This is a genomic window from Salinicola socius, assembly GCF_001937195.1.
Taxonomy (GTDB): domain Bacteria; phylum Pseudomonadota; class Gammaproteobacteria; order Pseudomonadales; family Halomonadaceae; genus Salinicola; species Salinicola socius.
The window spans coordinates 114413-228973 of record NZ_MSDO01000003.1; the positions used below are offsets into that span (position 1 = coordinate 114413).

Below are 114561 nucleotides of genomic sequence, written 5' to 3' on the forward strand. Positions count from 1 at the left end.
CTCGCGTAGCCATTGAGTGCCATGGGGGGGATGGCGCAGCACGACCAGCAGATCCTGAGGTTCGATGTCGAATGAGGGATGCGTCGTCATGGCGCAAACGTGATCAGTCGGTCGTTGGTGAGCATGGCGTCGACAAGTTGCCCAACGCCGGTCAGTTCGAATGGCGGCTCGACGCTGTGTGAAGCCGATCCGTGGCGATTGGCTTCGCCGGCATCCAGCAACCCGCGGCGCAAGCCCGCTGCCACGCAAACCAGAAGCTCGGCGCCGTGCTCATCATGAAGTCGCTTCCAGCCATCGGCCAGATGCACTTCGTCCTGCGGCGGAGCCATCAACGCCGAAGCGTTATGAACCCCGTCGTGATAGAAAAAGACCGTCTTCAACCGATGGCCGCCCGCCACGACGGTTTCCGCGAAGCGCAGAGCCGACAGTGCCGCCTGATGGCTGTAGGGCGCAGCGTGTACCAACAACGCGTAATTGAGCATGACTCTGGCGACAGCTCCTTCCGATCGACCAAACCGAATTTGGAAAGGCCCATGGTACCAAACGACAAGGCCCCACCGTAGTGGGGCCTCGAGACAGCCGATACCGCTTTCTGCGCTTAGTCGCGAGACATGACGCCCAGGATCGACAGCAGGCTGATGAACAGATTGTAGATCGAGACGTAGAGCGTAACGGTCGCGAGGATATAGTTCGTCTCACCCGCACGATTCACGATCTCGCTGGTCTGGTACAGAATGGCCGCTGACGAGAACAGCACGAAACCGGCAGACACTGCCAGAGCCAGCCCCGGGATGTTGAAGACCATCGCCGCAACCATGGCCAGCACCAGCACGATGGCACCTGCCATCATGAAGTTACCCAGGAAGCTGAAGTCCTTGCGCGTGATCAGCGCAACGGCAGACAGCCCCAGGAACGTCGCCGCAGTCATGCCCAGCGCGGTCATCACCAGCTGCGCGCCATTGGGAATCGACAGGTAGAGGTCGATGATCGGCCCCAGCGTGAACCCCATGAAACCGGTGAAGGCAAAGATCGCTGCAATGCCTGCGCCGGAGTTGGCAGTCTTGTGAACCAGAAACATCAGGCCGTAGGCGCCAATGAAGAATACGAAGATATTGAGCTGCGTGACGCCCATCGCCACAGCGGCGCCGGCAGTCACGGCCGAGAAAAGCAGCGTCATGGCCAGCAACATATAGGTGTTACGCAACACCTTGTTGGTGCTGACCGCGCTTGATCGACGATCTGTGACGTCGTGCGAAGTCCGGTATTCCATTGTAGCCCCCTCAGTTCTATTGAAACTCACCCGTAGACCAGAATGCCCTTGCAAAGTTCCCCTGACAAGCGTTATACGACCGATCCAAAGCGAAATAACTTGTTGAAAGCTAAAGAACCTATTGACGTCCACAGACGAGCTGGTAGTATTCCACGCCGTAAGCCGGAGGGATGGCAGAGCGGTTGAATGCACCGGTCTTGAAAACCGGCGTAGGTTAATAGCCTACCCAGGGTTCGAATCCCTGTCCCTCCGCCACTTTTTCGAAAAAGGTCAGCTACTTAGCTGGCCTTTTTTCGTTTCGGATTGTCAGTTTCTTGCCCGCCGGTCTCGGCACATTCTCAGATTATCGACTGATTGATGGCAACGAACTCAGGTCTGCACTGAAATCGGGGCCGCCATCTTTCAAAGCCATCCTTTGATCACGATGCTAGAGAGCTCACGTCAGAAGTGCCATAGTGTGTGGTACATGTCTTGATACTGGATACCACATTGAATTACATGACAAAAATATTTGCCGGCGGAGTTCTTGGCATCCTCGTCGCTTCAACCCACGCGGCCGCAGACGATTTCGAGTGCTCTTCGGACAGCCTGATGAAGCAGGTCAGCAAGCAAACGCAGCAGATCGATTCCTACATCTCCAGCAGCGACGACCCGCAGCAGACCCAGCAGGCACTGACGAGCATGGCGAGGGGGTTGCGTGAAAACGGTCAGGTCTCCGATCATGACGGGGAGATGAAGAAACTGGCCAGCGGTGCCGATTTCAAGCCGTCCCAGTCTTTCTGCAACGACATGCAGACCACGATATCCGCCATTCAGTCTTATATGGAGAGTCATCCCCACTAGGCTTTGTCTGAAAAGTCGACGAGCGAAGGCAAGACCGGGACACGTAGCTAAGGCAGAAATCGGCGAAGACGGACCGGGCTGGCGCACCAGCCGATTTTTAAGGCCGTATGGGCAAGCACAGTACTTTTCAGACATGGCCCAGGATTGTTCTGGTCGGTACCGGTCGCTGTCATCCGGGCAAGTGGGTCTGGCGAAACGCGCCGCCGTGCCCTCTTTCATTTTCGTCGTCGTGATTGTTTTCGTCTCTGTCATGATCGATACTGTATGAATAAACAGTTATCGCGGAGTGTTCGATGGTCATTCCTTTCCCTACGCCCGAAGCCCGACTCACACGCCGAGTGGAAAAACTAATCGCGAAGGCGCAGGCCAATCATCGTCATCAGGTGACGATCAGCCGACGAGAGCTCGAACCCGTCAGTGTCTGGGAAAACCTCGTCGAGCAGTTCGATGACAGCGAGGGAGTCCGCGTGATTCATATCACCCGCCACGACATCCTGCTCAACTGGTGCTCGCCGACGTCGGGTCTCGCCTCGTGATCCAGACGAAGTAAGAGCGGCAATGTAAGGCTTTGGCGTCGACCGGATACGGTCGATGTTCGCTTTTTTTGATCGACGGTGAGGATGCAGGACTGAACGGTGCTACCCTGCAACGAGTCTCCAGTGATGTTGCCAATGCGCCGCGCGTTAATCCTTTTCATCTCTTTTCTTCTATTGGCTGGCTGTGTGTCGGCGACACCGCGGCTGACTGCCACGAACTTTCTGCGGGATAGCAATACTTGCGAGCGGCAGTCGCACCAGATCGCCGGCGAGCCGGAGTATCAGCTGTGCATGGCACGTCTGGGCTGGCCCGATCCGCAGAAGCAGACCGCCATGCAGCAGGCGGATGATAGCCGCAACGATCGTAACGACGGGTTTCTCGACGATGCGATCAATGGTCTTCAATTCGGCTTGCAGTGGGATCTGGATCCGGACTGATCACTCATGGCATCGTCGCGCCTGCGCACCAGCCTGAAGACCCGCTGCACGACAGCGAAAGCCCAACTAACCTGAAGATCGATGTCTTTACTGGAGGATTCCATCATGGCAGAACCGTTCGTCGAGATCAGAAAGACTCATAAACCCGGCAACCCTGAACAGGTTTGCTATGAAGTTTATGATGGAGACACCGGGGGCAGCCTGGGGCATTTCGAAGACGCGACTCAGGCTCAGCAACGCGCCGACAGCATGAACAGCATGACCTCTCGCGAGACCGGCAAGCGCCTGGACAAGCCGACCGACGAGGCCGAGGTCGAATAGCGACAATCCATTGCCAGCCATACAGCCCATCACTGGCTTCACTGACTATTTCAGTGGTAGAGACGCAGCCCCACTCGGGTCACGCGATTCCCTTCCATTTCGCTGACGACCCAGTGAAAACCGTGCCAGTCGACGTCATCCCCGACAACGGGATGGCCGCCGACGCGTAGTGCCACGAATTCTCCCAATGTCATTTCCTGCTCGCCAGGGCTCAGGGTCAGACCGTAGGCGTTGGCCACCTCTTGCATCAGGGCCTCGCCATCGAGAGTGAACGTGCCGAAGAAGGCACGCTCTCGTTTCAGTTTCGCCTCGCCGTTGAACAATCGATTGAGGGACGGCAAATCCCCTGTTCGCCCGATCAGGCAGATCACGTCGCGCAGGCGCAGGCGAGTGCTCCCCTTGGGGTGCAACATCGCGTGCTGGCGAAAGATCGCCGAGATCAGCGTGCCCGATGGCAGTCGAAGCAGGCGAATCGGCACGTCGTCGAGAGATTCATTCTCGACCTTGTAGACGAACATCTCGTAATCGTTTTCCGGCAGCACGCCCAGCTGTCCCCGGCGATCGGGCGTCGTGGTTTCCGGCAGCACCACACGCATCCAGCGGGCGACTCTCGCCAGCGTCGACCCCTGTAGCAGAAGCGAGATCAGCACGACGAAAAATGCCACGTTGAAATAGAGAGAGGCGTTTTCGACGCCACTGATGACCGGGAAAATCGCCAGCACGATGGGGACCGCTCCGCGCAACCCTACCCACGAGATAAAGCAGATCTCCCGCCATCGGAAACTGAAGAAAGGTACCAGCGAGGCCATCACCGCGACCGGGCGCGCCACGACGATCAGGGCCACGGCCAGAATGGCACTCGGCACCGCATAATCGATCATCTCGGAGGGCGTGACCAGCAACCCCAGGACCAGGAACAACCCGATCTGACTCAACCAGGCCAGCCCGTCATGGACAGGCAGGATGTGGGTGAGATGACGTCCGGGCTGATTGCCGATCATCAGCCCAGTGAGGTAGATCGCCAGAAACCCGCTGCCACCGGCGGCGCTGGTCGCGCCGAAAATGCAGAATCCCAGCGCCAGCGCCAGCAGGGAATAGAGCCCGGGGGCCAGATCCAGATAGCGCAGCAGTTTTGCCGATACCCAGCCGCCACCCAAGCCGACTGCGAGCCCCAGCCCGAACTGCAGGACGAAGCGCATCAACGTTTCCCAGACGCCACCGACCGCCCCGGTGAGCAGGTCGGCAAGCGTGATGGTGAGAAAGATCGCCATCGGGTCGTTGGTGCCGGATTCGATTTCGAGCGTGGCCCCCACTCGCTCGTTGAGATTGACGCCCTGCCCCTTGAGCATCGAAAACACCGCTGCCGCGTCGGTCGATCCGACGATCGCCCCGACCAGCAGACCTTCGACCGGCGTCAGATCGAGCAGCCACATGGCCAGCAGGCCGACGATGCCGCTGGTTAGAAACACTCCGATGGTCGCCAGCGACAGCGCCGGTTTGAGGCCCACCCGAAAGGTTCGCAAACGCGTGCGCAGGCCACCATCGAGCAGGATCATCGCCAGCGCCAGATGGCCGATCAGGAACGCCTGGGAGTAGTCGTCGAACTGTAGTCCCAGCACGCCCTCCTCACCCGCGAGCATGCCCAGGCCCAGGAAGAGAACGAGCAGCGGTACGCCGATCCGGGACGACACCCGGCTGGCCAGAATACTGAGGGCTATCAGCGCCCCACACACGAGAAACAGGCTATTGATCGAGTCCAAGTCTCAGCCATCGGTTATGAGTTGAGATGACCCAGTATGCCATGCAGACGTTGCCATGCGCGGCGAAAAATAGCAGGAAATTTAATCTTTTAGCCAATGCGGGTGATCGATTGTCCGATCCTTGGCGTTCTCCCCGTGCAGGGACAACAATAGCGCCAGCGCTCGCATCCCGGGGCGAAAGCGCGCGAGATCCGGCAGCGTCTGGAGACGGCCATAGGCCGCGACGAAGGCATCGCGCTGAGAGGCGTTTTCCAGAAGCAACTCGAGCAGGCACAGGTCGAGCTCCAGTGGCGCCCACACCAACGCTTCCCAGTCACTCCATAGCCAGTCCGTCGCGCCTTCCAGAAACTGATCGCTGCGAAGATCCGGCAGCGACCAGACGCTTTTCGAGGGCTGCGGCCAGCTCGGCATTTCCGGAATCCAGCGACGACCGGGATGCCCTTCGACGAACGCGCGAGCACGTTGGGGCCAGCTCGATAGCGGCCAGACGTCGGCGCTGGGATGGCCGAAGCCCGGCAGGGCTTCCCGATGGAGGATCGCGAGCTGCTCGCCGAGCCGGGTTGCCAACGCCACGCTCATCGGAGGGGAAACGGCATGACGCCAAGGCAGGCTCCAGAGCGGGATGCCCTGTAATCGGCCAAGAAACGTCATCGGCAATGGCGCCATCGGCAGGCGCGGTGGGAGCAGTCCCGGCACTTGGGTCAGCGCTTCGGCCGCCTGCCAGCGATCGAGGCCGAACAGCTGCTGAATCCCCCACCAGAACCCGTCGGTCGCCGGCGACCTTCGGGCCAGTTTGAGCAGCTGCGGGGAGAGCTCCTCGCTTCGCCACAGCCAGTTGGCGCTGTCCGGCCAACGCAGCGCAAGCGGCGTCAGCGATTTGCCGGTCAACACCGATACCCGTCGAGTCAGTTCGGCATCCGCTCGGATCGGGCGATCTCGGGTCGTCAATGGACTTCATCCTTGCGTCGGTTCGACTATCGCCGGTGGGCAGGCGGCGTCGGGCGGCGTACAATCCCGGGCACTGGATAGGGGTGCCCGCGCGACGGGCTGAGAGTGCGTTCATGCACAACCCTGGAACCTGAACCGGCTAGTACCGGCGGAGGAAATGCCAGCTGTTCTCGCATGACTTCGCCCGTTTCCCCCTGATGGGAGTTGTCATGTCACCGCCCGGACTCGTCCTCCGCCACGCTTCGCTGACTTTCGGCGATCGCCCGCTGTTTCAAGCGCTTCAGGCGCGATTCGACGCGGGCAGCTGGACTTGCCTGCTCGGTCGCAGCGGCAGTGGCAAAAGTTCTCTGCTGCGCATGATCGCCAGCCTGAGACTGCCTGACAACCACCATCTCGATCTCCAGACCAGTGACGGCATCCCGTTGGCAGGCCGTGTTGCCTGGATGGCCCAGCAGGACCTGCTCGTACCCTGGCAAAGAGTGGCGGGTAACGTCATGCTCAGCGCCCACTGGCAAGGACGACCCACTGCGGCTGATCGACGGCGCGCCGAGCATCTGCTGGCCCAGGTCGGTCTTGCCGACAAGGCCGATCGATGGCCTGACGAGCTCTCCGGCGGCCAGCGCCAGCGTATTGCTCTCGCCCGCACCCTGTTCGCGGACGCCAGCGTGGTTCTGATGGACGAGCCCTTCTCCGCCGTCGATGCCATCACCCGGCTCGAACTTCACGATCTGGCTAGCCGGCTTCTGGCCGACCGCACCGTGCTCATGGTGACACATGATCCGCTCGAGGCGCTGCGCCTGGCCGATAGAATCCTGATCCTGCAGGGAGAACCCGCACGCCTGGTATCGATTTCGGTTCCCCCGGGCGACCGGCCGCGCTCGCTCGACGACAGCGAGCTACAGCGTCGTCAGGCCGAACTGGTGACCCAGTTGCGAGAGACGGACGATGCCTGAACGCGCACTGCTGAAACGCTTGGTTCGGCCCTTGCTGGCGCTGGTCACGATCGTCGCCATTTGGCAGCTGGTGCTGACCCTGACCGGCGTACCACGCTACATTCTGCCTTCGCCCATGGCCGTTGGACGCGCCCTGATCGACCAGCGTGGTCTCCTTGCCCATCATGCCGGGATCACCGCCATCGAGATCGTCGCCGGACTGATCGGCGGTATCCTGCTGGGGCTGACGACAGCACTGGCACTGGCTCGATTCCGGGCATTGCGGCGCACGCTGCTGCCGCTACTGCTGATCAGCCAGGCCATTCCGCTGTTCGCGCTGGCACCGATTCTGATGCTGTGGCTCGGTTACGGGCTGGGCCCCAAGATTCTGATGGCCATGGTCATCATCTATTTTCCGGTCGCCTCCACCGGCTATGACGGCCTGCGACAGACACCGCAGGGCTGGCTGGACCTGGCCCAGACATTCGGATTGACCCGGCGCCAGCGGCTGTTGAAAGTCCAGCTGCCGGCCGCGCTGCCGTCGCTCGCTTCCGGCCTTCGCATGGCAGCGAGCGCGGCACCGATCGGCGCGGTCATCGGCGAATGGGTTGGCTCCAGCCAGGGCCTGGGCTATCTGATGCTCAATGCCAATGCCCGATTGCAGATCGACCTGATGTTTGCCGCCCTCGTCGTGCTGGTGGCGTTTGCCGTACTGCTCTACTTCGGCGTCGATGCCGCGCTGAGACTGGCAATGCCCTGGCACCATGACCGTGTGGAATCCGAACCCTGAAGCATTCCACGACCGCTCTTTTCGCAAGCTACCGCCTCATCCATGCAGGCTTGATGATTTCATCGAAACAACAGGGGAACTCCCGATGACAACCCAACGTTCAACATCTTGGCGCCGCGGTCTGGCGATGAGTCTGGCACTGCTTGCCCTGACTCTGGCGATGCCGGCCCTGGCGCAGGAAGCCGACGACGATCTGGCGCCGCAGATGATTCCGCTGAGCGTCATGCTCGACTGGTACGTCAATCCGGTTCACGCCCCGATCATCATCGCCAAGCAGCGCGGGCTTTTCGAGAAGCGCGGTCTGGATGTCGACATTCAGGCGCCGGCAGACCCCAGCGTTCCGCCCAAGCTTGTCGCCGCCGGCCGAATCGACCTGGCGGTCAGCTATCAACCCCAGTTGCACCTGCAGGTCGATCAGGGTCTGCCCATCGTGCGTGTGGGCACGCTGATCGCGACGCCCTTGAACGCCCTGCTGGTACGAGCGGACAGCGGCATCGAGGATATCTCCCAGCTCAAGGGCAAGAAAATCGGGTATTCGGTCGGTGGCGTCGAGGAAGTGCTGCTGTCGGCCATGCTCGAGCATAACGGCCTGAGCCTGGACGATGTCGAGATGGTCAACGTCAACTTTTCGCTGACACCGGCTCTGATCAGCGAAAAAGTCGACGGCGTGACCGGCGCGTTTCGTAACTTCGAGCCAGCGCAGATGAAGCAGGAAGGCGTCGAGGGCAAGGCGTTCTATATCGAGGAACAGGGCGTTCCCAGCTACGACGAACTGATCTTTGTCGCCAATCGCGAGACGCTCGATGAGCACCGCGACGCCGACCGGCGCTTCATGGATGCCATTGGTGAAGCAACGTCCTGGATCATCAACCACCCGGACGACGCGTGGCAGAGTTTCATCGCCTACGACCCCTCGCTGGATACGCCCCTGAACGCCGCAGCGTGGAAGGCTACCCTGCCGCGCTTCGCCCTGCGTCCCGCGGCACTGGATTCCAAACGCTACCGCGAATTCGAAGCCTTTCTGCTCGAGCGCGGCCAGATCAAAGCGCAAAGCACGATCTCTCGTCTGGCGGTCGATCTCAACGCGCCGTAGAGGAAAATCGACTAGATTGATGATATGACTTCAAGATCATCATGTTACGACGTATTGCAATACGACCTGCTGCACTACGATCCGCAGCAGGATCCGATCCAGGCGCTGCCCAGCACGAACGTCGATGCACTGGGCGCGCTGCCCGCACGCCCGGGCGTCTATGTCTTTTTCGGTCACAACGAACTGCCGCTTTACGTCGGCAAAAGCGTCAATATTCGCAGCCGCGTCCGCAGTCATGTCCAGCAGCCGGTTTCCAGGCGACACGCTCAGATGGTAGCGCAGACCCGACGCATCGCGTGGCTGCGAACCAGCGGCGATCTAGGCGCCCAGCTGCTGGAAGCGGACCTGATCAAACGCTGGATGCCGCTCTACAACCGTCAGTTGCGCAAGCGCGTGCGGATGGTGAGCTGGAACTGGCCAGACGGCGACGACCGACCGACACTCACCGACGGCCAATGGATCGTAACGGCGCGGACGCAGTTCTTCGGGCTGTTTCGCAATCGCCGCGACGCCCAGATGACGTTGCGTGATATCGCCACGGACGAATCGCTCTGCCTGCGGGTTCTGGGACTGGAGGCCGGTAGCGGTCGCTGTTTCGGCTACCAGATCGGGCGCTGCCGAGGCGCTTGCTGTGGCGCTGAGAGCCTGGAGGCTCACGCCCAGCGAGCGCGTGAGGCGATGGAAAGACTGCGTATCGAAAACTGGCCATGGCCGGGGCGCGTCGCCTTTCGAGAAAGCAACCAGCATGGCGAGATCGGTCTGCATATCGTCGATCACTGGCACTACCTGGGTAGCGTCGAACGGCTAGACGACCTGCATGCGCTGCCCGATACGCGCGGTTTCGATATCGATACCTATCGCATTCTCAACCGCTTTATCTCGACGCCGAGCCCAGCCATCGAACCGATTCCGATCGATGGCGAAATTGACCTGATATGAGACCGAATTGAAACGCCCCCGTCCTGACCTGATTGCTGCGCTGTCAGGATGCGGCGAGGAAGCGGTTCACCGCATCCCGAAACGCTTCCGGCTGTTCGGCGTGCAGCCAGTGCCCGGCGCCATCCAGCGTCTGCCATTCGGCATTGGGCAGGACCGCATCGACAGACTCGCGATACCGATCCGGAACATAGTGCGAGGCGCCTCCCCGGATCAATAATGTCGCGCCTTCGAATGGCCGATCGCCGTCGGGTGGAGCAATGATCGCCTCGTACCCCGCGCTGATTTCGTCGAGACCGACTCGCCAGTACATGATCCCGTCGTCACCGCGGAGCAGATTGGTGGCCAGAAACTGGCGCGTGGCCGCGTCATCGACTTCTTCCTGCATCAGCGCTGCGGCGTCGCGGCGCGATGTCGGCCTTCCCGCCTCGACCCGGCGCATTGCCGCAAATATGTCATCGTGGCCGTGGTCGTAGGCAACCGGCGCGACGTCGGCAACGATCAGGTGAGCCACCCGCGCTGGATGCAAGCGGGCCAGGGTCATCGCGACCTTGCCGCCCATCGAGTGGCCCAGCAGGTCGAATCGTTTGACCTCGAGCTCGTCCAGCAGCGCGACGACATCGGCCGCCATCGCAGCATATTGCATCCCGTCGGCATGCGGCGAACGGCCATGGTTGCGCAGATCGACGGCAATCACCCGACGCTCGTCCTGCCACTGCTTGATGTGGGAACGCCAGTTGTCGGCGCTACCGAACAGTCCGTGAAGTATGACCAGCGGTAGCGTCGCGTCGCCGTTCTCCGGCACGCCCGTATCGATACAGTAAAGTTGCACGTCATCCCTCCTGAAAGCCGGTTCGGCAACCCTGGCAGCCGCCGTTGCAAGTTGCAGGATAACAAAATGCCGCCGGGGGTTACCCCTGCTGGCGCGACGCCCCCGGCAGATTGACCTGGTCTCGTTGCGTCAACAGGCGCCGACCGAGGTAGGCCAGCAGCACGCCGTACAGTGGCAGGAAAAAGATCAGACTGATCGACAGCTTCACGGCGTAATCGAACCAGGCGATCTCCACCCAATGTTCACGCATGAACGGATCGGGACCCTGCCAGAAGGCGATGGCAAAGAACGCGAAGGTATCCGCCAGGTTGCCGATGATCGTGGATAAGGTCGGCGCGACCCACCAGGCACGAAGCCGACGCATGCGGTCGAACACATGGATGTCGAGCAGTTGCCCCAGCACGTAAGCCATGAAACTGGCCAACGCGATGCGTCCGACGAACAGATTCCACTGGGCCAGGGCCTCGAAACCCTGAAACCGTCCCTGCTGGAACAGCACCGATACCGCATAGGAAATCAGCAAAGCCGGCACCATGACGCCGGCAATGATTCGTCTCGCCGATGACTTGCCGAACAGACGAACCGTCAAATCGGTAGCGAGGAAAATGAACGGGAAACTGAAAGCGCCCCAGGTGGTGTGCAGCCCCCACAGCGTGAATGGCAACTGAACCAGATAGTTGCTGGCGGTGATCACCATCACGTGAAAGCTGACCAGCCAAAGTAACGCAAGTCGGAGCTGGTGGTTATCGAGTCTCAACATGGGAAGCCTTTTTCGTTTGCCGGGCTTTCGGTCACGGGCGTTCTGGCGTAACGAACGACCGTCAACGGAAGCTTACCGGGCGCCGGTGCGAATGAAGCGGCGGTGCCGGGCCGAGGGGTTAGGGAACCCTCTGGGATGACGGATAGCTTGCAGCACGCTGCAGCGGGCGCGAATTATAGGGATCCCGACCCAGGATCGCCAGTACAACGCTCAAGATACATCGGAAAAGTATTGTAACTCTAAGTTACAATAAGCTAATATCAGCATACCCTGAACAGTGGGTTCAGTACGGGCAATCTGCCCAACGCGCCTGCGGAATTTTACGATGATGACAACGGTTACCCCGCTTAGCGACCACCAGATCGGTCCCGCTACCGCCACCCTCAAGGCCATCGCCAACGAGAGCCGGTTGCGTATTCTCTGCCTGCTGATGCAGGGTGAACATTCGGTTACCCAGATCAATAGGGAGATGACGCTGAGCCAGTCAGCGTTATCGCAGCACCTTGCCGTACTTCGGCAGGAACAGCTGGTGGCGACCCGCCGTAGCTCCCAGGTAATTTATTACTCGCTGAATGGCAACGTGGCCGAGCGCCTGATCCAGACGCTCGGTGAGCTGGATATCGCCTGAGCCGGATCCCGGAAAGCGGTTATCGGCGCTGCCAGCGAAGGTCCTCGACCCGCTGCAGCAGGCGATCGATACTCCTTTCCAGGCCGCTCTCCATGCTCTTGCTCAACTTGCCCATCAGGCCGGAACGCGACGCCAGCGATACGTTCAGCACCCGTGCCTGGTGCCGCTGTTTTTCCAGCAGATAGGCATCACTGGTGCCCACGGCATCGATCAACCCGGCCTCCAGCGCCTCGCTGCCGTACCAGATTTCGCCGGTCGCGACCTTGTCGACGTCCAATGCGGGCCGCCGTTCGGCCACATAACGCTTGAAGAGATCGTGCGTGGATTCCAGATCCTCGAGAAACTTGGCCCGCCCCTCTTCGCTGTTTTCTCCCAGCACCGTCAAGGTGCGCTTGTAACGGCCCGCCGTCAGCAGCTCGACATCGACATCATGCTTCTTGAGCAGGCGATGGACATTGGGTATCTGCGCCACTACGCCGATCGAACCGATGACCGCGAACGGCGCGGCAATCAGATGACTGGCACAGCACGCCATCATGTAGCCGCCGCTTGCCGCAACCTTGTCGACGCAAACGGTCAAACGCGCGCCGGCATCGCGAAGGCGATCCAGCTGCGCGGCCGCGAAACCATAGCTATGGACCAGGCCGCCACCTGACTGCAGGCGCAGCACGATTTCGTCACCACGCTGAATCTCTTCCAGCAGCAGCGATATCAGCTCGGCCAGAGCCGGGGTTCCGGAGGCCTTCAAGTCGCCGTCGAAATCGAGTACCCAGACCCGCTCGGCGTCGCGCTCCGCGTCACGCTTGGTGGCCAGTTTGGCGGATTTTCGCAACTGCTTGGCGAACCGACGACGGCCCGCCTTGGGTACTGCGGCGAGGCGCAGTTGACGCTGCCGGCGTTGAAACCGCTCATCCAGCTCGACGACCTTGAGCGTGGCACCGCCACCGCCCTGCCCCTTGTGCCGACCACGGGCGATCAGCATCAGAATCACGCCGATGGCGATCACCAGCGTCGCCGTCTTGGCGAGAAATAGACCGTAGTCGGCCAACCATTCGATCACGTCATGCTCCTTGTTCAAGGCATTCGTTCTGTCCGGGCATACCCCGGGTTCGATGAATTCGCGGGACCTGGGAGAGTGTGTCGCGCTCTGCGCGCGTCGGAATGAACCAAAACCCCCGCCTTTGCCCCTTGCATGGGGATAGCGGCAATGATTTGCTTGGCGTTTCTGTCACGGGAGACATCATCATGGATGACGATCAACTCATCGCCAAACTCCGCGCCCGATTCGATGCCGAGGCCGCCGAGAACGTTTCGGCCATTTATCAATTCGATCTCGACGATGTCGAGGACTATCACATGACTATCGATCATGGCTCGCTCGACATCCAGCCGGGCCGTCACCCGGATCCCAGCGTCACCATTTCCAGCGACACCACGACGCTGATGGCCCTGGTGAAGAAAGAGCTCAACGCGATGCAGGCACTGCTGACAGGTAAAGTGAAGGTCAAGGGAGATATCGGGCTTGCCAGTCGGCTCCCCAAACTCTTCTCCAGATCCTCTCCGTGACCCATACGCTCAGCGGATCGCAACCGCGCCACGATGAGTCTCGATCAATTGCCGCGAAATCGAGTAGGCCGGGGGTAGTTGGGGCATTTTTTCCGGTGTGAACCACGCGGCATCGACGATCTCCTCGCCATCGATGCGGATTCGCCGACTAGCCGCTTCAGCGAAGAAGCCCATCATCAGCGAATGCGGGAAAGGCCAGGACTGACTCTTGAAGAAGCTGACCCGCCCCACGTCGACACCGACCTCCTCCATGACTTCCCGCCGGACCGCCGCCTCCACGGCCTCTCCGGGTTCGATGAATCCGGCCAGCGTGGAGTAGCGCTGCGGCGGAAATCGCGGGCTGCGTGCCAGCAGCATATCCCGGCCATGGGTCACGAGGGTGATGATACATGGCGAAATGCGCGGATAGTTTCGCAGTCCGCAGTTGTCGCAATGCATGGCGAACTCGTGCGATAGCCGCTTCGCGGCGTGGCCACAGCGTCCGCAAAAACGATGGTCCCGTTGCCAGTGCGTTACCTGGAGAGCCGTCGCCAGCAGTTCGCTTTGCGCGGCGGATAGCTGCGCCAACCAGTCGCGAAAGGCGGGCCACTCTTCGCCATCCTCCTCGACCACGACGGCGACCGGCTCACCCTGCCAATACCCCAGGCGCAGTGCTTGCCCGGGCCACCGCTCCCGGTAGACGAGCATGTCATCGGTCTCCCCCGGCGCCACGCCGCTTGCGTTCATACGTAGCAACCAGCCACCGACGACGTCCATCGGCGGTATTTCGCGCTGTAGCATCAGTGCTGGGTCCCCGGCGTTTTCAGCGTGTCCCAATGGCATTGGCCTGCCGACTGTCTGATCTGTTCGAGACGCTGCTGATGGGCCTCCCACTCGGCATCGCTGGGCTTGAGCACCGTCAGCGGCAGGCCGGTTCGCTCGATCCGGCGCAACCCGCTGGCTCCGCCCGATTCGCGGCTGTCGCCAGTATCACTGCCGGCCAGCGACAATGCGGTCTGCCCGCCGGTCATGGCGAGATAGACTTCCGCCAGGATTTCCGAGTCCAGCAGCGCCCCGTGGAGCACGCGCTGGCCATTATCGATGTCGTAGCGCTTGCACAGCGCGTCCAGGCTATTGCGCTGCCCCGGGTGCATTTTCCGCGCCATTTTCAGCGTATCCAGTACGCTGCAGTGCTCGGCTACCGGTCCCAGCACGGGCTCGCCCCGCGCTGCCTTCAGCAGCTTGAATTCGTGATCGAAGAAGCCGACATCGAACGGGGCATTGTGAATGACTAGCTGCGCGCCGCGCATGAACTCCCAGAGCCCATCGGCGATTTCGGCGAAAACCGGCTCGTTGGCAACCCGTTCGTTGGTGATACCGTGGATCCCGATGGCTTCCGCCTCGATGTCCCGCTCCGGGTTGACGTACTGATGGTAAGTGCGCCCGGTGAAGCGGCGATTGACCAGTTCAATACCGCCGATCTCGATGATGCGATGGCCTTCTCGCGGGTCGATACCGGTGGTTTCCGTATCCATGACGATTTGGCGCATACGTTATCCTCGCTTGTGCCTGGCGACAGTCGTTTGTGTTGCTGACGAGGCGGGGCTCGCCCTCGATGATCGAGTCACTGCGCCGACGACCGCCGTTTGGCGATGACTTCATCGATCGCCTCGTTGACCAGGCGATCGGCGGCCTCGTTCCCCTCATGGCCGCTATGCCCCTTGACCCAATGCCACTCGACGATGTGGCGCTCGGTTTCGGCAAGCAGCTCTCGCCACAGTTCCGCATTCTTGACCGGCTGCTTGGCGGCCGTCTTCCAGCCGCGCTTCTGCCAGCCATGTATCCATTCGGTGATGCCCTTGCGGACGTACTGAGAGTCGGTCCACAGCGACACCCGGCAGGCGCGATCCAGCGCGCGCAGCGCCTGAATCGCGGCCATCAGTTCCATGCGGTTGTTGGTGGTTTCAACCTCGCCGCCTTTCAACGGCTTTTCATGTCGGCCGGAGACCAGTAGTGCGCCCCATCCGCCGGGGCCGGGGTTGCCGCGGCAACCGCCATCGGTATAGATGGTCACGGCGGGCATCGTCGACGATTCGGAATTCGGAGCTGGCAAGACGTTAACTCTCTTCGATGTAAATGGCCTGAGCTTTCAAGCGGGATTGGTTTCACAGCGAACCTGGGTTTGCAGCGGACACTGATTGTCAGACCGCGCTTGATACCGGCCGGTTTACGGCATCAGGCGGATATCAACTTCAGGCAATCGACCGAGGAGATCGGGCGCGCGCAACGGAGCGACGTTCGCCGTGGTCCGGCTCTGTCGCAGGCCGCGACTCACCTTTCAGCGTATCGACCGAGATTGCCGAGTCTTCGACCGCCACTAGGCCGACAGCGCTGACCGGTCTGCGATTCGACTCGTCCCGACCGCGATGGCTGGCCGGCGCGGTCTCCTTTGCCAGTCCCAGCCAGGCGCCGGACTTGTTACCACCGAGAACCGGATCGCGCAACTTGATGGGCTGAACGGGGATGCTGCGTCGACGCGCCACCAGCAGGTAGGCCGAGGCCAGCGGCACGTTGTAGCGACGTCCCAGCGTCTCCAGGCGATCGCTGCCCATCTCGCGGCCCGGCAGCCGGAAGCCGCAGTAGTCTACCCGCTCGATCTCGAAGTCGACAAACGCCAGCCAGTCGCGCAGCCGACCGGGCGTTCGCCACGGATGCCGCCAGGGCATCGGTCGTTCGCGTCGGCGAACGCCAGCCGGTCCGAAAGGATGCCAACCGAACACCAGCAGACGGCCATCGGGGCGTGTCACGCGAACGGCTTCCTGCAGCACATGGTGTGGTCGATCCACGGCTTCCAGTAGATGATGCAGCAGTACCAGGTCGACGCTGTCGTCGGCGAGGGGAAGGCTGTCAGGCAGACAGACCAGACTGTTGCGGGTGCGAGCGAGCTCCTCGGAGGGTGCCCAGTCCAGCGCATGGCGGATCGGACACATATCGCTCATCAGCGGCGCCATGCCCAGTTGCAGACTCAGGATGCCGCGGTGCTGTTCGCAGTGCGGGCCCAGGCACGCACGCTCCGCCCGCCACAGCGCCACTCCGGGTGATGACTCCCAGAACTGGCGACCCTCGCGGACAGCTGCCTGCAGGGTTGGATCGGGTGGCGAGATTGACACGGACGGCTTTACTCCCCAAGGTTAGCGCTTTTTTACAGTGGTTCGACTCTGACGGTCAGTGGTTCGATTCTGAACCCGCGGCGAAAAGGCGGCCCCTTGCGGGAACCCGCGCGCGCCACATCGGTCAGACCGACATCCGAACCCTGACGTTCGAACCTGCCGGAGAAGGATGCCACATGTTGACGGTGAAACCGATTCCCGCGTTCCAGGACAACTATATATGGCTGCTGCAACAGGACAACCAGGACCGCGTTGTTGTCGTCGATCCCGGTGACGCCAAGCCCGTCATTGCCTGGCTGGAACAGCAAGATCTGACGCTCGATACCATTCTCGTCACCCATCACCATCAGGATCATACGGGCGGTCTGCGCGAACTGATCGAACGCTATTCCCCTGAGGTCTACGGCCCCGCCAATGACGCCATTCCCGGTATTCGCCATCACGTCGGCGAGGGCGATGAATGTCGCGTTCTGGGGCGTCACTTCGAAGTCCATGCCGTTCCCGGCCATACCCTCGATCATATCGCCTTCTACGCTCCCGGCACACCGGGACTGCTGTTCGCCGGTGACACGCTCTTCTCTGGCGGCTGTGGCCGGCTGTTCGAAGGGACTCCCGCGCAGATGCGCGAGTCGCTGACAAAACTCGACGCCCTGCCGGACGACACGCTGGTATTCGCCGCGCACGAATATACGCTGGCCAACCTTGCCTTCGCCGCGGCGGCCGAGCCCGACAACGCCGCTCGCGATGCCTATCGCGCCGAATGCCAGACGGCACGCGATCTGGATCGGCCGACGCTACCGACCACGCTGGGACGCGAGCGCCAGATCAATCCGTTCCTGCGCATCGACGAACCCAGTCTGCTGACAACTTTACGTCAGCAGGGACCTGCCGATAACAGTCTGGAGGCTTTCACCACGCTACGTGCGTGGAAAGATCGCTTCTAACATCATGGCGAGAGACGACGTGACTCGCTGCCGGCCCGCACGCCACTCCGGCAGCGCCATCAAGGATTTACGACGCATGAATTCCCGATCGAAGTGCTGCCATGTCTTTGTGGGCATTGCCGGCGGCCTTCTACTTTCCGCCCTTCCCGTGACCGCCACGGCGGCGGATGCCGTGGGCAGCGCTCCACAACGTACGTTCTGGTCATCACTGGCGCTCCAGGAGCGGCACGCCCCCGACGCCTGGACTCGTCTGCGTCAAGGGCTGCGACTCTCTCACGAGACGGACAATCCACGCGTTGCCAAGTGGCTGGAGTGGTATCGCGAGCATCCCCGACACGTCGAGCGAGTGGCGGCCCAGGCAAAACCCTGGCTGCGCTGGGTCACTCTGCAGCTGGAATCTCACCATCTGCCCAGCGAGATCGCGCTGCTGCCGTTCATCGAGAGCGGCTACGATCCGACGGCCACCAACCCCGGAGGCGCGGCGGGTCTCTGGCAATTCATGCCCGGCACCGGCGATGCCATGGGTCTCTCGCGCACGGCCTGGTACGACGGCCGCCACGATGTCGTTGCCGCCACTAAAGCCGCCATGGACTATATCCGACAGCAGGCCGATCGCTGGTATGACGGCGATCTGCTGTTGGGGCTGGCCGCATACAACGCAGGCGCCGGCACAGTGAACGCCGCCCGGAACGCCGCAGCCAATCGCGGCGATCCGATCGATTACTGGCATCTACGCCTGCCTGCCGAGACCATGGCCTACATTCCGCGTCTGCTGGCACTATCGGAAGTGATTGCAAAGCCGGAACAGTATGGCGTGGTGCTGCCCTCGATTCCCGACAAGACCCAGTTTGCCCAGGTCGCGACCGACGGCCCGCTGACGCTATCGCTGGCGGCCAATCTCGCAGGTGTCGATCCGCAGACGCTGCGCAAGCTGAATCCGGGCTTCAAACGGGCGTCGACTCGTCCTCGCGACGATGCCACCATCCTGGTGCCGGTGGCGGCGAAGCAGCGGTTCCTCGCCAATCTGGCGACGCTACCCGCCACCGAGCGCACGGTGCTCAATCGCTATGTCGTCCGAAAAGGGGATACCCTGTCGGCGATCGCCGCACGCTTTGGCGCCAGCGTCGGCGAGATCCGTCGCGAAAACGGTATCCACGGCAGCAAGATCCGCATCGGACAAACGCTGGCCGTCCCGGCCACGGCGCTGGCACAGAACGCGCAGTAGATATCGCTTTGATGTCGCGACGATTGCCAGTAAAACGGGTTCCATTGCGGAGATTCCCGGTGCTGCGATGATGGCCGATGTGCTGGTTACCGCTACTGCGTTCCACACTTTTCAGCGTCCACACTGGCGCCCGTACCCAGAGAAGGATGTCGACGATGGCTGGATTCCGATGGCTCGTGGCCGCTGCCACGCTGGCGCTGGCCATCCCGCTGTCTGCCTCTGCCAACGCCCCGCAGCACAATGCCGGGGAGGCGGGAGATAGGAAAGTCGACCGCGTGGCGACCGTGCATGCCATCGCGCTCTATGACGATCCGGCGCTCCCCGCCAACTTCGATCATCTGCCCTACGCCAATCCTGCCGCCCCCAAAGGCGGTACGTTGCGTCGCGCTGCCAACGGTAGCTTCGACTCCACCAACCCGTTCATCATCCAGGGGACGCCCGCCGACGGTCTCAACCAGATCTACGATACGCTGATGGAAGCCAGCGCCGATGAGCCTTTCACCATGTACGGGCTGCTGGCTGGCGGCATCCGACTCGATCCCGATCGTCACTGGATGGAAGTCGATATCCGACCGGAAGCGCGTTTCCACGACGGCACGCCGGTCACCGCAAAAGATGTCGTATTCAGCTTTCGCCTGCTGCGAGACAAGGGATCGCCCTTCTATCGCGCCTATTACGCCAGCGTCGAATCGGTCTCGGCTCTCGGCGAGCGCACCGTGCGGTTCGTGTTCTCCAACAATCAATCGCGGGAACTCCCGCTGATCCTGGGTCAATTGCCGGTATTGCCGGAACACTACTGGCGAAACCGGGACTTCACCAAGCCGACGCTCGACAAGCTCATGGGTTCCGGCCCCTACGAAATCGCCGAGGTCGATCCCGGCCGACGCATCGTCTATCGCCGGGTCGATGATTACTGGGGCCGAGATCTGCCGCTCAATCGCGGACGCTACAACATCGACCGGCTGGTCTACGACTACTTCCGCGATCAGTCGGTGGCATTGGAGGCATTCCTTGCCGGCGCGCTGGACATGCGCGTCGAAAGCAGTGCCAAGAACTGGGCCACGGCCTACGACACGCCGGCCGTCGACGACGGAGCGATCCAGCAGGTGATCGTCCCCGACGGTCAGCCAGCGGGGATGCAGGGCTACGTGTTCAACACCCGTCGCGACAAGCTGTCGGATCCCAAGGTTCGCCGCGCGCTCGGCCTGGTATTCGACTTCGACTGGATCAACCAGCACCTGTTCTACGGCGCCTATCAACGTACCGAGAGTTTCTTCCAGAACTCGGAGATGGCTGCGCAAGGTCTGCCCGGTAAAGAAGAGCTGAAGCTGCTCTCGCCCTACCGCGACCGACTACCGGCCGCCGTATTCGACCAGCAGCTTCCCATACCGCACCCGCAAGCCCTGCGTCCGAGACTGCGCGAGGCACTGAATCTGCTGCGCGAGGCCGGTTACGACGTGCGGGACGGGACGTTGGTGAATCTCGAGACCGGCCAGCCGTTCACCCTGGAATTCCTGCTCTACGACAGTCAGTGGGAACGCATCACCCAGCCGTTCGCGCGCAATCTCGAGCGGCTCGGCATCCAGAGCAAGATTCGCGTGGTCGACGTCAACCAGTACCTCGATCGCCTCCGCCGATTCCAGTTCGACATGATCGTCGGCAGCTATCCTCAGTCGGCCAACCCTGGCAACGAGCAGCGGGACTTCTGGACCAGCGAGTACGCCGACGTGCCGCAGAGCCGCAACCTGGCGGGCGTCAACGATCCCGTCGTCGACGCCCTGGTCGACGACTTGATCCAGGCCGACAGCCGGAGCACGCTGGACACGGCCTCCCGAGCCCTCGATCGGGTGCTGCGCTGGGGCTTCTACGTCGTCCCGCAGTGGAATTTCGACGGAACTCGTGTCGCCGTCTGGGACAAGTTCGGCTACCCTCGCCCATTCCCGAGCTATACGCCCGACTTCACGGTGTGGTGGGTCGATGCCGATCGGGCCCGGGCGATCACCGCGCGCCAGCGCGGCCAGGAGTGATTGACGATCATGGCCAGCTATATCGTTCGCCGTCTGTTGCTGATGATCCCGACCCTGTTGGGCATCCTGCTGCTCAACTTCATCATCGTGCAGGCCGCACCCGGCGGCCCGATCGATCAGATGATGGCCCGCTTCGAGGGGCTGAACAGCAATGCCAGCACCGGTCTGGAAAGTGGCGGTGGTGACGGCAATAGCGGTGGCAACACAGGCGGCAGCTCGCAGCGTTTCAGCGGCGCCAACGAAGAGCTGCGCCAGGCGCTGACCGAGGAGTACGGCTTCGACAGGCCAGCCTGGGAACGTTTCGGGCTGATGCTCAAGGACTACGCCACGTTCGATCTGGGCGACAGTCTGTTCCGCGGCCAGCCGGTCATCGATCTGGTACTGGATCGGCTGCCGGTGTCGATCTCGCTGGGGCTGTGGACCACGCTGCTGGTCTATCTCATTTCGATTCCGCTGGGCATTCGCAAGGCGCTACGCCATGGCAGCGCTTTCGACGTCTGGTCGTCGGGCGCGGTGGTGATCGGCTACGCGATTCCCGGCTTCCTGTTCGCCATCCTGCTGATCGTGGTGTTCGCCGGCGGCAGCTACTGGAACTGGTTCCCGCTGCGCGGGCTGACGTCGTCCAACTTCAACGAACTGTCGCTGCTCGGCAAGATCCAGGACTATTTCTGGCATATCACGCTGCCGGTCCTCGCCTCGGCCATCGGCAGTTTCGCCACGTTGACCATGCTCACCAAGAACAGTTTCCTCGACGAAATCCACAAGCAGTACGTGCTGACGGCAAGAGCCAAGGGCGCCTCGGAACGCCGCGTGCTGTACGGCCACGTCTTCCGCAACGCCATGCTGATCATCATCGCCGGAATGCCGGCGGCGCTGATCGGCATCCTGTTCACCGGCTCGCTGCTGATCGAGGTGATCTTCTCCCTCAACGGCCTGGGTCTGCTGGGATTCGAGGCCGTGATGCAGCGCGACTATCCACTGATCTTCGGCACGCTCTATCTCTACACGCTGATCGGGTTGGTACTCAAGCTGGTCTCGGATCTGACCTACGTCTGGGTCGACCCTCGCATCGATTTCGGCACCCGGGAGTCCTGATGACATCGAGCCACCGTAGGCGATTGTCGCCAATCACTCAGCGCCGTCTCGAGGTCTTCCGCGCCAATCGTCGCGCCGTCTGGTCGCTGTGGATCTTCGGCCTGCTGTTCATCGTCAGCCTGGGTGCCGAGCTGGTCGCCAACGACAAGCCGATCGTGATGCAGTACGACGGCCACTGGTACGTGCCGCTGCTGGTGGACTATCCCGAGACCGAATTCGACGGTTTCCTGCCAACGACGACGGACTATCGCGATCCCGTGGTTTTCGAGCAGATCGCCAGCAACGGCTGGATGCTGTGGCCACCGGTGCCGTTTTCCTACCAGACGCTCGATCGCGACGTGCGCGGCCCGGTGCCCTCGCCGCCCGGCAGCCGCCACTGGCTGGGAACCGATGATCAGGGCCGTGACGTGTTTGCCCGCGTCCTCTACGGTTTTCGACTGTCGGTGGCCTTCGCCCTCGCGCTCACCATCGGCTCGATTTTTCTGGGCGTCGTGATCGGCGGCGTGCAGGGTTATTTCGGCGGCAAGATCGACCTGATCGGCCAACGTCTGATCGAGATCTGGTCAGGATTGCCGGTGCTGTTCCTGCTGATCATTCTCGCCAGCCTGGTCGAGCCCAACATCTGGTGGCTGCTGGGCATCATGCTGCTGTTTTCCTGGCTGGGCCTGGTGGACATCGTTCGTGCGGAATTTCTGCGCGCCCGCAATCTGGAATATGTCAGAGCCGCTCGCGCCATGGGCCTGCCCTCGCGCCTGATCATGCGTCGGCACGTACTGCCCAATGCGATGGTCGCGACGCTGACGTTCATCCCGTTTCTCTTCACCGGCGCGATCACCACCCTGACCGCACTGGACTTTCTAGGGTTCGGGCTGCCGCCGGGTTCGCCGTCATTGGGCGAGCTGGTCGCCCAGGGCAAGAACAATCTTCAGGCGCCGTGGCTCGGGGTGACTGCGTTCCTCACCCTGAGCGTGATGTTGTCGCTGCTGGTATTCATCGGGGAAGGTCTGCGTGATGCTTTCGATCCGCGCCACATTCCCACTTCGACTCAGATCAAGCGCGCCGGGAGTCCAACTGGGCGCCCATCCGATAGCCCGCGCCAGGAAAGCCTGCCATGAGCGACAAGCGACTGTTCGAACTGCGTCAGCTGACTATCCGCTTCGGTGCCCACACGGCGGTCAATTCACTGGATCTGCATGTCGATCGCGGAGAGACGGTGGCCATGGTCGGGGAATCCGGGTCGGGCAAGTCGGTCAGCGCGTTGGGAGCGCTGGGCTTGCTGCCGGCAGGCACCGAAATCCAGGGCGAGCGGCGTTTCGACGGGCGTGATCTCGATACGCTCTCGGCTCGCCAATGGAACGCGCTACGCGGCGGTGAGATCGGCTTCATCTTCCAGGAGCCGATGACGTCGCTCAACCCGTTGCACAGCGTTGGCAAACAGTTGGGGGAAACCCTGCGTCTGCATCAAGGGCTCCGAGGCGAAGCCGCCAAACGCCGCATTAGAGAGCTACTGGCTCAGGTCAAGCTGCCCAGAGTCGATGAACTGATGTCGTCCTGGCCCCATCAGCTCTCCGGCGGACAGCGCCAGCGGGTGATGATCGCGATGGCGATCGCCAACGATCCACAATTGCTGATCGCCGATGAACCCACCACGGCGCTGGATGTGACGGTTCAGCGGGACATTCTGGCACTTCTGGGCGATCTGCGTGATCGCTACGCCATGGGCCTGCTGCTGATCAGCCACGATCTCAATCTGGTGCGTCGTCATGCCGACCGCGTCGTCGTCATGCGTCATGGCGAACATGTGGAGTCCGGCCCCACACCGACCGTCTTCGACTCGCCGCAGGCGACCTATACCCGTCAGCTGATCGATGCCGTACCCGACGGACGGCCCGTTCCGCTGCAAGATGACGCCAAGCCACTGCTGAAGGCAAACCAGCTCAGCGTCACCTTCCCTCGGCCCAAGCCCTTCCTGCGCCCCCGGCCGCCCGCCTTCGTCGCGGTCGAACCGCTGTCGTTGCAACTGCGTCAGGGAGAGACGCTAGGCGTGGTGGGTGAATCCGGCTCCGGCAAGACCACCCTGGCATCGGCGCTGATTCGGCTGCTGCCGGCCAGCGGCGAGATCCATTTCGCCGACCAACGTCTCGACTTACTGAGCGGCGATGCGCTGAGACGACAGCGGCGCGGCTTCCAGATTGTGTTTCAGGATCCCTACGGTTCGCTGTCACCGCGAATGCCGGTGGCCGATATCATCAGCGAGGGCCTGCGCTTCCACCATCCCGAGCTCGAGGAAGCGGCCGTGGCCGAGCGTATTGCCGAAGCGCTCCGGGACGTCGACCTGCCGCCGGATTGCGGCCGCCGCTACCCGCATGAATTCTCCGGTGGCCAGCGCCAGCGCATCGCCATCGCACGCGCCCTGATTCTCAAGCCGAGACTGCTGGTGCTCGACGAACCCACGTCGGCACTCGATCGCACGGTGCAGAAACAGTTGATCGAGCTGCTGCGCAACGTTCAGACCAGGCACGGCCTCAGCTACCTGTTCATCAGTCACGATCTGGCCGTCGTTCGAGCGATGGCGCACCGGATGCTGGTGTTGAAAGATGGCAAGGTCGTCGAACAGGGAGAGTGTGAAGCGCTGCTGGAAGCGCCTCGATCGCCTTATACCCAAGCATTGATCGAGGCTTCTGCGCTCTCGTGACAATCAAGAAGGTGTCTTTGTTCGATATCATAAGATAACGGTATAAATTTTTCCCCACCCAACTTCTTTCAGACGCCTATCTTCTACGGCTCAGAACGCGGCGATCTCTTCCGGGCGCAGATAGCGGCACTCGCCGGGCTCGAGATCCGGATCGAGTTCCAGCGGACCAATGGCCTCGCGATGCAATGCCTCGACCGTATGCCCCACTGCCGTCAGCATGCGCCGAACCAGATGGTAGCGACCTTCGGTCACGCCGATCAGCACTTCGGTGTCGTTCACGGCTTCGAAAGTGGCAGGCCGGGTCGGTCTTTCGTCGCCGTTGAGCTCGACGCCCTCGTCGAACTGCCGTGCGATTCGCTCGGCTTCGCCTTCCTCCAGGGGTTCACCCAACGTCGCGCGGTAGCGCTTAACGCAGGCGCGGTTCGGTGACGTCACCCGGTGCGTCCACTTGCCATCGTCGCTGATCAGCAGCAGCCCCGACGTGTCGAGATCCAACCGCCCTACTGGATGTACCCGTTCGATCTGCGGGATATCGATCAGGCTCAGCACGGAGGGATGGTGTGTCGGGCGCAGAGAACACTCGACACCTACCGGCTTGTGCATCATCAGATATCGCCAGCCGACACGCTCCAGCGTGTCGCCCTGCCATCGCACCACCTGGTCATCGGAGACCTGATAGGAGGCGTCTCGCGTCACTTCGCCATCGACGCTGACCTCGAGCTGGCGCAGCGCGCGTTTGGCCTGGCTACGAGTGAGTTCCGTGGCCTCGCTAAGAAATCGATCCAACCGCATTGTCAGTCATCCCAGTAAAAAGTGTCGGCATCTTGCCACGCCAGGAACGGGTCGCGAAATGTCTTTAGTGAATCAGGAACACGGTAACCGGATCGACGAACGCCACGCCCTCGAAGCCGAGAACCATTGACATGTCGGCCACAGGCGGCCACCGCCTGTGGGTCATGATAGATTACGGACTAAAGACACGGAGCGTCGATCATGCCAAATCCGGTAATGGATGAGTCGCAACCCCAGGCGGGCGGAACGGAAACCGCGACATCGCGGACTCTCGCTGACGACGCGCGTCGAGGCGTCGTGTTCGGACTCGCCGCTTACACTCTATGGGGCTGCTTTCCGCTGTTCTTTTCTCTCTTCGATGGCGTACCGGCCTTCGAGGTGCTGATCCAGCGAATCCTGTGGTCCTGTGCCTTCCTGGCGGTCGTTGTGACGTTGATGGGACGCTGGTCTGCCCTGCGCCGAAGTTTCTCCGAGCCTCGCGAGCTGGCCCAAAAGCTAGCCTGGAGTCTGGGTTGCGCGCTGCTCATCGCGCTGAACTGGGGGCTTTACATCTACGCGGTGGAAACCCATCACGTACTCGAGGCGAGTCTCGGCTATTTCATGACCCCACTGGTCAACGTCGCCCTGGGCATGCTCGTTCTGCGCGAGCGACTTGGCCGCTGGCAGCTGGTGGCCATCGGCCTGGCGCTGATGGCAGTACTGTTGCAACTCGTCCTGCTCGGCAAGCTACCCTGGATCAGCCTGGTGCTGGCACTGACATTCGGAACTTACGGCCTGCTGCGCAAGCGCGTCTCTCTGGATGCCCTGTCGAGCCTGCTGGTGGAAACGAGTCTACTGCTGCCACTGAGTCTGGCGGCGCTGATCTGGCTGTCATGGCACGGCCAATCCCACTTCGGCGACACCGCGCGGACCACCGCGCTGATGATCGTCAGCGGTATCGTCACCACGCTGCCCCTGCTCGCTTTCGCCGGCGCTGCACGACGACTGACACTCTCCACCGTCGGCTTTCTGATGTATCTCAACCCGACTCTGCAGTTTCTGCTGGCGCTGTGGGTCTTTGGCGAGTCAATCTCCTGGCCTCAGCTTGCGACGTTCGTGCTGATCTGGATCGGGCTGGGCTTCTACTCGGTGGACACCTGGCGTCAGCATCGCAAGCTCGCACTCTGAAGCACGAACAAAGCCCGGCGGTTGTGGACAACGGCCGGGCATCGGTACAGCACGAGCGGAATCGCCGAGCGGCGTTAGACCTGCAGCCCCATGATCTCCTTGTATGAGGTCACCAGACGATTGCGCACCTGGACCCCCATATCGAAGGCCACGCTGGCCTTCTGCATGTCGACCATAACGTCGTTCAACGCCACGTTGGGGTCGCCTGCCTGAAAGGACATTGCCTGCTGGTTGGCGGACTGCTGCATCTGATTGATGCGCCCGAGCGATGCCTGCAACTCACCAGCGAAACTACCGCTGGTCTCGGCAAGCGGAGACTGCGAGCCCGCGCTCTGTCCGCCGGCCTGGGCCGACAGAGCCTGCATCTGCTGAAGCACCGCTTGAATGGCTGGAGCACTCATGAAGATTTTCCTGTGTGACGGCGCCGGTGCGGGAGGCGACAGGACCGTCGGTGGATTCGACGCTCGCAGCCTATCAACAGCAAGCCAACCACTATCGCGGTAAATGCGCCTGAAAACAGCGGCTTTTCCCACCTTCACCGTTAACAGACCGACACATAATGGCTGCCATCAAACTAACGCCCCGCCCAGGACCGCATCGGAACGACTCTCCGAGCGTGCCAGGAGACGGATGAGCAGACGCGTTGCAGGGAGCAGATTACTGCTATGTTGTCGAGTCGCACCACGTGCCATGATCGGAGCCCGACATGAGCACGGCCACGTCGTCCAACGACACTCAGAGTTCAACCACATCCTCCGCCCGGAATCCGAATCGGCAAGCCGCTTCGGAGGCGACCGCTGGCGGCCGCGACTGGTTGAGCAAGCTGCAGAAAAATCCACGCGTTCCCTTGATCATCGCCGGCGCGGCAGCCGTGGCGATCGTGATGGCGCTGTTGCTGTGGGCCCGCAGCCCCGAATATCGCGTCCTCTACTCCACGCTCACGGACGCCGACGGGGGGCGCATCATCACCCAGCTCGACACCATGGGCGTCCCCTATGAGTTCAGCGAGGGCGGACAGGCCCTGCTCGTTCCCGCCGATCAGGTCCGCCCGATTCGCCTCAAGCTAGCCGAGCAAGGGCTTCCCGAAGCCAGCGGCGTCGGCTTCGAACTGATGGACGATCAGGCATTCGGCATCAGCCAGTTCGCCGAGCAGGTCAACTACCAGCGTGCACTGGAGGGGGAGTTGGCACGCACCATCGGCACGCTGGGCAGCGTTGCTCGCGCCCGGGTGCATCTCGCCATGGCCAAGCCATCTGTCTTCGTTCGCGAGAGTGAACCCGCCACCGCCTCCGTGGTTCTCGACCTGCAGCCGGGCCGCGTGTTGGGCGAAGGCCAGGTCAATGCCATCGTCCACATGGTCTCCAGCAGCGTGCCCCAACTGGCCGTCGATGACGTCACCGTCATCGATCAGAATGGCGATCTGCTGAGTCGTTCCAATCGCAACGCCAGTCAACTCGATGGCAGCCAGCTCGATTACGTCAGCAATCTCGAGGACCAGTACGCCGAACGCATCGAAGCGATTCTGGCGCCCATCGTCGGCGCGAGAAACGTGCGGGCTCAGGTCACCGCGCAGATCGACTTCTCTCAACGCGAACAGACCGCGGAGCGATACGGCCCCAATCAGTCGCCCAACGAGGCCGCGGTGCGCAGCCAGCAGAGCAGTTCGTCGTTCCAGAGCAATAGCGACCTCGCCATGGGCGTACCGGGCGCAATGAGCAATCAGCCGCCGGGCGTTGCAGCGTCGCCGATCAATGCGCCGGGCACCCAGGCCCAGGACGATAACAACGACGATCAGGCCGATGGGGAAAATGCCGACACCGAAGGCGACGCGACCCAAACCGAAACCGATGCCAATACCGGCCAGGTACGCCGCGACAGCACCACCAATTATGAAGTGGATCGCACCGTCGAACACATCAAGCAGCATAGTGGCGATATCGAACGCCTCTCCGCCGCCATCGTCGTCAATTATCGCGACGGGGTGGATGACGAAGGAAATCCGACCCGCGTGGCCCTGAGCGATACGGAAATGGAGCAGATTCGCGGCCTGGTGCGTCAGGCCATGGGCTTCTCGGAGGCACGTGGCGATGCGCTCGAAGTCGTCAACAGCCCGTTCCAGCTCAACGCTCCCGACTTCGAGATTCAGCCGTGGTGGCAAACGCCGGAAGCCTGGAGTCTCGCCAAGAGCTTGCTGAAGTATCTGGTCGTTGCTCTGGTTGCCCTGTTCCTGTGGTTCAAGGTAGTGAAGCCGCTGCTGCGCCGTCAGACACCGGAACCCGTACCGGCCCCGGCAGCGTCACCGATGCCCGCGAGCGGCGCGGCGGCCACCGCCGGCGCCGCAAGCTATCAGACGGTCAGTGACAGTGGCGTCGACGACAGCGGTAGCCGCGCCGGCAGCGCCGCCAAAGCCCGCGAGCGGAATCGTCGTGGCGCCTCGAATTACGAGCAGGATCTCAAGGACGTTCGCGAAATCGCCCAGGAAGATCCCCGCCTGGTCGCCATGGTCGTCAGAACCTGGATGGACAAATCATGACGGTGGAAATGACCGGCGCCCGACGCGGTGCCATTCTGTTGCTCTCGCTGGACGAAGACAGCGCCGCGGAAGTCTTCAAGTACCTGTCCAGTCGTGAAGTGCAGGACATCAGTCAGGAAATGGCCAAACTGGGCCAGGTCTCTCACGAAGAGATGGCCGCGGTGCTGCGTGACTTCCACAACGAAGCCGAGCAGTTCACCGCCATCAACCTGCATTCCAACGATCACATCCGCGCGGTCCTGACCAAGGCCCTGGGCAGCGAACGCGCCAGCAGCCTGATCGAAGACATTCTCGAGACCAGCAACACCGCATCGGGGATCGACTCGCTGAACCTGATGGAAGCCTCGATGGTTGCCGAACTGATCCGCGATGAGCATCCGCAGATCATTGCCACGATCATGGTCCATCTGGAGCGCTCCCAGGCCGCCGACATTCTCGAGCTGTTCGACGAGAAGCTGCGTGACGACGTCATGCTTCGCATCGCCACCTTCAGTGGCGTTCAGCCGGCGGCATTGCAGGAACTGACGGAAGTGCTCACCTCCATGCTGGACGGCACCAACCTCAAGCGGAGCAAGATGGGCGGTGTCAGAACCGCGGCCGAAATTCTCAACCTGATGAACTCGGCTCAGGAGGAGCAGGTCATCGACGTGGTCCGCGCCCACAGCGAGGACCTCGCCCAGCGCATCATCGACGAGATGTTCCTGTTCGAGAATCTGCTGGATATCGACGATCGCGGCATCCAGATGATCCTGCGCGAAGTCGAGACCAATTCGCTGGTGATCGCGCTGCGCGGCGCCGAAGATGCACTGATCGACAAGTTCACTCGCAACATGTCCCAGCGTGCGGCTCAGCTGATGCGCGAGGACATGGAAAATCGCGGTCCGGTTCGTCTGTCTCAGGTCGAGAACGAACAGAAGTCGATTCTGGGGGTCGTGCGGCGTCTGGCGGATTCCGGCGAGATCGCCTTGAGTGGTGGCGACGATGGCTACGTCTGATCGCCACCCGCACGCCACGCCCGGACCCGGCGATGAATGGCATCGCTGGCAGATGGAGGATCTCGGACGCGGCCCCGCGTCCGAGAAGCCAGGCCCCAATGGCGACGCCGAGCATCGCCGCCGGCAGCACGACGCCGAGGAAAAGGCACGCCGCACCATCGCCGAGAAGGCGCAGCGTCAGGGCATGGAAAGCGGCTATCGCGAAGGCCACGAGCAAGGCTATCAGGCAGGCTATCGTGAGGGGCTTGCCGCGGCCGATGCGGCCGCCGAGCTGGAATTTCACAAGCGCCTGGAACTGACGCTGGTTCCGCTTGCCGAACTCGCCGAGCATTTTCGCCAGGCGATGACGACGCTCGATACCGAGATTGCCGATCAACTGGTCGAGCTGGCTTTGATTGCCGGCCGCCAACTGGCTGGCGAGTCTCTGGCCGCCAATCCCGAGCATATTCTTTCCGTCGTGCACGAGCTGCTGGATGCCGACACCACGCTGAATGGCAAGCCTCGCCTGTGGCTGCACCCGGACGATCTCGAACTGGTCACGGGCTCCATGGGCGAGCGACTCATGGCCAGCGGCTGGGAGTGCCAGCCCGATACATCGCTTGAGCGCGGAGGCTGTCGCGTCACCAGTGCCGGCGGCGGGCTCGATGCCAGCTTGAGCACCCAGTGGAAGGCGATTCTCGACCAGCGGCGTCAGCGCAAGATGATGCCGTCCGCCTCACCGGAGAGTCAGGAGACTCACGAATCCGGGCCTGACAATGCCGCCCGAGCCGGTTCCCGGTCGGCAGACGCCGGCCCGGATAGCGCGGACGACGGGAACCCGAGCGATGAGTGAGCCCGGCGATACCTCAGTGATTTCGGACATCTCCGCGCATCACCAACGCTGGCGACTGGCGCTGGGCAAGGTCACACACCGCGTCGAGTCGCTCTCCCACTACCGCCATGAGGGCCGCGTGACTCGTGCCACCGGGCTGGTGCTGGAAGCCGTCGGCATTCGTCTTCCTCTGGGCAGCGCCTGTCTGATCGAACTCTCTTCCGGCAGCGGACGCGACGACGAACGCTACGCCGAGGCGGAAGTGGTGGGGTTTTCCGGAGACAAGCTGTTCCTGATGCCGCTGGCTGACACCAGCGGTTTGTTGCCGGGCGCCCGCGTGCTGGCCCTCAGCGGCAATCGCCTGGACATCGCCAGCGCCAGGCGGTTTCCTCTGGGCGACGGGCTGCTTGGCCGCGTCGTCGATGGTAACGGCCGGCCGCTCGACGATCACGGTCCGCTGGAACATGCCCCGCACGCCCCGCTTGACACTCCGCCGATCAACCCGCTGGCTCGTGCCCCCATCGACACCACCATCGATGTGGGCATTCGGGCGATCAACGGTCTGTTGACCGTCGGGCGAGGCCAGCGCATGGGCCTTTTCGCCGGGTCCGGCGTGGGCAAGAGTGTGCTGCTGGGGATGATGGCGCGATTCACCGACGCCGACGTCATCGTCGTCGGCCTGATCGGCGAGCGTGGCCGCGAGGTTCAGGACTTCATCGAGAACATTCTGGGCGAGGAAGGTCTGGCGCGCGCCGTGGTCGTTGCCGCGCCGGCCGACACCTCTCCACTGCAACGCATGCAGGGCGCCTCGTACGCGACGCGGCTGGCGGAAGATTTCCGCGATCAGGGACGCGACGTGCTGCTGATCATGGATTCACTGACCCGCTACGCCATGGCTGCCCGCGAAATCGCGCTGGCCATTGGTGAACCGCCCGCGACCAAGGGCTATCCACCCTCGGTCTTCGCCAAACTGCCGGCACTGGTGGAGCGCGCCGGTAACGGCAAGCGCGGCGGCGGTTCGATCACCGCCTTCTATACCGTACTGACGGAAGGCGACGACCAGCAGGATCCCATCGCCGATTCTGCTCGCGCCATTCTCGATGGCCACATCGTGCTCTCCCGGCAGCTGGCGGAGAGCGGTCACTATCCCGCCATCGACATCGAAGCCTCCATCAGTCGGGCGATGCCGGCGGTGGTCGACACCAGACGTCTGCGTCAGGCCCAGGGATTCAAGCAGATGATATCCCGCTATCAACGCAACCGTGATCTGATCAACGTCGGAGCTTATATCAGCGGTCAAGACCCCCAACTGGATCGCGCAGTCGCGCTCTATCCGCGGCTCGAAACGTTCCTGCAACAGCGCATGGACGAGATCGCCAAACTGGAGCATACCCGGGCCGAGCTCGATCGACTCATCCCCATCGACGACACATCCCCATCGACGACCAAGCCCTGATCGCCTCTGCAGGCGTCTTTCATCGAACGCCGATCCACCATGTACGACACGAGAATAGTGGCATTTTTGATCGTTTATCGAACCTTCGAGCCGATGCCGGGCCGGTCACAATGGCAAGCGGCGAATGGTTTCATTGGGTATCGATAGACGGAAAGGAGGTAACGCTTTGGCCAACATGCAAGCCATGCAGATGCTTCGGGACCTGGCGCAGCGCAGCAGCGACAAGGCCGTCGAAAATCTGGGTCAACTGCAACGTCAGCAGCAGGATGCCGAGAGCCAGCTGGGGCAGTTGCAGCGCTATCGCGACGAGTACCAGCGCAAGCTCCACGACAGCCTGACCCAAGGTGTCTCATCGAGCCAATGGCGCGACTATCAGCAGTTCATCGGTTCGCTGGACAAGGCGATCGAACAGCAGCAACGTCGACTCGGTGAGCATCAGACCCGGGTCGAAAGCGGCAAGCAGCACTGGCAAGGCGAACGTCGCAAGCTCAACGCCTACGAAACGCTGCACACGCGAAGAATGCGTGAAGCGGATCGGCATCAGGCCCGCCACGAGCAACGCCACAGTGACGAGATGGCCGCGCAGTTACGTCGCCGTCAGCACGAGTCCGGGCATCATCACTGAAGCACGATTCATGATCCTGAGCACTGACGTGAAGCCCGTTCGATGCCCTGATTCACGGCACCGAGCCAAAACACCGATTCAACGTTCTACCCGACAACGCAACTGGCGGCCCTGCCCATGGAACTCTCCTCCCTGACCGGCGTGACCTCATCCTCGACGCGTGGCGCCGAGACCAGAAATGGCGAGTCCCGAGACACGGCCAACGCCCCCTTCGCCGACGTCATGCAGCGAGCCGCAGTAGCGGAAAAACCTCAGCGATCCGAGGCGCGCGGTGAAAGCTCGGCATCTCGGACCGCGGGCGCGCAGGAAACCCGCGAGCCGACACCAGCCGGTGTCGCGGCGGAGCAGACGGCACCGAATTCACGCCAGTCGGATTCTGAAATCGAGCCAGGTCGCGACCCGGGCCCGGACACCGAGGCAGATACGGACACCAGCCGTATTCTGCAGGCACTCGAGCAAGGTGACATGTCGGGGCTGCACGCGGTGCTGGCGAGTCTTTCGGGGAAAACCGGGTCGAAAGACACCGACAGCGCGAGCCTCTCGAGCGGGCAGGATAGCCGGGGCGCAGCAGAATCGCTCGACGCGACCGATCTCGCCTCCCTCTTTGCCACGCTTTCGCTGACGGTGAATGCTCAGCCCGCGACCGGTAGCGAAACCGCCGGGACGAATGGTGCCGCTACGCTGGCGACCGGCTCCCCTGCCCTGCAGCAGGTGGCATTGACGCTCACCGAGGGCGCCCGAAACGCTGCCGCGATGGTCACCGGGGAACTGCCGGATGATGCAGACCATCCCGGCGCCTCGAGTCACGCCAGGACGACTTCGACTTCCGGGCAGGCCGGAGTCGGTGGCCTGCTCTCGGCGATCGACGTCACCCGCGGCGGCAACCCGGGCTCGGGTCAGGGGCTAGCGACGGCCAATGGCCAAGGACTCCCCCTGGGTGACGCTGGCGCGGTGCTGACCGGTGCCCTGGCGGACCCCTTGGCAGCCAACGGCAACGGTGGCGATCCTGACAACAGCGCTTTTTCCAACTCTCGTTTCGATCCCGGCTCCCTGGCAAATCTGACGTCGTCACCGTCGAACACGACGGGATTGTCGTCGTCGGCGGCCCAGGCAACGACCGGTACCCTCACCACCCCGGTGCAGTCACCCCAGTGGCCGGCCTCCTTCGGCCAGCAGATACTGCAGATGCATCAACGCGGTGATCAGCAAATGTCGCTGCGTCTCCACCCGCAGGAACTGGGCCCTATCAGCGTCTCGCTGACGGTGCAGGACCAGCAGGCGCAGCTCCAGATCCTGTCGGCCCACGCCCCGGTTCGCGCCGCGGTCGAAGCGGCCATTCCTCAGCTCCGTCAGGCGCTCGCGGATAGCGGTATCGCGCTGGGCGAAGCGATGGTCGGTGACCAGGGGCAGTTCCAGCAAGGTCAGTCACCGAACGACGAGCAGCCACGCCAGGCCCCCAACGTCTCCGGCCAGCTGCTTGCCACGTCGGGCGTGGACTCAGGCGATAACACCATGCTGCGCCAGGTCGCCATGTCCGGTAACGGCAACATCAACCTTTACGCCTAGACGTCGCTGCCGATAACACGGATAGCGGCGACCTTGGGTCTGCCGCCATACCCGTCATGCGACGCCGGTCGCGATCGGCTCGCATGGGTCTACCCTCCCGTATGCATGAAAGCGGAAGTTGGCAGACCGGAAGGCGTCTTTTCCGTCGATCGCAACACCCCCTGGCACCGCATACTCCGCTGCAACTTTCAGAGATGATCCGTAATGGCAGAAGCAATGGCCGCACCTCGTAAAAAACGACCCATGCTACTGGTGGGACTCCTCCTCGTGCTGCTGGCAGTTGCCAGTTCGGTCGCCGTGTACTTTTTCCTCGATGCTCGCGACGACACCGAAGCTGGCGCTACGGTCGACCAGGCCCCGAGCGAACCGCCGATACCGATCTTCGTCACCATCCAGCCATTCACCGTCAACTTGCAGAGTGACTACGGTGACCGTCTGCTTTACGTCGGGCTGTCGCTACGTGTCAGCGATGACGCAACCAGCGCATTTCTGACCCAGCACATGCCGGAGGTCCGCAGCCGTCTGCTGATGCTTTTGTCCGGCAAGAGTGCGCAGGAGCTGATCAAACCCGAGGGCAAGGTTCAGTTGAAACAGCAGATCCTCGGGCTGTTCGACGAGCCGATCACGACGCCACAGCCGACGTTATCCATCGATGACGTGCTGTTCTCCGATTTCATCGTGCAGTAAGCGGACGCCAGGCCAACCATGTCCCAAGACGATCTACTGTCGCAAGAAGAGATCGACGCCCTTCTCAACGGCGTCAGCGGCGATGACGACAAGCCAGCCGACGACACCCAGGGTGACCGTCGCACACGACCGTTCGATCCGGCCAACCAGCATCGGGTCATTCGCGAGCGTCTGCAGTCACTGGATATCATCAACGAGCGCTTCGCGCGCCTCTTCCGGGTGGCCTTGTTCAACTTGATCCGGCGCAGCGCGGATATCACGGTCTCCGGCGTGCGTTATCAGAGCTACAGCGAGTTCGCGCGCAACCTGCCGGTCCCCACCAACCTCAATCTGATCAGTCTCAAGCCGCTCAAGGGTACCGCGCTGCTGGTGTTTCCGCCGGGTCTGGTCTTCATGGTGGTGGACAATCTATTCGGTGGTGACGGCAGATTCCTGACCAAATCCGACGGTCGCGAGTTCACCGCCACCGAGCAGCGCATCATCCAGCGCCTGATGTCATTGGCCCTGGAAGGTTACAGCGACGCCTGGAAGTCGATCTATCCGCTGGAGATCGACTACATGCGCTCGGAGATGCAGGTCCGTTTCGCCAATATCACCAATTCGCCGAACGAGATCGTCGTCAACAGCACGTTTCATCTCGAGGTCGGCAATCTGGCCAGCGACTTCAACATCTGCATTCCGTTTTCCATGATCGAACCGATCCGGGACATCCTGTCCAGCCCGATCGGTGCGCTCGATAGCGACGATACCCAGTGGGAATCGCGTATGGCAGGCGAGATCAAGCAGACCCAGGTCGAACTGATCGCCGATTTTGCCGAAATCTCTTCGACCATCGGCGACGTGCTGTCGCTGGAGGTCGGAGACGTTCTCCCCATCGATCTGCCCAGAGCCATCGACGTGCGTGTCGATGGTGTCCCGGTCATGGCCTGCGAATACGGGACCCGACAAGGTCAACGCGCGCTACGGGTAAAGCATCTTATTGACCATGGTACGTACACCGCCATGAAGGACTTCGACAATGAGTGATGATCAGAAGCCGGGATCCCAGAAGGGATCTTCCGAGCATACCGCTAACAGCCAAGAAGACGCTGAGGACCTGTGGGCGGCGGCCATGGCGGAACAGGGCGTCGAGCCCGAGGCCGATGAATCCGGCGCCGACGAGCCTGCGACTGCAAGCGAGCCCGTGGCGGATACCCGACCTACCGCCACGGCGAACTCCGGTGAGTCCCGCGCGGCCGAGATGGGGGTGTTCCAGTCCTTCGATCAGGGCAGCGGCAACGCACGCCAGTCTCGGGATCTGGGAGTCGTCATGGACATCCCGGTCAAGCTATCGGTCGAACTGGGCAGAACACGCATCACCATCAAACAGCTACTCGAACTGGCCCAGGGCTCGGTCGTCGAGCTGGATGGTCTGGCCGGCGAGCCGATGGATATTCTGATCAACGGCTATCTCATCGCGCAGGGCGAAGTCGTCGTGGTGGAAGACAAGTACGGCATTCGGATCACCGAAATCATCACGCCGTCCGAGCGTGTTCAGAAACTGAACCGATGAACGACGAACCGCTACGGCAGGTGACCCAGACGGCCGGTGCCGGCAGCGACAGCATCGGTCTCCTGATGATGGGCAAGACCGCCGTGTCACTGCTGATCGTGGTGGCGATCATTCTGGGCTGCGCCTGGCTGCTGAAGCGTCTCGGCCCCAATCGACGCGCGGGTACGCAGCATCTGCGTGTCGTCGCCAGCACCCCGGTTGGCCAGCGTGAGCGCGTGGTCATCGTCGAGGTCGACGATCGCTGGCTGGTACTGGGGGTCGGCGGCGGCCAGGTCACCAAGCTGGAAAGCATGGCGCCACCGCCCGCCCCGCCTGCAGCGCCGGATTCTTCACCGCTGACCGGCTCTTTCGCCAGTCGCCTGGGGCAGGCACTCAAGCAGAATGCCGGGGGCTCACGTGATCGCGGCGTTCGGAACCCGCTCGGACGCCGCGCCTCGCAACCCGGGAACGTCGATTCCCGCGACGATGACGGGGCCGATTCGTAGTGGCTATGGCAGCGATGATGACAGCGTCGAGGACCGTGCTTCGATCAGCGACTCGACACAAATCGCGTGGCGTCCTGATCGCGCTGTTGGCCCTTGTGACTTTGATGGTCAGCCAGTGGGCCAGCGCTCAGGCGCTTTCCGGCATCGTCAGCGAACCGATGCCCGATGGCGGGCAGCGCTGGTCGTTGAGTCTGCAGACCCTGCTGTTCCTGTCCTCACTCGCCTTTCTGCCGGCGATGCTGCTGATGATGACCTGCTTTACCCGGATCATCATCGTGCTGGGCTTGCTGCGCACCGCCATGAGCACGCCTTCCGCCCCACCCACCCAGGTTCTACTCGGGCTCGCTCTTTTCCTGACATTCTTTGTCATGTCGCCGGTGCTCGACCGGGTCTATGACGAAGCCTGGCAACCGTTCTCGGCCGAACAAATTTCCATGGAAGAAGCTCTGGATCGGGGTAGCCAGCCCTTCCGCGAGTTCATGTTCGCCCAGACCCGGCAAGCCGATCTGGCAATGTTTGCCCGCATCGCCGATATCGGCGAGATGCAGGGACCGGAAGATGTGCCGATGCGGATACTGGTGCCGGCTTATGTCACCAGCGAACTGAAGACGGCTTTCCAGATCGGCTTCACGATCTTCATCCCGTTTCTGATCATCGACCTGGTCGTTGCCAGCGTATTGATGGCACTAGGGATGATGATGGTGCCGCCGGCGACGATCTCGCTGCCGTTCAAGCTGATGCTGTTCGTGCTGGTCGACGGCTGGCAGCTGCTGATCGGCTCGCTGACGCAGAGTTTCTATCTCTCATGAATCGCGCAGGCATGCGCGGCATCCTCGGCCGCAGCCCTGCAGCCGCCCGGAGGTGAGCAATGTCTCCCGAAATGGTAATGAGCCTGGCCTATCAGGGCATGAAAGTGACCCTGATGATGGCCGCCCCGCTGCTGTTGACCGCGTTGCTGATCGGGCTGCTGGTCAGCCTGTTCCAGGCTGCGACCCAGATCAACGAAATGACGCTGTCGTTCATTCCCAAGATCCTGGGCGTCTTCGCCATGTTGATCGTGTCCGGCGCCTGGATGATCCAGTTGTTGGTCAATTTCACCCGCGAGCTGCTGCAGAACATCCCGCAAATGGTGAGTTGAGGCGTCAACGCCCCCGATGATCGACATCACCTCCGCCCAGTGGCTGGGTTGGCTGCAACTGTTCTTCTGGCCGACGGTCCGCATTCTCGCCTTCTTCATGGCCTCGCCGCTATGGAGCCTGCCCAGCGTGCCGACGCCAGTGAAGGCATTGTTCGGCGCCGGCATCGCGATTGCCATCGCGCCCGCGTTACCGCCAATGCCGGCGATTCCGCTGTTCTCTCTGGAAAGCTTCGGCCTCATGCTGCAACAGATCCTGATTGGCGTCGCCATGGGGATGGTGCTGCGGATCATGATTGCGGTGGTACAGACCGCAGGTGAGTTCATCAGCATGCAGATGGGCCTGGCATTCGCGACTTTTTATCAACCGGATGCCGGGACCAACACCATGGTGATTTCGCGCATGCTGGAACTGCTGACGCTGCTGATGTTCCTGGCGTTGGACGGTCACCTGATCACGATCGAGATTCTGGCCTGGACCTTCGAGGTGCTGCCGATCGGTTCGACCTCGATCGACGCCAGTTTTGCCGAAACGCTGGCTCGCTGGGGCGGCACGATCTTCTCCTCCGGGCTGCTGATGGCGATTCCCGTCATTACCGCACTGCTGCTGATCAATCTCTCGCTGGGCATACTCAACCGTGCGTCACCGCAGCTCTCGATCTTCTCGGTGGGCTTTCCAATGACGCTGACGGCGGGCCTGGTCATGATGACCGTCTTGATTCCGGACATGGGCGGTTTCTGGAACGATCTCTTCAGTCAGCAGCTGCGTTTCATGCAAGGCATGATCGAGCAGATGGCCGGGCCGCCTTGAGCCGATGGCCCCACACGATGTCGATCCGATAGAGAACCGGCAGATAGAGAACCGACAGAGCGTTTCAATATCCCATATGCAGAAAGGGACGCATCCTGCAGGATGCGTCCCTTTCTTTCCTATCCCGTCTTCATGTCGAACAGCTATCGATCTCGACCCGGGCCGAGGCGGTCCGTCACATCAGATCGAACAGGGACGTCCCCTGAAGATCGACGAATGCTTTCTGCGAAGCCTGCAATCCCACCTGACGCAGCACGTAATCCGAGATGGCCGTGGTGTAGTCCAGATCGATCAGATCACTCTGAGTCTGGGTATAGCTGATCGCGCGATCGCTGCCCACGGCATCTAGGGTATCCAGCTCGTTGAGCCGGGCACCCACTGATGCCCTGACGGTCAGCACATTGTCCAGCGCGTTATCCATCTCCCGGCTGGAGGTCGACAGGGTGTTGGCAAAAGCGGCCTTGTCGGCATCGGAATCGAGCGGATTTTCCAGCGCCGAGAGCATGTTCTCGAAGGTAGTAAAGACATCCGGACTCATGTTCCTGGCGGGTCTTACCGAGAGGGAATCTCCGCCTTCCGGCGCGCCTTCCATTGTCAGACGCACGCCACCGAATTCTAGCGTGGTACTGGTGCCATCGTAGGTGCCCGAGGTGTCGCCATTCGGACCACCGCTGATCGTGTATTCGAAAGTCCCGTCGCCGTTATCGCTGAACGAGATCGCATAATCATCGCCGTAACCGTCAGCCGTAGTGTCAGTTACCTTAGGGCCGGTAAATGTCAGGCTGCCACTGTTTCCGCTGTCAGCCCTGGCCAAGTAACCGGATCCTGCCGCCACCGTCTGAAACACGTCACGACCGGTATTGCCGACTTCCATGAGTCGCGAGGAATCGACCTTCTGCTCACGAACCTGATCGGAGCCGGCATATTGGACGGCGCCGGACACATCCTTGACGAAGGGCTCGGCACCGTCCTGGTAGCCGCCAAAAAGGTAACTGCCGTTACCGTCGGTGGAATTGGCCTGTCCCAGCAGCGCTTCGTAGACGCCTCGCATCTCTGTCGCCATCGACTGACGGTCAGCATCACTCAGCGTGCCGTTACCCGCCTGAACCAGCAGCTCCTTGGCTCGCGTCAGAGAGTCGGAAACGCTGTCGAGAATGCTCTCCTCCTGGCTCAACGAATTGCGCGCCGTGATTCGACTGTCGCTCTGCTGACCATTGGCGGCCAGTGACTGCGACACCCCGACTGCCCGCGAGGCGGCTTGCGGGTCATCTGACGGCCGCACGACGCGCTTGCCGGAGGCGATCTGTTCGCCGACCTCCATGAAAGCGCTCTGCTGGCGGTTCATCGAGCTGACACTGCGCTCGAACATCATCACGGTGCTGACACGCACGGCTCTCTCCTCGAAGGCGCCTCGAAACCGACGCGCTCAATGGCTATTCAATAAAGACGCTTCTCAACGACGCTTCTCAAAAACGATGCTTCTCAAAGACGCTTCTCAAAGACGACATCGATCAATCATGACCCTTCGGCAACGCTCAGGAGCGTAGACCCAGGATGGTATCCATGATGGTCGAGCCGGCTTCGATAACCTTGGCATTGGCTGAAAAGTACTGCTGAAACTGCAACAGATTGGCGTACTCCTCATCCAGATTCACGCCCGAGTCGGCCTGCTGATAGGCGTAAAGCTGGTCGCTCAACCCTTCCTGGGTAGTGAGGTTGGCCTGAGTAATCGCTGTACGGTTGCCGACATCGCTGACCAGCGACGCGTAACCGCCGCTGAAGGTGGCACTGCCGCCGACCAGTTTCTGATTCTGTAGATCGAGCAGTGCCAGCGCGTTGCGGTTGTCACCGCTACCGCCGCCGTCGGCAGCCGCCGCCGCGATCTCGCTGGTATCGCTCAACGCCACATCGAATCCGGCTGCCGCATGACGTGTCGGCTGGAGCATGAAGACATCGCCCTCGGCCGGGCTGCCACCAGGCGTTAGCGTCACCCCGGCGACGGACAGGTTGCCGTCGCCGTCGGGGGAGATCGTGCTGATCTCGCCGCTACCCAGATTCTCGACCGAGTAGGAACCATCCGCCTGATAGGTCAGACGATAGTCGTCCGCGGTCAGCTCGCTGACATCGCCATACTCGGCGCTCATCGAACCACTGCCGGTATTGGTCGAACGGCTGATGACAGTAGGGCTGCCGATATCGAAGAAGGCTTCGCCCGGATCCCCGTTGAGATCCAGGCCGGCTTCATGCTGCTTATTGAAGCTCCCCGCCAACGTCACCGCCAACTGCCCCAGTTGATTCTGGGCGCTGTCCAGCGTCTCGCTGCGAAAGCTCATCAGCCCGCCGAGCTCACCGCCCTGGATGACCGATTCCTTGAGCGGGGAGCGCGAACCGGCGCCATCCTGATAGGCGATCGTGGTGCTGGAGGGATCGTCGCTACTCTTGACAGCAACCAGATCGAACGACTGGTTACCGGCGACCAGCGGCATGCCATTGGATAGCGAGACCTGGTAGGTCGAGCCGTCCTGCACCTGGACATTGACGTCGACCAGCTCGCCAAGATCACTGACCAGCTTGTCGCGCTGATCCAGCAGCGCATTGGGCTCCTCGCCACTTCGGGCGCGGGCCAGCGTGACCTGCTTGTTGAGATTCGAGATCTGGTCACTGAGATTGTTGACCTGTGTCACCACGTCACCGATCTGACCGTTGATGCCCTCACGCATGTCGCTGAGGTAGCCGTCATAGGCTCGGAACTGCGCCGCCATGCTGTTAGAGCTGCCCAGCAGCCCTTCCCGCGCTGCGGCGTCCGCCGGTGCGCCGGTCAGATCCTCGACGCTGGAAAAAAAGCCCTGCATCAAGGTGGTCAGGCCGGAATCGCTATCCGCCAACAGGTCATCGATCTGATTGATCTGGCTCTGATAGGTTTCCAGTGCCGACTGACGGCTGTTGACCTGATTGAGCTGCGAACTGATGTAACTGTTGTACTGGCGCTGAATGCCATCGACGCTGACGCCGGCACCAGCGCCCACACCACTGCTGTTCTGCCCCAGCAACGTCAACTGGCGGCTATAGCCGTCGGTATAGACGTTGCTGATGTTGTTACTGGTGGTCGACAGCGCGTTCTGCGCTGCGCTCAAACCGCTCAGGCCAATCGAAAACAGGCTCATATCGCTATCCCGTGAAACGCCATGACGACTGTGGCGATGTCCGTGCAAGATTATGATTTTTATCGGCTGCGAAAGCCGCTTCTTGATCCTTGCGGACAGCGATTTCGCAACGAATTGTTACTGCGATCAGAAGATGGCGGTAGGCAAGTCGTCAGGACCGAATGGATTGCCGCCATTGCCAGCCATCGCCACCAGGTTGCTACCTGCCGAAGCGTCGAGCGTGCCCAACTGGGCCATGATGCCACGCAACTTCTCGGCATAGCGCGGATCGGTGGCATAGCCGCCCTGCTGCAATGCCTGCGCTGCCATATCCGGCGAGGAGGCGGTCACGACGCCCTGGTAGCGAGGGTTATCACCGATCAATCTGGCGTAATCGGTGAAGGCATCGGCATAGGAGTCATAGACGCGGAAGCGGTCGGCCATCTTGATCGGCCGCCCGTCGACATACTCGGTGGTGGTGATTTCCGTGGTGGCCCCCTGCCAGGACCGCCCGGCCTTGATGCCGAACAGGTTATGACTGTTGCCACCGCTGGCCGTGGGAATCTCACGCTGGCCCCACCCGGTTTCGAGCGCGGCCTGGGCGAGAATCAGCTTGGCGGGCACACCCGACGCACCTTCGGCCTTCCTGGCAGGCCCGGCAAGGCTATCCAGAAAGGCGCGGACGTGTGCCGGGCGGTCATCGGTTTCGGCAGGCGCCATCGCCGATGAAGAGGCGACTGAAAACTCATTGGACCTCGCACCGCTGCCGGCGATACCCGCCCCTGGCATGTCGTGCCGTAACGGCTCCGGCATGAACCCTGGCGTGCGCAGCCCGCCGTGCAGCAATCGCGGCGCTCCCCGCGGGATGCCGGCGATCAGGGTCGAGGTATCCTCGGAGGCAGCCGCGCCGGGAAGCGCTGCCGTTCCCGGCAAGCCACTGCCTTCCAGCTGCTGAACCAGCTGATCGGCCAGCCCCAGACCCTTGCCCGCGAGCTGCTGCGCCCACTGCTGATCCTGCATGGAGCGCATCATGTCCATCTGATCGCTCTGCAGCAGACCGGACTTGGGGCTGGCATCACGCATGCTCTTTAGCATCATCTGCAAAAAGACCGCCTCGAACTGACGCGAGGCCTCCTTGAGACTGCCCTGCGGCGAGTTGGCCGCGCTGTATTTGAGCTTCTGCACGCTCTGAACGTCGAGCGCGAACTGGCCGGAGAGATCGTTGCTGATCGCCATCAGATGACATCCAGTTCGGCGTTGAGCGAGCCTGCGGACTTCAACGCCTGCAGAATCGACATCAGATCCTGGGGCGAAGCGCCCAACGCGTTCAAGGCATTGACCACGTCCATCAGATCGGCACTGGTCTCGACCATCTGCAGCGCCCCGCCTTCCTGCTGAACGGTGATATCGGCGTTGGGCACTACCACGGTGTCGCCACCGGCGAGCGCATTGGGCTGGCTGACCTGAGGATTGGAATCGATGACGATCGACAGGTTGCCGTGAGCCACCGCGGCACGATTGAGCGTGACGGTATCCGACAGCACCACCGACCCGGTACGCGCATTGAGAATGACTCTGGCCGGGCCACGCTCGGTGGTGACGTTCACCCCCTGAACGCGGGCCAGAAAGGTGACGCGATCGTTGTCATTGGCGGGCAACTTCAACTGCACCGTACGCCCGTCCAGCGCGGCCGCCACCGGCGCTCCGAACTCCTGATTGATTGCCGTCACCATGCGTCGGGCGTTCTCGAAGTCGGACTGCTTCAGAAACAGATCCAGCGTGCCGCTGGCGTTGCCAAGACGCATCGGCACTTCCTGCTCGACCAGACCGCCACCGGGAATGCGTCCGGCAGACAGGTGATTCACGGAAACGCTGCTGCCTGCAGCTTCCGCCCCGGCGCCGCCCACGTAGACATTGCCCTGGGCCAACGCGTAGACGCGGCCGTCGGCGCCCTTGAGCGGCGTCATCAGCAGCGTGCCGCCGCGCAGGCTGTCGGCGTTGCCGACCGACGAAACGGTGACATCGATCTCCTGGCCCTGACGCGAAAACGGCGGCAGTTTTGCCGTCACCATCACCGCCGCCACGTTGCGTAGCTGCATGTTGGTACCAGCGGGAATCGTGACCCCCAGCTGCGACAACAGGTTGGTGACGCTCTGGCCGGTGAACGGAGCCTGGGTGGTCTGGTCGCCCGTACCATCGAGTCCGACTACCAGGCCGTAACCGACCAGCGGGTTATCCCGCACGCCGGAAAAGTTGGCCAGATCCTCGATGCGCTGAGCCTGAGCGCTCAGGCTGAACAGCAGCATCGCCAGCAGCACCAACGTTTTCGTCAGCGACGAGTACCGCATCCGGGAAAGATATGAGAGACGAGACGACATAGGCATCAGAACGGTGAGATGTTGAGGAAGAAGCGCTGCAGCCAACCCATGGTCTGCGCTTCGTTGATATAGCCATCACCGATATATTCGATGCGGGCGTCGGCGACTTGAGTCGACTGCACGGTGTTGGAACCGCTGATCGCGCGGGGATTGACCACGCCGGAAAATCGGATGTACTCGGTGCCCTGATTGATCGCGATCTGCTTTTCCCCTCTCACCTTGAGATTTCCGTTGGCCAGCAGGTCGTAGACCGTCACGGTAATCGTCCCGGTGAAGGTGTTGTTGGCGTTGGCGCCACCGGCACCGTTGAAGACGTTCTCGCCCTCGATATCATTGGCATATCGATCGAGAAAATCGAGATCATTGGGCAGCAATGTCGGCGTAAAGGACGCGGAGCCGTTACGCGTGGCATTCGCGGCAGAATTCTTGCTGGCGCTGACCTGTTCGTCGAGCACGATGGTAATGATGTCGCCGACCTGGCGCGGACGACGATCCTCGAACAGCGGCTGGAAGCCGAATCGAGCCTGATAGATGGAGCCGTTGGCCTGAACGGGCGGGGTCGAGGGAATCTCCACCGGCGCCGAATCCTCGACCACGGAGTGACGCGGGATCTGGGCACAGCCGGTCGCGGTCAACACCAGACACAAGCCTGCCAGCATGATCACTCTTCGCCACATCGTGGCCAATTCTGCGGTCAGCAACACGCGCCTTCCCCGGTTTATAGCTGCGTCAGACGCTGCAGCATCTGATCGGAAGTTTCGACAGCCTTGCTATTGATCTCGTAGGCCCGCTGCGTCTCGATCATGCTCACCATCTCCTCCACCACGTTGACGTTGGAGGTCTCTACGTAACCCTGGTAGAGCTTGCCAGCACCATCCAGGCCGGGGTTGAGGTCGGTACGTGGTCCGGAGGCATCGGTTTCCAGATACAGGTTCTGGCCAATGCTTTGCAGCCCGGTCGGATTGATGAACGTGGAGAGCATCATCTGCCCCACTGCGTTGCTCTGAGACGTTCCCGGCTGAGTCACCGACACCGCGCCGTCCTGGCTGACCGTGATCGACAGCGCGTTCTGGGGGATCACGATCGGCGGATCGACCGGGTAACCGCCGGCGGTCACCAGCTGGCCGTTCTCGTTGACCTGAAAGCTGCCATCACGGGTATAGCCAGTGGTGCCATCCGGCATCTGTACGGCAAAGAAGCCCTTGCCGTTGATCGCGAGGTCGCGGGAGTTCTCGGTATTCTGCAGGCCACCCTGCGTGTGCAGGCGCTCGGTCGCGACCGGGCGAACACCGGTACCTACCTGCATGCCCGAAGGCAGCGTATCGACCACCGAGGACTGCGCGCCGGGCTGACGCACGTTCTGATACAGCAGATCTTCGAAGACGGCACGAGACCGCTTGAAGCCATTGGTCGAGACGTTGGCCAGGTTGTTGGAAATCACGTCCAGCTTGGTCTGCTGCGATTCCAGGCCAGTCTTGGCCGTCCATAATGATTTGATCATGACAAAAATCCCGCTGTCGGTGCGCAAGCGCGGTGGCTGGCGCCGCTGGTCGAAATTGACGTTAGCTGGTCAGAGAAAGAAGACTGTTGGCGCGTTGCTCGTTCTCATCCGCGCTTTCGATCACCTTCATATGCATGTCGTAACGTCGGGCGCTGTCGATCATCGAAATCATCGCGTCGGTCGCAGTGACGTTACTGCCCTCGAGCGCACCGGGAACCAGGCGCCGGGTATCATCGGCCGGTAGCGGCGGCGCGACATTCTGGCCTTGCGCCGGCGTCATGCGAAACAGGCCGTCTTCGCCGCGCACCAGGTTGTCGTTGCCTGGTGCAACCATCTTGAGCCGTGCCAGCGGTGCCACGGCGTCGGGGTTCTGACCCGGCTCCAGCACGCTGATCGAGCCATCCGGCGCGATCGTCACGTCGCCGCCGAGGGGCACCACGATGGCCTGGCCATTGTCGGAAAGAACCGGATTGCCGAGCGACGTCAGCAAGCCGGTGGAATCGACCTGAAGATCGCCGCGCCGGGTATAGGCTTCGCCGCCCTCCGGGGACTGCACCGTCAGCCAGGTATCGTCGCCTTGCAGAGCCACATCCAGACTGCGCCCGGTGGTGTTGATGTTGCCGGCCGTGAAGTCGGCGCCAGGCGTGGTCATCATGGAAGCGACACGCGTCGACAGACGCGCTTCGCCCTCCACCGGCACCGCGCGGAACGCCATCAGCTCACCTCGGAAACCCGGCGTGCTGACGTTGGCCAGGTTGTTGTTGACCACCGATTGCTGCGCCATGGTCTGGCTGGCACCACCGCCGGCGGTATAAAGAATTCTATCCATGACCGAAGCCTTTCAAGTCAGCCTTGCGAACCAGAGCTTGTCGAAGGGAGCGCGTTGCCGGCCATGCGGCGACCGGCAACGCCATTGCTGTTGGCGACCGAACTATCAGCGCAGCTGCGCCACCTGATCCATGACTTCGGACTGGGTACGAATGGAATTGGTGTTGGCCTGATAGTTGCGCTGCGCAATGATCAGATTGACCAGTTCCTGGGTCAGATCGACGTTTGACGCTTCCAGCGTCTCGGACTCGATCGACCCCAATGTACCGGTGCCCGCGGTACCCAGCAGTTCGTTGCCGGAATCCGCCGTCGCCGCGAACAGGTTGCCGCCGGAGGGTGTCAGGCCCTCAGGATTACGGAAGGTTGCCAGTGCGATCTGGCCCAGGCTGACCGTCTTCTCGTTGGCATAGCTGCCGACGACGGAACCGTCATCGGCGAAGCTGATACCGACCAGCGCCCCGGACGAATAACCGTCCTGCGCCAGGCTCTTGACCGTCGAGTCGTCGGAGAACTGGGTACTGCCCGCCATATTGAAGGTGGCGTTGATCGGATCCACCCCATTGCCCAGCTCGTTAGCGCCGAAGGACAACGTCGGCCAGTTGACCGGGTTGGCCGTGGCGTCCTGACCATTGATCGTCGCGAGCTTGCCGGCACTATCGAACGTCGCCGGGAATTCCTGATCCGTCAGCACGCCATCCAGTGCCGTGCGTGCACTCCAAGCGTTGTCACCGGTCTTCTGGAAATACAGTGTCGCGTTGTGCTGTGCGCCCTGGGAGTCGTAGACGGTGAAGCTGGTGGAGTAGTTATAAGCAATGGATGTCTGCTGGGTGGTGTCCTCGGCAGTCTTGGCAGCCAGGTTGTCATAGAGCACGGTAGTGGAGGTGTCATCGGCGACCGTGGATGCATCCAGGTTGAGCTGAATATTGATCCCGGTACCCGTCGCGCCGGTCGCGCTGGCCGGCATGTCCGCCGCCGGAATGTTGAGCACCTGCGGCTGGCCGCCGACGACGACGCCGGAATTGACGTTGGCGGCATCTGCCAGCCCGTAGCCCATCAGCCGCGCACCCTGGGCATTTTCCAGGAAGCCGTCGGCGGTCATCGTCAATTGGCCATTGCGCGAATAGCCGACCTCGCCCTCCTGCTGAAAACGCAGGAAGCCATCACCGCTGATGGCGATATCCAGATTTCGGCCGGTGGCTTCCAGACTGCCGGTGCTGAAGTCCTGAAGCACGCCGGAAACCCGGGTACCCAGACCAACGGCGCTGTTGGCAAAGACATCGGAAAACTGCACCGAGCCGCTCTTGAATCCTTTGGTCTGAGAGTTGGATATGTTGTTCCCGATGACATCCAACTGCTGAGCCGCGGCGTTGACGCCGCTCAATGCTTGTGAAAAACCCATGACTGATCCCCTGCGTTTATCGGTTGCGTACGCTAGAACTGTTCTGTGTCGGTACTGATCTTACTCAGAGAATCTGGCGCACTTCCGAGAGCGCCACGGGATCCTGAGCGTATCCCAAGTCGAGTTTTGGTCCATTCGCGCCCTGAATCACTCCGTTGACGAGGGCGTAATTCAGTGCTGTCGGCGCGTAGGTCTCATCACCCACGCTGCCAGTGAGGGATGCCGTATAGGTACTGTTGGGCGTGACACTGGTGCCGTCGGCCAACTTCCCATCCCAGGTAAAGCTGTGCACGCCGGCTTTCAGCGGTCCCGTCGAGAAACTGTCGATGATCTCGCCACTGGCGCCCCGAATATCGATCTGCAAATCCTCGACGGCGCTATTCAGCTCCACGCCGATCGGAGTGGTAACCACGCTGTCGGAACCCTCGGTCGAGCCGACCAGAATCTCGTTGCCCGGCACCATGACGCCCTGTCCGATCAATGCGGTGGCCTGCAGCGCCTGACCCGCGTCGATCTGATCGGTGATGGCGGACAGGCTATCGTTGAGTTTCTCGATACCGCTGACGGTGTTGATCTGAGCCAACTGAGCAGTCATGTCCGAGTTTTCCATCGGACTGGTGGGATCCTGGTTCTTCAACTGGGTGACCAGCAGCGTCATGAATCGTTCGTTAAGCTCGCTGCCGGAATCGACCCCCTTGGTACTGCTGCTGGCGGCCGCGCCATTGATATTGGCTAGGGTACTGCTACCAATCACCGGACTGGACATGACATCTCCTTGATGTGCCCTAAACCGATCAGCCTTCGCCGATGGTGAGTGTTTTGGTCATCAGCGTCTTGGCGGTATTCATGACCTCGACGTTGGCCTGGTATGAGCGGGAAGCGGCGATCATGTCGACCATTTCGTTGACCGGATCGACATTGGGCATCTGTACGTAGCCTTCATCGTTGGCCAGCGGATGCCCGGGACGATACTCCAGCCGCAATGGCGTGGTGTTGTCTTCGACTACCCCATTGACGCGCACGCCACCCGCGCTTCCGCCCTGCTGACTCATCGCCTGGAACATCACCTGTCTGGCGTGGTACGGCTGCCCGTCCGGGCCGGCAACGCTATCGGCGTTCGCCAGATTGCTCGCCGTGACGTTCATGCGCTGCGAATTGGCAGACAGCGCCGACCCGGAAATTTCGAATACACTGAACATCGACATCGTATTACTCCGACTGCATGGCTTTCTTCAGGCCTTGAATCTTGCGACTGACGAAAGTGACATCCGCCTGATAGCGGAGCGAGTTGTCGGCGAAGGCCGAGCGTTCCCGGTCCATGTCGACGGTGTTGCCATCGAGACTGGGCTGATCCGGCACACGGTAGAGCAGGTCATGAACCCCCGATCCGCCGCCGGCGTGTCCCGGAATATGGCGGGCCGATGTCAGCGACAAGGACAAACCGCCGGAAGATTCACTGCGTCCCTGCTCCATGACCCGATTCAACTCCGTGCGAAAATCGAAGTCTCGGGCCTTGAAATTGGGCGTATCGGCGTTGGCGATATTATTGGCCAGAACCTGTTGACGCTCTGCGCGCAGATTGATGGCTTCCTGCTGAAAGCGCAGCGCGTTATCCAACTTGTCGAACATGCCGTGCCCCTCGATGGCGTTCGCTGGAAATTTGACAGGATGGAGAATAGCGGCGGGCGGTTCGTTTCAAACGTGTAAACAAGCTGTCAATTGCGCGCCATTTTCAGCAATGCTCGTTGTCGGGCATCTCTACAATCGCTACCCAATGTGGAGAATTCCGTCGCCTGGCGGGAAGCGCCGCGATACTCACCGCCGCCGAGATCCGTGACATGCGTGACGACCCGTCCGAAGCCTTGCAGCGCCTTCGATCGAGATATCGCCCCTACATCCAACGCCTGCTGTGGGCCGCCGCCGTAACGCTGATGACCTGCCTGTTCGCGCTATCGCTACTGCCGATACCTTCGATCGCTCGCGCGGACGACAACATCGTCGAGCAAGGCGACCCCCTCACGCTCAGCGTGGAGCGATTTCTCCAGCAGCGCACCGCCTCACTCGGCGATCAGGTAACGATCGACATCCGGCAGAGCGCCGCCGATCTTGGACACTGCATCAACCCGCAACCGTTTCTGCCCCGTCCCGGCGTGCCCCAGGGCCGGGTGACGGTGGGCGTCCACTGCGGTAACGACGGCAGTCAGACGCGCTATCTTCAGGCGACGATTTCGGCGACGGTTCGCCACCTGGTGGCTCTCAAGTCGATCGATTCCGGCCAGCGTATCGATCCCGCGATGCTGGGCTGGCAACAGTCGGAGATTTCACGGCTACGCCGAGGTTATCTCGACAACATGGATCAGGCGTCCGGCATGGTGGCCACACGACGCATTCCGGATGGCGCGACCTTGACCGACAACATGTTGAGAAAGCCCTGGATGGTGAAACGCGGCGATACGGTCGTGCTGACAGCCGTCGGTCAGGGGTTTCGCGTCAGTCGCAGCGTCGAGGCGCTGGACAATGGCGGATTGGGCAGTACCATTCGCCTCAAGACCGAGAACAACCAGATCCTCCAAGGAACGGTGACAGGTCAGGACCGACTGCGTGTCGACATCTGATCTGCTCAGATAAATTTCTTAACAAAACTCCGTTCGAATCTCTTTCAGCTCGCGCTGCTTTTGCCGATAACGTAAGCAACCACGGGATTGTGCATACAGCCATGAGGTAACGACCTTGAAAATCGATCAGACACAGCCGCTGACTCGCTCCACGCAGAACGAGCCCGTCGAGCAGCGCAAAGGCGCCGAATCACTGGAAGACACCAAAGCCTCGGCCGGCTCCACGACGACGTTGAGCCAGATCCCGAAGGGAGATGCGAGCGAAGATATCGATACCGCTCGTGTCAACGAGATTCGCCAGGCAATTTCCGAGGGCCGGCTCGAACTCGATACCGGCAAGATCGCCGACGGTCTGGTCCAGAGCGTTCGCGATATGCTGGACAAGTCCTAGGTTCTGTCTGAAAAATCGACGAGCGCAGGCAGTTTTCAGACAGTGCCTAATCACCTGATTTCAGGGCCTGTGACATCAGGCTCCTTTTATTTCAGGTTCCTTCTATTTCAGGCCTGATGGCAGGATTCCCGCATGACGCCAGCTGAATTGATTGCCGAACAGCAGACTCTGTTGCAGACACTTGTGCAAACGCTCGATGCCGAAGCCAGTTGCCTCGGCGAAGGCAGAGTGGACGGGGAGCGTCTTGGCGAACTGGCCGCACTCAAGCAGCGCCAGCTGGATGCGCTTGATCGGATCGAGAGCCTTCGTCGGGAGCATCAGCAATCCCAGGGGTTCGGCACGGGCAGTCAGGGGGCCGGGCAGTTCGCCCTCGCGATAGGCGGGCATGAGGCATGGCAACGAATTCGTGCGCTGGCGGAACAGGTGCGTCGAACCAATCGCCTCAATGGCCACATCATCTCCGCCCGGCTGGAACACAATCAGCAAGCCATCGATTTTCTGAACCGCGCCATCGGCGGCAACGTCTACGGTCCCAGGGGCGAGTCCCGGCATAACGGATTTGGCGGTATCAGTTCCAAGGCGTGATACGGCGAGAGTCCCATCGCCACTCAATGCTCACCTGGCGCTGAAAAATTCGAGGTCTATGGAACGCAGAACCCTCCGCCGAGAGACTCGACGGAGGGTTCTTTTTTGGCTGAGCGGGATGAAAAGAAAAGCGCTCAGTCTTCCGTTCTGACGACCCAGGATTCGACGGTGTCGCTACCGTGCTCGTCCTTCCACACTTTCAAGGTCTTGTGGTTACCACCGCGCGTTTCGACCACTTCCCCGGTGGTGGGGTTCTTGTAAATCTTGAGCTTACGCTTGCGACGGCTACCCGTTGAGCCGGTCTGCGACGTCGTGGTCTGGGCGTTGTCGGCTTTGGGGTTCAACAACTCAATGACGTCACGTGTCGTCTTGCCGTATTCCGCCATCAATGCTTCGAGCTTCTCCTTGAACTCGAGCTCGGCTTTCAGACGTTGGTCACCTTCCATGCGCTTCAGCTCTTCTTCAAGCTGCTTCAGGAGCTGTTCTTTCTTGACGTAATCGCTGAGTAGAGACATTCGTTGTTCCGTTGCGGATTGGTTTAAGCGTGGATATTATTGCCGATATCCACAAACTTGCAAGTCTTATCGAAGTGATTTTTTTAAAACAAACGGATTGCCAATATTTATTTAACGGCGGCTTCGTTAATGAGGCAGGACACTAACGGCCTTCGCTACGCCAATGCCGAGGTTGTTTTTTAACGACTCTCGATCCAGCCATACAATGCCATCCGGACTATCGTCTGGCAGGCCCATCATTGTCCAGTAGCCCCATGTCTATTGAATACTTTCATCATCGGCACCAGATACTGGCATTTCCCGTCAACAAATAACGCCGGACAATGGCCACTACATCAATGAAATCTAATTGGTTGGCGCTCTTCCAGGTGTCTACAGTTTTTCCTCCTGTCGTCGATAGTGGATAGGAGACTCGGAGCCGACAGGAATGAAATCGAGTTCCTCCTGTCTGGCCGCACAGGGCGTATTTTCGATGATCAGGACACCGGCTCAAGATATGCCAAAAACTCGAAGTCACTTCTTGACCCGAACGCTGGCGGTGTTGGCCGGCATCTGGTTTTTCGCTTCGCTGCTGATGTTGGGCGCAGCCTGGCTGGCCGTCTCAGGCGGACCGTTCGCGATCGTCGTACTGACCACCCTTTTCAGCGGGCTGACCGGCCTGGTAGCCAGTGTCTGGCTGTTCGATCGCCGGTTGCTGGTGCCGATCAGACGACTCGCGGATCATGTCCGCCTCGAGCATGACTTCACCAGCACTTCGCGGCAGGTGCCCCCGGATCTGACCAGCCGCTCGGATGCCGTGGGCCTGCTGGCACGCCAACTGCAAAAGTTGATTGAAGAATCCAGGAGTTACAACGCCGCGCTACTGGAGCAGACGTTGAACGACCCGCTGACCGGGCTTGGCAATCGGCGCCTGCTGGAAAGTCGCCTCAACATGCTCGTGCCTCTCAGTCGCCGCCTGAGCTGTACGGTGTCGGCGATGATGATCGATGTCGATCACTTCAAGGCATTCAACGATCACTATGGTCATCCGGCAGGCGATGCGTGTCTCGTCGATATCGCCGGTGTGCTCAGGGATACTTTCCGCAGGGAAACCGATGTCGTGGTACGCCTGGGTGGCGAAGAGTTTCTGGTCCTGCTGATCCACACCGGCAAGGAGGAAGCCTGGGCGCTGGCCGATGCCATGCGCGGCATGATCCAGGCACTGGGGCTACCTCACGAATACTCGCCGGTTGCGGAGGTCGTGACCGTCAGTGTCGGGGTAGTGACCAGCCCCAATGGCTTGCTGATCGACATCGACGACATGATTGCGCACGCCGATCAGGCACTCTACGACTGCAAGGCTCATGGCAGAAATCAGGTGGCGGCACGCGTGATCGGCGTGGAGCAGACGGCGCAGGCGTTTCGTCCCTCGACCGAATCAACGGCGTAACCCGCCTCGGACAACAATCTTTACAGTTCAGCGGGCAATTTTTTACAGCAAAATACTGGATATAAATACAGTCATTAATTACCTTATCCTTATCGACGCACCAGCACTACCACCATTCTTTAATAGCCAAATTAATGCATAATCGCGAAAATAGCTTTTTTAAGCTATAGATTGACCGTTGTGAAAGACGTTGCGAAACACTATCGATGGGGATCTCTATGATCGGCGTGCTCAGCGGGGACATCGTCGCGTCTCGCGATATCAGCGACAAGCGCGCGCTTCGCCGCGCGATAGACCTCGGCATTGATCGACTTGGCCAGTCACTGGGCGCGGTGGGTATGCGATTTCGCGGTGACGCTTTTCAGGTAGCGATTCCCGAGGCGACGGAGTCGGTCACGGCAGCAGTAATCATGCGCGCCAGTCTCATCGAACACTCCCCCTCCAGACAGCAGATGTGGGATGCGAGAATCGCGATCGGCATCGGTGAAGGCAGCGTGCCCACACTCGACAACTTCATCGACGCCGATGGCGAGACCTTCGTGCGCTCCGGCCAGGGTCTGGACGCGTTGAGCGAGAGCCATCAGCGTCTGGGCCTGTTCCTCGCGACGCCGCAGCCGGATCTCGATCTGCTGATGCTGTTTGCCGATGACGTCATCAGCCACTGGAGCCATAACGCCGCAGAAGTGGTTCGCTTCAACCTGACGACCGAACACTCTCAAAGCGAACTTGCCAGACGCCTGGGTCGCTCCCAACCGACGATCAATCGTCGCCTGAGCGCCGCGCGCTGGTCGCTGATTCGCGAATTTCTCGAATTTACCCGGTTCCGCCTGGAGGGACTGACATGAGCGAGGCAAGTCTGTCACTGTTGTTGGCACTGCTGCTCTCGCACACCGTCGCCGACTTCGTTTTGCAAAGCGACAGCTGGGCGCTTCAGAAACAGCAACACCACTTCCGCGCACCGTCGCTCTACTGGCATGTCGGAATTCACATGCTGTTGAGCCTGGTCGTTCTCGTGCTCTTCGGCGCAAGCGTCGCTAGCGCTATTGTCGGCACACTCGGAATTGGTGCATCCCATTGGCTCATCGACACGCTGAAAAGTTATACCCCCGCGCGCCAGGTGCGCTTTTTCCTGCTCGACCAGCTCCTGCACATCCTGATACTCGGGCTCGTCTGGTGGTGGATCGTTGGCGACAACCTGTCCGGTCTCACGTTCGATCTCGCGCTGTTCTGGCAGCCGTCAACGCTACTGGTCGCTCTGGCGTATCTGACCGTGATGCGCCCGGCTTCGGTTCTGATCGCGCTGATCATGCGGCGCTGGAGTGAAGGCGTCGACACCCGAGGCACGCTGGCCGATGCGGGCGCGCGAATCGGCATGCTCGAGCGCTTTCTCATTCTGACTTTCGTCTTGAGCCATCAAATGGCCGCAATCGGGTTCCTGCTGACCGCCAAGTCGGTACTGCGCTTCGGCGACCTCTACGAGGACCGCGACCGCAAGCTGACCGAATACGTGCTGCTCGGCACCATGCTGAGTTTCTCGATCACGCTCACCCTGGGCCTGTTGACCCGCTATCTGCTGGACGCATTATGAGTCGCGTCGACGCCGGGCATTCACGCCCCGCCCGACACCTGCTGATCGCCGGGCTGCTGGCGCTATTGGCCGGCTGTACCAGCCTGCCGACGACGGAAGTTCGCGACGGCTACGTGGCCGATCGCGCGCATCGATCCGATGCCTACAACCAGCGGATTCGCTATCTGATTCTTCACTACACCGACTCCGAGGAAGCCAGGGCGATGCGCACCCTGCTCGGCCCTGATGTCAGCTCGCATTATCTGGTGCCCAGAGAGCCTCCCACGACGAATAGCCTTCCACGAGTCTGGCAACTGGTCGATGAATCCGCCCGCGCCTGGCACGCCGGCATCAGTGGCTGGGAAGACCGCACGCAGCTCAACGACACCTCGATTGGCGTGGAAATCGTCAATCGCGGTCCGCAGCGAGCGCTTCGGGATCCGTCTCGGAACACGCCCCAGAATACGTCTAACCGTCTGGCCGCCAGCCAACGATGGCAGCCTTACCCCGATGCGCAGATCGACGCTGTCATCGCGCTGGCAAACGATATCATCCACCGTTACCGCCTGCCGCCGACGGCCATCCTCGGGCACTCTGATATCGCGCCATCACGCAAGATCGATCCCGGGCCCCGGTTCCCATGGAAAAGACTTCATGATGCCGGGGTCGGCGCCTGGCCAGAAGACGATGACGTCGCTGACTATCGTCGACAGTTCGCGCGCTGCGCTCCCTCGATGACGCAAGTTCAGCGAGCGCTGAGCGCTTATGGCTACACCATCGACGTCAACGGCAAAGGGGATAGGCAGACTCGCGAGGTGCTACGCGCCTTCCAGATGCATTTTCGTCCCGCCAACTATGCCGGCCAGCCGGATCGCGAGACGTCAGCCATTCTGTGGGCACTACTCGCCCGTTATCGCCCACAGGCGCTAATGGACAACGATCTTTCAAGACCGGAATGCTCTCGATAAATCGATGAAAGAGAGAGGCCGGCGCCGGGTCCGCGGCAACGCTTCATTGGCTGGAAGAATAATGAATCAGATCGTGAACTCTGACCGATGCCCGTGACAGATTGCGATAGGCGTGAGGCTGATCACCCGGAAAGCGTATCGCATCCCCCGCCGCCAGGGTTTGCCACTCCTCGTCGAGTCGGAGTTCCATCACTCCTTCAAGCACGACCAGGTGCTCGACGACACCAGGCGCATGGGGTGCCGACTCGCTGACCGTGCCCTGTGGCAGCTCGATCACGAACATTTCGAATCCCAGTGTCGGATCGAATGTAAACAGCGGCGTGACGATCATTCCCGAGGCGTCGTGATGCCGTTGAGGAGTCGATGTCGGGCGCTGTAGTTCGGGGGTTTGCGCCACCAGAAAACCCGTAAGCGGTACCCGCAGACCACTGGCTATTTTCCACAATGTCGAGATGGTCGGCGTGGATTCACCGCGCTCGATCTGACCCAACATGGCCTTGCTCACGCCGCTGGCCTGAGCGACTCGATCAAGGCTCCAGCCACATTCGGCGCGGCGCTTTTTCAAGTGTCGGCCGATGGCCAATACATCCGCCTCCATGCTTCCTCCTGAGTGACGCACTGCTGGAGCCCTCACTTTACCGCAAGTGAATCGTCAGCCTGGAAAAACCAGGGTCGTGCGTTATAGCGCACATTGGCACCGCTTCATCGAAAGTGTACGCTATAACGCACATTACTGATCCCTTCGAGATATCTCCCATGGCTCGTTTACCGAATGGACGTCGCCTGGTTTCGTCCAGAATCACCCTCTCGCAGGTTACAGCCGGTTTCGTCGCGGTTCTGGTCGGATACACGAGTTCCGCCGTGATCATTTTCCAGGCTGCTGCTGCAGCCGGCGCCTCTCCCACTCAGATCGGAGGCTGGCTGAGCGCGCTGGGCCTGGCCATGGGCATCACCTCGATCGGGCTTTCGCTGCGCTATCGGCAACCCATCCTGACAGCCTGGTCAACCCCGGGCGCAGCATTGCTGGCAGTCAGCCTGCCGGGTCTTCCGCTGAGCCAGGCAATCGGTATTTTTCTATTCAGCGCCGTCCTGATTCTGATCTGCGGTGTCACCGGCTGGTTCGCCAGGCTGATGCAAATCATTCCGCAATCGATCACTGCTGCCATGCTCGCCGGCGTGCTGTTGCGCTTCGGTCTGGACGCATTTTCCTCGCTGGACGGAGACTTCCTGTTGGTACTATCGATGTTTTTAACCTATCTCGCCGCCAAACGATGGGTGCCACGCTACGCCATCGTGCTGGTACTCCTGGCAGGACTCGGCGTGGCCGGCCTGCTGGGTGAGATCGATATCCAGGCGGCCCAACTGATCGTCAGCGCTCCCTCTCCGGTCTGGCCAACCTTCTCGCTCTCGAGCCTGATTGGCGTGGGGATTCCACTGTTCGTGGTGACCATGGCCTCACAGAATGCTCCCGGCGTAGCCACGCTGCGCGCTGCCGGCTACGACGCACCCATTTCGCCGCTGATGCTATGGACCGGATTGGCGACGTTCCTTCTAGCCCCGTTCGGTGCCTTCAGTATCGGTCTGGCCGCCATTACCGCAGCGATCTGCATGGGGCCAGAGGTCGATCCCGAGGCGAGCCGGCGCTACCCGGCAGCGATCTGCGCCGGCGTATTCTATTTACTGGCTGGGCTTTTCGGTGGATCGATCGGCACTGTATTCGATGCCCTGCCGTCGGGCCTGGTGCTGGCGATCGCCGGCCTGGCGCTGCTTTCTAACATCGGCGGCAGCCTTCATCGCGCCCTGCTGCAAAGCCACCAGCGCGAGCCGGCCCTGATCACCTTTCTGGTAACCGGTTCCGGTGTGACCTTGTGCGGCATCGGCGCTGCATTCTGGGGGCTAGCGGCCGGGTTGCTAGCGCTGTTCGTACTGACGAAACCGTGCCGTATCTGAACTGACCAAAGACGCGCCAAAAAGGCGCCATTACACATCAAATGCCGATCAAGGCGCCCTGCCGCGACCGTCCATCGTCATCGGCGATCGGTTCGACATCCACCGAGACGTCGAGCTCGTGCGCGCCGCCGCCATTCATGATGCCCTTGAGCGGCGGTACATCACCGTAATCACGCCCCCACCCCAGAATGAGATGCCGCTCACCCGGCAGGTTGCCGTTGGTCGGATCGTACTCGAGCCAGCCCCAGTTCGGCACATGTACCGCGACCCAGGCATGGGAAGCATCGGCGCCGATCAACCGGGGTTGACCGGGTGGCGGCAGGGTTTCCAGATAGCCGCTGACATAGCGCGCCGAGAGCCCCAGCGAGCGCAGACATCCGATCATCAGGTGGGCGAAGTCCTGGCAAACGCCGCGCCGGGCGCGAAGCACGTCCAGCACCGGGGTCGCCAGCGTCGAGAACGCCGGGTCATAGGTGAAGGTCTCGAAAATACGACGATTGAGGTCATCTACCGCGTTCAGTAACGGCCGGCCGACCGGAAAGCTGGATGCTGCGAATCCGCGTAGCGCCGGGTCTCGGGAGATGAACGGGGAATCCAGCTGAAATTGGCGGAGTTCCGGTGTTCGGCTGGCATGTCGTACGGCCATCTGCCAGTCGTTATCGACCTCGCTTGGCGGCAGCGGGCGTCCCTGAGTTCGAAGGGTGGTCGAGGCAGTGACCGACAACGCCAGATGGACTTCCTGAACGCTGAAAAAGGCCACCCGATTACCGAAGAAATCGAGGCGCTCGCTGGTAACGGCCGGACGCGGCTCGATATCGAGTCCGGTCGGTTCGACCTTCTGCCACGATAGCTCCCGGGGCAGGATTCGTGCCTCGTTGTGGCATAGCGAAACCGGCGCCGCGTACTCATAGCGGGTCGTGTGGCGAACTCGATAGCGCATGCATCAATCCTGTAACGAAAAGATGACAACCGGGCGATGACAGTCGCTGGCGACGACAGTCGTCAACTCAATCATTCGCGAACTCGGTCACTCGCAAAATCAGCCGGTCGCGAACTCGGTCGGTCGTAAACGCCGCCAGCCGCCCGCTATGGTGTCTGCATCGGTATCAGCTGACGCGGGGCTTCGACGTGACTGAAGTGACTGTGCTCGATGGCCAAGGACAGCGCCTCGAGCGGCACCGTCAATGCATCGAGCAGATCCGCCAGTGCCTGCTTGGCATCTTCGTCATCCTCCAGCTTCGCCAGCAACTCCAGATCCGCCAGATGCAGGGCCGAGCGAGCCTTGATCAACAGCCGGGCCTCGTCGCTGCGATAAGGCGTATTGCTGGGCTGGGGTAGGCGCTCGATCTGGCGCTCGAGACGCTTGAACATGTAACCCACCGAGCGCGGGTTGGCCTCGTCGAACAGCAGCAGATCGAGAATGGCTGCCGGATGCAGCTCGCTGCGATAACGTCGCCGATACGCCGTGGCATTGTCGGTCGTGGTCAATACCACGTCCCACAGCGCCTCGCCGGCATGCCTCGAGTCGATCAGCGCCAGACGCAGCAGCGTCAGTGTCGCCAACGCTCGCTCGAGAAAACGCCCGATATCCATGAAGCGCCAGCCGAAGTGATGCGGCATGGTCTCGTTGCAAAGGCCGAAGAAAGCCGCCAGCTGGGTGATCACGGTCTCGACGGATCGCCGCCCCTGGTCGATACCGGCGTTGGGTAGCCGCACCGCTTCCTGACGCAGCTGATTGAAGACCCGCCAGGCATCGTCTCCCAGATGATCACGAACCGCGCGGCAGTTGTTGACCATACGCGAGACCATCATCGGTAAACTGCCGTCCTGGGTCTCGTGAAACAACCCCATCAGACGGTCCCGATGCATGACAAAACGTTCGACCGGCAACTCGCCGGGCGATGATGTATCGAGCTCGAGCAGATGCAGAAGGTCCTCCAGCGTGTCATCCGCCTGCCCTTCCTGCCCCTGCTCGAGCAATCGATACAGCGCCTCGCGCAGCAATCGGGACCGTCCCTCGAGCCGCTCGCCGTAGCGCCCGACCCAGAACAGGCTATCGGCAACGCGACTCGGTAGATCGGCGCCATCCCGCGTGACTACCAGCGGCTGGCGTGACCGCCGCAGACGGCTGACATGCGGCTGCGGTTCTTCCGCGGTCACCCACACATCCTTGACACACTGACTGGACCGCATCGCACTACCCGGAGCACCGTGCCACGCCACCCCACCGGGCATGACGTCATAACCACTGAATCGATAATCGGTATCGAAGACCGCCTGGGTGAAGCAGCGCACGTTGAACGGTAGTGGCGACAGCTCGGCACAGTCACGGCTGAAGAACGGCGCGGTCGCCGCCACCAGCGGCTGCTGGGCCACGTAACGATCCGGTTGGGCGACGATCGCCTGGCGCAACCGGCTGGCCGCCTCTTCGTTCATGTCCGCGGGCGACACCGGACCAGGCTCGCCGTCCAGGCGTTGAAAGCTCAGCGTCTCGAAGCCCGCCATCGCCCAGGCCAGCCCTTCCGGCTGCCCACACCAGTGACGCTCCATGCCTTCGATCTGCAATGTCTCGCCGAGCAGGCGCTTGCACAGGGCCGGCAGGTGTGCACCGATCAACGGATGTTCCAGCGCACCGACGCCCGGCGGATTGGCGACGCCGACTCCACCGGCCCGGATCGCCTCGAGCAGCCCGGGCACACCGATCAAGGAATCCCCTCGCAACTCCAGGGGATCGCTCCATGCATCGCCAATATGGCGCAGCAAAACGTCCACCGGCTGCAGCCCCCCCAACGTGCGGATCCAGACACGCGAGTCGCGCACCACCAGATCGCTACCCTCGACGAGGGCAAGATTGAGGTAGTTGGCCAGGTAGGCGTGTTCGAAATGACTGTCATGCCCGGGGCCCGGGGCCAGCAACGCGATGGTCGGATGATCGAAATTGAGCCGCGACAGTGACGAGAGCGAATGGTGTTGGGCACTCAGGAACCCCGCCAGCCGCTTCAGCGGTGCACGGCGATAGAGATCCGGCAAGGCACGCGCCATGGCGATGCGATTCTCCAACGCGAAGCCAACGCCCGAAGGAGACTGCACTCGATCCGCCAGCACACGCCAGTGTCCTTGCGCATCGCGCGTCAGATCCACCCCGTGCAGCAGCAGGCCAGGGTCTTCCTCGGCCAGCAGCTGATCGCAAGGCAGCAGAAAAGCGGAATTGGCATACAAGGCATCGGCCGGGAGCACACCTTCCGCCAGCATTCGACGCGGACCGTAGATATCCTTGAGCAGCGCTGCCATCAATCGGCTGCGCTGGCGCAGGCCCTGTTCGAGTTGCTGCCATTCCTGAGGCGCGATCACCAACGGCAGCGGATCCAGCCACCACTGACGGCGGCTGCCGGCTTCGTCGTTCGGCAGGTTGTAGGTCACGCCGTTCTCGTGCAGCAGGTGCTGCACTTCATCGGCTCGCTGCACCAGCGTATCCCGCCCCAACTGTCCCAATTGATCCAGTAGCGGCAGCCACCGCGGGCGCACCGAACCATCGTCAGCGATCAAGGCATCGTGAACGCTGCCAGGGGCATAAGTTTCCAACCAGGGAGTGCGAAGCGTCTCGATCGCCACCATCATCTATTGTCTGCGTGTGCGCCGGGGAATCCTTCCCAGCGGCCGGTCATCACCGGACTCCTGCCGGTGTCATGAGACTCGACGACATCGTCGACTTCCCGTTCTCAGCAAAGCGTTCAAAACTGATGCAATGCGGTCTTCATCGTGTCGCTGATGACATCCCATTATCGGCGCCCATCATATAGATGTTTAGCCAGGCCGCTAGTCGATTCCGCTTTCCCGCTCCCGCAGATCCAGCGTAAACGGATAATCACGGCTGATATGCGGCTCGGGAACTTCATGTACGCCCTGCCGATGACCGTGAGGCAGGAACCTGGCCAGACGCCGCGCTTCCGCCTCGTTGGCGTTGACCGGAAAGCTCTCGAAATTGCGCCCGGCCGGATGGGAGACGTGATAGGTACAGCCGCCGATCGAACGCCGGTTCCAGGTATCGACGATATCGAACACCAGCGGCGCATGAACCGGAATTCGCGGATGCAGCGCCGACGGTGGCTGCCAGGCACGATAGCGCACCCCGGCGACCGCTTCGCCATTACGATCCGTTGCCCTCAGCGGCACCCGCTGCCCGTTGCAGGTCACGACATAGCGATCGCCGCTCATGCCGCTGACCTTGACTTGCACTCGCTCCACCGACGAGTCCACATAGCGCGACGTACCACCGCCCGCGGCCTCCTCGCCGAGCACGTGCCAGGGCTCGATCGCCTGACGCAGCTCCAGCTCGAGCCCCTGATACTGAACCCGCCCCAATACCGGGCACCGAAACTCCAGAAATGGTGCGAACCACGTCAACGCAAAGGCCATGCCGTCATTGTCGAGATCGACCAGAACCTCCTCGAGATCGCACCAAAGGTAGTGCGGAAGCATCCAGCGATCGTGCAAAGCCGTGCCCCAGCGCACCAGGCCACCATAACTCGGCCGATCCCAGAAATGCGCGACAAGCGCCCGGATCAACAGCCCCTGCATCAGGCTCATGCGCGGATGCGGCGGCATCTCGAACCCCCTCAGTTCGAGCAGGCCGAGCCGACCGGTATCGCTGTCGGGCGAATAGAGCTTGTCGATGCAGAATTCCGCACGGTGGGTATTGCCGGTGAGGTCGGTCAACAGATGCCGGAAAAGGCGGTCCACCAGCCACGGTTGCGCGGTCTCCTCTCGGGACAGTTGCGCCAGCGCAATTTCGAGTTCGTGCAACGACTCGTGGCGCGCTTCGTCCACACGGGGCGCCTGGCTGGTCGGGCCGACGAACAGGCCCGAGAACAGATAGGAAAGCACCGGATGGCGTTGCCAGTAGCTGACCAGACTCCCCAGGAGTGCCGGACGTCGCAGGAACGGCGAGTCGGCCGGCGTGGCGCCACCCAGGGTAACGTGATTGCCGCCGCCAGTGCCGGTGTGACGGCCGTCGAGCATGAACTTCTCCGCCCCCAGGCGAGTCTGTCGGGCCTGCCCGTAGAGCGTCTCGGTCTGGGCTACCAACGCCGGCCAGCTCTCCGCCGGCATGATATTGACCTCGATCACGCCGGGGTCCGGCGTGATCATGAAATGGTTGAGGCGTGGATCGGCAGGCGGCGGATAACCCTCGACGAACACCGGCATCTCGAGCGTCGCGGCGGTCTGCTCGATCGCCGCGATGAGTTCGAGATAGTGCTCGAGCCGCGTGACCGGTGGCACGAAAACGTAGAGCTGTCCGGCGCGTACTTCCAGGCACAGGCTGGTGTTGATGGTGTCAGGCTGGTCGTTGACCACGCTGCCCTTGCCAGGCGACTCGTCGTCCGTCTGGGCGACGGTTGCGGGCAGGCGGCCACCGCTCAACGCGTTGTAGGGAAGGCTTTCGGCATTCTCGCGACGCGCGTCCGAGGGGCCCGCCTCGACGGCCTTGCGCACCGCCTGGTAGCGTCGCGTCACTCCGCCATGCGAGTCTTCGAGCGCCGCCGTCGGCGCCCACAGTGAATGCGGCTGGTCGACATCGCGAAATGCCGCCTGCGGCAGCGACGACAGCGGCAACCTCAAGCCCATGGGCGAATCGCCAGGGATCAGATAGAGATGTTCGCGTCTCAACGGCCATTCGCCGCTCTGCCAGCCATTCAGCCGTGGCGCGTATCGCAGCGGCAACGCATAGCCGATCACCTTGCCCAGACCTCGCTCCAGCAACTGTGCCAGGCGCCGGCGCTCCTCTTCATCGTCGAGATCGTACTGGCGCGGGTCGACATCGACCGCCAGGGTCTGCTCGCGCCACAGATAGTAGAAAGCGTCCTCGTAGCCCGGCAGCAGATGATCCGCGTCGACGCCCAGATGTTCGGCCAATTTTTCGCCGAAGCGAAGCGCATCCTCGGCGGCATGGCCGGGGGCGGCACTCTCTTCGAAATTCTCGTCGGCCAACCAGCGTTCGTCATGCCATATCGCTTCACCGTCCTTGCGCCAGTAACAGGCCAAGGCCCAGCGAGGCAGCGATTCGCCGGGATACCACTTGCCCTGACGATAATGCAGCAGGCCGCCCGGGGCGAAGGCGCGCCGCAACCGCTTGAGCAGCTCGCCGGACAGCTTGCGCTTGGTCGGGCCCTGGGCGGCAGTGTTCCATTCGTCCGCCTCCATGTCGTCGATCGACACGAAGGTCGGCTCGCCACCCATGGTAAGACGGACATCGGCGCCACTCAGGCGGCGATCGACCTGCTCGCCGAGGCGCTCGATGGCTTGCCACTGGTCGTCGCTATAGGGTCGTGTGACACGCGGATCCTCGTGGATCCGCTCGACGCCCATTGAAAAATCGAACGTCACCTCGCACTCGTCGGAATAACCGACGATCGGCGAGGCGCTGGTCGGCTCCGGTGTTGCCGCCAGCGGAATGTGTCCTTCGCCTGCCAGCAGACCCGAGGTCGGATCGAGACCAATCCATCCGGCGCCGGGGATGAATACCTCGGTCCAGGCATGAAGATCGGTAAAGTCGGTCTCGGTGCCGGAGGGCCCTTCCAGCGCCTTGACGTCGGCCGTCAACTGAATCAGATAGCCGGAGACGAAACGTGCCGCCAACCCCAGATGGCGAAGAATCTGCACCAGCAGCCAGGCCGAGTCCCGACACGAGCCCCGGGCTTTCTCCAACGTCTCCTCGCCGCTCTGTACCCCCGGCTCCATGCGCACCAGATAACTGATGTCCTGCTGCAGGCGTTGATTCAGCATCACCAGGAAATCGGCGATGCCGGACGACTCCCTGGGGACCTTTGCCAGCCAGGCCATCAAACGCTCGCCGCGTTCGCCGATCTCGAGATAAGGCGCCAGTTCCTTGCGCAGCGCCTCGGGATAGGCAAACGGATAGTTCTCGGCGTAGCTCTCGACGAAGAAATCGAACGGGTTGATCACCGTCATCGGGGCGATCACCTCGACCGCCACGTCGAGCCGCGTTACCGGTTCGGGAAACACCACCCGCGCGATGAAGTTGCCGAAAGGGTCCTGCTGCCAACTGAGAAACTGCGGCTTGGCCGAGACGCTCAGCGAATAAGCTTCGATCGGGGTCCGGCAGTGCGGCGCCGGCCGCAGCCGAATCAGGTGCGGCGACAGATTGACGGGGCGATCGAAGATGTAGGACGTACGGTGAGACAGCGCAACGCGTAGGGTCATGGCGATCTCTTGGCCGATTGGCGATCTTGTTCTGGGTTCTGGTGACACGGTACTGAACAAATTCAGGCTATCAGCGTAGCCGTTTAACGTGACATCTACACAAGCCTCTCACTATGCTTGATAGCGCCTACAGAATCTTTATATACGGTTTTGCCACGACGGGCGACGCGACAACACCCAACAAATGCGTCTTCAAACCCGCACACAGGAGTCTTCTCCCATGGGCAATGTGGATTGGAAGCAGTACCCGGGCCAGCGCTTCTACGACGAACTGCTCAATGCCAGCGGCATCCCCAGAGAGGCGGCCAAGCCGCTTTGCGACATTCTCTCGAGCTTCACGCCACAGGAACTCAACGAACGCAAGATCGCGGCGGAAGTCGCCATCCGGACCATGGGCATCACCTTCACCGTCTACTCCGAAGGCAGCACGATCGATCGAGCCTGGCCGTTCGATATCGTGCCGCGCATCATCCCGGCCAATGAGTGGCGTGCCGTCGAAGCCGGTCTCAAGCAGCGCGTCGATGCGCTGAACCTGTTCATCGACGACCTCTACCACGACCAAAAAGTGATCAAGGACGGTGTGTTTCCCGAGGAAGTGCTGGCGCAGTCGGTGAACTTTCGTCCGCAATGCATGGGCATCGATCCGCCCCACGGTGTATGGGCCCATATCTGCGGCTCCGATCTGGTCCGCGACGGCAACGGCACGATCTACGTGCTCGAAGACAACCTGCGTGTCCCCTCCGGCGTCTCCTACATGCTCGAGAACCGCAATGTCACCAAGCGAGTGCTGCCGGAGCTGTTTGCGACCGGTCGTATCCTGCCGCTGGATGACTACCCGGCTCAGCTCTACGACATGCTGGCCAGCATGTCTCCGCGCCCGGGTGACGAGCCGCAGATCGTGGTGCTGACGCCCGGCATCTACAACTCCGCCTATTACGAACACGCCTATCTGGCGCAGCAGATGGGCGTGGAACTGGTGCAGGGTTCCGACCTGATGGTGGACGACGACGATGTCGTGCACATGCACACCGTCGACGGCCTCAAGCGCGTGGACGTGATTTACCGCCGCGTCGACGACCTGTTTCTGGATCCGGAAGCGTTCATTCCCGACTCCCTGCTCGGCACGCCGGGACTGATGCGAGCCTGGCGTGCGGGCAAGGTCGCCCTGACCAATGCTCCAGGCGCCGGCGTCGCGGACGACAAGGTCGTCTACGCCTTCGTACCCAAGCTGATCGAGTACTATCTCGACCAGAAACCGCTGATCCCCAACGTCCCCAGCTATCTGTGCATGTTCGAAGACGATCGACGCTACGTGCTGGAGCATCTGCACGAGCTCGTGGTCAAGCCCGCCAACGAGTCCGGCGGCTACGGCATGCTGATCGGCCCCCGCGCCACCGAGGAGGAGCGCCAGGAATTCGCCAGGCGCATCGAGGCGGACCCTCGCAACTACATGGCGCAACCGACACTCGCACTCTCCACCGCGCCGACGCTGTTCGATGGCACGCCGGAGCCGCGTCACGTCGATCTGCGCCCATTCATCCTGTCCGGCACCGAGACGCATGTCACCATGGGCGGTTTGACTCGGGTGGCACTGGTCAAGGATTCGCTGGTGGTCAATTCCTCTCAGGGTGGCGGAAGCAAAGACACCTGGATCGTCGAAACCGAGGGAGAGTGAGCGCATGCTGTCACGAGTCGCCGAGAATCTGTACTGGCTGGCACGCTACGTCGAACGGGCCGAGGACACCGCTCGGCTGATCAGCGTCAACAGCAACCTGCTCCTCGACATGCCGGGGAAGGCGGCGCTGAGCTGGTCGACCCTGATCGACATAACCGGCAGCGGAGACGTGTTCGACACGCTGTTCGAAGAGCGCAACGAACGCAACGTGGTGGAGTTCCTGTGCCTGTCACGCGAGCATGACAGTTCGATCCTCTCCTCGCTGGCCAATGCGCGCGAAAACCTGCGCACGACTCGCGACGTTGTCCCGCGAGAGATCTGGGAAGAGATCAATCACTGCTATCTGGAGATCAGCGAGCTGACCCAGACCGGCATGAAGGCACGCAACCGGGACGAGTTCCTGAAGCGCGTGACACGCGCCTGCCAGACGTTGACCGGTTTGATCGAAGGCACGTTGAGTCATACCGAAGCGAGAACGTTCCTGACCCTGGGACGCCATCTCGAGCGCGCCGACATGACCACCCGGATCATCGACGTGCGGTCCAACAACCTGTTGCCCCGCAACCCGGAAGAGTTGATTCCGTTCGAACACCTGCAGTGGATGAGCGTACTCAAGTCGCTGACGGCCTATCAGATGTATCGGCGGGCAGTCAGACTTCGCGTGCGCGGTCCCGACGTACTGCGCTTCCTGCTGCAGGATCGTGCCCTGCCCCGGTCCGTGCTGCGCAGCCTGGAAGAGGTCAGTTGGGAATTGCAGGCGCTACCCAACCATGATCGGCCGCTGGCGGTCGCTGCCCTGGTCCGCGCCGAGGTCGCCGAGGCCGATGTGCAATCGCTGGCGCGTGCACCGGACCAGCTACACCAATTGATCGATGAGTTTCAGATTGGCTTCAACAATCTCCACGAGGCGATCGCCAGCGCCTATTTCGCGGTCAGCGAACGGCCGGTGAAGGCGTCGCAGAGCCAGGAACAGACGACTTACGTCGATGATGAGGATGACTGAAAAGCACGGGCGAGAAGACAGATGTTATCGGTGGGGAACCGATGACCCGGTGACGCCACCGGGCCGATCGGGGCAGACGTCGATGTCTCGGGAACGAGCTACGGGGCAGGTGTGGGTGTGGGTGTAGGTGTAGTTGTGGTTGCAGTACTGCGCTGCACGACCCGATGAATGTAATCGAGTTTTTCACGGATGGCTGGCGTGATGACCACCGGCACCATGTCCAGCAACCCCATCTCCCGATTCAGTTCGTTCAGCGCCAATCCAACCTGCTGGTAGGCCAGAATCATGGCGTCGATGGTGCCATCGTGCTCGGCCCGTGCCATGCCCAGTCCGATGGCAGTATCCAGCACCGCGACGATGTCCTGGTAGGCGGCAAAGGTCTCGGCAAAATCCTCCCACGGATGCATGGTCGCATAGGCGGATACATGGGACTGGGCCCAATCCGCCGCGGCCCCCTGCTCGTAATAGCGTTCCAGCGCCTCGGCGTAAGTCGGCGCTTCGGGATCGCCGAAAATGGCCCGGCTGGCATCCTCGTCATGCCCTCGTATCAACAGATCCCAATAGTAGTGGCCGATCTCATGGCGAAAATGGCCGATCAGGGTGCGATGCGACTCGTTCATATCGACGCGCAGCCGCTCGCGCTCTGCATCGTCGGTCTCCTTGAGGTTGATCGTGATCAACCCTTGCGCATGGCCGGTATAGACCTTCTCGTCGCTGCCGGTGGAGCGCCATAGCCCGGCATCCGGCAGGGCATCGGCCATGAACGCGAAACTCAGCGGCAGCACCGATTCGTCCTGCGGCGAAGGGTGCGGCAGGCCGATCAGATCCAGCGTGTAGAACAGTCGGCGCTTGGCAGCCTCCAGCGATGCCCAGCGTTCACGGTGGCCCTCGATCGAGAGATCGGGAATCACCGCATTGTGGCGACAACAGTCACACAAGCCGTCGTAAGCCGCGTGGTCTTCCGGTGTCTGCATGCGATTGCAGACGCTCTCGCTGGCATAGTTGAAGCACTTCACGAGCGCCGTTCCACAACCCGGGTTGGCGCAGCGATAGCCGACCTCGTTGTCCGGAATCATCGCCGCAATGGTATGACAGGCCGGACACCAGCCGACCTCAGCGTCGCAGATGATGCATTGCGTGTTGTCGAAGAAGAGCCGACTCGACGGATTACAGTGATGGCATTCGAAAGTACGCATGACCAATCTCCCTATCAGCTGTGGCGCAATACCGCCGACGGCGGCATTTTCCGGTGCCCAGACAAGCAGATTAGCAAATTACTCGGGACTCATGACTCATCGCTCGAGAATGAGGCGCCAGGAATCCGCCCTGACGAATCGGCAAACTGCCGATTGTCGAATTCGAGCTTGGACAGCGCCTGATCCAGTGTCGCGACCCGCTCGACGATGGGTAGACCAGCGTCGACATCGCGCCCGGTGCGAGTCTCGATCAGCGACGCCAGCCGATGGTCACTCAGCTGGCCGTCATAGTGAACGCGATCGATCGAGGCATCATGCGAACCCGGCAGGTAGATCGTGTTGTTGGAAAAATCCACCGCATAGGCAATAACGCCTGGCACGATGAATAGCAGCAGGCCCAGCCCATCGGCAATCGCCACGCCGGGGTCGATGCGCCCCTGCAACTGCCCCTTGCGCTCGGGATAGAAAAGGGTTCCGCAGCCGGTGAGTGATAGCACCATGCCGGCGACGATCGTGCCGGCCGTCAAGCGTTTGAGAAGAGGTTGCATCGCAGAAATCCCGGTGACAGAAAAGTTACGCGAAGTAACCTAATCCATCCGCTGGCGTCGCGTCCAGCAACGTCCAGCAAGCGAGTGCAGACACAGCGACGCCCACACCGTGAGCGTAGGCGTCGGATGATGGTTGATCGGCATCAGACCAGCGAAGCGCCATACCCCCACAGCAGCACGGTGATGGCGAGCAAAGCCTCCAGTACCAGTACACCGATAGCCAGCGCCGCACTCGAGGCGCGCATGCCTTCATGCTGATCGATGCCCAGAAACGATGGCAACCCCGCATAGACGAGATAGACCGTGTAACAGAGACCGGCAGTGCCGGCCAGCAGGCAAAGCCAGATAAGAGGGTAGAGTGCCACCACGCCGCTCAGAAACATCGGCGTCGCCATGTACCCCGCGAAGACGACGCAATGGCTCAGGTCCGGGCGTTCGGAATAACGCCGCGCCAGCCAATGGATCACGTTCCCCATCAGCCATACGGCGCCCAGAATCAGCGCGTAGAAAATGATCGCCAGCAGTACCGCCGTGGCTGGCGAGACGCTGACGGTTTTCGCCAATCCGTCCTCGGTGGTACCGAAATGCCAACCGACCACCGTAGTGCCAATGAAAGCGCAGATCACTGGAATCGCGGCCATCACCAGCACATGGGAACCGTAGAAATGCGATACGGTCTCGTTCTCTCCGCGAATCTGCTGCCATTCGCGGTTGGGATTCGTGAGCAGGCCCCAGACGTGATGAATCATGACACACCTCCCTCCGGCGCGGGCCGCCAACGACGGATTTCCGATGGTGTCTGTTCCGTTCGCCTCCCGACGATGCCGGACGCGGCCCTGCTTTCACTATAGGTAAGATTGGGCCGGTGGAAAGGTCAATCGCAATAGCCGCCGCAAGCCGGTAATGTCCAGGAGTAAGCGCCAGATTGGCCGAGAGGTTTTTACCGGTCGCCCTTCCCCGTCCGCTATTCGAATCTCTATACTGGCGACCCGATGAATGACTGCCGATCACGTCATATCGAGCATATGCCGCGTTCCGCTTGACGCTGATGAATACAGGAAAGAACACCCCATGCGTGCCAGCCAACTACAGATCTCGACCCTCAAGGAAACGCCGGCAGATGCGGAGATCGTCAGCCACCAGCTGATGCTGCGCGCCGGCATGATCCGCCGCCTGACCTCGGGACTCTACACCTGGTTGCCGGTGGGCGTGAGAACGCTGCGCAAGGTTGAACGCATCGTCCGCGAGGAGATGGATCGCGCAGGCGCGCAGGAAATATTGATGCCGGCGGTTCAGCCCGCAGAGCTGTGGCAGGAGTCCGGTCGCTGGGACGAGTATGGCCCAGAGTTGCTGCGACTCAAGGATCGCCATCAGCGCGACTACTGCGTCGGCCCGACTCATGAAGAGGTCATCACCGATCTGGTACGGCGCGAGATCAGCAGCTACAAGCAGCTGCCGACCAACTTCTATCAGCTCCAGACCAAGTTTCGCGACGAGATTCGCCCGCGTTTCGGCGTGATGCGCTCGCGCGAATTCATCATGAAGGACGCCTACTCGTTCGATAGCGATGAAGCCGGTCTCAAGGCGTCCTATCAGCGCATGTACGACGCCTACGTCCGCATCTTCACCCGGCTGGGCCTCGACTTCCGTCCGGTCCTTGCCGACAACGGATCCATCGGCGGCACCGGCTCGCATGAGTTCCATGTCCTGGCCGACTCCGGCGAAGATGCCGTGGTCTTTTCCACCGGCTCCGACTACGCCGCCAATATCGAGAAGGCCGAGGCGCTGCCGCCCCGGGGCGTCGAGCGTGCCGTGCCCCGGGAGACGATGCGCCAGGTGCCGACACCCGGCGTGCGCACCATCGCCGCGCTGGTCGAAGGGTTCGATCTACCGATCGAGAAGACCGTCAAGACGCTGATCGTGCACGCCGCCGAGGGCGGCCTGATCGCACTGATGGTGCGAGGCGATCACCAGCTCAACGAGATCAAGGCCGAGAACCTCGAGGCCGTCGCCGCGCCGTTGACCATGGCCAGCGAAGAGGAAATTCGCGCCGCCATCGGCGCCGGCCCCGGCTCGCTGGGCCCGGTCAAGCTGCCGCTGACACTGATCATCGATCACAGCGTTGCCCTGATGAGCGATTTTGGCGCCGGCGCCAACGTCGACGACCACCATCTGTTCGGGATCAACTGGGAACGCGATCTGCCGCTGCCCGAGGTCGCCGATCTGCGCAACGTGGTCGAAGGCGACCCGTCGCCCGATGGACAGGGCACGCTCTCGATCACCCGTGGCATCGAAGTCGGCCACGTCTTCCAGCTTGGCCAGAAGTATTCCAGGGCCATGAACGCCACGGTTGTCGACGACAGCGGCCAGCCGGCGACGCTGTGGATGGGGTGTTACGGCATCGGCATCACCCGCGTGGTCGCGGCGGCGATCGAGCAGAATCACGACGCCGGCGGAATCATCTGGCCCGACGCCATCGCCCCCTTCCAGCTGGCGATCGTGCCGATGAACGCACACAAGTCGGACCGGGTGCGCGAGACCGCCGAAACGCTCTATCAGGAACTGACGGACGCCGGCATCGACGTGCTGCTGGATGATCGCGACCTGCGCCCGGGCGTCAAGTTCGCCGACCAGGAACTGATGGGGATTCCCCACCGTCTGGTAATCGGTGATCGTGGCCTCGACAACGGCGAGCTGGAGTACAAGGGACGCCGTGACAGCGAAGTCACCATGGTCGCGCTGGACGATCTGCGAGCGTTCCTGGACACCCGCTTCGCCTGATCGAAAGAGATCGTGATGGCTCGGCTCTCGGCCATTCTGGTGACGGCGATCTGGCTCGTCGTCGCCGGTCTGCCGAGCGCCGACATGGCGCTGGCCCAGTCGACCGCGCCTGCCCAGCGATCCGAGAATCCGGGGGAACTCCCGTCGCCAGCCCTGCTGGATTCACTGTCCCGTGCCATGGCTGCACCGGACGGGTTCGAAGACGTCTTCGACGCTCAGGTGTGGCTGCTCGACATGCAGTCGCGCCTGGCCAGGCGCCAGCCCGAGGCCTACCCGTCACGTCGCGCCCGTCTGGCGCTGCTGGAACGAGTTCATGCCGAAGCTCGGCGGGCTCAGCTGCCGCCGGAGCTGGTACTGGCATTGATCGATGTGGAAAGCCGCTTCCAGCCCGATGCGGTGTCGTCGGCCGGCGCACTGGGATTGATGCAGGTGATGCCGTTCTGGAAAGCGGAAATCGGTCGACCACAGGACGATCTCCACGATATCGATACCAACCTGCGCTACGGCTGCACCATTCTTGCGCACTATCTGAAACGCGAGCACGGCGACTGGACCAGTGCCCTGGCACGCTACAACGGCAGCCTCGGACGCACGATCTATCCCGAACAGGTGATGCAGGCCTGGTTCACCCGCTGGTGGATAGACCGCTAAAGGCCCCGCCATATTGCTACTGTCAGCTACTGTTTACGGTCCTCGACCTCGGCGTGAGAAGTCCCCGGCGGCAACGGATGGCCCTTGGCCAGTTCGGCCCGCGTCGCCTCGCGAACCTCGAGAATCTCGATCTCGTAGGTCAGCGTCTCCCCCGCCAGCGGATGGTTGGCGTCGACGGTCACTTGCGCGTCATCGGCGGCGAGAACGGTGACCGTTCGCGGGCCGTCCGGTCCCTGGGCCTGAAAGCGCTGACCAGCCTTTAGCGGCTGATCTTGCGGAAACGCGGAGCGTGGGCTTTCACTGACCAGTGCTTCGTCGCGCTCGCCATAGCTGTCGGCGGGCGCCAGCGTGACGCTCAACCGTTCGCCGCTCTTGCGAGAGGCCAGCGCTGCTTCCAGTGCCGGGAACAGATTGTCGTGCCCATGCAGATACGCCAGCGGCTGCTGGCGCGCACGCGAATCGTCGAGGGGGCGGCCTCGCTCGTCCAGGAGAGTGTAATGGAGAGACGCAACGTGGGACGGCTCGATGGCGAGCTGGCTCATGGTGACTCCGGAATGACAGTGGGGTTCAGGAAAGATGACGAATGGGGCGACGAGTGGACTCGACAGGCCTGGCGGCGGACAACCCCGACACGTCAGGAGGAGTGCTTGCGCAGCGCCTCGACCGGCACCTCGAGCCGCTGAGTCTGCTGCAGAAGATTGAGCAGCACGATGGCGCGCTCCTCGCCCTTCTGCGACTCGAACACGCCCTGCAAGGCACGAAACGGTCCATCGGTGATCTCGACGATATCACCCTGACGGTAGTAGACGTTGGCGCGATCTCGGCTCGCGTCGGTCGTGATGCGATCCCGCAGCGTCTCGACCAGCCCGTCCTGCACGAATACCGGCTCGTTGCCGAAACTGACCAGCCGCAGCACGCCACGCGTGGAGCGAATCGGTCGCCAGTTGCTGGCCAGGCGATCGAGGCGGATGAACAGATAATGCGGGAACAGCGGCTCGGCGACCCAGGTCAGCTTGCCACGACGACGCTTCTGCACCTCGAGTACCGGGTGAAAGATCTCGTAGCCCTGGTTATCGAGATGTTCGCTGGCCCGAAACGACTCGCCACCCTTGCACTGGATGACATACCAGCGCGGCAACGAGTCGCCGTCCTGCGTCGATTCATCGGTCATCGATAACCCCTTCCTGAGCGCTGCCACCGATCATATCCACTCATCATCACCACCAGAGAAACCCTCCCTGTTCTCGCTCGCCTGCCGAGACAGACCCGGGCCTTGTCGCAGCGCCGTCGGCGTGACATCCGGCCAGACGCGACAAGCCATCTAGAGTACCATTTTCGATCCGACTCGTCCGCCCACGGCGGGTCGATCCGGTTTATTGGAAACACTGAATAAATCGGCGAGCGGGATGAAGTGGGCGGCATTCCGTCGCAAGGCGCACGGAGCGCAGCAACCGGAGCCTATGGGGTATAGGTGAGAATTCGACCGGGCTGGCGCTCCATCACCGCGCAACGCAGCGATTCACCTGCGCAGACATTTAGGCAGCGTTTCCTTTGGAGGTTGCATGCAACACGAGCCACGTGACTGGCTATCATCCTTGCGCGTCTATCTACGGGCGCCGGTCGTCACCCTGCTGTTTCTAGGGTTTTCCGCCGGCTTGCCCTATCTGCTGGTGTTCTCGACCCTGACCGCCTGGCTCGAGGATAGCGGCGTCGAAGTGGCCGCCATCGGCTTTTTCAGCTGGGTGGGGTTGCTCTATTCGATCAAGCTGTTCTGGGCGCCGATCGTTGACCGCGTGAGGCTGCCTTTGATCGGCCGCTTGCTGGGCCAGCGGCGCAGCTGGATGCTGCTGGGCCAGACACTGATTGCCGCCGGTCTGCTGGGGCTTTCCGGGCTCGATCCCGCCGGCCACCTGCCGCTGGTGGCCGCCTTTGCCCTGCTCACCGCCTTCGGGGCAGCGACACAGGACATCGTCATCGACGCCTACCGTATCGAGTCCGGCGAAGCGGCGATCCAGGCGGCCATGGCTTCGACCTATATCATCGGTTATCGCATCGGTATCGTGATGGCGGGTGCCGGCGCGCTCTATATCGCCGATGCGGCTTCCTGGGGAATCGCCTATCTCAGCATGGCAGCACTGGTCAGCATCGGCGTGATCACGGTGCTGGTGCGTCCAGAACCGCCGCGCCCGCAGAGCCTGACGGTGGTACTGTTCCACCCTCGCGTGAAGCGTTTCTTGCGCCAGCGGCGGAACCGCTCCCACTGGCAGCGCCAGGCCGGGGTCTGGCTGATCGCGGCGGTCATCTGCCCGATCAGTGATTTCTTTCAGCGCTACGGGCGCCTGGCACTGTGGCTGCTGGTCTTCATCGGCATCTACCGGATCAGCGACATCTCGATGGCGGCGATGGCCAACCCGCTCTATCTGAGCCTGGGCTTTACCAAGAGCGACATCGCCAGCGTTACCAAGGTGTTCGGGGTTCTGATGACCATCGGTGGCGGCGTGCTTGGCGGGCTGATGGTCGTTCGTTACGGCATCGGCCGGATGCTGGTCCTGGGGGCGCTGGCGGTGGCGCTGACCAATCTGCTGTTTGCCCTGCTTGCCACCGGCGGCGACAGCCTGGCCCTGCTGATCGTCGCCATCACCGGCGACAATCTGGCCAACGGCCTCGCCAGCACGGTATTCATCGCCTTCCTCTCGAGCCTGACATCGCGCACCTACACCGCGACGCAGTACGCGCTGTTCTCCTCGCTGATGACGCTCCCCGGCAAGTTCATCGGCGGCTTCTCCGGCCTGGTGGTGGCGGATGTCGGCTATGCCAGTTTCTTCGTCATCGTCTGCCTGCTCGGCCTGCCGGCCGTGGCACTGGCCTGGTGGCTGAGCCGGCGCTTGCCGACCCTCGGCAATGATGGCGACACCCGGAATGACGATGGGGAGACCGACCCTCGAGCTGGTCGAGAGGATCACGAGCCCGCCAGCGTGCGCTGACGGACTCGAACAGGGCAGGCAACAGGAGAAGCGCGCGCTCCCGGAAGCGTCGGCCGGGATTCTCGAGCCGACGCTTCAGGAGGGTTCAGAAACCGGGAGAGTTCGCGATTCAGGAAAGTGCACGACGCTGCCGGGACAACCAGTCCAGGGCGCCATCCGAGGCGAGCCACTGGTCGCGCATCAACTGGCGATACTGCCAGGCTTCTGCGCGGGTACCCGGCTCCGGCATGTCATCGCCGAGCCGTGCCGGACGAGGTCGATCCTCGCACAGGATCGGCAGTATGTAGGGGTTGGACGAGTAGACCTCTCGCAGCACGGCGAGCGCGTCATCGTGGCGCGATAGCCGGAAGAGCGCCAGCACCCGGCCCATCTGCACGCCCAGCATCTCGGCCCCTTCCGGACCCTGCTCGCTCACCGTCAATGCCTGCTCGTCACGCCCTTCGCGCAGCAGCTGGTCGATCACCAGTTCGCGCAGGCCCAGGCTGTCTTCCTGATCCAGCGCCAGCAGCCGTTGCGCCAGCTTTCTTGCATCCTGGCCTGCGCCGCGCTCCATGCCGATGACCAGCGCCAGGCCGGTCCGAAGCAACGTCGCATTGTCCGCATCGTGCCAGGAGAAGGTGCCGCCGGCATCCTCGAGCTGGCCCAGCCAGAACCCGTAGCGCTCGGCCAGCGGCGTAAAGAAGGCATCGACCATCCACGGCAGGCTGCCAAAGCGGCTGGCCAGCGCCAGCGTCAACGCCTGCATCACCCGTGGGGCATCCAGCCATTCGGGGTTCGCGCATAACGCCTGCAGCCATTGAGGCGCCGTCTCCCAGGGGTCACCCAGAAACCCTAGCGCCGCGTCCTCGTCGATCTCGACTTCGCAGGCATTGGCCCAGCCGTTATAGAGCGAGGCTTCGCGGGAACTGGGCTCATACTGAAGCCCACCCTCGTTGGCATGAGTCAGTTCGAGACGGGGCGGGCGTTGCTGGGTATGCAGCAGCGCCTGCAGCGCCGTCAGCGGCCCGGAAAGCGCCTCCTCGGAGTGAATCACCTGTTCCGCCAGCGCGGCCTGAGGGTCATCGGCCAGCTCGGCGATGAACTCGAGCTGGTCCGGGTCGAGATGGTGCTGACGCGATAGTCGCCGCCACCAGAACGCCGCGCGCTGACGCGCCTTGCCGACGTTGCCTTCGTGGAGCAGCACCATCGCTTCGATATACGCCAACGACGGCGAATCCGGCAGCGTGCGCTGGGCGCTCTGGAACGCCTCGCGGGCGCTGGCGAGATCACCGCTGTCCAGATGCATCAGACACAGCCGCTCGAGCGCCGCGCCGCGCAGAAATCCCGGCCCTTCGGCCATCACTCGCTCGACCAGCGCCGCACGTTTGCGATGAAAGCCACGTTCCTGATAGAGATCGACCAGTATCTCGAAAGCCGGTTCGATCTGCTCTTCCAACGCTTCCCAGTCGCGATCGCCGGCGAACAGCGATTCCAGAATCTGCTGCGCCCGGCCATTGTTGCCGCTCTCCGCCGAGACGATGCCGGCTTCCAGCAACGCCTGTGCCGGCGCCTTGCGGCTTTCCAGTGCCAACTTCAGCGTCTCGCCGCGCCACTCGCGCAGCGACAGCATCCACATCAGGTGGTCGGGGATGGCGCTGGGCATCTCGACTCGCGCGCAGCAGTCGCGATAGAGTCGCCCCGAATCGCACCAGCAGAGTTCCTCGCGTTTCGGCTCGGCCAGCGGTTCGGTGTCGAAACCTCGTCTTACCAGCGGTGTCTGATTCCAGATGAGCGGCGCGAGCGCCTGGGCCAGATCGAGACTGCCGCCACAGTGCTCGGCTCCTTCACTGCGAGCCCATGCCATCATCGTCGGGTAGTGTTCATTGGCGCGAATCGCCTCGAGGGCGCCGCTGGCAAAGCCCAGCAGCTGTTCAACCCAAGCTGTCAGCATGGCATTCCTCCGTTTTCTGACTCCATCCTAGCATGCCGGGCAAGAGCGCTGGCGAGTGCCGGCATGGGGTGATAATTTAGCCGCCGCTTACCCTGTCGCTGGCGCCAGCTCCATCGCCTTTGCCAGCCAATTGCCGCCATTAGAGAGAAGCGCCCGTGCTCATGCCGATTCCGTTTCGCCGCCCCTCGCAGTCGATCGCCAGCGACGCGCCCCAGGTGCGGCTGGAGCGAGAGGGTCGCGACGAAATCCGGCGGATCACGGCGGCGGTCGAGAAGGTGCCGTGGACCATCAGCCTGCTGCAGATCCTGTGGACCGCCGGGCCAGTGACGCTGCTCGGTGCCTGGGGCGGCTATCTATTGGGCTATGGCAAGGCGCCGACGCTCGAAAACTATATCTTCTTCATCTCGTTCACCGTGATCACCGGTGCCGCCGGGATCATCGCCAACCTGCTGCATCACCTGACCGGCGGGCGACGCCTGGAGCGCACCTCGAGTCGGATCGAGCGGGTCATCAAGACGCTGCCGGAACTGTTGCTGGCGACCCGCAACCTGATCGTCGAAAGCCTCGAAGGCGATGCCCGACGCCGTGAAGCCGCCGCCATGCTGTTGCGCAAGCAGGACCTGTCGCCCGAGGGCGTCGAACTGGCGGCTCTCGAACTGCTGGACGACCGCGACAGCGCCCGCCTGATTGGCCAGATCGACGTCTATCGCCGGGTCGGGCTTCACGCTCGCGTCAGCGATCTGGTCGAGATCTACCGTGACGACATCGAGCCACGCTTTACCGAACTCTACGATCTGGCACCGGTGGCGATCACCCTGCTGCGGGAGCGCTTCGAGGGCCATGCCCCGGATCCGCGCTATGGCGTACCGCGCGACGAACACTTCATCGAACGTGTCATGGCGTCGATCGAGCACGACAACGATCTGCTGATGACGCTGCAGGACGTCGAGGAGATGGTGATCCTGGCATTCGAGCTGATCAGCGGCCGCGAGATACCGGTGTTGTCGTTCGAATACCGCGGGCGCTGGAAACTGGCGCGGGCGTTCGACAGCCTCGAGGAGGCCCGTGCCCGGCACCGTATCGCGCAGGCGACCGGTCTCTCTCGCCTGAAGGCGCTGAACACTTATCTCATCGAGCATTCGGTGACGCCGCTCGCCGAGAGCGTCTCCGGCCAGCGCGCCGATGCTCTGTTGATGCACAGCGTCTCAGCGATCGACGAGTTGAGCGAGCAGATCCAGTCGCTGGCCCACGCCATCCACACCGGGCGCAGCGACGACCGCCAGACGCTACGTCACCAGGCAGAGGTGCTGACCAACGCGATCAAGCTCTACAAGAGCGTCTCCAGCGCCTACAACGAAGTCGGTCGCAGCCACGCCCATCGACTGCGCATGGCTGAGCGCTGGGACGCGGTCAGCGCCGATCTCTCCGACAACACGACCCGCCTACGCCTGGGCCCGGGCCGGCGCGGCCTGCGCATACGTGAGAGCAAGATCGCCCTCAACGACGAGGCCAAGGCGGTAGTGTGCAAGCGGCTCGGACAACATCTGGAGAAGGCCAATATCGGTACGCTACGCGAACGCCTGCGCCAGGCCGAAAGGGACACCCAGCTCAGCGTGGGGGTCGAGAGCGCCAAGCGCGTGGCGGTAGAGATATTCCTGGCGCTGGAGCCCCACGTGCATCTATCGCGACCGGCCGTGCAGCGCGCCATCAACAGCACCAATGCAGCCGACTTCGGCCAGCTCGAGCCCAACTTGTCGGTGGCGGCGAAAGCGGCAATGGGATCCGCCATGGTCCGCGAGATCGAGACTGATCTTTCGCGCACCGCGGAGTCGCTGGCCCTGGCTCTGGTCAAGCACTATCGTGTCGCTCTGGAACCGGAGGCAATGGCATTCCTGCAACGCCAGTACGGCGCGCGGGAAGCCACGCTGCAGATGCTGACCAACGTCAATCTGGAACGCGGCGAAACGCCCAACATCAGCTATCTCAGCATGGCGCCGCCAGCCGTGGGCAAGCCCCACCGTCAGTGGTATCGCGCGCTGGTCCGCGCCCGCCGTCATCTCGAAAAGTGATAGTCGCCAATCGGATCGCTATCGGCAGAAGTCGAACCAATATGGGTAGAAGTCGTATCGATATCGGCAGAAGTCGTATCGACAGGGGTAGAGACCGGATCGATAACAGCCATTTGCCGGAGCGTGCCGCATGCGTTTGATCGTCGCCGAAAAGCCGAGTCTCGCCCGCGCGATTGCGGAGGCACTGCCAGTCAGGGCGACGCGCCGGGAGGGCTATCTCGAGGCCGGCGATACCGTGGTGAGCTGGTGTCTGGGCCATTTGCTGGAACAGGCGCCACCCGAACGCTACGATCCGAAATACAAGCAGTGGCGCCTCGACGACCTGCCGATCATTCCCGAACGCTGGCAGCTGGTGCCCAGAAGCCAGGCACGAAGCCAGCTGGCCGTCCTGCGCAAGCTGATCAAGAGCGCCGACAGCGTCGTCCATGCCGGAGACCCGGACCGCGAAGGCCAGCTGCTGGTTCAGGAGGTGCTGAACCATCTTGGCTGGCACCGGGAAACCCAGCGTCTGCTGATCCAGGATCTCAATCGCCCCGCGGTGGTCAAGGCGCTCGACCGCCTCGAAGACAACCGCCGCTACCAGCCGCTCTATGCCGCCGCCGAAGCACGCTCACGGGCGGACTGGCTATATGGCATCAATCTGACCCGCGCCTGGACCCTGATCGGCCGCCAGGCCGGCTTCGACGGGCTGCTGTCGGTGGGGCGTGTGCAGACGCCGGTGCTCGGGCTGGTGGTTCGCCGTGACCGCGATATCGCGGCGTTCGAGCCCAAGCCGTTTCATGTACTGTGGGCCGATCTGCAGGTTGCCAACGGTTCCCTGCGCGCCTGGTGGCAGCCCGGCGAGAAGCACCCGCTGGATGGCTCATGTCTCGATGAACAGGGCCGCCTGCTCGACCCGCGCCCGGCCGAAGCGCTGGCACAACGACTCGCTGGCGCCCATGGCCACCTCGCCGAACTCGATCAGCGTCGCAAGCGACAGGCCGCGCCTCTGCCCTATTCGCTGTCGTCGCTGCAGATCGATGCCGCGCGCCGTCACGGCCTGTCCGCGAAACGGGTACTCGACGTCTGCCAGACGCTCTACGAGCGTCATCAACTGATCACCTATCCCCGCTCCGACTGTCGTTATCTCCCCGCCGCGCATCACCGGGAAGCAGAGAAGACCCTGCTCGGCGCCTGTCGGCTCGATGGAGAACTGCGGGGCTGGGCAGAACAAGCCGACTTCAGGCTGCGCTCCAAGGCGTGGGACGACGCCAAGGTCGGCGCCCACCACGCGCTGGCGCCGACGGGGCGGCCGGCGGACATGGACCGGCTCACCCGCGACGAGGCCAACCTGTTCCGATTGATCGCGCGCAACGTGCTGGCCCAGTTCTATCCCGCGCTCGAAACCTACGAGACGCAGGCGATGTTCGAGATCCTCGACGAGCGCTTCAAGGCCCAGGGACGAGAGATCATCGAACCGGGGTGGAAGCCGCTGTTCACCACCCGTGACGACGTTCCCGCCCTGCCGCTACTGACCAAGGGCGAGCCGGCGACGGTCACCGATGCCGGCTGCGAAGCGCGTGAAACGCGCCCGCCAGAGCCGTTCACCGACGCCAGTCTGATCAAGGCGATGATGAATATCGCCCGCTACGTCGAGGATCCCGTGGTCAAGCGGACGCTGCGCGATACCGATGGTCTCGGCACCGAGGCGACCCGCGCCAGCATCATCGAGACGCTGCTGACACGGGGTTATCTCGTTCGCGATCGCAAGGCCATCAAGGCGACACGCACCGGACACGCGCTGATCGATTCGCTGCCGCTGGCAGCGACCCAGCCGGAGCGTACCGCGCTTTGGGAGCAGCGCCTTTCGGCGATCGCCGAGAGTCAGGATGCGCCAGAGCCGTTTCTGGAAGCGCTGGTCAGCGATCTGCGCGCGCTGCTGGGCCAGGCGAGTGCCGGTCGGCTCAATCAGGCACTCAAGGCTTCGGCCCAAGGGGCGGCGCCGGAAGCTCCTGTGCGGAAAAGTGGCAAAGGCGGCAGGCGCGGCACTCGCCAATCGGCGGGAACCCGCTCGCGTCGAACTTCCCAGACCAAAGAGAGCCGGCCGTCGTCCTCGTCGGACAGCAAACCGGCGCGCGTCCGCCGCACTCGGAAACGCACGCCGTGATGTCTCGTCCGGCGCGGTCGAGCGGCGATATCCCGCCGTGGCTGATCGTCGGGGCCGGCGCGCTTGGCCAGCTGTTCGCTGCATCACTCGCGCCGCATCATCCGTTGGTCCTGCTGGGGAGACGCCCGGCGGCGCCGGTCGTTCGTCTGCGCACCGTGGATGGCAGCGATCTGTCGGTGGCGTTGCGGCGTGAACTGCCGAGTGAATGGGCAGCCGAGCGGGAGGAGATCGACGCACCGGCGCTGGTCATGCTGGCGACGAAGTCCCGCGATACGCAGGCCGCGCTCGACGCGTTGAGCCCCCGTCTCAAGCCCACGACCCCATTGCTGCTATTGCAGAATGGCTTCCAGATACAACCGCGTATCAGCGGACGCTGGGCTGGGCCGGTGCTGTGCGCCTCGACCACCGAGGCCGCCTATCGTCCCGCGCCCGCCACGGACCACGCTTCCATCGATGTCGTTCATGCCGCCGCCGGCGAGACCTGGATCGGCGATCTCGCCGGCCAGCATCACGACCTGGCATCGACCGTTGCCGCATGTCTGAACGATGCGGGCATGATCGCCGGAGCCTGCCGTGATATCCGCCAGCGACTGTGGTGGAAGCTCGCGGTCAATGCAGTGATCAATCCGTTGACCGCCAGCCATCGCGTGCTCAACGGCGAGCTAGCGAAGCCCGAGTTCCGGCCCCGGATCGCAACACTCGTCGCCGAGATCAGCCGCATCATGCAGGCCGAAGGCATTCAGCCACCCGGGAAGGGCTGGCAGGCGCTCGTCGACGGTGTGATCGAGACTACCGCCGCCAATCAGTCATCGATGCTGCAGGATGTGCTCGCCGGCCGGCCTACGGAGCGTGACGCCATTCTCGGGCCACTGATCGATGCGGGGTGTCGCCATGCGCTCGAGACCTCCACGCTCACAGCGCTCTACCAGACGACGCCGAACTAGCGTTCATCAGCCGGTTGTGACGGGTCGGGAGCCAAGAAATCGATGGCTGGAGCTCGAGGACTCGACCGCTGGGACCGGCACGATCGGTTGATTCGACCCGCCGTGCCCGTCTGCCATGGAGATGTCGCGCGATCAATCGGTAGCACTCGTGGCCCGCGAGGCGCTGTTCGAATCGTCCTTGGCCTTGTCAGCCGGAAAGAAGACGCCTTTCTTCAGATCGCTCTCGATCTCCTCGAGCGAGCGGCCCTTGGTCTCGGGTACGTAACGTACGATGAACACCAGTGCGACAGTGGTCACTGCGGCGTAAAGCCAGAACGTGCCGGAGGTGCCCAGCGTGCTGATCAAGGACAGCGTCGTCAGCGTCACCAGCAGGTTGAAGACCCAATGGCTCAACGCGCCCATGCTGGCACCCTTGCCACGCACGAATAGCGGATAGACCTCGGCGTTGATCAGCCACAGGCAGACGCCGAAGCTGCAGTTGAGCGCCATGTAGATCGCCAGACAGGCGACCAGGGCGTACTGGCTGAAGGCATCCTCCGGGGCGCCGCCCACGAACAGTATCCCCATGATCACCAGCGCCACCGCCGAGCCGGGCACCATCCACAGCAGGAAGCGCTTGCGCCCGATGCGGTCGACCAGAAAGATCCCCAGAATCGTCGCCAGGTTGATCAACACGGCGCCACCGATGGCTGCCAGCACCGAGGCGCTGTCGCCGAAACCGGCCTGGCTCAGGATGGTCGGCGCGTAGTAGATCAGGGCGTTGTTGCCGGTGATCTGGGAGAACATCGCGATCCCCACGCCAGCCACCAGCGCCGGACGGATCCAGGGTTGGAACAGATCGCGCCAGGATCCTTCGGGACGGGCCGACACCTCCTTGATCTCGTCCATCTCCGACTGCGCCCCCTCCCGGCTGGCACGCACCCGCTCGAGGATACCCAGCGCCTCGGGTTCACGCCCCTTGCTCACCAGCCAGCGCGGGCTCTCCGGCAGGACCAGCATGCCCAGCATCAGGATCACCGCCGGGATGGTGCCAAGGCCGAACATCCAGCGCCACTGCTCGCCCAGGCCGTAACCCACGAGATAGGCGACGAGAATGCCGAACACCACCATGAACTGGAACATCACCACCAGCTTTCCGCGATGCTCCGGCGGCGTGACTTCGGCGATATAGACCGGAATGATCTGGGTCGCGCTGCCGGCGGAGAGCCCGAGGATGAAACGCGCCGCGATCAGCATGCCGACGCTGGTCGAGGCCGCCGACAGGATCGAGCCGACGATGAACACCGCGCCGACCAGGACGATCGTCCAGCGACGCCCGAGCCGGTCGGAGAGCCGGCCGGTGCCCACGCAGCCGAAGATGGCGCCGAGGATGATCGCCCCGGTGACGAGCTGCTTGAGCGTGTCGTCCAGCGCGAACTGCTTGGACAGCCCGAGCAGGGCGACGCCGATGATGCCGGTATCGTAACCGAACAGCAGGCCGCCCAGCGCAGCGACGACGGACACCATCACGACCAGCCCCTTGCGCTTCGGACCGCGACCGGCGGCAGCGATTGCATTCATGCTTCTCTCCTTGAAATCGGGCGTCCTGGAGATTGAGTCGCCCAGCTCGAATGATGACTTCACGTCTCTGCTACGTGTCCTTGAATCGAATCCGGTTGCCGCTCCACCACAGCAGGCGGTCGGCGTTGGCGGCTAGCGCCTCGATACGCGCGGCATTGGGCGCATCGGTCGTACGAACCCAGTCCAGCGCCTGCTGTCGGGTGCGACCGAACTGCCTGTGCCGAGCCACCAGACGCGATTCGCGTAGCGCTCGATCGACATCGAGAAACCACACCTCGTCCAGCGTCTCTCGCACTTGAGGCCAGGGTTCATCCGCGAGCAGCAGATAGTTGCCTTCGGTGATCACCAGCGGCGTCTCCGGCGCCACCGCGATACTGGCGGCGATGGGCTCCTCGAGCTCGCGATAGAACCCCGGCGCGTAGACCGTCTCCCCACCGAAGCTGGCGCGAAGTCGCTTGAGCAGGTCGCGATAGCCGAACGCGTCGAACGTGTCAGGCGCGCCTTTTCGCCGTTCGCGACCCAGCGCGGCCAGCTGGCGGTTGGAGAGATGAAAACCGTCCATCGGTACGACCTGCGTCCGATCGCCCAGCGCTGCGAGAAGGGCTTCGGAGAGCGTACTTTTGCCAGAGCCGGGAGCACCGACCAGGCCGAGAATACGACGTCGAGATGAATCGATTAAGCTACGGGCGGCATCGAGAATGAGCGGATCGATATCGATCGATAGCGTCCGCGTCTCCGTCGTCGTGATACGCATGAGGGGATCGCAGGAAAGCCGGAAGTGGCAACAAGCGTAGCATGCTCATTTTGATGGTGAGAGTCGTCTATCGGCGACACAACCAAAGTCGTAAACTTACCGACGTCAGGATTCGGCCGATGAAACGCCACTCGCCGGATTCACTCCGACGAATGGCGCAAGGCGCCGGTACGGCTTCGAGTCGCGGTATCCGGCCGGGGGTTACTCGCCGGCTCGCCGACGCAATCGCGCGACCTCATCCATCAGTTCCAGCGCCAGTGCCGCGCCGGCCAGATTGACGCCCAGGTCGCGCTGCAGACGCTGGACGACCCTGACGCGATGCAGGCTCGCGCCGTAGAAACGCCACTGTTCGCGTCGGCGACCGTCGGGAACGATGACGCCCTCGTCGACCAGCTCGATGACCCATTCGGCATGTACCGTACAGGTTCGACACAGTTCGCCCAGCGTCAGGACCGGTGTCTCGTCGAGGTTGTCGACCGGTACCCGGGTGAGATCGTGGATGGTCATGACCTGCCCTCCGCTGCCGCTCTGGGGTTGAAGTTCGCCACCGCTTCCAGCTGGCGATAGGCCGCCTTGACGTCGTCATTCGTCGCCGGCGGCAGTACGATCTTCAAGGCGACGTAGCAGTCGCCCGGTGGCTCGCCGGGAATGCCTCGACCCTTGAGTCGCAGGCGCCGCCCGTCCTGGGAGTCCGCCGGAACTTTCAGTTCCACCGAACCCTCGGGCAGCGGCACCGCGATCGTGGCGCCCAGCGCCACTTCCCAGGGCGCCACGGGCAGGATCAGGGTGACATCGCGCCCCTCGACCCGATAGCGCCGGTGCGATTCGAACTCGATCTCCAGATAGAGATCCCCAGCCCGACCGCCGCCCATGCCAGGCTCCCCCTGGCCGGCCAGACGAATTCGCTGGCCCTGTTTCACGCCCTTCGGAATCCGGACTTTCAAGGTCCGCTGGCGGGGTCGCACCCTGCCCTGCTCATCGAGCTCGCCACTCTGCAACGTGAGGGTGCGCACGGCACCGCGATAGGCATCCTCGAGCGCGATCGACACCTTGGCATGATGATCCTCTCCGCGAGCACGATAGCGCATGCCGCCGGGATCGCCGCTCGAGCCTGCGAAACCCTGGCCCGACCCTCGACGTTGACCGAACAGCGATTCGAAGAAATCGCTGAAGGCGGCGCTCTGTTCGTGGGAATAACCTTCCTGCGTATAGCCACCGCCACGGAACTCGAAGCCGGCATCCCAGTCCGGCGGCGGCCGGAAATCCTCGCCGGCCCGCTGACCTTGACCTACCTGATCGTAGGCGAGACGCTTTTCGGGATCCTTCAGGACTTCGTACGCCTCACCCAGTTCCTTGAATCGCGCATCGGCATCGGTTTCCTGGCTGACATCCGGGTGATACTTACGCGCCAGTCTGCGGTAGGCGCGCTTGATCTCTTCCTGAGTGGCATCGCGCTCCACGCCCAGCACCGCGTAGTAATCCTTGAACTCCATGCCGCACTCCCTGGTAACGGGTCGATGACCGACTGCATTTTCATGCCGCCGGTCACTACCGTTATAGCAGGGTTCGCCGCATCTCTCGCACCTAACCGGTATTACGCAGGCCGGCGGCGATACCCGCCATCGTTACCATCAGCGCTCGGGAAAGCTCCGGTGTGATGTGGCCGTCGGCATCGCGGTTACGCTGCAGCAGCTCGGCCTGAAGACCATGTAGCGGATCGATGTAGGGGTTGCGCACTTCGATCGCCTGGCGGATCAACGGCGTATTGTCGAGCAGCCGGCGCTGATCGAGTATCCGCAGCAGTACGGCTTCCAGATCCACGAGGCGCCGGCGCAGCGACTCGCCCAGTCGGGCCAGTGCCGGGTCCTCGACCAGCCGCTTTTCATAATAGGCGGCGATGAGCGGATCCGACTTGGCCAGCAGCATCTCGAGCATGTCCAGATAGGTGCCGAAAAATGGCCACTGTTCGCGCATCTCCCGTAGCCTGTCGAGCCCCCCTTGTTCCTCGAGCCGCTTCGAAAACGCCTCGCCGCTACCCAGCCAGGCCGGTAGCATCAGGCGTGTCTGGGTCCAGGCGAAGATCCAGGGAATGGCACGCAGCGTCTCGATGCCGCCCTCCTGACGCCGCTTGGCGGGACGTGACCCCAGCGGCAGCCGGCCCAGGGCGCCTTCAGGCGTCACCGCCCGGAAGTAAGGCACGAAGTCGGGATCCTCGCGCACGACGCCGACATAGGCACGATGGGCGATGTCGGCCAGGCGATCCATCTCCTCGCGCCATACGGGCCGTGGCGCGGGCGGCGGCAACAGCGTCGCTTCGAGCACTGCGCAGACATAGATCTCCATCGAGCGCAGCGCGATATCGGGCTGGCCGAACTTGAAGCGAATCATCTCGCCCTGCTCGGTCACTCGCAGGCTGCCGTTCACCGAGCCCGGCGGCTGCGACAGAATCGCGGCATGGGCCGGACCGCCACCACGCCCGACAGTCCCGCCGCGACCATGAAACAGCGTCAGTGATACGCCGCCCTCCCGGCACACGTCTACCAGCCGCTCCTGGGCACGATACTGGGCCCAGGCCGCCGCCAGCTGGCCGGCATCCTTGGCCGAATCCGAGTAGCCGATCATCACCTCCTGGTAGTCGCCGGCGACCTCTCGATACCCCGGCAGCGCCAGCAGACGTTCGATCACGTCACCGGCCCGATCCAGATCGTCCAATGTCTCGAACAGCGGGGCAATCGGCAGGCGCACGCCGTTGCCGGCTTCCTTCATCAGCAGCGCCACCGCCAGCACGTCGGAGGGTTGCTGGGCCATCGAAATGATGTAGGTCCCCAGCGCCTGACGATGCTCGCGACCGATCACGCCGAAGGTATCGAGGACTTCCCGGGTTTCGGCCGAGCACTCCCAACGAGGCGGAATCAGCGGTCGCGGCGACACCAGCTCCTCGAGCAGAAATGCCTGCCGCGCGGATTCGTCCCAGTCACGGTAGTGACTGCCGTCGGCGCCGACATCGAGGTATTGGGTCAGCTCCTCGAACACCTGCGCATGGCGGGCACCATCCTGGCGCACGTCGAGCTTGGCCAGATTGACCCCGAACACCGCCACGCGTCTAAGCGTGTCCAGCAGTACGCCGTTGGCAATGGTTTCCAGCCCCACGTCGCACAGCGAGCGGTAACAGGTGAGCAACGGTGCGAACAGCTGCTCGCGCGTCTCGATGATGGGATCATCGCCGGGCGGCTCTCCATCGAGTCGCGCTCGCGCCCATGCCCGAGTCGCCTCCAGCCGGGTCGACAACCGCTTGAGCAGCGCGCGATAGGGCTCTGCAGCCTGGCGGGACCCGGGTTCGGCGTCGTCTCCGACCTCGGCGCGCAGCGCATCGTTGGCCTTCCACATCGACAGCTCGGCCTTGAGCTGTTCCAGGTCGCGCAGATAGAGATCGGCGGCCATCCAGCGCCCCAGCAGCAGGACCTCTTCGGTGACGCGGGCCGTGACATTGGGATTGCCGTCCCGGTCGCCCCCCATCCACGAGGCGAACCGGATGGGCGACGCTTCCAGCGGCAGCCGCTCACCGGCCGTCTCCATCAGCAACGCATCCAGATCGCGGTGAAACGTCGGCACCGCCTCCCACAGCGAGTTTTCGATCACCGCGAAGCCCCACTTCGCTTCATCGACGGGCGTAGGTCGCTCGTGGCGGATCTCGTCGGTATGCCAGGACTGGGCGATGAGCTCCTCCAATCGGCCCTGGGCGCGCTGAAGCACTTCCGGATGACCGCCGCTGTCTTCGATGGTCCGCAGGCAGTCATCGATGACGTCGTATTTCTGAATCAAGGTGCGTCGAATGACTTCGGTGGGATGTGCCGTCAGTACCAGATCGACGCGCATGCCGGCGATGGCATCGACCAGTTGGCGCGAGGAGTGGCCCGACGCCGCCACGCGCTTGAGCAGTTCGCCCAGATCGGGTTGAGTGCCGGGCTTGTAATCTTCGACACGCCGAAAGCGTGCGCGATAGTGCTGCTCGGCAATGTTGGAGAAGTTGAGAAACTGGTTGAAGGCGCGGGTGACCGGTAGCAACTCCTGGTCGGGGAGCGCCCGCAGGTAATCGATCAGTTCCCTCCGATCCGCCTCCTCGGCGCTCTGGCGCCCTTGCTTGGCCAGGGCACGGATCGTTTCGATACGATCGACGAACTCGCTACCGAGATCCTTGGCGATAGTACGGCCGAGGCTATCGCCCAGCAGCCGGACGTTGTCTCGCAACGATTCGTGCAGCGACGTTTCCTGTTCTGGACTCATGGCATCCCTCCCTGAAATGGCTACACCAGGTCGCCGAATGGCGACCCCGGTCTGGGCAGACCAACATTACCCAAGTGACCGATCAAGGATTCAGCATAACGATCTGGAGGAAAGAGTCGACCGGCGGCAAAACGACATTAGTCGTAAATTTACGACACGATTCAGGAGCGTGAGGCTTTCTCTTCCTGCTTTGCCGCCTGCCAATGGCGCTCCATCTCATCGAGAGAGGCACGATCGGTCGCGGAGCCGCTTTCCGCGAGGGCGCGTTCGACGTAACGGAAGCGCCATTCGAACTTGGCGTTGGTTCCGCGCAGCTGCTGTTCCGGGTCACAACCCAGACGCCGCGCCAGATTGACGACAGCGAACAGCAGATCGCCGATTTCCTCCTGGGCGTGAGCCCGATCGCCTTCGGCCAGCGCCGATTCGACTTCCGCCAGCTCCTCGCGGATCTTGTCGATGACGCCGCGCTCGTCCGGCCAGTCGAAACCCTGACCGGCAGCACGCTTGCTCAACTTGGCGGCACGGCTCAGTGCCGGTAGCGCCGTTGGAATATCGTCCAGCGCCGAAGCGTCGGCGCCATCGGTTACGCGGGCTTCCCGCTCGTCGGCTTTCAACGCTTCCCAGCGGGTCTTGACCTGGCGCTCGGCCACCGCATCTTCGCCGCTACCGCGCCGGGAATGCAGCGTGCCGTCGGGGAACACATGCGGGTGACGTCGCAGCATCTTGGCCGTCAGCGTATGCACGACATCGTCGAAGTCGAAGCGCCCTTCCTCCCGGCCGAACTGGCTGTAGTAGACCACCTGAAACAGTAGATCGCCGAGTTCACCGGGCAGCTCATCGAAGGCGCGGCGCTCGATGGCATCGGCGACCTCGTACGCTTCCTCGAGGGTGTGGGGAACGATGGTGTCCCAGTGCTGCTTGATGTCCCACGGGCAGCCATGGTCGGGATTTCTGAGCACGGCCATCAGGGTCAGCAGGTCATCGAGGGAATGACGTCGCGAGTCCGGGCGTCGGAGGTCGGCAGGCGGCGCCATGGCGGTCTTGTTCTCGATACTCAAACCTTGATCCTCATTGTGGCCCGTGACCCTGCCCCGAGCCCTGCCTCAACCGCTTGACATCGATCACGTTGGGTAGCTGCTGGATACGCGAGAAGATGCGCTCCAGCGCCTCCAGACTCTCGATCTCCAGCGTGATCCGCATTCGCGCGATGTTGTCGAACTTGTCGGTCACCGTATTGACCGAGGTCACGTTGACGCGGTCGCTGGAGAGAACGTGGGTGACGTCGCGCAGCAGTCCGGAGCGATCCCAGGCTTCGATCTCGATATCCACCGGATACTGGGCTCGCTCTTTTTGACCCCACTCGACGTCGACGATCCGCCGCGGCTCCTCGCTGCGCAACTGCAACACGTTCGAGCAATCCTGGCGATGAATGGTGACACCGCGACCCTGGGTAATATAGCCAATGATCTGGTCTCCCGGCACCGGGTGGCAGCAGTTGGCCATCGCGGTCTTGAGATTGCCGACCCCGAGCACGGTGATTCCGTCGCTGGCCTCCTTGCCCTGATGTCGCCGGGGCTTCGTCAGCAGGCGGTCGAGCTGGTCCTGATCATCGCTCTCGCCGAACAGCTGCTGGGCCTGATGCAGTACCTGGCCGATGCGCAGATCGCCCGCACCGATCGCGGCGTACATGTCCTCGACGGCGGTGTAGTTGACCGCGCCGGCCAGACGCGCGAGATCGACACCATCGATGTCGAGTCGGCGAAACTCGCGATCGAAGATCGCCTTGCCCTCGTCGAGATTCTGCTCACGCGCCTGCAGCTTGAACCAGGCCTGAATCTTGGAGCGCGCACGCGACGTGCGTACATAGCCCAGATTGGGGTTGAGCCAGTCGCGGCTCGGCGCACTCTTGGTGGCGGTGAGAATCTCGACCTGTTGGCCCGTCTTGAGCCGATAGGTCAGCGGCACGATCCGACCGTCCACCTTGGCGCCGCGGCAGCGGTGACCAATTTCGGTATGTACGCGGTAGGCGAAATCGATCGGGGTGGCGATCTGCGGCATGTCGATGACGTGACCGTCAGGCGTGAACACGTAGATCCGATCCGGCGCCACGTCGCTCGCCAGCCCCTCCCGGAAATCGCCGACGTCGCCGACTTCCTCCTGCCACTCGAGTACCTGGCGCAGCCACGCGATCTTCTCTTCGTAACCCCGGCTCTTGGCGTCGGTGTCCATGCCCTTGTAACGCCAGTGCGCGCACACCCCGAGCTCCGCCTCCTCGTGCATGGCGAAAGTGCGCACCTGAATCTCGAGCACCTTGTTCTCGGGACCGATGACCGCCGTGTGCAGCGACTGATAGCCGTTCTTCTTGGGGTTGGCGATATAGTCGTCGAATTCGTTGGGCACATGGTGCCAGCGCGAGTGCACCACCCCGAGGGTGGTGTAGCAGTCGGCGATCTCGGGCACCAGAATGCGAACCGCCCGCACGTCGTAGACCTGGGAAAAATCGATGCGCTTGCGCTGCATCTTTCGCCAGATCGAATAGATATGCTTGGCCCTGCCATCGACCTGATAGCGCAGGATGCCCTGGCGCTCCAGCAGCGTCTCCAGAGTCTCCACCACCTCATGAATATAACGATCACGGGCGAGTCGCTTTTCCGCCAGCTGCTTGGCGATCGACTTGTACTCGGTTTCGTGCAGATAGCGGAAAGCCAGATCCTCGAGTTCCCACTTGATCTGACCAATGCCCAGCCGGTGCGCCAGCGGGGCGTAGATGTCGAAGACCTCACGCGCCACACGCAACCGCTTTTCACGCGATGCATCCTTGACCTGGCGCAGCATGCACGTCCGTTCGGCGATCTTGATCAGCGCAATACGCACGTCGTCGACCATGGTCACCAGCATCTTGCGCAGGTTGTCCTGCTGGTTGTGCTGTGACAGACCGTGCTTGGGCGCCTGAAGCTGGCTGATAGCGGCCATGCTGAGCACGCCGTCGATCAGCTTGGCAACCTCGTCACCCATCTGCTTGGCGACGCTTTCCAGGCTCAGCAGGCCGCGGCGGACGCTACGATAGAGTATCGCGGCCTCCAGTGTCTGTTGATCGAGCTTGAGCTGACTGAGAATGTCGGCCATCTCCAGACCGGTCAGCAACGTCTGATCGGGAAGCGCCTCGATGCCGTGCGCGTCTCGCTCGCTGGCTCGCAGCGCCAGACGGCATGCCTGCAGAATGCGCTCGGGTGCTCGCAACTCGACTTCCTGCTGCAACCGATGCAACCACAACTCCAGATCGACGCTGCCGTCATCGACCAGCGGCTCACTCTCTCGCACCTTTACCATGCTAGCGCTTGCCTCCCGGGACCGGACTGTCGAGATCACTTTGCTGTCGCCGCAGCCGCTCGCGATCTGCCGATCGCGCTGACCGTTCGAGACGTTCCGGTCGCTGGAACAGCGCCAGCGACTCCAGATGGGCGGTATGCGGAAACATGTCGGCCATCGCCAGATGCGACAGCACAAAGCCGCCAGCCAGCAGATGTGCCGCGTCCCGTGCCAGCGATGCCGGATCGCAGGAGACATAGGCGACCTGGGCGACTTCGCTCTGCGCCAGGCGGCGGCAAAGCGCATCGGCGCCCTCTCGCGGCGGATCCAGCAACACCGTATCGTGAGAGTCGATCAGGCCTTCGATCGCTATGCCCGGATCGTTGAGATCAGCCTGCAGGGCCGATACGCTCAGACCGTTATGATCGGCATTGTCGCGCAGCCGCTCGACCATCTCATTGCTACCTTCGACAGCGGTGACACTGGCAACGTCATCGGCCAGGGCCAGCGAAAAATTGCCAATGCCTGCGAACAGATCGAGCAGCCGCTCGCTGCCGTGCGGTGCCAGCCACGCTCGAAGGGTGTCGATCAGGCGCTGATTGATCTCGGCGTTGACCTGAAGAAAATCGCCCGGCGCCAGCCCAAGCGACAGCTGGCGCCGGCCACCGTCGACGGCGGTGACCAGCCGCGGCTGATCGCTCAGCCAGACCAGATCCGTCGACTCTCTTCCCCGGCGTAGCGCGCAAGCCAGTCGTTCCCGCCCGGCGAATGCTCGCCAGCGCTGCGCGTCTTCAGGCACGTCGCGCAGCTGCCGAACGACCACGGTGACGACGTCGGCATCGGTCAGCAGCAGTTCGAGATGCCCGACGTGACGGGGCGCCTCGAGCGATTCGAGCTGGGCTCGCAATCTCGGCAACAGCGACGCCAGCGGCGGCGCCAGCACGTGACAACTGTCGATATCGACCAGCTGCTCGCTACCCCGCGCCCGAAATCCAAGATGGACGTGGCCTTTCGCGTCACATTTGACGCCAAGCCTGGCGCGGCGCCGATAGCCGGCCGAATCGCCGACCAGCATCGGTACGTCATCGGGCGCCTCGATGGACTGGCGCTTGAGCAAATCGACCAGCACCTGCCGCTTGTGCTCACGCTGGCCGTCGACATGCAGATGCTGCAGATCGCAGCCGCCGCAACGGGTGGCATGGGCGCACGGCGGTTCGACACGGCTCTCGGCATCGCTGAGGCGCCGGCGAATGTGCGCTTCGTCGTAGCGCTTGCGTTGGCGATGTATCGCGACCTCGACCCGCTCGCCCGGCAGCGCGGCATCGACGAATACCGTCTTGCCCTCGACGTCTCGTGCCACACCGCGGCCGTCATGCGCCAGCCGTTCGACGATCAGTGAACCGTCATCGCTTTTCGCCGCCGGCTTGACCGACTGGCGTTCACGCCGGATTGCCGGTGCGCGTCTCTTTCCCAGCATCGCCATGATCAGGTTTCCGGCGCGTAGAGGCCGGTGGAGAGATAGCGATCGCCGCGATCGCAGACGATGAACACGATGACCGCATTGTCGACCTGCTCGGCGACCCTGAGCGCGCCCGCCAGCGCACCGCCAGAGGAGACACCGGCGAGAATCCCCTCTTCCCGCGCCAACCGGCGCATGTGCTCCTCGGCTTCCTGCTGGCCGATGTCCAGCACGCTGTCGACTCGCTGCGGTTCGAAAATGTCGGGTAGATAGGCCTCGGGCCAGCGCCGGATACCGGCGATACTCGCGCCGTCCGCCGGCTGCAGACCGACGATCCGAATCGAAGGATTGCGCTCCTTGAGATAGCGCGACGTCCCCATGATGGTACCCGTGGTGCCCATCGCACTGACGAAATGGGTGATACGCCCTGCGGTCTGTTCCCACAGTTCAGGGCCGGTGGTGCGATAGTGGGCCAACGGATTGTCGGGATTGGCAAACTGGTTCAGCGGCTTGCCCTCGCCTCGCGCGATCATCTCGTCGGCCAGGTCTCTCGCGCCCTCCATGCCGGCCTCCTTGCTGACGCCGATCAGCTTGGCGCCATAAGCCGCCATCGCCTGCTTGCGCTCGCTCGAGGCATTGTCCGGCATGATCAGGACCATCTTGTACCCCATGACCGCCGCGGCCATGGCCAGCGCGATGCCGGTATTGCCGGAGGTCGCCTCGATCAGCGTGTCGCCCGGCGAGATATCGCCACGGGTTTCGGCTTCGCGAAGCATGGACAGTGCGGGACGATCCTTGACCGAGCCCGCCGGGTTGTTACCCTCCAGCTTGGCCAGAATCGTGTTGTCGCGTCCGGCGTTGATGCGGGCGAGTCTGACCAGCGGCGTGTTGCCGACGGTCTGCGCAAGCGTGGGAAATGCCATAAAGAAGTTCCTGAAGCCAGAGCCTGTACGATTTCGACCTGAACCATCGACCCACTCGGTATCGACCCAATGGCATCGACGAAAGTGGCAACGACGAAATGGCCGGCCGGAAACCGGTAAGTGGAATGCCGATAGTATATCGAAGCCGGCGGGGGACATGACAGCCATCATCCACGTCGGAACCCGACTTCTGCATCGATATTGCTGCCCGGTCATCACGAGGAGACACGTTTTTACGACATTGTCGACTCCCGTTACGTCCAGGACTACGGTTTCGTAGGCTTTCGCCGATAGAATCCCATGTGAACGTACAGGGCTTCGGATATTCATGGCTTCACGCTGGCTGATCATTCTTTCTCTACTGCTTTCTGCCCTGTTGCTCGGCCTCGTCGGGTGGCACAGCTGGGCGTGGCAGCATGCCAACGATCAGATGCTGTCGCGACGGCTGCAGAGCATCAACCGTGTCTTCACGCCCTCGCTGGCCGAGGCGGCGCAGGACGAGGACATGGCCCGGGTGCACAAGCTGCTGTTCCGACTGACCGGCGATCCCGCCATCCTCAATGCGACACTGCGCGACGAGAGCGGCAACGTTCGAGACTTCACCGGCTCGGTCCCTCCGCCGGCGGATCTGGCGATACTGCCGACGACGCTCACGACCTGGAGTCATGATGGGATCCAGCGCTGGATACAGCCTCTGGAGCCATTCGTCAGCGTCGAATCGCCCCATCGCTACTGGCTGGACCTGAGCCTTGACCCCATGCGCGCCGCTGCCGCTCCGGAGCATCCTTTCAATCGATGGACGCCGCTGCTGGCGCTACTGCTACTGTTTCCGGCCGTACGGGTCTGGCGACGTTCACGGCAAGTGGAGAACGCGGCAAGGCGACAGGATGAATCCGGGGCCCAGGCGTTGCCTCGCCCGGCCCCTTCGACGCCAGCGCAGACGCCGAATCATCTCAACGGCGATCTGGCCTACGTCAGCCATGAGCTGCGCGCGCCGCTGTCCGGCGTACTGGGATTCTGTCGTCTGCTGGAGAACAGCCCTCTCGACGCTCGCCAGCGCGAGTGGCTTCGCCATATCCACCTGGCCTCCAACGGGCTGCTGGATACCGTCGACCAGGTCCTGGGAGATACCCGCCGCTGTCGGGCGGACAACGTGTTCGACGTTGCCGAGGTCCTCTGGGAGGTTCTGTGTCTGCAGACGCCGCTGGCGCAATCGCGCCACATGACCTTGCTGGCCATCGTCTACGACGATGTTCCGCCCCGCCTCGTTGGCGCCGACATTGGCATCCGCCAGTTGCTGACCAATCTGATCAGCAATGCCATCAAGTACGGAGCCGAGGGCGATGTCGTCATTCGTGTCGTTCTCGAGAGCCGAGAAGGCAGCGCCGTTCGATTACGCCTGAGCGTCAGCGACGGCGGCGGCATCGACCCCATCCACCGTGAGCGGCTAAAGCGGGCGATAGAACGAGGACGGGACGGCGCAGTCGATGCAGAGGCTGGCGTGGGAATCGCTATCTGCCATCGCCTGGTAGCAGAGATGAATGGGTATCTGGCACTCGCGACACGCGCAGACCGATATCTGACGGTCGTTGCCAACATTGGCCTGGAGGCGTGTGAACCTTACGTTCGCCCGGCGGAATTCGACCTGGAAGGTGCCGAGATCGAGCTTTGGCAACCCCATGGTCGGCTCGCCCAGTTGCTGGATTACGCGCTCAAGCGATGGCAGGCCCGCCCGAAATCATTGACCGACCCCGCTTCATTGACGGCTCCGAGTGACTCGATTCAGTTATCGATCATTGGCATCGACGAGACGGCGCTCGCGCCCGAGACGCATCGCATCTGGCAACAGCGCTTCGACGCCATGACCAGGCCTTGTCTGCTGATCGCCAACATCCCGCCGACTCTCCCGCTCAGTTGGCGGCTGCCACGAGGCAGTGTCGTCCTGAGATTGCCGATATCGCGCTACAGCCTGGGGCGAACCCTGGCCAAGATGCTTGCCGAGTGCCGTCAACATGAAGCTTCCTCTCGCTTTCGCGTGCTGGTCGTGGACGATGACCCAGTCTCTCGGCACTACCTCGATGCGGTTCTTCCCCTGATCGGCGCGGAAGTGGTGTTAGCGGGTACCGCTGCCGAAGCCATTGCCGTCGCTTCGGAGCACGCCATCGACCTGGTGCTGATGGACCTGCATCTGCCCGACGCCAGCGGCTTCGACGCGACCCGACGCCTGCGTCGGCTGAATCGGGAATGGGCGCATAAACCCATCATTGCCATCACCGCCGAGCCGGAGGCAAACGCCAGACACCGGCTCGCCGATGGCGGTATCAACGAGATGCTGACCAAACCGCTGGACGAACAGCGACTGAGAGACGTGCTGGCGCGCTATCTGCCAGCGACGGCGCCCGAGGCCTCTGCGCTCCAATCGCCTGCCGAGCCGACACCGCCTGGCGTCGCGTCCTCCGAATCGACGGCTGTCGAGACAGCTCCGTCCGAGACGATCTCGCCCGAAAAGTCGTCCGAAACCGTGTCGTTCGAAACCGTGCCGATCGAGCGCGCAACCTTGATTTCGACACGCTCCGGCCCGGCGACCGCGGGGGGCTCATCCACGGGTCGGACGCCCTCGCCCATGAGCGCCGATCCGCGCAAGCAGCCATCGCTGCATGCCGGCGATCTGCCGGTCGTCGACAAGGCTCGGGCTGGCCGGATCAGTGGCGACCGCGACGCCCTCGCCGAGGAGATGATGGGATTGCTGATTGCTGACCTGCCACGATATCGACACGAATTGAACATGGCGTGGCGAGACGGTGACGTCGGGCAGCTGGGGGAGATCGCGCATCAACTCGGCGGCGGCTGTCGTTACTGTGGCGCCATCCAGCTTGCGGCTGCCTGCGCAAGGATGGAGAGCCGATGTCGCCGTCACTCGCTGGACGAGTGCGGCGAAGCGTTTCATGAATTGATGGCCGCCTGCGACCGTCTCGCTATCTGGGCCGATGACCAGACGATCACCGATACCCGCTGAGAGACTTAACCGGCGTCGCGATCATGATGATGGTCGTGCTCGTGTTCGTGCTCGTGCTCGAAGGATTCGATCTGGGCAACGAGGCCCGACTCCTGTCCGGCGACCATCAGCCGCTTCATTTCCGCCACGGCCTCCTTGAGGCCGACGAAAAGCGCCCGCGCGATGACGGCGTGGCCAATATTGAGCTCATGGATGCCGGGAATCGCGGCAACCGCCTCGACGTTGTGATAGTTCAGGCCGTGACCCGCGTTGACCACCAGCCCCAGTTCGTCGGCAAACTCCGCCGCGGCGGCCAATCGTTCGTATTCGAGCCGCCGGCTCTCGCCCGTGGTTTCCGCGTAGGCACCGGTATGCAGTTCGACCAGCGGCGCGCCGGCTTCGAATGCCGCCTGGATCTGCGCCGGTTCGGGGTCGATGAACAGCGAAACCCGGCAACCCGCCGCCTTGAGTCGCGCACAGGCGTCAGCGATGACGTAACGGCTGGCAGTGACATCGAGCCCCCCTTCGGTGGTCAACTCCTCACGCTTTTCCGGCACCAGACAGACGTCGGCGGGCTTGAGCCGCTCGGCCAGCGCCACCATCTCCTCGGTGACCGCCATCTCCAGATTCATGCGCGTGTTGAGCACGGCGGCGATCAGTTCGACGTCGCGCTCCTGGATATGGCGCCGGTCTTCGCGCAGATGCAGCGTGATGCCATCGGCGCCGGCTTCCTCCGCCAGCAGGGCTGCCTGGACGGGGTCCGGGTAACGCGTGCCGCGCGCCTGCCGCAGGGTCGCGACATGGTCGATATTGACCCCCAACTGAATGCGGGTAGCGATCATCGGTTCGATCTCCTTGATGTAGTGAGCTTGACGAAGAATCTGCGATAACGGGAGCGCGACTCCGGCGTCTCAGGCATTGCCCTGACGGCGGCGCTGCCCGAGCCGTTGCATCAACTCTCGAGAACGCAACGGCTGATGACCGATCAGTGGTGCCAGGGCGGCCCGCGTCAATGCCTTGCTCAGGCCGGCGAGACCAGGCGCTTCCCAGTCGCCCCGCGCCAGCAGCTTGAGGCTGCGGCCATCCCAGCCTGGCTGCTGTGCAGCAATAGGCATGAATCTGCGACTGCCCGCAAGATAGGTGTAACGGGTGGCGGGGTCGAGCGGACTATCGTTGATGTCGAGAAACACCGGATCGGCATCCAGCGTCTCCAACAGCGTGATCTCGAGGCGTCTCAGGCTGATCGCGCGCTCGGCGGGCCGGGTCAACCGCTCGATCGCCCAGGCGTAGATGGCGAACACGTCAGCTGCCGGCAGCCCCACCGGCAGCGTGCGCGTCAACAGCTCGTTGGCGTAGAGACCGCAGAGCAGGCCCTCGCCGGCCAGCAGTACTGCACTCTGCGTCGTTTCCATCATGCGCAGGCGCTTGAGATCGCCATCTCCGATCCAGGTCAGGTGCAGGGGCGCGAAAGGCTGCAGCTTGGCGCGGGACTTGCTTCCCGCTCGCTGCACACCCTGGGCCACCGCGCGCACGTGGCCGTGCTCCAGCGTGATGACATCGACCAGCGCGCTGGTTTCCCGGTAGGGTCGCTTGTGCAGGAGGTAGGCCGGCTGGGGCGTCATTGCCAAATCTCATCCGTCAGGAAAGCGCAGGCGGTTCCAGCGCGAAGCCGATCGTCAGGCCGGGCTCGGTCCGGAGCCAGCCAAGGTTCGGCCTGATCCAGATCCAGGTCTTTCTAGTCCAGGTTATAGCCGAGACTCTTGAGCGCACGGTCGTCGTCCGACCAGCCGCGCTTGACCTTGACCCACAGGTTGAGCATGACCTTGGCATCGAACGCCCGCTCCATCTCCTGCCGGGCCTCGATGCCGATCTTCTTGATCCGTTCGCCCTTGTCGCCGATCAGAATTTTCTTCTGTCCATGGCGCTCGACCAGCATCAGCGCGCTGATATGAATGACCTTGCCTTCATCGCGGAACTCCTCGATCTCGACGGTCATCTGATAGGGAAGTTCGTCGCCCAATTGGCGCATGACTTTCTCGCGCACCAGCTCGGCCGCCAGAAAGCGTTGACTCTTGTTGGTGATCTGATCATCGGGGAAGTAGTGCACGCCCTCGGGCAACCGCTTGGCGACTTCGCCTTCCAGCTCCGGCACGTTGATTCCGTCCTTGGCCGAGAGCGGGAGAATCGCGGCAAAGTCACGTCTCGCGGAGAGCGATTCGAGCCACGGCAGCAGCGTGGTCTTGTCCTCTAGCCAGTCGACCTTGTTGACCGCCAGAATCACCGGCGCTTCGACATGAGTGAGCTTGTCGAGTACGACCTGATCCTCGTCGGTCCAGCGTGTGCGATCGACCATGAATACCACGCAGTCGACATCGCGCAGCGCCTGCGAGGCGGCCTGATTCATGAATCGGTTGATCGCCTTGTTGCGATCGCGGGTCTGCAGATGAATACCGGGCGTATCGACGTAGATGAACTGCGCCTCACCCACCGTCTTGATACCCATCACCTGATGACGGGTCGTCTGCGGACGCCGCGAGGTGATGGAGATCTTCTGTCCCAGGATACGGTTCATCAACGTCGATTTACCCACGTTGGGACGCCCGACGATAGCGACGAAACCACAGCTCTGTGTCATTGGCGCTTGCCCTTCGAGGGTTCGAGTTGAGTCAACGCAAGCTCCGCGGCCTGCTGTTCGGCGATTCGACGGCTGGCGCCCTCGCCCAGCGTCGGCGACTCGCCGAGCATCGAAACGTGACACTCGACGCTGAAGGTCTGGGCATGAGCCTCGCCTTCCACCGAGATCACTTCATAACGCGGCAGTGCCTGCTGACGCGACTGCAGGAATTCCTGCAGCCGCGTCTTGGGGTCCTTCTGGGTGTTGTGCAGATCGATCGCTTCCAGACGCGTTCCGAACCAGGCCAGCACGCGACTGCGTGCCACGTCCATGCCGGCGTCGAGATAGATCGCGCCGATTACCCCTTCGAGCGCGTCGGCGAGAATCGAGTCGCGTCGATGGCCGCCGCTTTTCATCTCGCCGGACCCCAGCCGCAGGCACTCGCCCAGATCGAATTCACGCGCCACCACGGCCAGCGTCTGCCCCTTGACCAGGCCGGCCCGCAAACGGGACAGCTGCCCTTCCCGCGCGGCCGGAAAGCGCTTGAACAGCGCCTCGCCGATCACGAAATTGACGATCGAATCGCCCAGAAACTCGAGCCGTTCGTTATTGGCGCCGCCGACACTGCGGTGCGTCAGCGCCAGTTCCAGCAGCGCCGGGTCACGAAAGTCGTGGCCAATACGGCGGCTGAAGCCTTGCAGAGGATCACTCACGTCATTCCCATTAAGTCGTTATCTTTGAAACGAGATCATCATGAAGCAAAGATTGGTCGTCTTCGAAGCAAAACGGGCGCGGGATAGCCCGTCGCCCACTGTGCGAGTTGCGTGTCCAACCGCCTTTCCGCGAACTGGCCGACACGGCCCGAAAGGCGCGTTCGGCGGCAGACCAACCGGGATTCTCCGGTTATATGAGAATCAGTTTATCTGGCGTACCGTGCTGAAGCTAGGTAAACCGCCATCCCAATGCATCCATACCGCGAACGCCTTGCCGACGATGTTCTTTTCGGGTACGAAGCCCCAGTAGCGGCTATCGTTGGAGTGGTCGCGGTTGTCACCCATCATGAAATACTCATGATCGGGGACGACGATTTCCCGCATCTGCGGCCCGGGACTCTGAGGATTGTTGAAGATGCTGTGATCGACGTCGCCCAGATGTTCCTGGAACAGCTCTTCGCCCGGGGCTTCCGCCGGATCGGGATCGATCATCGATTTGGATACCGGCTCGCCGTTGACGTAGAGCTGCTTGTTTTGGTAGCGAATGCGATCGCCCGGCAGACCGATGACGCGCTTGATGAAATTGACCGATGGATCCTGCGGGAATCGGAAGACCATGACGTCACCCCGTTCGGGCTCGCCAATATCCGCAATCTCGGTATTGATGACCGGTAGCCGCAGCCCGTAACTGAACTTGTTGACCAGGATGAAATCGCCGATCTCGAGCGTCGGTCGCATCGAGCCGGAAGGAATCTGGAACGGCTCGATAACGAAACTGCGCAGAATCAGCACGATCAGCAGCACGGGGAAAAAGGAGCGAGCATAGTCGACCGGCCAGGGATCCTTGTGGACCGTCGACGTTTCACTCCCTTGCGTCTCGGCAGCGGCCTGCTGGCGTTGGCGACGCGAGCGGCGCCAGAACAGGCTATCCAGCAACCAGACCACGCCCGTGATGGCGACAGCCAACACCAGTAACAACGAAAAATCCATGCGGTGTTTTCCTACTCGTTCATTTTGAGAACGGCAAGGAACGCATCCTGGGGTATTTCGACACGACCCACCTGCTTCATGCGTTTCTTGCCGGCTTTCTGCTTCTCCAGCAATTTCTTCTTGCGCGAGGTGTCGCCGCCGTAGCATTTGGCCGTCACGTTCTTGCGCAACGCCTTGACCGTTGACCTTGCCACCACATGGCCGCCGATCGTGGCCTGAACCGCCACATCGAACATCTGACGCGGGATCAGCTCTTTCATCTTGTCGACCAGAATTCGACCGCGGGAATGTGCGTGATCCCGGTGAATGATCAACGCCAGCGCATCGACGCGTTCACCGTTGATCAGAATATCCAGGCGCACCAGCTTGGCCGCCTCGAATCGCTCGAAGCTGTAGTCGAGCGATGCATACCCCTTGGAGATCGACTTGAGCCGGTCGAAGAAGTCCATGACGACTTCGGCCATCGGCAGTTCGTAGACGAGCTGCATCTGGCTACCCAGCACCTGCATGTCGAGCTGGACACCGCGACGGTTGACGCACTCGGAGATGACGTTACCCACATATTCCTGCGGCACCAGAATACTGGCACGCACGATCGGTTCGCGCATCTCCGACACGTTGGCCATGTCGGGCAGCTTCGACGGGTTGGAGATGGTGACCAGCTCGCCGTTGTCCATCAACAGCTCATAGTTGACCGTGGGCGCCGTGGTCAGCATGTCGATGTCGTATTCGCGTTCCAGCCGCTCCTGGACGATCTCCATGTGCAGCGTGCCGAGGAAGCCGACCCGGAAGCCGAACCCGAGCGCATCGGAGTTCTCCGGCACATAGTCCAGCGAGGCATCGTTGAGCGCCAGCTTCTCGAGCGCGTCACGGAAGTCTTCGTAATCGTCGGAGCTGACCGGGAACATGCCGGCATAGACCTGCGGCTTCACCTTCTTGAAACCGGGCAGGCGCGCTACGTCCTTGGTCTTGGTGTGGGTAATGGTGTCGCCCACCGGCGCGCCCTGGATGTCCTTGATCCCGGCGATGACGAAGCCCACTTCGCCGGCCCGCAGAATGCCCGTGGAATTCTGCTTGGGCGTGAAGTAGCCGATATCGGTCACATCCCAATCGCGACCGGTGGACTTCATCCGGATCTTGTCACCTTTCTTCAGCGTGCCGTCGAACAGCCGCACCAGCGAAACCACACCCTGATAGTTGTCGAACCAGGAATCGATGATCAACGCCTGAAGATTGCCTTCGCGGTCGCCTTGCGGGGGCGGGATGTCACGCACCAGGCGCTCGAGCAGAAGATCGATGTTGAGACCGCTCTTGGCCGATACGCGTATTGCATCGTGCGCGTCGAGGCCAATGATCTCCTCGATCTCGTGCGCCACCTTATCGGGGTCGGCCTGGGGCAGATCCATCTTGTTGAGAACCGGCAGGACCTCGAGGTTCTGTTCGATGGCGGTGTAGCAGTTGGCAACCGACTGCGCTTCGACGCCCTGAGCGGCATCTACTACCAGCAGTGCGCCCTCGCAGGCGTATAGCGAGCGCGAGACCTCGTAAGAGAAGTCGACGTGTCCCGGCGTATCGATGAAGTTGAGCTGGTAGGTGTGACCATCCTGAGCTTGGTAGTCGAGCGTCACCGACTGCGCCTTGATGGTAATGCCACGCTCGCGCTCGAGATCCATGGAGTCGAGCACCTGCTCCTTGAGCTCGCGTTCGGTCAAGCCGCCACAGAACTGGATGATGCGGTCGGCGAGGGTCGACTTGCCATGATCGATGTGGGCGATGATCGAGAAGTTACGGATGAACTTCAGTTGCTCGTTACTTGCAGCGTCTGCCATTGAAACCTTACCGGTAATTTGTACGCGCGCGGTCCGCACGAAGTGGTGTGGTCAAGTCGCGCGGTTGATTACGAATTTGGCGCATTGTACCGACATGGCCGAGGCAAGGACAGCAACAACCGGAACGCCCGCAGCCCCGCTTTTGCGGGGCTGCGTGACGAGCCTGGACTTACGCTATCCGTATCCGTCCGACGCGACTCATTTGTCCGACTTCAGGCGCAGCGCCACGAACAGCGAGTTGCCTTCGCGGACGATACGCACCGGAATGGCGCGGTCATCATCGGCCTTCTTGACGGCATCGATCAGCTGATCGGCGCTATCGACCGGCTTCTGATCGAAGCTGACGATCACATCTCCCGGCTGAATGCCTGCCGCTGCCGCTGCTCCGCGCGGATCGACGCGGCGTACCAGCGCCCCCTTGTCGAGATCCAGCTGCTGCTTTTCCTGTTCGTTGAGATCACTGATCGCGATCCCCAGCTGGGTCTGGTCGCCGGAGGACTTGCTGGACGGCGATCCATCGGCAGCCGTATCTTCCGGCCAATCTCCCACGGTCACGTCGATCTGGCGCTTGTCGCCGTCACGCAGGACCTGCAGCTCGACCTTGTCCCCCGGTGCCACCTGACCGATCAGTCGCGGCAGCGCAGTGGAGTCATCGATAGCGGAGCCGCCGGCGCTCAGAATGACATCGCCTGCCTTCAGGCCGGCCTTCTGGGCGGGGCTGTCGTCGCTGACATCGGAGACCAGCGCGCCGTTGGTACCGTCGAGTCCGAACGATTCGGCAAGATCCTTGGAGACCGGCTGGATCACCACGCCCAGCCAGCCGCGACTCACATGCCCTTCGGTGCGCAGCTGATCGGCCACATTCATGGCAACGCTGATCGGCACCGCGAACGACAGACCCATGAAGCCGCCGCTGCGCGTATAGATCTGCGAGTTGATGCCCACGACCTCGCCGTCGAGGTTGAACAACGGACCGCCGGAGTTACCCGGATTGATGGCGACGTCGGTCTGGATGAACGGCACATAGGTTTCACTGGGCAGCGTGCGGTTGATTGCGCTGACGATACCAGCCGTTACCGAGTGATCGAAGCCGAAGGGAGAGCCGATGGCAGCCACCCACTCACCGGCTTCGAGACTGTCGGAGTCACCGATCTTGAGCGTAGGCAGATCGTTGGCGTCGACCTTGAGCAGAGCCACGTCGGTCCGGGCATCGGAGCCCACCAGCTTGGCTGGCAGTTCCCGTCGATCGTTGAGCCTTACCATGATCTCGTCGGCATCCTTGACCACATGGGCATTGGTCAGAATGTAGCCGTCCTTGCGAATGACGAAGCCGGAGCCCAGCGACTTGCGCTCCTCATCGCCCTGACCCAGGGGTCCGCCAGGCATCGGCGGCATCTGGTCACCGAAAAAGCGTCGAAATATCTCAGGGATATCCTGCTGGCCGTACATGCCATCAGAGGCACTCACGGTGCTGGTCGTGGAAATATTGACCACGCCGGGCGCAGCCTGTTTGACCAGCTGCGTGAAATCAGGAAGATCGCGAGCCTGCGCTGCCTGGGCGGAAACTAAAGTGACGACCATCAATAGCCAGGGAGCGAACCATCTTGTCATGCGTTCCATTAAACACTCCTCCACCGGATGAAGACTCTTGCGAGTCACACGTTGAGCAACCGACGAACGCAAGAGATAAAACGGCAAAGACAAACCTTGCGCCGTCGAGTCATCGCCGCCTCCATACAGGAAGCGGCGACCACATTCATTGATGCGTAAATACGGAGAGAGTTCAACGGGATGTAAAGTTTCTTTGCACGGAAGGCGGAGGCCATGGCAGATCACCAAGGTGGAAACAGGCACATCAGGATCCGCCCGCAGACTCCGTCGACCCGGAATCGCTTTGACTCCCCACGGCCTCGCTGGCGGATTCTGCATCGGGGCTATCGTCGCCTTCGCTTGCGCGCCACGTTACCCGAGTCGCGATGCGGGCCAGCACCTCGGCAGGTGCCTCTCCCAGCACCAGTATCTGCATCGGACGCCCCTCATGATTGACATGACGAACCGCCGCATAGGAGATGCCAAGCCGGTGCAAACCGGGCAGCAAGGCGCGCCGGTCCGTAGTAATGGGCTCGACGAACAAGCTGATGCTGGTCAGGCCATCGCTGTAGAGCTGATGCTCGACGCGAGCGCTCCGACCCGGACTGTCGGGAGGAACAGGCTGCCTGGTGAATCCGGCGGGCAGCCATTGCGCCTGCCACGGCGAGTTCCCGGGAGGCTGACCGGGTCCCAGGCTGAGTGTATCGGTGTAAGGCGTGGGGTCCTGCAGATCGGTAATCTGGAAGGTTTCGAGAATCTGGCCGTCGACCCCGATCATTTCGCGTTTCAGCGGCAACAACGTCTCGCGATCCAGCCAGAGACGGTAGCCGTACCGGAGGCCATCCTGAGGCTCGATGTCCAGGCGCCAGGCAGGCCGCCCGGCAATGCGTTCGAGCTCCACCGGCTGAAGTTCGTAGTGCTGGGCGATCTGGCGAGTCAACACGCCAGGCGCGACGCCCGCGGTAAAACCCAGCGAGCCTTTCACAGCCTTGTCGACGCTCCCCCGCTTCTCGATGGAAACAGGTGGACCATCCAGAAATTTCGCCGACTCGGTCTCGATACCCTGTTCCACGCGATGCGTCAGCGCCACGGTTCTGACACCATCGAAACTGATCCGCACTGCCCGCGCGCTGAAGTTATAACAGTGACTGGCCCAGAGACTGCGCAAGAACAGCGCCTCGGGCGCGACATCGTCGTCGGCCGAGCCAGCCAGGTCCCGACAATCGAAGGTTTCCGGAGCCGCTGGCTGCTCGGACGACGACTGAGCTAGAGCGGCGCCGGGCAGCGCCAGCAGGGAAAGCACCGCGACACGACACGCCCATGGATGGCACCGAAACATCAACGAGCTTCCGTGGCTCCAGCGCCGTCGATCTGCGCGGAGAGCGAGCCCGGCGTGCGAAGCAATGGCATCCAGTTGTCACCGGTGCTGTAGGCGGCACCGGCCGAGTGACGTTCGAGATAGGACTGCAGCGTCTGCGCCTGTTCTCTGTCGACGCTGGGCGACTGACGTGTGCTAGGCGACATGAACATGGGCTGCATCACCTGCTCGCCGACAGTCATCAGACCGTTACCGCCGCCACCGCTCAGGCCGCCACTACCGAAGCTTCCTCCGCCCAGCGTGTAGGGTAGCCCGCTGGAGACCGGTGCCTGCATGGAAGCCTGCATTGCGCCGCCCTGACCGGCGCCGACATCGTCGGAAGCCAGCGTGGCCTGCGCGCCTTCGCTACCCGAAGATACCCCGCTACTCGCCGCCACGTCGGATGCAGTGGTGGTGCCACCGAAGCGGCCGTTGTAAACCTGGACGCCGGTGATCACCATGAGCGACACGGCCGCCGCCATGGCAGCCCCACCCATCATGGAGAACGAATGGCGCCTGGTCGGCTCACTGGCGGATTCCCGCACGGGATGCGGTTCATCCGCCAGAGCTGCCATCACGCCACCGGAGATATCGATGTCGACGATCGCATCCCGCTCGCGCCGCATCATGCTGCGCGCCAGATGATATCGACGCCAGACATCGGAATCAGGCGACGGCGCGCTCATGGTCTTCAGCACTCGTCTCAGATCGAACTCGTCGGCTTCGTTATCCATCAAGGCGGAAAACGATTCATGTACCTGCTTCATAGTCACACCCTCACACTCGCCTTTCGGCTTGCCACGTGTTGAATGACGGCGACACTCAGGGCGACACCTGGAAGCGCATCGACTCACTTGTCGAAAACCGCATGCGCTGACCCAACACCTGCGTCACCGGCCCATCGTCGTCTGTCGCGTCACCAGGCGACGACGTCTTGGCTATCACCTGCCCCACTATGACGACAGAAATCGGCGACAGTTCATTTTCGATTCATCTTTCGCGATTCGATCGTGTCTCGGCTTCTAAAGATGGCTCGGGATCGACTGCCGGGACCATCAGGCGTCATTGACCGCATCGCGCTTGCCATGTTCCAGCAGCGGTTCGATATGCTTGTCGACCGCCTCCCGAGCGCGAAAGATCCGCGATCGAACGGTGCCCACCGGGCACTCCATGATCGTGGCAATATCTTCGTAGGAAAGACCGTCGAACTCGCGCAGCGTGATCGCGGTACGCAGATCATCCGGCAACTGCTCGATCGCCTTGAACACGGCTGCCTCGAGCTGATCGCGGGCGATTGCCGCTTCCGGAGATTCGATATCCGACAGTCGCCCGCTCTGATCGACGAGCTCTGCATCGCTGATGTCCAGATCGCTGCCCGGCGGACGACGACCCCGCGAAACCAGATAATTCTTCGCGGTATTGATGGCGATGCGATACATCCAGGTATAGAACGCGCTTTCGGCGCGGAAACTCCCCAGCGCCCGGTACGCCTTGATGAAGGCTTCCTGAGCCACGTCCTGCACTTCGGAGTGATCCTGAACGTAACGGCTTATCAGGCCGAGGATCTTGTGCTGATACTTCTTTACCAGAAGATCAAAAGCTCGGGTATCCCCTTTCTGCGCGCGTTCGACGAGTTGCTGATCGGTCTCTCGGACACCCATTCAACGCCTCCCCGAACGACTGGGCACCGGCAGTTGCAGAACCGAAAACGGCGGAACAACAGAGTGATGACAATGATGATGACTAGGAGACAATACGCTCATGATCCAACCTGGAGCCTCTAAGGCTCACGATTCAATGACAGGCGTGCAACTTATAACAGAAACGATGGATTAGCACGCGAAGCCGGCCCAGTGTTGACGTTTTGCCCCGCCCCATCAAGTTGCCGACTCGGCAACTCGACGCCTACACCCAAGGCGAAACGGGTTCGGAAAGTTGATTTTTATACCCCGCAACCTCCATAGTACGCGCTCCACGCGCAGTCACCATCAGAGTCAACGGGCCCCAGCATGTCGGAACAGCAGGTCAACAATCTCAACGTTCTTTCCCAGGATGTCCTGATTACCCCGGAAGCGTTGAAGCAGAACATTCCGCTCACGGAATCCGCCGAGCGCACTGTCATCGAAGGGCGCCAGACCATCCAGCGCATTCTCGATCGTGAAGATCCTCGTCTGCTGGTGGTCATCGGTCCGTGTTCGATTCACGATCCGGATGCCGCTCGCGACTACGCCAGACGTCTTCGCAAGCTTGCCGACGCCGTCAGCGACAGCCTCTATATCGTGATGCGCGTCTACTTCGAGAAGCCTCGCACGACCATCGGCTGGAAAGGATTGATCAACGATCCACACCTGAACGATTCATTCGAGATCGAAGAAGGCCTGCACATCGCTCGCCGGCTGCTGGTGGATCTTGCCGAGATCGGTCTGCCGCTGGCCACAGAGGCGCTGGATCCGATCTCGCCGCAGTACCTGCAGGACTGCATCAGCTGGTCTGCCGTGGGGGCCCGGACCACCGAATCCCAGACCCACCGTGAAATGGCCTCGGGCCTCTCCGGCCCGGTTGGATTCAAGAACGGTACCGACGGCAGCCTCGACGTGGCAGTCAACGCGTTGCAGTCGGTGGCCAGCCCGCACAATTTTCTGGGGATCGACCAGGCCGGCCAGGTGGCGGTCATCCGCACGCGGGGCAACGCCTACGGTCACGTGGTGCTGCGCGGTGGCAATGGCAAGCCCAACTACGACAGCGTCAGCGTCACGCTGGCCGAACAGGAACTGCACAAGGCAGGCCTCAAAGCCAACCTGATGGTCGACTGTTCGCACGCCAACTCCAACAAGGATCCGGCACTACAGCCGCTGGTCATGGAGAACGTGACCCACCAGATTCTCGATGGCAATCGCTCGATCATCGGCCTGATGATCGAGTCGAACATCGGCTGGGGCAGTCAGAAAATCCCCGAGGATCGTAGCCAGCTCGAATATGGCGTCTCGATCACCGACGCCTGCATCGACTGGCCGACCACCGAGCGCGCACTCATGGAGATGGATGTACAACTGAAAACTCCGCTCCTGTCGCGCCAGCAGTCCGCCGACTGATTCGAAATCGACTGTCCCCGACACGGTCAGGCTTCAAACAGGACGCCCGGCGCTGGGTTAACAGCGCCGGGCGTCTTCATGTGGAGCGTCAGCGGCTTTTTGAGCCCGTACGGTCGAGTGGGCGATGTTCTGCAAACGAAGGTTTAGCAAAGGCCAAAGTTCTGCAAAGTGAGGTTTGGCGAAGGCCGAGGTTTGGCAACAGCTGAGGCTGGCAACGGCTGAGCAAAGGCTAAGGCTTGGCCGGCTCGCCCGATTCCACGCCCTCGATCTGGCGTCGAAACGGCGGCAATGCATCCAGCAATGCCTTGCCATAACGCCGGGTCAGGACACGTCGGTCCAGCAGCGAGATACGACCGCTGTCGTTCTCCTTGCGGATCAGCCGCCCGCACGCCTGCACCAGCTTGATCGATGCATCCGGCACCGAAATGCGCATGAACGGGTTGCCGCCCTGGCTCTCGATCCACTCGGCGAGCGTCGCCCCGACGGGGTCGTCCGGCACCGAGAACGGCAGTCGGGTAATCACCACATGGGTCAGGTAGCGGCCGGGAAGATCGATGCCTTCGGCAAAACTCGCCAACCCGAAAATCAAGCTGCCGCTGTCGGCATCGACCGCCTTGCGGTGGCGCTCCAGCAACTCGCGCTTGGGCAAGCGGTCCTGGGAAAGCAGACGCGACGCCCATGGCTCCGGCAAGGCATCCGCCACGCTACGCAACTGCTTGCGTGAAGAGAACAGCACCAACACCGCTTCGTCGTCATCGAGCCCTTCGATGAACTGGACGATCGAGCGGTCGTGAGCCATGGCGTCCCCCGGCTCGACCGCCTCGCGCGGCACGCTGAGAATGGCGCGGGAATAATCGAACGGGCTCGGCAGGCGCTGATAGCGATAGCGATTGGCCAGCCCCGCCCGCTCCTGCAACCGTTCGAAGCGGTTGAGCGCGGTCAGCGTCGCCGACGTCACCACCGCCCCGTAGCAGCTGCCCCAGAGATGCCGGGCCAGCGTTTCCGCCGCCGATACCGGGCTCGCCGAGAACGTCAGCTCCGGCTCGCCGCCGAAACTCTGGAACGTCAGCCAGCGCGCCTGGGGGGCCTGCCCTGCCGGGTCAGGCTTGGCCATGGCCGTCCACAGCGAGTGCGCCTCCAGCGCGCGACCGTGCAGTAATGCCGTCAACGGCAGCCACGGCTCGGCCTGCTCACGCGGCAGCCCGGTCGACTTGTCCGGGTCGAGACTCTCGCGGAGGATATCGCTCATTGTCTCGAGATCCCGTGACAGCTCCGCAAAGGGTATGACCAGCTGCTGAGCAAGCTCGATCAGCGATTGCGGGGCACGGCCGCTGGGGAAGCGAAAGTGCTGTGTTTCGTCGCCAGCGCCGGTTTCGAGCCCGGCAATCTGGTGGCCCATGGCATAGGCATCGCCCAGCCTGGGTTCCAGCGCCACGATTCGCTCGGGAAAGGTCGCCAGCAGTCGGGCCAGCGTCGGCTGAGCGCCCAGCGCAGTATTCAATTCGGTCAACGACTTCTTCAGCGTACGCAACCAGCGCAGCGTGGCGTTGATTCCAAAGCGATGGTAGAAGTGATCCAGCGCCTTGTCCGGCAGATGGTGCCCTTCATCGAAGACGTAGATGCAGTCCTTGGGCGACGGCAGGATCATTCCCCCGCCCAGCGCGAGATCCGCCAGCACCAGATCATGATTGGCGACGATGATGTCGGCCTGATCGAGATGTCGGCGCGAACGAAAATAGGCGCAGGCGCCGAAATGGCCGCAACGGCGGTTGGTGCACTGACGATGATCCACCGTCAGCCGCCGCCAGTCCCGGTCGTCGATAGCCACCGGCCAGCTGTCCCGATCCCCTTCCCAGTTACCGGAAGCGTAGGTATCGGCCATCTCCTGGATCAACTGCGGAAAGTCGCCGCCCGCATCGGTGGCGATGGTCTGCTCGAACAGCGACAGCGTCGGGTTGGGCTCGGCGCCTTCCAGCGCCTGATCCAGCTTGGCCACGCAGAGGTAACGCCCCCGCCCCTTGGCCAGCGCGTAGTCGAAGTCGAGCCCGCTGTGGGCCTTCAGCATGGGCAGGTCCTGATTCAGCACCTGCTCCTGCAGAGCCACCGTGGCGGTGGCGACGACCAGCCGCTTGCCGCGGGCCTTGGCCACCGGCAAGGCCGCCAGTAGATAGGCGAGCGTCTTGCCAGTGCCAGTGCCCGCCTCGAGCACGCACACGTGCTCGTTGGAGGTTCTCTTGCCCTGGTCATCCTGCTCGATCGACGCCAGCGTGCGCGCGATCTCCGCGATCATCAGACGCTGGCCGTAACGCGGCGTGAGCTCCAGCCCTTCGAGCACGCGCCGGTAAGCCTCTTGAATCTCCTGCTTGAGGGGTGCGTCGAGCATGCGCTTTCCGGAACGAAGATCAGGGAAGATCGCCCACCGAGGGTGGGCGATCGGCAGAGCCGAGTCGTCGATGATCTCGGTCGTTCAAGACATCATCGGCTTACGACATCATGGACTCGGGCGGATGCTCGCAGGGGAGCTTGCCGTTGATGTAGTTTTCGATCTCGGGCAGCGAGAAGGCATCCTCTTCACCGACGAAGCTGATCGACACGCCCTTGGCTCCAGCACGGCCGGTACGTCCGATACGGTGGACGTAGTCCTCGGGGTCTTCCGGCAGCGTGAAGTTGATGACGTGGCTGACGTCCTCGATGTGGATCCCGCGTCCGGCGACATCGGTCGCTACCAGTACGGTCACTTCGCCTTCGCGGAAACGCTCCAACGTCTTGATCCGCTGATTCTGCGGCACATCGCCGGAAAGCATGGCCGCGTTGATGCCCTGATCGCGCAGCATCTGATCCAGCTCCCGCACCAGGTCGCGTCGATTGCCGAACACGATGACCCGTTCCATCGCTTCCTGACGGACCAGATTGAACAGCAGCTTGCGCTTTTCGCTGTCGCCGACCAGATAGACCCGCTGATCGATATTGGCAGCGTTGTCGGTGGTCACCTCGATCTCGACGTGCGCCGGATTCTGGGTCCACTGCTCGGAGAGACCGAGAATATCCGGCGTGAAGGTGGCCGAGAACAAAAAGGTCTGGCGTTCCTCGCGCTTGGGCGTATAGCGAATGATGCGCTTGACGTCCGGGATGAAACCCATCGACAGCATGCGATCGGCCTCGTCCAGCACCAGCACCTCGACCTGGGACAGATCGATATCCCGCTTCTGCTGGAAATCGAGCAGTCGTCCCGGTGTCGCCACCAGAATATCCAGATTCTTGCTCAGCTGATC

105 protein-coding genes, 1 tRNA gene and 1 riboswitch (2 of these 107 only partly in view) are annotated in these 114561 nt (G+C 62.2%); of the genes, 49 read left to right on the forward strand and 57 right to left on the reverse strand.

Features of this window, described 5'->3' with window-relative positions:
* The 3 genes from tusC to BTW07_RS03455 all read right to left on the reverse strand — a co-directional run.
* Positions 1-90 carry the 5' end (the start) of a sulfurtransferase complex subunit TusC gene (gene tusC, locus BTW07_RS03445; protein ID WP_075568763.1) on the reverse strand. Its footprint begins 297 nt before the window's first position, so the window shows 90 of its 387 coding nt (coding positions 1-90); its start codon is at positions 88-90; its stop codon lies off the left edge, out of view.
* Positions 87-482: a sulfurtransferase complex subunit TusD gene (gene tusD, locus BTW07_RS03450; protein WP_075568764.1), complete on the reverse strand. Its 396-nt coding sequence runs from the start codon at positions 480-482 to the stop codon at positions 87-89. Before tusD ends, tusC begins: the two co-directional genes overlap by 4 nt.
* A 116-nt stretch (positions 483-598) precedes the next feature.
* Positions 599-1270, reverse strand: a complete 672-nt coding sequence (locus BTW07_RS03455) for a Bax inhibitor-1/YccA family protein (protein WP_075568765.1) — start codon at positions 1268-1270, stop codon at positions 599-601.
* Between the two features lie 164 nt (positions 1271-1434).
* On the opposite strand from BTW07_RS03455, the gene BTW07_RS03460 reads away from it, so the two are divergent.
* The 5 genes from BTW07_RS03460 (at position 1435) to BTW07_RS03480 (ending at position 3408) form a co-directional block, all read left to right on the forward strand.
* Positions 1435-1525: transfer RNA gene (locus BTW07_RS03460), tRNA-Ser, on the forward strand.
* Positions 1526-1861: 336 nt separating this feature from the next.
* Positions 1862-2113 carry a hypothetical protein gene (locus tag BTW07_RS03465; RefSeq protein WP_144076799.1) on the forward strand — a complete coding sequence of 84 codons (252 nt, stop codon included), beginning with the start codon at positions 1862-1864 and terminating at the stop codon, positions 2111-2113.
* A gap of 293 nt (positions 2114-2406) precedes the next feature.
* Positions 2407-2649 carry a DUF1654 domain-containing protein gene (locus tag BTW07_RS03470; RefSeq protein WP_075568767.1) on the forward strand — a complete coding sequence of 81 codons (243 nt, stop codon included), beginning with the start codon at positions 2407-2409 and terminating at the stop codon, positions 2647-2649.
* Between the two features lie 186 nt (positions 2650-2835).
* Positions 2836-3087 carry a hypothetical protein gene (locus tag BTW07_RS03475; RefSeq protein ID WP_157958553.1) on the forward strand — a complete coding sequence of 84 codons (252 nt, stop codon included), beginning with the start codon at positions 2836-2838 and terminating at the stop codon, positions 3085-3087.
* A gap of 105 nt (positions 3088-3192) precedes the next feature.
* Positions 3193-3408 carry a hypothetical protein gene (locus BTW07_RS03480; protein WP_075568769.1) on the forward strand — a complete coding sequence of 72 codons (216 nt, stop codon included), beginning with the start codon at positions 3193-3195 and terminating at the stop codon, positions 3406-3408.
* Positions 3409-3458: 50 nt separating this feature from the next.
* On the opposite strand, the gene BTW07_RS03485 is transcribed toward BTW07_RS03480, so the two are convergent.
* Together BTW07_RS03485 and BTW07_RS03490 are read right to left on the reverse strand one after the other, a co-directional pair.
* Positions 3459-5168 (reverse strand): potassium/proton antiporter, encoded by a 1710-nt coding sequence (locus BTW07_RS03485; RefSeq protein ID WP_075568770.1) that lies wholly within the window; start codon positions 5166-5168, stop codon positions 3459-3461.
* A gap of 81 nt (positions 5169-5249) precedes the next feature.
* Positions 5250-6116: a hypothetical protein gene (locus tag BTW07_RS03490; RefSeq protein ID WP_075568771.1), complete on the reverse strand. Its 867-nt coding sequence runs from the start codon at positions 6114-6116 to the stop codon at positions 5250-5252.
* A 69-nt stretch (positions 6117-6185) separates the two neighbouring features.
* A riboswitch (TPP riboswitch) is annotated at positions 6186-6290 on the forward strand.
* Positions 6291-6325: 35 nt separating this feature from the next.
* On the opposite strand from BTW07_RS03490, the gene BTW07_RS03495 reads away from it, so the two are divergent.
* From BTW07_RS03495 to BTW07_RS03510, 4 genes are all read left to right on the forward strand, one after another.
* Positions 6326-7069, forward strand: a complete 744-nt coding sequence (locus BTW07_RS03495) for an ABC transporter ATP-binding protein (protein WP_075568893.1) — start codon at positions 6326-6328, stop codon at positions 7067-7069.
* Positions 7062-7838, forward strand: a complete 777-nt coding sequence (locus BTW07_RS03500; RefSeq protein WP_075568772.1) for an ABC transporter permease — start codon at positions 7062-7064, stop codon at positions 7836-7838. The genes BTW07_RS03495 and BTW07_RS03500 overlap by 8 nt, the downstream gene beginning before the upstream one ends.
* 85 nt (positions 7839-7923) lie before the next feature.
* Positions 7924-8931 carry an ABC transporter substrate-binding protein gene (locus tag BTW07_RS03505; protein ID WP_244158302.1) on the forward strand — a complete coding sequence of 336 codons (1008 nt, stop codon included), beginning with the start codon at positions 7924-7926 and terminating at the stop codon, positions 8929-8931.
* Between the two features lie 24 nt (positions 8932-8955).
* On the forward strand, positions 8956-9870 hold the full coding sequence (locus tag BTW07_RS03510) for a hypothetical protein (RefSeq protein WP_144076801.1): 915 nt from the start codon (positions 8956-8958) through the stop codon (positions 9868-9870).
* A gap of 43 nt (positions 9871-9913) precedes the next feature.
* On the opposite strand, the gene BTW07_RS03515 is transcribed toward BTW07_RS03510, so the two are convergent.
* Positions 9914-10699: an alpha/beta fold hydrolase gene (locus BTW07_RS03515; protein ID WP_075568774.1), complete on the reverse strand. Its 786-nt coding sequence runs from the start codon at positions 10697-10699 to the stop codon at positions 9914-9916.
* Positions 10700-10778: 79 nt separating this feature from the next.
* A complete protein-coding gene (locus BTW07_RS03520) occupies positions 10779-11459 on the reverse strand; it encodes a 7-cyano-7-deazaguanine/7-aminomethyl-7-deazaguanine transporter (RefSeq protein WP_075568775.1) in 681 nt (226 codons plus the stop codon).
* Between the two features lie 325 nt (positions 11460-11784).
* On the opposite strand from BTW07_RS03520, the gene BTW07_RS03525 reads away from it, so the two are divergent.
* A complete protein-coding gene (locus tag BTW07_RS03525) occupies positions 11785-12087 on the forward strand; it encodes an ArsR/SmtB family transcription factor (RefSeq protein ID WP_075568776.1) in 303 nt (100 codons plus the stop codon).
* A 19-nt stretch (positions 12088-12106) separates the two neighbouring features.
* Here the strand turns inward: BTW07_RS03525 and sohB are convergent, their stop codons facing one another.
* Positions 12107-13147 carry a protease SohB gene (sohB, locus tag BTW07_RS03530; RefSeq protein WP_075568777.1) on the reverse strand — a complete coding sequence of 347 codons (1041 nt, stop codon included), beginning with the start codon at positions 13145-13147 and terminating at the stop codon, positions 12107-12109.
* 185 nt (positions 13148-13332) lie between these two features.
* Here sohB and BTW07_RS03535 point away from each other — a divergent pair, with 185 nt between their 5' ends.
* Complete coding sequence (locus tag BTW07_RS03535) at positions 13333-13653, forward strand: SCP2 sterol-binding domain-containing protein (protein ID WP_075568778.1); 321 nt, start codon at positions 13333-13335, stop codon at positions 13651-13653.
* A 9-nt stretch (positions 13654-13662) separates the two neighbouring features.
* Here the strand turns inward: BTW07_RS03535 and nudC are convergent, their stop codons facing one another.
* From nudC to BTW07_RS03555, 4 genes are all read right to left on the reverse strand, one after another.
* A complete protein-coding gene (gene nudC, locus BTW07_RS03540) occupies positions 13663-14433 on the reverse strand; it encodes an NAD(+) diphosphatase (protein WP_075568779.1) in 771 nt (256 codons plus the stop codon).
* The gene (gene dnaQ, locus BTW07_RS03545; protein WP_075568780.1) at positions 14433-15182 is read right to left on the reverse strand and encodes a DNA polymerase III subunit epsilon; all 750 of its coding nucleotides are present in this window, start codon (positions 15180-15182) and stop codon (positions 14433-14435) included. Before dnaQ ends, nudC begins: the two co-directional genes overlap by 1 nt.
* A gap of 74 nt (positions 15183-15256) precedes the next feature.
* Entirely contained in the window at positions 15257-15715 is a 459-nt protein-coding gene (gene rnhA, locus BTW07_RS03550) for a ribonuclease HI (RefSeq protein ID WP_075568781.1), read from the reverse strand.
* A gap of 169 nt (positions 15716-15884) precedes the next feature.
* The gene (locus BTW07_RS03555; RefSeq protein ID WP_083941481.1) at positions 15885-16802 is read right to left on the reverse strand and encodes a methyltransferase domain-containing protein; all 918 of its coding nucleotides are present in this window, start codon (positions 16800-16802) and stop codon (positions 15885-15887) included.
* 176 nt (positions 16803-16978) lie between these two features.
* Here BTW07_RS03555 and gloB point away from each other — a divergent pair, with 176 nt between their 5' ends.
* From gloB to BTW07_RS03585, 6 genes are all read left to right on the forward strand, one after another.
* Positions 16979-17746 carry a hydroxyacylglutathione hydrolase gene (gene gloB, locus BTW07_RS03560; RefSeq protein WP_075568783.1) on the forward strand — a complete coding sequence of 256 codons (768 nt, stop codon included), beginning with the start codon at positions 16979-16981 and terminating at the stop codon, positions 17744-17746.
* Between the two features lie 76 nt (positions 17747-17822).
* Positions 17823-18971: a transglycosylase SLT domain-containing protein gene (locus BTW07_RS03565; RefSeq protein WP_075568784.1), complete on the forward strand. Its 1149-nt coding sequence runs from the start codon at positions 17823-17825 to the stop codon at positions 18969-18971.
* 155 nt (positions 18972-19126) lie between these two features.
* Positions 19127-20998 (forward strand): extracellular solute-binding protein, encoded by a 1872-nt coding sequence (locus BTW07_RS03570; protein ID WP_075568785.1) that lies wholly within the window; start codon positions 19127-19129, stop codon positions 20996-20998.
* A gap of 9 nt (positions 20999-21007) precedes the next feature.
* Entirely contained in the window at positions 21008-22093 is a 1086-nt protein-coding gene (locus BTW07_RS03575; protein ID WP_075568895.1) for a microcin C ABC transporter permease YejB, read from the forward strand.
* Entirely contained in the window at positions 22093-23208 is a 1116-nt protein-coding gene (locus tag BTW07_RS03580) for an ABC transporter permease (protein ID WP_075568786.1), read from the forward strand. Before BTW07_RS03575 ends, BTW07_RS03580 begins: the two co-directional genes overlap by 1 nt.
* Positions 23205-24788: an ABC transporter ATP-binding protein gene (locus BTW07_RS03585; RefSeq protein WP_075568787.1), complete on the forward strand. Its 1584-nt coding sequence runs from the start codon at positions 23205-23207 to the stop codon at positions 24786-24788. The genes BTW07_RS03580 and BTW07_RS03585 overlap by 4 nt, the downstream gene beginning before the upstream one ends.
* 90 nt (positions 24789-24878) lie before the next feature.
* Here the strand turns inward: BTW07_RS03585 and BTW07_RS03590 are convergent, their stop codons facing one another.
* Positions 24879-25580 (reverse strand): pseudouridine synthase, encoded by a 702-nt coding sequence (locus tag BTW07_RS03590; RefSeq protein WP_075568788.1) that lies wholly within the window; start codon positions 25578-25580, stop codon positions 24879-24881.
* A gap of 201 nt (positions 25581-25781) precedes the next feature.
* On the opposite strand from BTW07_RS03590, the gene rarD reads away from it, so the two are divergent.
* Positions 25782-26747, forward strand: a complete 966-nt coding sequence (gene rarD, locus BTW07_RS03595) for an EamA family transporter RarD (RefSeq protein WP_232823717.1) — start codon at positions 25782-25784, stop codon at positions 26745-26747.
* A gap of 74 nt (positions 26748-26821) precedes the next feature.
* On the opposite strand, the gene fliE is transcribed toward rarD, so the two are convergent.
* The gene (gene fliE, locus BTW07_RS03600; RefSeq protein WP_075568789.1) at positions 26822-27148 is read right to left on the reverse strand and encodes a flagellar hook-basal body complex protein FliE; all 327 of its coding nucleotides are present in this window, start codon (positions 27146-27148) and stop codon (positions 26822-26824) included.
* Positions 27149-27453: 305 nt separating this feature from the next.
* On the opposite strand from fliE, the gene fliF reads away from it, so the two are divergent.
* The 13 genes from fliF to fliR all read left to right on the forward strand — a co-directional run bounded on the left by fliF (position 27454) and on the right by fliR (position 39403).
* A complete protein-coding gene (fliF, locus tag BTW07_RS03605; protein WP_075568790.1) occupies positions 27454-29280 on the forward strand; it encodes a flagellar basal-body MS-ring/collar protein FliF in 1827 nt (608 codons plus the stop codon).
* Positions 29277-30275 carry a flagellar motor switch protein FliG gene (fliG, locus tag BTW07_RS03610; protein WP_075568791.1) on the forward strand — a complete coding sequence of 333 codons (999 nt, stop codon included), beginning with the start codon at positions 29277-29279 and terminating at the stop codon, positions 30273-30275. Before fliF ends, fliG begins: the two co-directional genes overlap by 4 nt.
* Positions 30262-31107, forward strand: a complete 846-nt coding sequence (locus BTW07_RS03615) for a flagellar assembly protein FliH (RefSeq protein WP_075568792.1) — start codon at positions 30262-30264, stop codon at positions 31105-31107. Before fliG ends, BTW07_RS03615 begins: the two co-directional genes overlap by 14 nt.
* On the forward strand, positions 31100-32542 hold the full coding sequence (gene fliI / locus BTW07_RS03620) for a flagellar protein export ATPase FliI (RefSeq protein WP_075568793.1): 1443 nt from the start codon (positions 31100-31102) through the stop codon (positions 32540-32542). Before BTW07_RS03615 ends, fliI begins: the two co-directional genes overlap by 8 nt.
* 175 nt (positions 32543-32717) lie before the next feature.
* A complete protein-coding gene (fliJ, locus tag BTW07_RS03625; protein WP_075568897.1) occupies positions 32718-33167 on the forward strand; it encodes a flagellar export protein FliJ in 450 nt (149 codons plus the stop codon).
* A gap of 117 nt (positions 33168-33284) precedes the next feature.
* Positions 33285-34733 (forward strand): flagellar hook-length control protein FliK, encoded by a 1449-nt coding sequence (locus BTW07_RS03630; protein ID WP_075568794.1) that lies wholly within the window; start codon positions 33285-33287, stop codon positions 34731-34733.
* Between the two features lie 216 nt (positions 34734-34949).
* Positions 34950-35420, forward strand: coding sequence for a flagellar basal body-associated protein FliL (gene fliL, locus BTW07_RS03635; RefSeq protein WP_110641896.1), 471 nt, complete (start codon positions 34950-34952; stop codon positions 35418-35420).
* Between the two features lie 18 nt (positions 35421-35438).
* Complete coding sequence (gene fliM, locus BTW07_RS03640) at positions 35439-36446, forward strand: flagellar motor switch protein FliM (RefSeq protein ID WP_075568796.1); 1008 nt, start codon at positions 35439-35441, stop codon at positions 36444-36446.
* Positions 36439-36972 carry a flagellar motor switch protein FliN gene (gene fliN / locus BTW07_RS03645; protein WP_075568797.1) on the forward strand — a complete coding sequence of 178 codons (534 nt, stop codon included), beginning with the start codon at positions 36439-36441 and terminating at the stop codon, positions 36970-36972. Before fliM ends, fliN begins: the two co-directional genes overlap by 8 nt.
* Positions 36969-37457: a flagellar biosynthetic protein FliO gene (gene fliO, locus BTW07_RS03650; RefSeq protein ID WP_075568798.1), complete on the forward strand. Its 489-nt coding sequence runs from the start codon at positions 36969-36971 to the stop codon at positions 37455-37457. Before fliN ends, fliO begins: the two co-directional genes overlap by 4 nt.
* Positions 37458-37474: 17 nt before the next feature.
* Positions 37475-38266, forward strand: a complete 792-nt coding sequence (gene fliP / locus BTW07_RS03655) for a flagellar type III secretion system pore protein FliP (RefSeq protein ID WP_425272018.1) — start codon at positions 37475-37477, stop codon at positions 38264-38266.
* 59 nt (positions 38267-38325) lie between these two features.
* Positions 38326-38595, forward strand: coding sequence for a flagellar biosynthesis protein FliQ (gene fliQ / locus BTW07_RS03660; RefSeq protein WP_075568799.1), 270 nt, complete (start codon positions 38326-38328; stop codon positions 38593-38595).
* 16 nt (positions 38596-38611) lie between these two features.
* A complete protein-coding gene (gene fliR, locus BTW07_RS03665) occupies positions 38612-39403 on the forward strand; it encodes a flagellar biosynthetic protein FliR (RefSeq protein WP_075568800.1) in 792 nt (263 codons plus the stop codon).
* Positions 39404-39578: 175 nt separating this feature from the next.
* Here fliR and flgL read toward each other — a convergent pair whose 3' ends face one another.
* The 11 genes from flgL to flgB all read right to left on the reverse strand — a co-directional run bounded on the left by flgL (position 39579) and on the right by flgB (position 50281).
* On the reverse strand, positions 39579-40793 hold the full coding sequence (flgL, locus tag BTW07_RS03670; RefSeq protein ID WP_075568801.1) for a flagellar hook-associated protein FlgL: 1215 nt from the start codon (positions 40791-40793) through the stop codon (positions 39579-39581).
* 145 nt (positions 40794-40938) lie between these two features.
* On the reverse strand, positions 40939-42567 hold the full coding sequence (gene flgK / locus BTW07_RS03675) for a flagellar hook-associated protein FlgK (protein WP_075568802.1): 1629 nt from the start codon (positions 42565-42567) through the stop codon (positions 40939-40941).
* 126 nt (positions 42568-42693) lie between these two features.
* Positions 42694-43782: a flagellar assembly peptidoglycan hydrolase FlgJ gene (gene flgJ, locus BTW07_RS03680; RefSeq protein WP_075568803.1), complete on the reverse strand. Its 1089-nt coding sequence runs from the start codon at positions 43780-43782 to the stop codon at positions 42694-42696.
* Positions 43782-44894 (reverse strand): flagellar basal body P-ring protein FlgI, encoded by a 1113-nt coding sequence (locus BTW07_RS03685; RefSeq protein ID WP_075568804.1) that lies wholly within the window; start codon positions 44892-44894, stop codon positions 43782-43784. The genes flgJ and BTW07_RS03685 overlap by 1 nt, the downstream gene beginning before the upstream one ends.
* A gap of 35 nt (positions 44895-44929) precedes the next feature.
* Entirely contained in the window at positions 44930-45601 is a 672-nt protein-coding gene (locus tag BTW07_RS03690) for a flagellar basal body L-ring protein FlgH (protein ID WP_075568899.1), read from the reverse strand.
* A 41-nt stretch (positions 45602-45642) separates the two neighbouring features.
* Complete coding sequence (gene flgG, locus BTW07_RS03695) at positions 45643-46425, reverse strand: flagellar basal-body rod protein FlgG (RefSeq protein ID WP_075568805.1); 783 nt, start codon at positions 46423-46425, stop codon at positions 45643-45645.
* A 61-nt stretch (positions 46426-46486) separates the two neighbouring features.
* Entirely contained in the window at positions 46487-47254 is a 768-nt protein-coding gene (locus BTW07_RS03700) for a flagellar basal body rod protein FlgF (protein WP_075568806.1), read from the reverse strand.
* Positions 47255-47359: 105 nt separating this feature from the next.
* A complete protein-coding gene (gene flgE / locus BTW07_RS03705; RefSeq protein WP_075568807.1) occupies positions 47360-48652 on the reverse strand; it encodes a flagellar hook protein FlgE in 1293 nt (430 codons plus the stop codon).
* A gap of 64 nt (positions 48653-48716) precedes the next feature.
* Positions 48717-49418: a flagellar hook assembly protein FlgD gene (locus tag BTW07_RS03710; protein WP_075568808.1), complete on the reverse strand. Its 702-nt coding sequence runs from the start codon at positions 49416-49418 to the stop codon at positions 48717-48719.
* A 28-nt stretch (positions 49419-49446) separates the two neighbouring features.
* Positions 49447-49857 (reverse strand): flagellar basal body rod protein FlgC, encoded by a 411-nt coding sequence (gene flgC, locus BTW07_RS03715; RefSeq protein ID WP_075568809.1) that lies wholly within the window; start codon positions 49855-49857, stop codon positions 49447-49449.
* A gap of 4 nt (positions 49858-49861) precedes the next feature.
* Positions 49862-50281 (reverse strand): flagellar basal body rod protein FlgB, encoded by a 420-nt coding sequence (gene flgB, locus BTW07_RS03720; RefSeq protein WP_075568810.1) that lies wholly within the window; start codon positions 50279-50281, stop codon positions 49862-49864.
* Positions 50282-50490: 209 nt separating this feature from the next.
* Here flgB and flgA point away from each other — a divergent pair, with 209 nt between their 5' ends.
* The 3 genes from flgA to BTW07_RS03735 all read left to right on the forward strand — a co-directional run bounded on the left by flgA (position 50491) and on the right by BTW07_RS03735 (position 52243).
* On the forward strand, positions 50491-51267 hold the full coding sequence (flgA, locus tag BTW07_RS03725) for a flagellar basal body P-ring formation chaperone FlgA (protein ID WP_075568811.1): 777 nt from the start codon (positions 50491-50493) through the stop codon (positions 51265-51267).
* A gap of 115 nt (positions 51268-51382) precedes the next feature.
* Positions 51383-51658: a flagellar biosynthesis anti-sigma factor FlgM gene (gene flgM, locus BTW07_RS03730; protein ID WP_075568812.1), complete on the forward strand. Its 276-nt coding sequence runs from the start codon at positions 51383-51385 to the stop codon at positions 51656-51658.
* A gap of 132 nt (positions 51659-51790) precedes the next feature.
* Positions 51791-52243, forward strand: coding sequence for a flagella synthesis protein FlgN (locus BTW07_RS03735; RefSeq protein ID WP_075568813.1), 453 nt, complete (start codon positions 51791-51793; stop codon positions 52241-52243).
* 134 nt (positions 52244-52377) lie between these two features.
* Here the strand turns inward: BTW07_RS03735 and BTW07_RS03740 are convergent, their stop codons facing one another.
* Positions 52378-52758, reverse strand: coding sequence for a histone-like nucleoid-structuring protein, MvaT/MvaU family (locus BTW07_RS03740; protein WP_075568814.1), 381 nt, complete (start codon positions 52756-52758; stop codon positions 52378-52380).
* A gap of 520 nt (positions 52759-53278) precedes the next feature.
* Between BTW07_RS03740 and BTW07_RS03745 the strand changes: the two genes are divergently transcribed.
* The 4 genes from BTW07_RS03745 (at position 53279) to BTW07_RS03760 (ending at position 56722) form a co-directional block, all read left to right on the forward strand.
* Positions 53279-54187 carry a GGDEF domain-containing protein gene (locus BTW07_RS03745; protein ID WP_075568815.1) on the forward strand — a complete coding sequence of 303 codons (909 nt, stop codon included), beginning with the start codon at positions 53279-53281 and terminating at the stop codon, positions 54185-54187.
* A gap of 206 nt (positions 54188-54393) precedes the next feature.
* Positions 54394-55032 (forward strand): hypothetical protein, encoded by a 639-nt coding sequence (locus tag BTW07_RS03750; RefSeq protein ID WP_075568816.1) that lies wholly within the window; start codon positions 54394-54396, stop codon positions 55030-55032.
* On the forward strand, positions 55029-55775 hold the full coding sequence (locus tag BTW07_RS03755) for a DUF3307 domain-containing protein (RefSeq protein ID WP_075568817.1): 747 nt from the start codon (positions 55029-55031) through the stop codon (positions 55773-55775). Before BTW07_RS03750 ends, BTW07_RS03755 begins: the two co-directional genes overlap by 4 nt.
* On the forward strand, positions 55772-56722 hold the full coding sequence (locus BTW07_RS03760) for an N-acetylmuramoyl-L-alanine amidase (RefSeq protein WP_075568818.1): 951 nt from the start codon (positions 55772-55774) through the stop codon (positions 56720-56722). The genes BTW07_RS03755 and BTW07_RS03760 overlap by 4 nt, the downstream gene beginning before the upstream one ends.
* A gap of 43 nt (positions 56723-56765) precedes the next feature.
* Here BTW07_RS03760 and BTW07_RS03765 read toward each other — a convergent pair whose 3' ends face one another.
* Entirely contained in the window at positions 56766-57320 is a 555-nt protein-coding gene (locus BTW07_RS03765) for a helix-turn-helix domain-containing protein (RefSeq protein WP_075568819.1), read from the reverse strand.
* 158 nt (positions 57321-57478) lie between these two features.
* On the opposite strand from BTW07_RS03765, the gene BTW07_RS03770 reads away from it, so the two are divergent.
* Complete coding sequence (locus BTW07_RS03770; RefSeq protein ID WP_075568820.1) at positions 57479-58672, forward strand: benzoate/H(+) symporter BenE family transporter; 1194 nt, start codon at positions 57479-57481, stop codon at positions 58670-58672.
* A 37-nt stretch (positions 58673-58709) separates the two neighbouring features.
* Here BTW07_RS03770 and BTW07_RS03775 read toward each other — a convergent pair whose 3' ends face one another.
* The 3 genes from BTW07_RS03775 to BTW07_RS03785 all read right to left on the reverse strand — a co-directional run bounded on the left by BTW07_RS03775 (position 58710) and on the right by BTW07_RS03785 (position 65893).
* A complete protein-coding gene (locus tag BTW07_RS03775; protein WP_075568821.1) occupies positions 58710-59612 on the reverse strand; it encodes a transglutaminase family protein in 903 nt (300 codons plus the stop codon).
* A gap of 146 nt (positions 59613-59758) precedes the next feature.
* A complete protein-coding gene (locus BTW07_RS03780) occupies positions 59759-62290 on the reverse strand; it encodes a circularly permuted type 2 ATP-grasp protein (RefSeq protein WP_075568822.1) in 2532 nt (843 codons plus the stop codon).
* A 198-nt stretch (positions 62291-62488) separates the two neighbouring features.
* On the reverse strand, positions 62489-65893 hold the full coding sequence (locus tag BTW07_RS03785) for a transglutaminase family protein (protein WP_075568823.1): 3405 nt from the start codon (positions 65891-65893) through the stop codon (positions 62489-62491).
* A 220-nt stretch (positions 65894-66113) separates the two neighbouring features.
* On the opposite strand from BTW07_RS03785, the gene BTW07_RS03790 reads away from it, so the two are divergent.
* Together BTW07_RS03790 and BTW07_RS03795 are read left to right on the forward strand one after the other, a co-directional pair.
* Positions 66114-67568, forward strand: coding sequence for a circularly permuted type 2 ATP-grasp protein (locus BTW07_RS03790; RefSeq protein ID WP_075568824.1), 1455 nt, complete (start codon positions 66114-66116; stop codon positions 67566-67568).
* A 4-nt stretch (positions 67569-67572) separates the two neighbouring features.
* On the forward strand, positions 67573-68571 hold the full coding sequence (locus BTW07_RS03795) for an alpha-E domain-containing protein (RefSeq protein WP_075568825.1): 999 nt from the start codon (positions 67573-67575) through the stop codon (positions 68569-68571).
* A 98-nt stretch (positions 68572-68669) separates the two neighbouring features.
* Here BTW07_RS03795 and BTW07_RS03800 read toward each other — a convergent pair whose 3' ends face one another.
* From BTW07_RS03800 to BTW07_RS03810, 3 genes are all read right to left on the reverse strand, one after another.
* On the reverse strand, positions 68670-69767 hold the full coding sequence (locus BTW07_RS03800) for a zinc-binding metallopeptidase family protein (RefSeq protein WP_075568826.1): 1098 nt from the start codon (positions 69765-69767) through the stop codon (positions 68670-68672).
* An 89-nt stretch (positions 69768-69856) separates the two neighbouring features.
* The gene (locus tag BTW07_RS03805; RefSeq protein WP_075568827.1) at positions 69857-70315 is read right to left on the reverse strand and encodes a hypothetical protein; all 459 of its coding nucleotides are present in this window, start codon (positions 70313-70315) and stop codon (positions 69857-69859) included.
* Between the two features lie 143 nt (positions 70316-70458).
* Entirely contained in the window at positions 70459-71064 is a 606-nt protein-coding gene (locus BTW07_RS03810; RefSeq protein WP_208605365.1) for a Yip1 family protein, read from the reverse strand.
* Positions 71065-71386: 322 nt separating this feature from the next.
* Between BTW07_RS03810 and BTW07_RS03815 the strand changes: the two genes are divergently transcribed.
* Both BTW07_RS03815 and BTW07_RS03820 read left to right on the forward strand, forming a co-directional pair.
* On the forward strand, positions 71387-73096 hold the full coding sequence (locus tag BTW07_RS03815) for a proline--tRNA ligase (protein ID WP_075568828.1): 1710 nt from the start codon (positions 71387-71389) through the stop codon (positions 73094-73096).
* Positions 73097-73111: 15 nt separating this feature from the next.
* Positions 73112-73747 carry a lytic transglycosylase domain-containing protein gene (locus BTW07_RS03820; protein WP_075568829.1) on the forward strand — a complete coding sequence of 212 codons (636 nt, stop codon included), beginning with the start codon at positions 73112-73114 and terminating at the stop codon, positions 73745-73747.
* Between the two features lie 26 nt (positions 73748-73773).
* On the opposite strand, the gene BTW07_RS03825 is transcribed toward BTW07_RS03820, so the two are convergent.
* A complete protein-coding gene (locus tag BTW07_RS03825; protein WP_075568830.1) occupies positions 73774-74289 on the reverse strand; it encodes an FKBP-type peptidyl-prolyl cis-trans isomerase in 516 nt (171 codons plus the stop codon).
* A 92-nt stretch (positions 74290-74381) separates the two neighbouring features.
* Positions 74382-74918: a transcription/translation regulatory transformer protein RfaH gene (gene rfaH, locus BTW07_RS03830; protein WP_075568831.1), complete on the reverse strand. Its 537-nt coding sequence runs from the start codon at positions 74916-74918 to the stop codon at positions 74382-74384.
* Between the two features lie 391 nt (positions 74919-75309).
* On the opposite strand from rfaH, the gene BTW07_RS03835 reads away from it, so the two are divergent.
* Entirely contained in the window at positions 75310-76731 is a 1422-nt protein-coding gene (locus BTW07_RS03835) for an AmpG family muropeptide MFS transporter (protein ID WP_075568832.1), read from the forward strand.
* 109 nt (positions 76732-76840) lie between these two features.
* Here the strand turns inward: BTW07_RS03835 and BTW07_RS03840 are convergent, their stop codons facing one another.
* Positions 76841-78661 (reverse strand): SEC-C domain-containing protein, encoded by a 1821-nt coding sequence (locus BTW07_RS03840; RefSeq protein WP_075568833.1) that lies wholly within the window; start codon positions 78659-78661, stop codon positions 76841-76843.
* A gap of 161 nt (positions 78662-78822) precedes the next feature.
* On the opposite strand from BTW07_RS03840, the gene BTW07_RS03845 reads away from it, so the two are divergent.
* From BTW07_RS03845 to BTW07_RS03855, 3 genes are all read left to right on the forward strand, one after another.
* Positions 78823-80730, forward strand: coding sequence for a hypothetical protein (locus tag BTW07_RS03845; protein ID WP_075568834.1), 1908 nt, complete (start codon positions 78823-78825; stop codon positions 80728-80730).
* Between the two features lie 130 nt (positions 80731-80860).
* A complete protein-coding gene (locus BTW07_RS03850; RefSeq protein WP_075568835.1) occupies positions 80861-82876 on the forward strand; it encodes a DNA topoisomerase III in 2016 nt (671 codons plus the stop codon).
* Positions 82876-83820: a ketopantoate reductase family protein gene (locus BTW07_RS03855; RefSeq protein WP_075568836.1), complete on the forward strand. Its 945-nt coding sequence runs from the start codon at positions 82876-82878 to the stop codon at positions 83818-83820. Before BTW07_RS03850 ends, BTW07_RS03855 begins: the two co-directional genes overlap by 1 nt.
* 132 nt (positions 83821-83952) lie before the next feature.
* Here the strand turns inward: BTW07_RS03855 and BTW07_RS03860 are convergent, their stop codons facing one another.
* The 9 genes from BTW07_RS03860 to cysM form a co-directional block, all read right to left on the reverse strand.
* Positions 83953-85443: a sugar porter family MFS transporter gene (locus tag BTW07_RS03860; protein ID WP_279626527.1), complete on the reverse strand. Its 1491-nt coding sequence runs from the start codon at positions 85441-85443 to the stop codon at positions 83953-83955.
* Positions 85444-85450: 7 nt separating this feature from the next.
* A complete protein-coding gene (locus tag BTW07_RS03865; RefSeq protein WP_083941494.1) occupies positions 85451-86134 on the reverse strand; it encodes a nucleoside/nucleotide kinase family protein in 684 nt (227 codons plus the stop codon).
* Positions 86135-86335: 201 nt separating this feature from the next.
* Positions 86336-86641 (reverse strand): chaperone modulator CbpM, encoded by a 306-nt coding sequence (locus BTW07_RS03870; protein ID WP_075568838.1) that lies wholly within the window; start codon positions 86639-86641, stop codon positions 86336-86338.
* A complete protein-coding gene (locus BTW07_RS03875; protein ID WP_075568839.1) occupies positions 86638-87627 on the reverse strand; it encodes a DnaJ C-terminal domain-containing protein in 990 nt (329 codons plus the stop codon). The genes BTW07_RS03870 and BTW07_RS03875 overlap by 4 nt, the downstream gene beginning before the upstream one ends.
* 91 nt (positions 87628-87718) lie before the next feature.
* Entirely contained in the window at positions 87719-90418 is a 2700-nt protein-coding gene (gene ppc / locus BTW07_RS03880; RefSeq protein WP_075568840.1) for a phosphoenolpyruvate carboxylase, read from the reverse strand.
* A 161-nt stretch (positions 90419-90579) separates the two neighbouring features.
* On the reverse strand, positions 90580-91452 hold the full coding sequence (mazG, locus tag BTW07_RS03885) for a nucleoside triphosphate pyrophosphohydrolase (RefSeq protein WP_075568902.1): 873 nt from the start codon (positions 91450-91452) through the stop codon (positions 90580-90582).
* A 34-nt stretch (positions 91453-91486) separates the two neighbouring features.
* Positions 91487-93748, reverse strand: coding sequence for a GTP diphosphokinase (gene relA / locus BTW07_RS03890; protein WP_075568841.1), 2262 nt, complete (start codon positions 93746-93748; stop codon positions 91487-91489).
* A gap of 1 nt (position 93749) precedes the next feature.
* Positions 93750-95210, reverse strand: coding sequence for a 23S rRNA (uracil(1939)-C(5))-methyltransferase RlmD (gene rlmD / locus BTW07_RS03895; RefSeq protein WP_075568842.1), 1461 nt, complete (start codon positions 95208-95210; stop codon positions 93750-93752).
* A 2-nt stretch (positions 95211-95212) separates the two neighbouring features.
* The gene (cysM, locus tag BTW07_RS03900) at positions 95213-96109 is read right to left on the reverse strand and encodes a cysteine synthase CysM (protein WP_075568843.1); all 897 of its coding nucleotides are present in this window, start codon (positions 96107-96109) and stop codon (positions 95213-95215) included.
* 328 nt (positions 96110-96437) lie between these two features.
* On the opposite strand from cysM, the gene BTW07_RS03905 reads away from it, so the two are divergent.
* A complete protein-coding gene (locus BTW07_RS03905) occupies positions 96438-99125 on the forward strand; it encodes a response regulator (RefSeq protein WP_075568844.1) in 2688 nt (895 codons plus the stop codon).
* Between the two features lie 5 nt (positions 99126-99130).
* On the opposite strand, the gene pdxJ is transcribed toward BTW07_RS03905, so the two are convergent.
* From pdxJ to rpoE, 10 genes are all read right to left on the reverse strand, one after another.
* The gene (gene pdxJ, locus BTW07_RS03910) at positions 99131-99946 is read right to left on the reverse strand and encodes a pyridoxine 5'-phosphate synthase (protein WP_075568845.1); all 816 of its coding nucleotides are present in this window, start codon (positions 99944-99946) and stop codon (positions 99131-99133) included.
* Positions 99947-100015: 69 nt separating this feature from the next.
* Entirely contained in the window at positions 100016-100726 is a 711-nt protein-coding gene (gene recO / locus BTW07_RS03915) for a DNA repair protein RecO (RefSeq protein ID WP_075568846.1), read from the reverse strand.
* A gap of 113 nt (positions 100727-100839) precedes the next feature.
* Entirely contained in the window at positions 100840-101739 is a 900-nt protein-coding gene (era, locus tag BTW07_RS03920; protein WP_075568847.1) for a GTPase Era, read from the reverse strand.
* Entirely contained in the window at positions 101736-102419 is a 684-nt protein-coding gene (gene rnc / locus BTW07_RS03925) for a ribonuclease III (protein ID WP_425272020.1), read from the reverse strand. Before rnc ends, era begins: the two co-directional genes overlap by 4 nt.
* Positions 102420-102632: 213 nt before the next feature.
* The gene (gene lepB, locus BTW07_RS03930; protein WP_075568849.1) at positions 102633-103421 is read right to left on the reverse strand and encodes a signal peptidase I; all 789 of its coding nucleotides are present in this window, start codon (positions 103419-103421) and stop codon (positions 102633-102635) included.
* Between the two features lie 11 nt (positions 103422-103432).
* Positions 103433-105250, reverse strand: a complete 1818-nt coding sequence (gene lepA / locus BTW07_RS03935) for a translation elongation factor 4 (protein WP_075568850.1) — start codon at positions 105248-105250, stop codon at positions 103433-103435.
* 198 nt (positions 105251-105448) lie between these two features.
* Positions 105449-106870: a DegQ family serine endoprotease gene (locus BTW07_RS03940; protein WP_075568851.1), complete on the reverse strand. Its 1422-nt coding sequence runs from the start codon at positions 106868-106870 to the stop codon at positions 105449-105451.
* Between the two features lie 235 nt (positions 106871-107105).
* On the reverse strand, positions 107106-108179 hold the full coding sequence (locus BTW07_RS03945; RefSeq protein ID WP_075568852.1) for a MucB/RseB C-terminal domain-containing protein: 1074 nt from the start codon (positions 108177-108179) through the stop codon (positions 107106-107108).
* On the reverse strand, positions 108179-108964 hold the full coding sequence (locus BTW07_RS03950; RefSeq protein WP_075568853.1) for a sigma-E factor negative regulatory protein: 786 nt from the start codon (positions 108962-108964) through the stop codon (positions 108179-108181). The genes BTW07_RS03945 and BTW07_RS03950 overlap by 1 nt, the downstream gene beginning before the upstream one ends.
* 288 nt (positions 108965-109252) lie before the next feature.
* Entirely contained in the window at positions 109253-109858 is a 606-nt protein-coding gene (gene rpoE / locus BTW07_RS03955) for an RNA polymerase sigma factor RpoE (RefSeq protein WP_075568854.1), read from the reverse strand.
* 348 nt (positions 109859-110206) lie between these two features.
* Here rpoE and BTW07_RS03960 point away from each other — a divergent pair, with 348 nt between their 5' ends.
* Entirely contained in the window at positions 110207-111289 is a 1083-nt protein-coding gene (locus BTW07_RS03960) for a 3-deoxy-7-phosphoheptulonate synthase (RefSeq protein WP_075568855.1), read from the forward strand.
* Between the two features lie 229 nt (positions 111290-111518).
* Here BTW07_RS03960 and dinG read toward each other — a convergent pair whose 3' ends face one another.
* Together dinG and rhlB are read right to left on the reverse strand one after the other, a co-directional pair.
* Positions 111519-113672, reverse strand: a complete 2154-nt coding sequence (gene dinG / locus BTW07_RS03965; RefSeq protein WP_075568856.1) for an ATP-dependent DNA helicase DinG — start codon at positions 113670-113672, stop codon at positions 111519-111521.
* A 100-nt stretch (positions 113673-113772) separates the two neighbouring features.
* Positions 113773-114561 carry the 3' portion of an ATP-dependent RNA helicase RhlB gene (gene rhlB, locus BTW07_RS03970; protein WP_075568857.1) on the reverse strand. Its footprint extends 501 nt past the window's final position, so only the last 789 of its 1290 coding nucleotides appear in the window; the start codon falls outside the window, past its right edge; it ends in the stop codon at positions 113773-113775.

Excerpts from the sequence above, each read along its gene's own strand:
- tusD (WP_075568764.1), bottom strand. The coding sequence starts at position 482 with ATGCTCAATTACGCGTTGTTGGTACACGCTGCGCCCTACAGCCATCAG.
- BTW07_RS03455 (WP_075568765.1), bottom strand. The coding sequence starts at position 1,270 with ATGGAATACCGGACTTCGCACGACGTCACAGATCGTCGATCAAGCGCG.
- BTW07_RS03465 (WP_144076799.1), top strand. The coding sequence starts at position 1,862 with ATGAAGCAGGTCAGCAAGCAAACGCAGCAGATCGATTCCTACATCTCC.
- BTW07_RS03470 (WP_075568767.1), top strand. The coding sequence starts at position 2,407 with ATGGTCATTCCTTTCCCTACGCCCGAAGCCCGACTCACACGCCGAGTG.
- BTW07_RS03480 (WP_075568769.1), top strand. The coding sequence starts at position 3,193 with ATGGCAGAACCGTTCGTCGAGATCAGAAAGACTCATAAACCCGGCAAC.
- BTW07_RS03495 (WP_075568893.1), top strand. The coding sequence starts at position 6,326 with ATGTCACCGCCCGGACTCGTCCTCCGCCACGCTTCGCTGACTTTCGGC.
- BTW07_RS03500 (WP_075568772.1), top strand. The coding sequence starts at position 7,062 with ATGCCTGAACGCGCACTGCTGAAACGCTTGGTTCGGCCCTTGCTGGCG.
- BTW07_RS03505 (WP_244158302.1), top strand. The coding sequence starts at position 7,924 with ATGACAACCCAACGTTCAACATCTTGGCGCCGCGGTCTGGCGATGAGT.
- BTW07_RS03510 (WP_144076801.1), top strand. The coding sequence starts at position 8,956 with ATGACTTCAAGATCATCATGTTACGACGTATTGCAATACGACCTGCTG.
- BTW07_RS03520 (WP_075568775.1), bottom strand. The coding sequence starts at position 11,459 with ATGTTGAGACTCGATAACCACCAGCTCCGACTTGCGTTACTTTGGCTG.
- BTW07_RS03525 (WP_075568776.1), top strand. The coding sequence starts at position 11,785 with ATGATGACAACGGTTACCCCGCTTAGCGACCACCAGATCGGTCCCGCT.
- BTW07_RS03535 (WP_075568778.1), top strand. The coding sequence starts at position 13,333 with ATGGATGACGATCAACTCATCGCCAAACTCCGCGCCCGATTCGATGCC.
- nudC (WP_075568779.1), bottom strand. The coding sequence starts at position 14,433 with ATGCTACAGCGCGAAATACCGCCGATGGACGTCGTCGGTGGCTGGTTG.
- dnaQ (WP_075568780.1), bottom strand. The coding sequence starts at position 15,182 with ATGCGCCAAATCGTCATGGATACGGAAACCACCGGTATCGACCCGCGA.
- rnhA (WP_075568781.1), bottom strand. The coding sequence starts at position 15,715 with ATGCCCGCCGTGACCATCTATACCGATGGCGGTTGCCGCGGCAACCCC.
- gloB (WP_075568783.1), top strand. The coding sequence starts at position 16,979 with ATGTTGACGGTGAAACCGATTCCCGCGTTCCAGGACAACTATATATGG.
- BTW07_RS03565 (WP_075568784.1), top strand. The coding sequence starts at position 17,823 with ATGAATTCCCGATCGAAGTGCTGCCATGTCTTTGTGGGCATTGCCGGC.
- BTW07_RS03570 (WP_075568785.1), top strand. The coding sequence starts at position 19,127 with ATGGCTGGATTCCGATGGCTCGTGGCCGCTGCCACGCTGGCGCTGGCC.
- BTW07_RS03575 (WP_075568895.1), top strand. The coding sequence starts at position 21,008 with ATGGCCAGCTATATCGTTCGCCGTCTGTTGCTGATGATCCCGACCCTG.
- BTW07_RS03580 (WP_075568786.1), top strand. The coding sequence starts at position 22,093 with ATGACATCGAGCCACCGTAGGCGATTGTCGCCAATCACTCAGCGCCGT.
- BTW07_RS03585 (WP_075568787.1), top strand. The coding sequence starts at position 23,205 with ATGAGCGACAAGCGACTGTTCGAACTGCGTCAGCTGACTATCCGCTTC.
- BTW07_RS03590 (WP_075568788.1), bottom strand. The coding sequence starts at position 25,580 with ATGCGGTTGGATCGATTTCTTAGCGAGGCCACGGAACTCACTCGTAGC.
- rarD (WP_232823717.1), top strand. The coding sequence starts at position 25,782 with ATGCCAAATCCGGTAATGGATGAGTCGCAACCCCAGGCGGGCGGAACG.
- fliE (WP_075568789.1), bottom strand. The coding sequence starts at position 27,148 with ATGAGTGCTCCAGCCATTCAAGCGGTGCTTCAGCAGATGCAGGCTCTG.
- fliF (WP_075568790.1), top strand. The coding sequence starts at position 27,454 with ATGAGCACGGCCACGTCGTCCAACGACACTCAGAGTTCAACCACATCC.
- fliG (WP_075568791.1), top strand. The coding sequence starts at position 29,277 with ATGACGGTGGAAATGACCGGCGCCCGACGCGGTGCCATTCTGTTGCTC.
- BTW07_RS03615 (WP_075568792.1), top strand. The coding sequence starts at position 30,262 with ATGGCTACGTCTGATCGCCACCCGCACGCCACGCCCGGACCCGGCGAT.
- fliI (WP_075568793.1), top strand. The coding sequence starts at position 31,100 with ATGAGTGAGCCCGGCGATACCTCAGTGATTTCGGACATCTCCGCGCAT.
- fliJ (WP_075568897.1), top strand. The coding sequence starts at position 32,718 with ATGCAAGCCATGCAGATGCTTCGGGACCTGGCGCAGCGCAGCAGCGAC.
- BTW07_RS03630 (WP_075568794.1), top strand. The coding sequence starts at position 33,285 with ATGGAACTCTCCTCCCTGACCGGCGTGACCTCATCCTCGACGCGTGGC.
- fliL (WP_110641896.1), top strand. The coding sequence starts at position 34,950 with ATGGCCGCACCTCGTAAAAAACGACCCATGCTACTGGTGGGACTCCTC.
- fliM (WP_075568796.1), top strand. The coding sequence starts at position 35,439 with ATGTCCCAAGACGATCTACTGTCGCAAGAAGAGATCGACGCCCTTCTC.
- fliN (WP_075568797.1), top strand. The coding sequence starts at position 36,439 with ATGAGTGATGATCAGAAGCCGGGATCCCAGAAGGGATCTTCCGAGCAT.
- fliO (WP_075568798.1), top strand. The coding sequence starts at position 36,969 with ATGAACGACGAACCGCTACGGCAGGTGACCCAGACGGCCGGTGCCGGC.
- fliP (WP_425272018.1), top strand. The coding sequence starts at position 37,475 with ATGACAGCGTCGAGGACCGTGCTTCGATCAGCGACTCGACACAAATCG.
- fliQ (WP_075568799.1), top strand. The coding sequence starts at position 38,326 with ATGTCTCCCGAAATGGTAATGAGCCTGGCCTATCAGGGCATGAAAGTG.
- fliR (WP_075568800.1), top strand. The coding sequence starts at position 38,612 with ATGATCGACATCACCTCCGCCCAGTGGCTGGGTTGGCTGCAACTGTTC.
- flgK (WP_075568802.1), bottom strand. The coding sequence starts at position 42,567 with ATGAGCCTGTTTTCGATTGGCCTGAGCGGTTTGAGCGCAGCGCAGAAC.
- flgJ (WP_075568803.1), bottom strand. The coding sequence starts at position 43,782 with ATGGCGATCAGCAACGATCTCTCCGGCCAGTTCGCGCTCGACGTTCAG.
- BTW07_RS03685 (WP_075568804.1), bottom strand. The coding sequence starts at position 44,894 with ATGCGGTACTCGTCGCTGACGAAAACGTTGGTGCTGCTGGCGATGCTG.
- BTW07_RS03690 (WP_075568899.1), bottom strand. The coding sequence starts at position 45,601 with ATGTGGCGAAGAGTGATCATGCTGGCAGGCTTGTGTCTGGTGTTGACC.
- flgG (WP_075568805.1), bottom strand. The coding sequence starts at position 46,425 with ATGATCAAATCATTATGGACGGCCAAGACTGGCCTGGAATCGCAGCAG.
- BTW07_RS03700 (WP_075568806.1), bottom strand. The coding sequence starts at position 47,254 with ATGGATAGAATTCTTTATACCGCCGGCGGTGGTGCCAGCCAGACCATG.
- flgE (WP_075568807.1), bottom strand. The coding sequence starts at position 48,652 with ATGGGTTTTTCACAAGCATTGAGCGGCGTCAACGCCGCGGCTCAGCAG.
- BTW07_RS03710 (WP_075568808.1), bottom strand. The coding sequence starts at position 49,418 with ATGTCCAGTCCGGTGATTGGTAGCAGTACCCTAGCCAATATCAATGGC.
- flgC (WP_075568809.1), bottom strand. The coding sequence starts at position 49,857 with ATGTCGATGTTCAGTGTATTCGAAATTTCCGGGTCGGCGCTGTCTGCC.
- flgB (WP_075568810.1), bottom strand. The coding sequence starts at position 50,281 with ATGTTCGACAAGTTGGATAACGCGCTGCGCTTTCAGCAGGAAGCCATC.
- flgA (WP_075568811.1), top strand. The coding sequence starts at position 50,491 with ATGCGTGACGACCCGTCCGAAGCCTTGCAGCGCCTTCGATCGAGATAT.
- BTW07_RS03735 (WP_075568813.1), top strand. The coding sequence starts at position 51,791 with ATGACGCCAGCTGAATTGATTGCCGAACAGCAGACTCTGTTGCAGACA.
- BTW07_RS03740 (WP_075568814.1), bottom strand. The coding sequence starts at position 52,758 with ATGTCTCTACTCAGCGATTACGTCAAGAAAGAACAGCTCCTGAAGCAG.
- BTW07_RS03750 (WP_075568816.1), top strand. The coding sequence starts at position 54,394 with ATGGGGATCTCTATGATCGGCGTGCTCAGCGGGGACATCGTCGCGTCT.
- BTW07_RS03755 (WP_075568817.1), top strand. The coding sequence starts at position 55,029 with ATGAGCGAGGCAAGTCTGTCACTGTTGTTGGCACTGCTGCTCTCGCAC.
- BTW07_RS03760 (WP_075568818.1), top strand. The coding sequence starts at position 55,772 with ATGAGTCGCGTCGACGCCGGGCATTCACGCCCCGCCCGACACCTGCTG.
- BTW07_RS03765 (WP_075568819.1), bottom strand. The coding sequence starts at position 57,320 with ATGGAGGCGGATGTATTGGCCATCGGCCGACACTTGAAAAAGCGCCGC.
- BTW07_RS03770 (WP_075568820.1), top strand. The coding sequence starts at position 57,479 with ATGGCTCGTTTACCGAATGGACGTCGCCTGGTTTCGTCCAGAATCACC.
- BTW07_RS03775 (WP_075568821.1), bottom strand. The coding sequence starts at position 59,612 with ATGCGCTATCGAGTTCGCCACACGACCCGCTATGAGTACGCGGCGCCG.
- BTW07_RS03780 (WP_075568822.1), bottom strand. The coding sequence starts at position 62,290 with ATGATGGTGGCGATCGAGACGCTTCGCACTCCCTGGTTGGAAACTTAT.
- BTW07_RS03785 (WP_075568823.1), bottom strand. The coding sequence starts at position 65,893 with ATGACCCTACGCGTTGCGCTGTCTCACCGTACGTCCTACATCTTCGAT.
- BTW07_RS03790 (WP_075568824.1), top strand. The coding sequence starts at position 66,114 with ATGGGCAATGTGGATTGGAAGCAGTACCCGGGCCAGCGCTTCTACGAC.
- BTW07_RS03795 (WP_075568825.1), top strand. The coding sequence starts at position 67,573 with ATGCTGTCACGAGTCGCCGAGAATCTGTACTGGCTGGCACGCTACGTC.
- BTW07_RS03800 (WP_075568826.1), bottom strand. The coding sequence starts at position 69,767 with ATGCGTACTTTCGAATGCCATCACTGTAATCCGTCGAGTCGGCTCTTC.
- BTW07_RS03805 (WP_075568827.1), bottom strand. The coding sequence starts at position 70,315 with ATGCAACCTCTTCTCAAACGCTTGACGGCCGGCACGATCGTCGCCGGC.
- BTW07_RS03810 (WP_208605365.1), bottom strand. The coding sequence starts at position 71,064 with ATGATTCATCACGTCTGGGGCCTGCTCACGAATCCCAACCGCGAATGG.
- BTW07_RS03815 (WP_075568828.1), top strand. The coding sequence starts at position 71,387 with ATGCGTGCCAGCCAACTACAGATCTCGACCCTCAAGGAAACGCCGGCA.
- BTW07_RS03820 (WP_075568829.1), top strand. The coding sequence starts at position 73,112 with ATGGCTCGGCTCTCGGCCATTCTGGTGACGGCGATCTGGCTCGTCGTC.
- BTW07_RS03825 (WP_075568830.1), bottom strand. The coding sequence starts at position 74,289 with ATGAGCCAGCTCGCCATCGAGCCGTCCCACGTTGCGTCTCTCCATTAC.
- rfaH (WP_075568831.1), bottom strand. The coding sequence starts at position 74,918 with ATGACCGATGAATCGACGCAGGACGGCGACTCGTTGCCGCGCTGGTAT.
- BTW07_RS03835 (WP_075568832.1), top strand. The coding sequence starts at position 75,310 with ATGCAACACGAGCCACGTGACTGGCTATCATCCTTGCGCGTCTATCTA.
- BTW07_RS03840 (WP_075568833.1), bottom strand. The coding sequence starts at position 78,661 with ATGCTGACAGCTTGGGTTGAACAGCTGCTGGGCTTTGCCAGCGGCGCC.
- BTW07_RS03845 (WP_075568834.1), top strand. The coding sequence starts at position 78,823 with ATGCCGATTCCGTTTCGCCGCCCCTCGCAGTCGATCGCCAGCGACGCG.
- BTW07_RS03850 (WP_075568835.1), top strand. The coding sequence starts at position 80,861 with ATGCGTTTGATCGTCGCCGAAAAGCCGAGTCTCGCCCGCGCGATTGCG.
- BTW07_RS03855 (WP_075568836.1), top strand. The coding sequence starts at position 82,876 with ATGTCTCGTCCGGCGCGGTCGAGCGGCGATATCCCGCCGTGGCTGATC.
- BTW07_RS03865 (WP_083941494.1), bottom strand. The coding sequence starts at position 86,134 with ATGCGTATCACGACGACGGAGACGCGGACGCTATCGATCGATATCGAT.
- BTW07_RS03870 (WP_075568838.1), bottom strand. The coding sequence starts at position 86,641 with ATGACCATCCACGATCTCACCCGGGTACCGGTCGACAACCTCGACGAG.
- BTW07_RS03875 (WP_075568839.1), bottom strand. The coding sequence starts at position 87,627 with ATGGAGTTCAAGGATTACTACGCGGTGCTGGGCGTGGAGCGCGATGCC.
- ppc (WP_075568840.1), bottom strand. The coding sequence starts at position 90,418 with ATGAGTCCAGAACAGGAAACGTCGCTGCACGAATCGTTGCGAGACAAC.
- mazG (WP_075568902.1), bottom strand. The coding sequence starts at position 91,452 with ATGGCGCCGCCTGCCGACCTCCGACGCCCGGACTCGCGACGTCATTCC.
- relA (WP_075568841.1), bottom strand. The coding sequence starts at position 93,748 with ATGGTAAAGGTGCGAGAGAGTGAGCCGCTGGTCGATGACGGCAGCGTC.
- rlmD (WP_075568842.1), bottom strand. The coding sequence starts at position 95,210 with ATGGCGATGCTGGGAAAGAGACGCGCACCGGCAATCCGGCGTGAACGC.
- cysM (WP_075568843.1), bottom strand. The coding sequence starts at position 96,109 with ATGGCATTTCCCACGCTTGCGCAGACCGTCGGCAACACGCCGCTGGTC.
- BTW07_RS03905 (WP_075568844.1), top strand. The coding sequence starts at position 96,438 with ATGGCTTCACGCTGGCTGATCATTCTTTCTCTACTGCTTTCTGCCCTG.
- pdxJ (WP_075568845.1), bottom strand. The coding sequence starts at position 99,946 with ATGATCGCTACCCGCATTCAGTTGGGGGTCAATATCGACCATGTCGCG.
- recO (WP_075568846.1), bottom strand. The coding sequence starts at position 100,726 with ATGACGCCCCAGCCGGCCTACCTCCTGCACAAGCGACCCTACCGGGAA.
- era (WP_075568847.1), bottom strand. The coding sequence starts at position 101,739 with ATGACACAGAGCTGTGGTTTCGTCGCTATCGTCGGGCGTCCCAACGTG.
- lepB (WP_075568849.1), bottom strand. The coding sequence starts at position 103,421 with ATGGATTTTTCGTTGTTACTGGTGTTGGCTGTCGCCATCACGGGCGTG.
- lepA (WP_075568850.1), bottom strand. The coding sequence starts at position 105,250 with ATGGCAGACGCTGCAAGTAACGAGCAACTGAAGTTCATCCGTAACTTC.
- BTW07_RS03940 (WP_075568851.1), bottom strand. The coding sequence starts at position 106,870 with ATGGAACGCATGACAAGATGGTTCGCTCCCTGGCTATTGATGGTCGTC.
- BTW07_RS03945 (WP_075568852.1), bottom strand. The coding sequence starts at position 108,179 with ATGTTTCGGTGCCATCCATGGGCGTGTCGTGTCGCGGTGCTTTCCCTG.
- BTW07_RS03950 (WP_075568853.1), bottom strand. The coding sequence starts at position 108,964 with ATGAAGCAGGTACATGAATCGTTTTCCGCCTTGATGGATAACGAAGCC.
- rpoE (WP_075568854.1), bottom strand. The coding sequence starts at position 109,858 with ATGGGTGTCCGAGAGACCGATCAGCAACTCGTCGAACGCGCGCAGAAA.
- BTW07_RS03960 (WP_075568855.1), top strand. The coding sequence starts at position 110,207 with ATGTCGGAACAGCAGGTCAACAATCTCAACGTTCTTTCCCAGGATGTC.
- dinG (WP_075568856.1), bottom strand. The coding sequence starts at position 113,672 with ATGCTCGACGCACCCCTCAAGCAGGAGATTCAAGAGGCTTACCGGCGC.